We start from the raw sequence: 110210 nt of genomic DNA on the forward strand, positions 1-110210 counted from the left end.
CGCAGGTGCTCGATCCGGCAGGGATCGAAACGCACCGAGGACGTGCCCGCGGAGGCGGGCACGCAAACAAAGACTCTCCCCTTGGCGCTCCCCGCCAATTCCGCTAATCGCCCCCCTTATGGGAATCCTGATGAAAATCTTCACCTGGTGGGACGGTGCCACCATCGGCACGCACCTGTGGGCGAGCCGCGCAGGCGGCGAACATGTCGGCACCGATGCGGCGGGCAACAAATATTACCGCGCAAGGCCGAAAACTGGGCCCAAGGCCAGCGCCCGTCCGGACGGCTCCTACACCAGCCGCGAGAAGCGCTGGGTGATCTACAACGGCGCCAATGATGCGAGCCGCGTGCCGTCCGAATGGCACGGCTGGCTCCACGGCACCTATGACGAAGTGCCCGAAAGCCACCTTCCCCCGCCGCGCGTATGGGAGGCCGATTACACCCCCAACGCCACCGGCACGGCGGCCGCCTATCGCCCGCAAGGCGCGTTGGAGCGCGGCGGCGTGCGCGCGCGGGCTGTCGGCGATTACGAGGCCTGGACCCCGGGCAGCGCGGACAGCTGAGGGCTGCGCGGGTGAAGCCGCTTCGCCTTGCCGCGCTGCTGGCGCTGCCGCTTTCGCTTGCCGCATGCGACTATTTCGCGCCGTCCTCGGGCGAGGCGGTGAAGGTCTCGCTCGACGATGCCGCCACCCCCGCTCCGGCCGCCGCTGCCGGTCCGGCCGCCCCCGCCAATGACTACGGCGCCACCCCGATGAACGAGCGCGTCGCGGTGCTCGGCCTCCTCAACAAGCGCAACAATGTCTCGGAAGAGATCAAGCTCAAGCCGGGCGAGAGCCGCGAGATCGGTCCGGTGATCATCCGCGTTTCCGCCTGCGAGCGCACCGCGCCCTGGGAACTCCCCCAGCAGACCGGTGCCTTCGTCCAGGTCGACATCCGCGAGCGCGGGGCTGCCCAGCACGCCCGCGTGTTCTCGGGCTGGATGTTCCTCGAAAGCCCGAGCCTCAACGTCGTCGAGCACCCGGTCTATGACGTGTGGGTCAAGGACTGCACGATGCGCTTCCCGGGCGAGGAAGGGCCGGCATCGCCCAAGGCCGAACCCTCGGGCAAGCCGCCGGCTGCGCCATCGGCAGCACCCTCGCCTGCTGCGACCCCTGCCGCCGCGCCCGCGGCATAGCCTTCGCCCGAGGCGAATTGCCGCCAGGCTTCGGCCAGATCCGTCCGCGGCTCGCCGAGCGAGCGCTCCACCAGAGCGCGATAATCGGCCTGCGCCAGTTCGCGCGCGCCCATCGAGCGCAGGTGCTCGGTCATGAACTGGCAGTCGAGCAGCACCAGCCCCACCCGCCGCATCAGCGCCACCAGCCAGGCCAGCGCGACCTTGCTCGCATCGGGCACCCGGCTGAACATCGATTCGCCGCAGAACACCCGCTCGAAGCTCACCCCGTAAAGCCCGCCGACCAGCTCCGGCCAGCCCTCGCGCCCGACCTGCCAGCATTCGACCGAATGGGCGTAACCTGCGCGGTGGAGGCCGAGATAGGACTGGATGATGCGTTCCGAAATCCACGTCTCGGGATGATCGGGGCGCGGCTCGGCGCAGGCGCGGATCACCTGTTCGAACCCGCGATCGACCGTCACCGCGAACCTGTCCGCGCGGATCACCTTCTTCAGGGATTTGCTGAGATGCAGCCCTTCCAGCGGAATGATCGCCCGCTCGCGCGGCTCGACCCAGAACACCTCGGGATCGTCGCGCCGGTCCGCCATCGGGAAGATCCCGCTGCGATAGGCGAGCAGCAGGGTCTCGACCGGGATCGGAGGGCGTTGCGGCGCGTGCATGTCGCGGTGCAGCATACAGTGCGGCGCGCGGCGAGGCAAAGAGGATTGCCTAACTTTCGATGCGACGCTACACGGCCCGCCTCAGCGAGTGCAGGGGTGTAGCTCAGCTGGTAGAGCATCGGTCTCCAAAACCGAGGGCCACGGGTTCGAATCCTGTCACCCCTGCCATTCTTGTTTTTCGAGCCCGCCTCCGCGGGCTCGTCCTCGCGGCTGTTCCTCCGTTTTACTCCGGGCCGCTGCGGGCGCGCGGTCGCGCTTGCGGCCCTGCGGGCCGAATCCGCGCCATAACCGGGCGCGCGTCTCCGGGCCGTGGCCTGCGATCCTTGCGCGTTCCCGCACCCGCCGTTCATCCTATCGCAAGCCCAACCGTGTATTGCTGTCGACGAACCGAAGCGCCGACCCGATTACAGGAGACCAAGGATGAGCGCCTACACCTTCCGTTCCTCGCGTCCCGACCACTGGGTCAGCCCGCGCCCGACCCGCGATCCGGCGCTGGCGCGGGCCATTCACGGCCCGCTGCGTCCGATGCATGACCGCCCGCGCGGGCTCTCGCGGCTGCTGACCCTCGGCCTGGGCTGAGCGCGCGCCGCCAGCGCACCCCCGCGCGACACGATCTTGCAATCGCGCGGCCTTGCGCGTAAGGCCCCTTCTCGTCTCACCGACATCGGCAGATTCCCCAGCCCCTCCGGCGACCTTGTCCCGGACGGCGCGGAGCCCTACCTGAAAGCCGGCCGGACGAGACACGGCGCCATTACGCGAAGGATAAGGCTGGCATGGCCGACAAGATCACCGCCCCCAAGGACGGGGCAGAACCGAAGAAGCCCAAGACCTCGGTGCCCGAGTTCTTCAACCAGGTGCGCGCCGAGACGAACAAGATCGTCTGGCCGAGCCGCGAGGAAACCGTGCGCACGGCGATCTTCGTGTTCATCTTCATGCTGATGCTGTCGGTGTTCTTCCTCGGCATCGACACCATCTTCGGCACGATCGTCAACGCGCTGATCGGCCTGCTCAAGTAGGCCGCGCCTAAGCGCTGCCGCTTTCCCCGACAAGATCATACTGACCCAAGGACGTCCCATGGCCCGCTGGTACATCATTCACGCCTATTCCGGTTTCGAGAACAAGGTGCGCGACGCGATCATCGCCGAAGCCGAACGCCTCGGCCTGTCGGAAGGCGTCGAGGAAGTGCAGGTCCCCACCGAGACCGTCACCGAAGTCAAGCGCGGCAAGAAGGTGCAGGTCGAACGCAAGTTCATGCCCGGCTACGTGCTCGCCAAGCTGAACATGACCGACGACATCTACCACCTCGTCAAGAACACCCCCAAGGTGACCGGTTTCCTCGGCTCGGGCAACAAGCCGCAGCCGATCTCCGAGAAGGAGGCCTCGCGCTATTTCGGCGGCGTCGCCGAAGCGCAGGCCGCGCCCAAGCGCGATATCAGCGTCGACTACGAGATCGGCGATTCGGTCAAGGTCAACGCAGGGCCCTTCGCGAGCTTCAACGGGATCGTGGAAGAGCTCGATTTCGACAAGCAGCGCGTCAAGGTCAGCGTCTCGATCTTCGGCCGCGCGACCCCGGTGGAACTGGGCTTCGAGGAAGTCGAACTGGTGAAGTGATGCATTCCCGGGCCGGTGCCCCCCCTGCGCGGGCACCGGCTTGCGGCAGCTCTGCGGGATAGGCCGAGGCCTTGTCCGCCTGCACCGCCAGTGCGAGGAACGGCTTGCCGCTCGCCGGCAGCATCGCTCCGCATCGGGCCGGGAGATGTTCCATTCCGCGCGAAATCACTTACTCTCGCGCGCGATGCAAACCCGCCCGGGCATCTGCAACCGCAAGCGCCGCTTTGCCGCGCGCGAGGCGGCCGAGGCTGTAGCGCTGGCCGCCGATGTGCCCTTGCGCGCCTACAAATGCGCCGTGTGCAAGGCCTTCCACCTCACCAGCCGCACCAAGGGCCTCAGAGTGCCGCGACCGCCCGCCTAGCGGGGCCCGCGAAAATACTGGGCGAGGTCGTTCCACGAAGCCTCGCACAGTTCGGCATGGCTGTCGGCCTCGACCTCGCGCCAGATCGCGGCGAAGGTCGGGCCGTAATAGCGCTGCACCACTTCGCCCGCAGCAGCCTTCAGCCCCATCCGCGCGAGCGTGAAGTAGAGTGCCGCATCGCCCTGGTCGCGCTTTGATCCCCTGGTCGCCGGATCGGGCGCGCGGGCCTGCCACAGCGCCAGCAGCCGCGCCTTCGCGTCGTCCGGCGCGGCGCTGCCCATCCGCGCAAAGCCGGGGAGGAGCCGCGTCTTGAGATCGCCGTGCTGGCTTTCCAGCCGGTGGAGCAGGATCGCGCGCTCCTGCGGCACGGCGGCATCGAGCCGGGTGTAGATCTCGTCGGTGGCGAGGGTCCAGGGCCGCGCCTGCGCCGGATCGAGCCAGTCCACGATCCGCGCCCGGTGGGGCTCCAGCACCGCATCCGGGAGCGCCGACAGCAGCCGCCACAGATTGCGCCCGTTCTCGCTGGCGCGCAGGTCGCTCGCCTGAAGGATATGGAGGGCCGCGAGGATCCTGTCGGCATAGGGGACGACCACGAGCGGGCGAATGACGAGATGCCGGAACCACCCGTCCCTGACGTGGGTGAGGGGATCGGCGAGCATCGTCCCCAAGATCGCCAGCTCCTTGTCGGCAAGCGCAGTGTCCGACGCATCGATAAGCGCCGCGACCGCCTCTGCCCCCACCGCCCGCGCCGCGACATCGTCCGAGGGCGCAAGCCCCATCGCGCCGGCGACCAGCGCGGCCCCGCCCGCCCTTGTGCCGCCGTCAGCCAGCGGCACAGCGCGCTGGCGCATCCAGCCGGCAAAACCCTGCCACTTGGGCGCGCCGCTGTTGAGCGCGAAGCCGATGATCGGGAAGGGGAAGCGGGCGAGCAGGCGGGCCTCGCCCGAACGCAGCCGGCAGGTCGCCCCGCTGGCCTCGTCAAGCAGGGTGAAGTCCTCGAACTGCACCGGGACGAGCATCCGCCGTTCCGCGCTGCGGTCGCTGGTCACGCGCAGCACCGGCCTTTCGGGTTCTCCCGGGGCGCTGATGATGCCGCACGCGCGCATCGCCCCGGACACCGCAGCGCGCGCGCCGGGGCTGTGCCCGAAACAGGATACCCCGCTCTGCCGCGCCGCCTCGCCGCGTGCCAGAAGGCAGGCTTCGCTCGTGCCGAGGAAATGGACCTGGCCGCCCCGGAACACCCGCGCCAGGGCGTATCCGGCGAGCAGCGGGCCGATGTCGATCTGCAAGCTGCCCTTGCCGTTGACGAGCAGCACATCCTGCCGCGCGGGATCGCAGGCCAGCGCCTGGCCCGCGTTGGCCGCGGCGATCCCGGCAGCAATCCGCGACGCCGCGATCCGCTCCCAGGCGGCGAGAAGATAATAGGCGCCGAAATAGCACCCCGGCAGCGCCAGCCAGACGGGGCTGGCCTGCCCGGTCGCAACCTCCCAGAGGATCCCGGTCATGGCGAGGGTGACGAGCACGCCTGCCCACAGCGGCCCGGCGAGGATCATCAGGAAGATCCCGGTCCACGGAACGGCCTGAAGCGCCAGCACCACCAGCGCGGCGCCGAGAAAGTTCAGCGATGCGGGCGCATCGGCAGGCAGGCCGGGGAGTTCTGCAATCATGCGGCGAACATAGCGCGCAGCCGGTTAACCCCGCCCTCACGCGGCAGATCGCGGCGCGGCCTCAGGCGCGCTTCTTGCTGCCCGCCTTCTTGGCCGCAGCGGGCGCGGCGGCCTTCAATGCGGCGAGTTCGGCCTCGATCGCGCTTGCCTTCTGCAAGTCTGCGATCTCGTCGCCAAGCGAGCCAGGGTCGGGTGCGCCCGCCGGCGCATCGGCAAAGCCGGCGCGGCGTTCGAGCGCTTCGATGCGGTCGATGCGGCGGTCGGTCGCGCTGTCGGCGGCGGCATCGGGGCGCGCGGCGGCGGCTTCGGCCTGCAGCAGTTCGGCGATCCGCGCGGTGATCGCGGCGCGCTTGGCCTCGAGATCGGCGATCACCGCGGCAAGATCGGCGAGCTGCCCGGCGAGCCCGTCGGCGCTCGCGGCGGCCTCGGCGGCCCTGGCGCGTTCGGCCTCGCGGGTCAGCAGCGCGGCGCGGGCGAGATCCTCGCGCCCGTGATCGACGGCAATCTTGGCCTTGCCGGTCCATTCCTCGGCAGCGGCCGCAAGGCGCGCGGCGTTGTCCTGGAGGCGCGACTGCTGGCGCCTGGCCCGGGCGGCATCGCCGTGCAGCGCGATCAGGGTCTCCTCGATTTCCGATTGCAGCAGCCGCAGCATCTTGCGCGGCTCGCCGGCCTTGCTGATGAGGGTATCGACATTGCTCGAGACGATTTCGCGCACACGCACGGCGATGGTGATCATTGTGGGCTCCTGACCGGACAATCCTGCGCGGCCGCCTAGCACGCCGCGCGTTAATGATTGAAGTCGCCCCGAAAGACAATCCGGGCGGGGCGGGGCGGGTTTCATTTTCCTACACCGCCCGGGAGGCGTAATGTGCCGCGCATGGCCCGCCTTTCCGCCCCGTCTCGCACCTGCCGGATTCGCGGGGCTGCGCAAGGGCGGCGTTTTCCGCCCTGGACAGTGTCTCATTGTCTCCTACACGGGCAGGTCTGCGGGCGGGCGGGACGCCGAAGCGCTTGCATTCTGGCTCCGACACGCTATGCGCGCGCCTTCGCTTGCCCACGGGGCAGGCGATTCCGTGCGGGAGCTGCCGGCATGCACAGGCCGCAGCGTTCGACCGCTCACCATGAGCCGCGCCAGCAACAGCGCGGCAACAGTGCGACAGGAGTTAGGCCTCATGGCCAAGAAAATCGAAGGCTATATCAAGCTGCAGGTGCCCGCAGGCTCTGCCACCCCCTCGCCGCCGATCGGCCCGGCGCTGGGTCAGCGCGGCGTGAACATCATGGAGTTCTGCAAGGCGTTCAACGCAGCCACGCAGGAAATGGAAAAGGGCATGCCGATCCCGACGGTCATCACCGTCTACGGCGACCGGTCCTTCACCTTCGTGACCAAGACCGCGCCGGCGACCTACTTCATCAAGAAGGCCGCCAACTTGAAGTCCGGCTCGAAGGAGCCGGGCAAGGTCTCGGCCGGAACCATCAAGACCTCGCAGCTGCGCGAGATCGCCGAAGCCAAGATGGCCGACCTCAACGCAAACGATATCGATCAGGCGATCAAGATCATCGCCGGTAGCGCCCGTTCGATGGGCCTCGAAGTGGTGGAGGGCTAAGCACATGGCAAAGATCACCAAGAAGGCGAAGATCCTCGCCAGCCTCGATCGCGAGAAGCTCTACACCATCGAAGAAGCGCTGGGCGTTTTGCGCCAGTTCAGCGGCAAGTTCGACGAGACGGTCGAAGTCGCCATGAACCTCGGCATCGACCCGCGTCACGCCGACCAGATGGTGCGCGGCATGGTGTCGCTGCCCTCGGGCACCGGCAAGGACGTGAAGGTCGCCGTGTTCGCGCGCGGCGACAATGCCGAAAAGGCGCTGGCTGCGGGCGCTGACAAGGTCGGCGCAGAAGACCTCATGGAAGACATGCTGGCCGGCAACCTCGACTATGGCCGCGTGATCGCCTCGCCCGAGATGATGGGCGTGGTGGGGCGTCTGGGCAAGATCCTCGGCCCCAAGGGCCTGATGCCCAACCCCAAGCTCGGCACCGTGACCCCGAACGTCGCGCAGGCGGTCAAGGACGCCAAGGGCGGCCAGGTCGAATACCGCGTCGAAAAGCAGGGCATCATCCACTCGGGGATCGGCAAGCTGAGCTTCTCGGACGACGCGCTGAAGGCCAACTTCAAGGCGCTGACCGAGGCGGTGGTGAAGTCGAAGCCCTCGGGCGCCAAGGGCAAGTATGTCCGCAAGGTCTCGCTGACCTCCTCGATGGGCCCGGGCCTCAAGGTCGACCTGTCGGAAGTCGAAGGCGCGTAATTTGTGGGGCGAAGCGGCCTTGCGCGGCTTCGCTTCCTTGCTCACACGGCCTGAAGGCCGCGTCGCTGCGGGCGTGAGTCTTTGTCGGCCTATCGCTGCGCTACTTGAGGCTTAACCGGCCTTGCGATCCCTGCGGGATCGATCAGCGCTTTCCTACAGCGCCTTTGACGGAGTAGGCGGGGGTCGGAAGCTGCGCGCTTCCGGCCCCCTTGCCGTTTTCCATAAGTCATTCGGACCCCTTGTCTTGCCGGCGCGTTGTCCCATCTGAAGAGGGCACGCGCGGGCCCTCTCCCCCCCTTTCGCCCGCGTTTGATGAAAGAGGTCGCACATGCCCGTTGCTTCGGAACGTCTCGCCGGATGGCTCTCGCCCAAGTGGCTGGTGGGCGCGGTGGCGGTGGCCGCCTCGGCCTTGCTGGCGAGCTATGATGTACGGCTCGGGATGGCGGCGGGCACGCTGCTTGGCGTGGTCGCGCTGGTGTGGGTCTATCTCGCGGTGCGGTACGGCTCGCTCTCGGGCGCGCCGTCGGTGCGCGCCGCGCTGGTCGAACGCTCGCGCCAGCAGGCCGCGAACCGCGAGCGGGCCGCGCGTGCCTCAGGCGCGCAGGGCAGCGCGGAGCCGGCCGAGAGCGTCTGACCGGCCAGCCAGCGCCTTGGCTCGCGCAACGCCCGCATCGAACACCGCGCGCGCCCCCAGCAGCGTCCGGTTGGCAAGCGTCGGGGTGAGCAGGACGAGGCTTGAGCAGGCCGCGCTGTGCGTCCCGAACAGCGCCTTGTGCGCGCCCTCGCCCTCGGTGAAGTCGAAGAAGGCGAAGCGCTGCTCGGCATAGAGCCGCTCCAGCGCCTCGATCTGTAGCACCGTGCCGGGTGACAGCGGCGCCCAGGCGGGGTCGTAGCCGAGGTGGGCATAGACGAGCGTGCGCCCGCTGACCGGCAGGGCGAGATAGGCGATCGCCTCGGCCCCGGCGTGGAGCAGGAAGGCGCGCATCCGGCCCTCTTCTGCCGCCTCCAGCATGGCGCGGCGCGCGGCCGGATCACCGGGCAGGCCAGCACCCAGCAGCCGCGCCTGATAGGTCCGCGCCGACAGCGGCAGGGCGATGCCGAGGAAGGCCTCGACTTCGGCGGGGGTGCGGTAGGCGGTGACATGGGTGCCCCCCGGCGCGACCTCGGCGAGCTTCCTCGCCTTGCGCCGCAGGGTCGACCGGGTCCTGCCCGAGAAGCCCGCCATATAGGCATCGAAGCCGGCGCCCATGGCGATGTAGTGGCGCCGGTAGTCCTGCCGCCCGCCGGCGAGGCACTGCGGGAAGCGGGCGGTGATCGCGGGGAGCAGCGCGGTGGGGGCGGAGAGCACGCGCACCCCGTCGCGCCCGCCCGCGGGGGCTTCGGGGAGCGCGCCGGCAAGCACGTCCTCGAGGCTGAAGGCCCAGGTCGCGAGGTCTCGCGGCACGCTCGCAAGGCGCCGCGCGCCAAGCGTGAAGTCGATGCCCGCACTTGCCACCGCAGGGCTCTGCCTACAGATGCCCGTAGAGCGCGTTGGAGACGAACTGCTCGGCGATCCGGCGTCCGGTGCGCCACGGGCAGGGCGGGAGCGCGGCGTTCGCGCCGGTCAGATTGAGCCGTGGCGGGGTCTCGGCATAGGTGCCGGTCGCAACCCCGCGTATATGGGCGAGCGCCTTGACCAGCCCGTGGAAGCGGCGGCGCACGATCGGGTTCACGGCTTGGCGGCGGCGGTTGATGAGCTCGAAGGAGTGGCTGACCAGCGTGAAGCCGTCCCGCCCGGTATCGCGCGCATGGCGGATCGCGCCGAGGATCTCGGGCAGCGTCAGCGCGGTGATCTGCGCATGCCTGAGCCCGCCGCCCAGCGTGCCGATCGCGCCGACGGGGACTTCGAGCAGGCCCATACGGCCGACCGGCTCGCGGTCTTCGGGGCCAAGGCCGATGCGACAGGCCCCGCTGCCGGCGAGCGCCGGGCAATGGCTGGTGTCGTAATCGAGCCCGATCGTCGCAAGCGCCCGCAAGGTATCGTCATTGGCGCCGTAATTGCCCGCACGGAACGCGACCGGCTTGGGCGCCCCTGCGGCGATCAGCATGGCGCGCGCGTAATCGAGGATCCGGCATTGCTCCTCGAAGGGAAAGTCGGCGAGGTTCCTGCCGGTCATCCCCGAGGCCAGCGGGCAGGCCGCGCCGGCAAGGCCGAGCCATTCGGTGTGGCAATGAAGCTGGACGTCCTGCCCGGCGGCGAGGATCGGCGCGACGATGTCCTCGATCGCGGCCACGCCCCACACCAGCGCGGGCATGGGGTCGACGAAGAACACCGCCTTCTGCCCGTATTGCGCCAGCAGCTCGAGCTTGTGGGTGATCCCGGCGGGACCTTCCGGCGTGAGGCAGGCGATCGAACGGGTGTAGTTTTCCGCGCGGTCGCCTGCCCCCGGGCCGGTATAGAGACCGGAGGAGTATTCGGTGTCGATCGTGATGAACACACGCGTCATGCACCGGCCCTAGCACCCAAGGGTTAAGGCGAGGTGATGATGTCTCCTGACACGCTCCGGCGCCCGTGGGCGAGGGGGTCAGATGCCGCCGCGCGTGACCGGGTGTCCGGCTGCCGCCAGCCCTTCGGCAAGCGCGGTGCAGCAGGCCGCAAGATCATCGGCGCTGACCGAGCGGACCACGAAATTGGCCCCCACCCGGCCCTCGCGGAAGAAGGGGTAGGAGCCGATCTGGCAGGTCGCGTAAGCCGCCTCGGTCTGGCGTAGGATGTCGGCGACCTCGCTTTCGGGAATCCACCCGCCGAGCGTTTCCGACAAAAGCGGCGCGCCGCCTTCGAGCGCGCCGGTCAACGCGTCGAGCATTCCGGCGGTGATGTGCGGGACACCTGCCATGAGAAAGATGTTGCCGCGCCGGATGCCGGGCGCGCCCGACATGCGATTGGGGATGAGCTCGGAGCCCTCGGGCACCCGCGCCATCCTGAGGCGCCCCTCGTTGAGGCCGCCGCGGGTGGCGTAATAGCGCTCCAGCATCGCGCGCGCATCGGGATGGATGACTACCGGGACGCCCAGTGCCGCTGCCACCGCATCGACGGTGATGTCATCGTGGGTCGGCCCGATCCCGCCGGTGGTGAAGAGGTAATCGTTGGCGGCGCTCAGCGCATTGACCGCCTCGACGATCCGCGCCTCGATATCGGGCACCACCCGCACCTCGGCGAGGCGGATGCCCTGCACCTGAAGCCAGGAGGCGACCTGCGCAATATTCTTGTCCTGCGTGCGGCCGGAGAGGATTTCGTCGCCGATGACGATAAGCCCGGCGGTCCAGATTTTGTCAGAGACGGTCATGGGGGTTGGTTAGGCGAAGGCGGGCGCAATCGGAAGAGATTACCGCCCGCCTTTCGACCTTATTCCGCCGCTTCCAGCTGCTCCTCGCCGCGCTGTGCGTTGGCACCGGGCTTGGTGAAAGTCAGGATGCCGTCGGTCAGCGGGTCGTCCTTCATGCGCTTCCTGTCGACCACATATTCCTGGTTCAGCCGCCACGGGTAGCTCACCGAGTTCCTCGGCATGATGTGCTTGCCGCGCTGGATGTAGCCGCTCGAGAAATCGAAGACGTCATCCTCGGTGATCGCGGCCTCGGCGGCCGGGGTCAGCACCGGGGTGGCGATGCTTGTGCCGGTCTTGCGCATATGTTCGAGCACGCGGCACACATAGTCCGAATTGATGTCGGCGCGCAGGGTCCAGCTGGCATTGAGGTAGCCGAACACCACCGCAAGATTGGGCAGGTTCGAGAACATGCAGCCCTTGTAGTAGAACCGGTCGTGGAACTTCACCGCCTCGCCATCGACCGCCACGGCGATCTTGCCGGCGACCGCGAGCTTGAGGCCCGTCGCCGTCACGACGATGTCGGCAGGCAGGAAGGTGCCGTCGGCGAGGCGCACGCCGCCCTTTTCGAACCTGGCGATATGGCCGGTGACGACATCGGCCTTGCCCGCCTTCATCGCGGTGAACAGGTCTTCGTCGGGCACCAGGCACAGGCGCTGTTCCCACGGCTTGTAGGGCGGAGTGAAGGTTGCCTTGTCGTAATCCGGGCCGAGCGAGGCTTCGATCTTCTTGTAGAGCGCGTCGATCACCTTCTGCGGCTTGTCGCGCGCCAGTTTGAAGCTGAAGTCCTGCATCTTGATGTTCTTGAACCGGGTGATCCGGTAGGCGAGCTTTTCGGGCAGAACCGCGCGCAGGAAATTGGCGATCGCATCCTTGGCGGGCCGCGTGAACATCCATGTCGGCGTGCGCTGGAGCATCGTCACGTGCGCGGCCTCCTTCGCCATCGACGGGACGATGGTGACCGCAGTTGCGCCCGATCCGATCACGACCACCTTCTTGCCCTTGTAGTCGAGGTTCTCGGGCCAGAACTGCGGGTGGAGCACCTGGCCCTCGAACTCGCCGAAGTCGAAGCCGGGGTCATAGGGCTCATCGTAATCGTAATAGCCTGCGCCAAGGTAGAGGAAATTGGCGGTCAGGCGGGTGCGCGACCCGTCGGCCTTTTCCATCTCGACATGCCAGCGCGCGTCATCGTGGCGGAAGTCGGCCGAGATGACCTTGTGGCCGAAGCGGATATGCTGGCGGATGCCGCGTTCATCGACGATCCGGTCGAGATATTCGAGGATCGCGGGCGCATCGGCGATCGACTTTTCGTGCCGCCACGGCTCGAAATCGAAGCCCAGGGTATGCATGTCGCTGTCCGAGCGGATGCCGGGGTAGCGGAACAGATCCCACGTGCCGCCCAGATTGTCGCGGCGTTCGATGATGGCGTAGCTGTGGCGGGGCGCCTTCATCTCCATGTGTGCAGCCATGCCGATGCCGGAAATCCCGGCACCCACGATCAGCACATCAAAGTCGGGCGGTGTTGCGAGCATGACGGGCCTCTCTCTCCCTTGTTGACACTGATGTAACCACAGCATTTGCGCAAAAGCGAGTCTCGAATGGCAAATTGCAACCGATTAGGTTCAAGCGCGGAGGTGACTTGCGCCGAGGCTGGCCCTAAGGGCTCCGGCATGATCTTGCGCTCCCGCCTGCTCGCTTCCTTGCCCCTTGCCCTGTTTGCCGCGCCTATCGCCGCGCAGCAGAATGTGGTTGGCGAGGAGGAGCCGGCGGAAGAGATTATCGTCACCGGCAAGGGTCTCGATCCGGCGCTCTCGAACGGGATCTATGCGACCACCACGTTGGAACGCGATGCGATCGTTGCCAGCCCCTCGGGGCGGATCGAGGATGTGCTGCGGGGTGTGGCGGGGTTCCAGCAGTTCCGCCGCTCGGACAGCCGCTCGTCGAACCCGAGCGCGCAAGGGGTGACGCTGCGCGCGCTGGGCGGCAATGCCACGAGCCGCGCGCTGGTGCTCCTCGACGGGGTGCCGCTGGCAGACCCGTTCTTCGGCTATATCCCGCTTTCGGCCATCGCTCCCGAGACATTGGGCACGATCCGGGTGACGCGCGGGGGCGGCTCCGGCCCGTTCGGGGCTGGGGCGCTCGCCGGCACCATCGAGCTGGAGAGCGCTGCGCCCGGCGATGGTGTCCTCGCCAGCGCGGCGGTCAATGACCGGGGGGAGACCGAAGCCTCGGGCGTCCTTGCCCGAAGCCTCGGACTCGGCTTTGCCGTGGCGAGCGGACGGTGGGACCGCGGGCAGGGGTTCTTCACCACCCCGCTCGCGCAGCGCGTTCCCGCCACCGCCCGCGCCGCTTTCGACAGCTGGAACGCCGCGCTGCGCACCGTCGCCCCGCTCACCGACACGGTCGAGGTGCAGGCCCGCATCGCCGCCTTCCGCGACGCGCGCACGCTGCGCTTCCGGGGCGCGGATTCCACCTCTGAGGGCGAGGAAGCCTCGATCCGATTCGTCCGCCGGGGACGCTGGCAGTTCGATGCGCTCGCCTATGTGCAGGCGCGCGACTTTTCCAACGTGGTGATCTCCGCCACCCGCTTCACCCCGACCCTCGACCAGCGCCGCACGCCTTCGACCGGCATCGGCGGCAAGTTCGAGCTGCGCCCGCCCATCCTCGAAGGCCACGACATCCGCATCGGCGCCGATTACCGCCGCGCCGATGGCGAATTGCAGGAGGAGGCATTGAACGCCGTGTCGGGCGCGGTCACCGAACGCCGCCGCGCCGGCGGGGCGACGGGCAACCTCGGCATCTTCGTCGAAGACGACTGGCAGATCGGCCCGCTGACGGTGAACGGCGGTCTGCGCGCCGACCGGTCGAGCATCACCGGCGGCTTCTACCGCGCGGTTTCGGCCACGACCGGCGCGGTGGTGGGCGAGGTGATCGCGCCGGACCGCTCGGACTGGTCGCTGAGCTGGCGCGCGGGTGCGCTGCTGTACGCCACCCGCCGGCTGGGTCTGCGCGCAGCAGCCTATACGGGCCTCAGGCTCCCGACCTTGAACGAACTCTACCGGCCCTTCGTGGTCTTCCCCGTCACCACCGAGGCCAACGCGAACCTCGCCAATGAACGTCTCCAGGGCTTCGAGATCGGGTTCGACTGGCAGCCGGTCAACGAAGTGGTGATCGCGGTCACCGCCTTCGACAACGAGGTCGAGAACGCCATCGCCAATGTCACCATCGGCCGCAATCTGCGCCGCCGCGCGAACCTCCCCGCCGTCGAAGCGCGCGGGATCGAGGCGAGCCTGGCCGCGAAGTTCGGCGCGGTCAGCCTCGAGAGCGCGCTCGCCTGGACCGATGCGCAAGTGCGCGGCGAGGGGCCGTCCGCCGATCTCGACGGGCTGCGGCCTGCCCAGACACCGGAATTCGCCGCCACGCTCACCCTCGGCTGGCAGCCTGCTCCGGGCTGGCGGATCGCGGGCACCTTGCGCCATGTCGCGGCCCAGTTCGAGGACGACCGCGAAACCGACCGCCTGCCGCCCGCCACGACGCTGGACGCCTTTTTTGCCGCGCCGCTCCAGGGCCGCCTTTCGCTCGTCGCCCGCGCCGAGAACCTGACGGGCGAGGAGATCGTTTCCCGCAACCAGGGCGGATCGATCGACCTTGGCGTGCCGCGCACCTTGTGGCTGGGGCTGCGTTACGGCTTTTGACAGGGCGGCGGCGTCCGCGTAACAATCTTGCCACGCTTCCGGAAAATCCGACGCCAAGCTGCGCAAAAAATGCAATTGTGGCATTTTTGCTACGGTCCGGCATAAGTTTGCCTGTGACTCTTGTTAGGATGCGCGACACTGATAGGTTTCGCTCCGCTAACCCAAGTCCGGCGCAAAGACCGGCTGGGATGTGGAGAGAGGGAAACTGATGACGCGCAAATTCGCTACGTTCGCCTGCGGCCTGATGGCGTGCAGCGCTTTGACCACCCCCGCTTTTGCCCAGGACACCGACGAGGCGCCCGTCGCCAAGGATGACAACGTCATCATCGTGACCGCGACGCGCCGTGCGCAGGACGTGCAGGACATTCCTCTCGCCGTGACCGCGATCGCGCCGCAGCAGCTCGAAGCGCAGCGCGTGGTCAACATCCAGCAGATCGCCGCTCTTGCTCCGTCCTTCACCGCCAGCCAGGCGCAGCTTGCCTCGGGCTCGGTGGTGCTGCGGGTGCGCGGCGTCGGGACGACCTCGAACAATATCGGTTTCGAAAGCGCGGTCGGCATCTTCATCGATGGCGCCTACCAGTCGCGCCCGGGCGTGGCGCTCAGCGAATTCGTCGACGTCGAGCGCGTCGAAGTGCTGCGCGGTCCCCAGGGCACCCTGTTCGGCCGCAACACCTCGGCCGGCGCGCTCAACATCACCAATGTCCGGCCGGACGTGACCGAATTCGGCGGCTTCGTGAACGCTGAATACGGCAATTTCGAAGAGAAGAGCCTGCAAGGCGCGATCAACCTGCCGGTGGTCAAGGACACTGTCGCGGTGCGCCTCACCGGTGCGTGGCGTGAACGCGACGGCTTCCTCGATGTCGTCAACCGTAACGGCGTGAAGGTCGGCGAGACCAACGATGTCGACCAGTGGCTGGTGCGCGGCCAGATCGGCTGGGATACCGAAAGCGGGCTGCGCGGCCGGATCATCGCCGACTATTCGAAGAGCACCTCGAGCTGCTGCGGCGCGATCGAGCTCTACCAGTCGCCGGCGGTGACCCTCGGCGCCTACCAGGGGGTCGGGCTCGGCGCGAACGGCGGCAACGGCCAGCCTTCGGTCAGCACCGATCCGCGCAACCAGAGCGCCTTCGAACAGGCGCTCGACAACCGCGTGGTCTCGGCCAACTTCGCGCCCATCGCCGATATCGACAACTACGGCGTGACCGGCGAGTTGGAATTCCCGCTCTCCGATAGTGCGGACCTGATCTTCATCGGCTCCTACCGCAAGTACCAGAGCTTCGAGAACTACGATTCGGACTTCACCGGGCTCGACATCTTCAATGTCGATGCGCTGAACCTTGATCTTGACACCTGGACCGCCGAACTGCGTCTGCAGGGCGAAGCGGCCGGCGGCAAGCTCAACTATATGGTTGGCGGCTTCTACTCCAAGGAGCAGATCGACCAGTCGGTCACCTTCGCGCTCGGTTCGGAATATGGCGAGAACGTCGGCGCGCTGCTGTTCGCGGCGACCGGCGGTGCGCTCGGGCCCAACCCGCTGACCGTGTTCACCGGCCGCGATCCTGCGGGCACGCGCAACACCAACCGCTTCCAGCAGGACGCCAAGAGCTACGCCGTCTTCACCCACAACTCGCTCGAGATCACCGACGGCCTCGAACTGACCGTGGGCGCGCGCTATTCGTGGGAAGACAAGTCGGGCGGCTTTTCCCAGACCGCGGTCAACAACACGATCTGTCCGGCAACGCTCAATGCGATCGGGGCGAGCGGCAATCCGGCGGTCGTGCCCGCAGCGCTGCGCCCGACTTTCGTTGCGCTCGGCTGCTTCGGCTTCACCGCGCCCGCCAACCTGCCGCAATCGGCCGTCCTGCCGCTGGTGCGCACCTTCCAGTCGGACTTCAAGGACGAGGAGCTGATCTACACCGTCAAGCTCGGTTACGAGATCAGCCCCTTCGTGAGCACCTACGGCAGCTTCACCCACGGCTACAAGGCGGGCGGGATCAACCTCGACACCACGGCTGCGGTTGGCGGGGCGGACCCGCGCTTCTTGTCGGAAGAGGTCGATGCCTATGAAATCGGCGTCAAGGCGCAGACCCCTGACCGGGCGCTGACGCTGAACGTCGCGGGCTTCTACGAGCAGTTCAAGAACTTCCAGGTTCTCGAATTCACCGGCACCGCGTTCCAGACCTTCAACGTGCCCAAGGCCAACACCCGCGGCGTGGAAATCGAAAGCCTGCTGCGTCCGGCAGAAGGGCTCACGCTGAACCTGTCGGCGACCTTCCTCAAGGCCGACTATCCCGATGACTGCGCGGGCACCTCGGCGGCGGTGACGGTGGTTTCGCTGTGCGGCAACGATCTCACCAACGCGCCGCAGATCATCGCGCTGGCGGGCGCGATGTGGGAAAGGCCGATCAGCGACGATGTCGAGTTCTTCATCTCGGGCCAGGTCCGGGTGGAAGCCGACCAGCGCACCTCGACCCAGGCGATCGTGCCGCCGACCGTGGCCGCCGGTTCGACCCAGGCGCAGGTCCAGGCTGCGGTCGACGCCGCGCCGCTGATCATCGCCGACATCCAGGACGGCAAGGCTTTCGTCAATGCGCGCGCGGGCTTGCGCTTTGCGGGCGGCAAGTATGCGCTCGAAGGCTGGGTCAACAACCTCACCGACGAAGTGGTGCGCGGGGTGACCTTCAACACCACCCTGCGCGGAAGCGGTGCGGCCAACTCGCGTTCGGCCTTCACCCTGCCGCCGCGCCAGTACGGCGTCACGCTGCGCGCGAAGTTCTGAGCGCGTAGAACAAGTTAGCTCCGCAAAGGAGCGGGAGAGGGGAGCGGCCTGCCTTGCGGCAGGCCGCTCCTTTCTTTTTTGTTTTCCGCACGCCATCCGGCGCGCGAAGTCCTCGCTCATGCGACCTGAAGGTCGCGTCGCTGCGGGCACGCGTTCGCGCTTGCGGCCCCTGCGGGGCCGATCAGCGCCGAACCCGCGCTTTCAGGAAGGTTGGGGCTGCTCACGAAAAAGGCGGCCCGTTGCGGGGCCGCCTCTCAGTAGGTCGATCTTCGCGCTGATCCGGTCGCGCCAGCGACCGCAAGGCCGAACGGCGGCCCGCAGGTGCTCGATCCTCTAAGGATAGAAACGCACCGAGGAAGCATACGCGGAGGCGGCTGCACTTACAAAAACATCCGCGCAGGCGGGCCCGCCTACAAACTCACATACCCCTCGCGATCACCATCTTCATCACCTCGTTCGAACCGCCGAAGATGCGGGTGATGCGGCTGTCGCGGTACATGCGGGCGATCGGGTAATCGTTGATGAACCCGGCCCCGCCGTGGAATTGCAGGCACTTGTCGACGACCTCGCCCTGAAGCTCGGTCACCCAGTACTTCGCCATGCAGGCGGTCGCCACGTCGAGCTCACCCTTCAAATGGCGGGCGATGCAATCATTGACGAACACGCGCGCGGCGGTGCTGCGGGCCTTCAAGTCGGCCATCACGAACTGGGTGTTCTGGAAATCCCAGATCGTCTGGCCGAAAGCCTTGCGGTTCTTGACGTAGTCCATCGTGGTCTCGAGCGCCTTCTCGATCCCGTTGATCGCGCCCACGGCGATGATCAGGCGTTCCTGCGGCAGCTCGCCCATCAGCTGGTAGAAGCCCTTGCCCTCGACCCCGCCGAGCACGTTTTCGGCCGGCACGAAGACATTGTCGAAGAACAGCTCGGACGTGTCGGCCGCGTCCATCCCGATCTTGTCGAGCTTGCGCCCGCGCTGGAAGCCATCCGCGCCCTCGGTCTCGAGCAGCATCAGCGAGATGCCCTTGGCGCGCTCGTTCGGATCGGTCTTGGCGACGACGATGATGAAATCGGCGATCTGGCCGCTCGAGATATAGGTCTTCGAGCCGCTGATGCGGTAGCCGTTGCCGTCTTTCACCGCGGTGGTGGTGATCGACTGGAGGTCGGACCCCACGCCCGGTTCGGTCATGGCGATCGCGCTGACGAGGTCGCCGCTGACGAGGCGGGGGAGGTACTTTGCCTTTTGCTCCTCGGTCCCGTGGCGCACCAGGTAGGGCAGGATCACCGTGTTGTGGAGCGAGGCGGCAAACCCGTCGACCCCGTGCTTGGCCTGCTGGTCGATGACGACAAGGTCATGCCGAAAATCGCCGCCGTGGCCGCCATATTCGCTCGGCACAGACACGCCGAGCAGGCCCGCTTCCCCGGCTTCGCGCCAGAATTCGCGTTCGACCTGGCCATCTTCGCGCCACTTCTCGACGCGCTTGGCGGGCGCGTGCTGCTGGTAGAACTTGCCGACCGCGTCGGCGAAAATGGCGATTTCCTCGTCTTCCATGAAGGCGGGCTGAGGCACGTTGAGAACCGACATTCTCTCTCTCCTTGATTGGGTTCCGGGCCGCCCGCTCCTCCGCCCGTCCACCCGGAGCCGATCGGGTAGCATCCGGGTGGAAGGGCGGGGGAGCGGGTGGCACGGCGCGCGGGACGCGCCGAAAAATATGTCCTTACTTCCCCGTCCAGTTGGGCTTGCGCTTTTCGGCGAAGGCGGCGGCGCCCTCGCGGGCATCGTGGCTGATGAACACCGGGCCGATCAGCTCGCCCTGCTTGGCGTAGCGGTCTTCCATCGCCCAGCCGCGCGATTGCTTCATCACCGCCTTGGAGACCTTCACGGCAAGCGGGCCATTGGCCGCGATCCGGGCCGCGAGCGCCTTGGCACCCTCGAGCGCGGAGCCCTCGGTCACCTGGTTGATGAGGCCGATCTGGTAGGCGCGCTCGGTCCCGATGAAATCGCCGGTGAGGGCCAGTTCCATCGCCACCCGCTCGGGGATCTGGTCGGGCAGCATCATCACGCCGCCGGCGGCCGCAACAAGCCCGCGCTTGGCTTCGGGGATACCGAACTTGGCATCCTTGTGCGCGACAACGAGGTCGCACGCGATCATCAGCTCAAGGCCGCCAGCCAGTGCATAGCCTTCCACCGCCGCGATCAGCGGCTTGGCGGGCGGGGCCTGCACCACGCCGCCGAACCCGCGGCCCGGGACGCTCGGCGATTCGCCGCGCAGGAAGCCCTTCAGGTCCATGCCCGAACAGAAGGTGCCCCCCGCACCCGTCAGGATGCCGACGCGCAGTTCATCTTCGGCATCGAGGCGGTCCATCGCCGCCGCGATCGCCTCGGAAGCGGCCTTGGTCATGGCGTTCTTGGCTTCGGGGCGGTTGATGGTGACGATGAGGACGCCATCCTCGACTTCGGTCAGCACTTCGGGTGCGGCGGTATCGCTCACGGCTAGGGGTCCTCTCTCTTTGGCCTATCGAATTTGGCGTTACGTTTCGAAACGCAATCCTTGTGCCTTTGGTGCAGCCGGTTTACGGACGCGTCAACCGCAATTTCGCTATAAGTGGAGAGGATCACCCCATGGCCGAAGCATACATCATCGACGCAGTGCGCACGCCCCGCGGGATCGGCAAGCAGGGCAAGGGCGCGCTGGCCGCGTGCCACCCGCAGCATCTTGCCGCCACCGTCTTGAAGGCGATCAAGGACCGCAACAATCTCGACACCGCCACGGTCGATGACGTGATCTGGTCGGTCAGCACGCAGGACGGGATGCAGGCGGGCGACATGGGCCGCATGGCCGCGCTCGATGCGGGCTTCGATATCACCTCGTCCGGCACCACGCTCGACCGCTTCTGCGGTGGCGGGATCACCAGCGTCGCGCTCGCCTCGGCGCAGGTGATGAGCGGGATGGAAGACTGCGTCATCGCCGGGGGCACCGAGATGATGAGCCTCACCGCCGCCATGGCCCAAGAGAAGATGCGCGCCGGGATCAAGCCGCCGATGATGGGCAGCTACAACGAGCGGCTCCAGAAGGTGCACCCGCAGTCGCATCAGGGCATCTGCGGCGATGCGATCGCCTCGCAGGAAGGGTTCACCCGCGAGGAGCTCGACGAGGTTGGCTACCGCTCGCAAGTCCGTGCCGCCGAGGCGATGGCCGAGGGCCGCTTCGCCAGGTCGGTTGTGCCGGTGGTGGCCGATGACGGCACCGTGCTGCTCGACCGTGATGAATATGCCCGTCCGCAGACCACCCGCGAGGATCTGGCGAAGCTGGAACCGGCCTTCCCCAAGATCGCCGACGTGCCGCTCGACGCCGAGGGCACGACCTTCCGCAAGCTGATCAACGCCAAGTACCCCGATCTGGAGATCAAGCACTTCCACCATGCGGGCAACAGCTCGGGTGTGGTCGATGGCGCCGCGGCGGTGCTGATCACCTCGAAGGACTATGCGCAGAAGCACGGGTTGAAGCCCCGTGCGCGCATCGTCGCCACGGCGAACATGGGCGATGATCCGACGCTGATGCTCAACGCGCCGGTTCCGGCCGCCAAGAAGGTGCTGGCCAAGGCCGGCCTCTCCAAGGACGATATCGACCTCTACGAGATCAACGAGGCCTTCGCCGTGGTCGCCGCCAAGTTCGTGCGCGATCTTGAGCTTGATTGGGACAAGGTCAACGTCAACGGCGGCTCGATCGCGCTCGGCCACCCCATCGGCGCGACCGGCTCGATCCTGATCGGCACCGTGGTGGACGAACTGGAGCGGCGCGGCGGTCGCTATGGCCTCGTCACCATGTGCGCGGCGGGCGGCATGGCCCCGGCGATCATCGTCGAGCGTGTCGACGGCTTCGTCGACTGACCCGGCAGGGCGCGGCCACATGATCGCTGACACCACGCCCGTCATCATCGGGGTCGGGCAATATTCAGAACGCGTCGGCCAGCCCGGCTACGAGGCCCTGTCCTACATGGACCTCGCCGGGCGGGCGCTGGGGGCGGCGATTGCGGACAGCGGGGCGGGTGGCGGTGTGGCGGGTGCCATCGACACCCTCGCCGCGATCCGCGCCTTCGAGATGTCGCGGCCCGACAGGAAGCCGCCGTTCGGCGCGGCCAGCAATGTCCCGCGCGCGATTGCCAAGCGGGTGGGGGCTGATCCGAAACGCGCGATCCTCACCACAACCGGCGGGCAGACCAACCAGCAGCTGGTAGGCGAATTCGCGAGCGCCATCGCGGCGGGCGAGAGCCGCTGTGCCGTGATCGTCGGTTCCGAGGCGATCTCGACCGTGCTGGCGCTCAGCGCGAAGGGTGAGATCCCCGACTGGTCGGAGGAAATCGAGGGCGACCTCGAGGATCAGGGTTTCGGGGTCGAGGAACTGATGGAGCCCACGCTGTTCATGCACGGCGCGAGCGGGGCGATCCCGCTCTATGCGCTGGCCGAGAACGCGCGGCGCGCGAGGCTGGGTTTGGGGCTGGAGGAGTACCGCCGCGAAATCGGCAAGCTGTTCGCGCCCTTCACCCGAGTGGCCGCCGCCAACCCGCACTCCGCCGCACCCGTGGAGCGCAGTGCCGAGGAACTCGCCACCGTCACCGACCGCAACCGGATCGTGGCGGAGCCCTATCCGCGCATGACCGTGGCGCGCGATCAGGTGAACCAGGCCGCCGCGATCATCGTCGCTTCGGCGGGCCTCGCGCGCGAATTGGGGGTGCCTCGGGACAGGTGGGTGCATATCCATGCCGTCACCGCCGCGACCGAACTGAAGCTCTCGCAGCGGCCTGACCTTGCGGGCAACCCGGCCAGCCTCGCGAGCGTCGACGCGGCGCTGGGGCGGGCAGGGAAAGGGATCGGCGAGATCGCCTATCTCGATTTCTATTCCTGCTTCGCGATCCCCGTCTTCAACCAGTGCGACCACTTCGGACTGAGCGCGGACGACCCGCGCGGGCTGACCCTGACCGGCGGCCTGCCGTTCTTCGGCGGGGCGGGGAACAACTATTCGGCCCACGCCATCGCCGAAGCGGTGCAGCGCGTGCGCCGGGATCGCGGCAGCTTCGCGCTGGTCGGCGCAAACGGCGGCTGGATGAGCAAATATGCGACCGGCATCTACTCCACCGAACCTGCCGACTGGTCAGGCATTGACCGCTTTGCGGTGCTCCCCAAGGCGACCGACAAGGTGCCGGTGGCGAAGGGTCCGGTGGAGTGCGCGGTGGTTGAAACCTACACCATCAACCGCGGCCCCAAGGGGGCCGAGGCGATCTTCATCGGCCGCTCGGACGCGGGCGAGCGGGTGGTGGGCAATGCCGATCTGTCGGACCCCGCCACGGCCGAGGCCTTCGAAAGCGGCGAGCCTTTCGGCAAGCGTCTGCGGCTGACGCAGGACGAGCGCGGGCGGACGCTCGGACAGGTGGTCTAGTCCCCGCTCGCGCTTGCGCGAATCGGCCTTTTGCGGTAGGTAGTTTCAATTGAAACTATATTGCCGGCCCGAAGGGATGACCGATGAGCGCACCTGCTACCGACCTCTTCGACAACCCCGGCGGCCTCGACGGGTTCGAATTCGTCGAGTTCTGCGCGCCTCAGAAGGGCGTGCTCGAGCCGGTGTTTGCGGCGATGGGCTTCACCCGTGTCGCACAGCATCGCTCGAAGGACGTGCACCTCTGGCGGCAGGGCGGCATCAACCTCATCGCCAATTACGAGCCCAAAAGCGCCGCGTGGTATTTCGCCCGCGAGCACGGCCCCTCGGCCTGCGGCATGGCCTTCCGCGTGCGCGATGCGGCGGCGGCCTATGACCACCTCATCGCCAAGGGGGCCGAGCCGGTCGCGGTGCAGACCGGCGTGATGGAGCTGCGCATCCCCGCGATCCGCGGCATCGGCGGCGCGATCCTCTATCTGGTCGACCGCTACGAGGGCGCCGAGGGAGGCAACGGCCTCACCATCTATGACATCGACTTCGAGTACCTGCCGGGCGTCGACAAGCACCCCGAGGGCGCGGGCTTTCACACCATCGATCATCTCACCCACAACGTCTATGGCGGGCGGATGAAGTACTGGGCCGACTACTACGAGACCCTGTTCAATTTCCGCGAAATCCGCTTCTTCGACATCAAGGGCGAATACACCGGCCTAACCAGCAAGGCGCTCACCGCGCCCGACGGCAAGATCCGCATCCCGCTCAATGAGGAAGGGGAAGGCGGCAAGGGCCAGATCGAGGAGTTCCTGCGCGCCTTCAACGGCGAGGGCATCCAGCACATCGCGCTGATCTGCGAAGATTTGCCCGCCTGCTGGGACCGCCTCCAGAAGCTCGGCGTCCCCTTCATGACCGCCCCGCCCGCGACCTATTACGAGATGCTCGAAGGGCGCCTCCCCGGCCACGGCGAGGATGTGGACGCGCTCAAGATGCGCGGCATCCTGCTCGATGGCACCACGCAAGGCGGCCAGCCCCGCCTCCTCCTGCAAATCTTCGCGCAGGCGCAGGTCGGCCCCGTTTTCTTCGAATTCATCCAGAGGAAGGGCGACGAAGGCTTCGGCGAGGGCAATTTCAAGGCCCTGTTCGAAAGCATGGAGCGCGACCAGATCATCCGCGGCGTGCTCAATGTCGAGGAGCCGGCCCAATGACGCACCCCGTAGCCCACCCCGTTCAGCTTGGGGGCATCCACCACGCCGCCTACCGCTGCAAGGACGCCAAGGAGACGGTGGAGTGGTACGCCCGCGTGCTGGGCATGACCTACACCACCGCCTTTGCCGAGGATCACGTGCCCTCGACCGGCGAATATGATCCCTACATGCACATCTTCCTCGATGCGGGGAACGGCAACATCCTCGCCTTCTTCGAGCTGCCGGGCCAGCCCGAGATGGGCAAGGACCCGAACACGCCCGCCTGGGTGCAGCATCTGGCGCTCAAGGTGCCCTCGGAGGAAGCGCTGCTGGCGGCCAAAGCGCATATCGTTGGTTTGGGGGTCGACGTGCTCGGCCCGACGCATCACGGCATCTTCAAGTCGATCTACTTCTTCGATCCCAATGGCCACCGGGTGGAACTTGCCGCCGATATCGGGACGGCGGAGCAATACGAAGAACTCGCCCGCGTCGCCCCGGCGATGCTGGAGGAGTGGTCGCAGACCAAGACCGCGCCGCGCCACGCGGATTGGCTCCACGAGATTGCCCGAGCGGAACACGCGCCGAAGGCGTGAGCTTCGACATTTGATCTGACGCAAAGCGCAGCAGCGCCGTCTCCCCCACCTTGGCACCGTCCAAAAGGGGGAGTTACGCCCATGCGCATTCTGTTCGTCCACCCCAACTACCGCTCGGGCGGGGCCGAAATTGCCGGGACTTGGCCTCCCGCATGGGTCGCCTATCTCACCGGCCCCCTGAAGCGCGCCGGGTTCGACGACATCACCTTCATCGACGCGATGACCGAGGGGCTGTCGGACGACGCGCTGCGCCAGCGCATGACCGCGCTCCAGCCCGATGTGGTCGGCACCACCGCCATCACCCCCTCGATCTACGCGGCCGAGCGGGTGCTGGAGATCGCCGCGCTCCACGTGCCGCAGGCGGTGCGGGTGCTGGGGGGGATCCATGCGACCTTCATGTATGCGCAGGTGCTCGCCGAGGCTCCGCATATCGACGTCATCGTGCGCGGCGAGGGCGAGGAGATTGCGGTCGCGCTGTTCACCGCCATATCCGAGGGCCGCTGGCCCCAGGACGCGCGCGCCATCACCCGCGTCACCGATATCTACCGCGACAAGGAATTGCTGCCCTTCTACCGCAAGGCCGGCCTCGTCCATGTCAGCCTGGGCACCGAAGCTGCCGCGCAGATGAAGCTCGACCGGTTCAACAAGGAAACCAAGGTCGAGGAGAACAAGCAGGCGATCAAGCTGCTGCGCGATGCCGACATTTTCGTCGAGGCGCAGTTCATCGTCGGGCTGGACAACGAGACTCCCGAGACGCTCGAGGACACCTTCCAGATGGCGTGGGACTGGCAGCCCGATCTCGCCAACTGGGCGATGTATACGCCCTGGCCCTACACCCCGCTGTTCGAGACGCTGAAGGAGCAGGTCGAGGTCCACGATTTCAGCAAATACAATTTCGTCACCCCGATCATGAAGCCTGCCGCGATGGAGCGCGGGGAGCTGCTCGACGGGGTGATGAAGAACTACCGCCGGTTCTACATGCGAAAGGCGCTGTTCCACTATCCATGGCGCGGAACGGGGTTCCGGCGGCGCTATCTGCTCGGGTGCCTGTGGGCCTTCCTGCGCGCCGGGTTCAAGCGGACCTTCTACGACCTCGGCAAGGCGGGCTATTGGGGCCCGCAGACCAAGACACAGCTCGATTGGCATTTCGACGAAAGCCGCCTCGCGGCTGCCGATGCTGCGACGGACTGGCAAACCAATGCCGGCAAGGCCGCGCAGGCGGCCGAGCGCCGCGAGGCGGTGCGCGCGCAGATGAAAGAGCGCGGTGAAAGCCGCAAACGGGACCGGATCGATGTCGAGTGAGGCGCGCCTCCTCCCGCGCCGCCGGGCCGAAGCCATGATCGGGCCCAACGCGGTGCTCAAGGCGTTAGAGGTGATGGAGGAGCGGCTGGGTCATGCCGAAACCGCCGCGATCCTCGCCGATGCGCAGATCGCGCGCCTGCCGAGCGGCGCGCACATGATCCCCGAGATCGAGGCCCTGCGGCTCCATCGTCGGCTGGCGCTGCACGATCCGATCGGGGCGTGGGGAATCGCCGAGGAAGCGGGCGCGCGCACGGCGGATTACATCATCGCCCACCGCATCCCCCGCGCGGCGGGATGGCTGCTGCGCCGCCTGCCCGCGCGTCTGGCCGCGCCGCTGCTGATGGCCGCGATCAGGAAGCATGCCTGGACCTTCATCGGCGGGGGCGCCTTCACGCCGGCCGACGCATGGCACTTCGCCATCGACCGGGCCGCCGCCGGGGACAGGCTACCGCCGCCCGAAAGCCTGTTTCACTGGTATGCGGCGGTGTTCACGCGGCTCTACCGCGTGCTCGTCGCCCCCGATTGCATCTGCCGGATGATCGAGCCGGACGTTCCGTGCGACACGGCGCGCAGCTACGCCATCACCCGAAGCTGAGCCCCGGACCGATGGCCGGTCATTGCGGCGGCATGTCGCGGTTGCTGCGCCGCCGCTTCTGTTCGGCCTTCTGCCGTTCGCGCAGGTATTCCGCCATCTCGACCACCTTGGCGCGCGCCAGCACCCAACACATGGCGATGATGGCCCAGCCAATCAGGCCGATGAGGAACAGGATGATCGCAAAAGCGAAATCGTCGCTCTCGCCGTTCTTTTCGGCATAGCCGGCAAACCACACGATCAACGCCCCGAGCAGAGCGAACCATGCGACGAGTTGCACCCATCCGGCAAATCCGCGCGGCACGATTACGAAATCGAGCGGACCTCGCCGGTACATGACGAAGGGCCTGCCCCTGTCACGCAACTATCTCTCCTGTGACCTTATCCTCTCTTTCTACCATAAGCCTGCAGAAGGCAATATATCCATACGTGTAGCCGATGCCGAGAAGGGGATTTCAACAATCTTATCAGCTACGTGATATCTCCGATGCGCTCCGCGATGGGCGGGCGGCCGCGGCGGGCTGGCGCAGCGCGGGCCACCTTGACCCCGCGCCGCGCCAGCGCTTCGCGCAGCAGCACCTCGATCTCGGCGTTCACGCTGCGCAGCTCGGTATCGGCGAGCCGCTGGACCGCATCGTGAAGCGCCGGATCGAGGCGCAGGGGAAAGGCCTTCTTCGCGCTCATGGCATGGCCGTCAGTAGAGCGACCCTGCATTGACCACCGGCGTGGTGTCGCGTTCGGAGCACAGCACCACCATCAGGTTCGAGACCATCGCCGCCTTGCGCTCGTCATCGAGCTGGACCACGTCCTTCTCGCTGAGCTGGGTCAGCGCGAGTTCGACCATCGTCACTGCACCTTCGACCAGCTTGGCGCGCGCGGCGATCACCGCTTCGGCCTGCTGGCGGCGCAGCATCGCACCGGCGATCTCGGGCGCGTAGGCAAGGTGGGTCAGGCCGCACTCGTCGACCGTGATCCCGGCGACCGAGAGCCGCTCGATCAGCGCAAGGCGCAGTTCGGCCCCCACTTCCTCGTGGTTGCCGCGCAGTGTCACCTCGAGATGCTCGATATCGTCATAAGGATAGCGCGAGCCGATCGCGCGGACCGCCGCTTCCATCTGGGCGGTGACGAATTCGCGGTAATCGTCGACATCGAACAGCGCCTGCGCGGTGTCGGTGACGCGCCAGACGACCTGGGCCGCCATCTCGATCGGGTTGCCGCGCGAATCGTTGACCTTGATCTTTTCGCTGATCACGTTGTTGGCACGCACCGCGATCTTCTTGCGGGCAAGCCACGGCAGCACCCAGCGCAGGCCCTCGTTGCGGTCGGTGCCCTTGTAGGCGCCGAACAGCTGGATCGCGGCGGCTTCGTTGGGGTTGATCATGTAGAAGCCGGTCAGGCAGAACAGGCTGAAAAAGCCCGTCACCAGCGCGCCGATCAACCGCAGCCCGTGCGGCGGGCCATCGCCGGCAACGGCTCCGATGAACAGCCACACGGCCAGCGCCGCCAGCACGAGGCTGAGCATGAGCATGACATAGCCGCTCTGGGTGGAAGCCGGATACTCGCGGCTGCGGTTCAGGGCAGGGGTTTCAGTAGAGGACATGACGATACTCCATTTCCCGATATAATCGGGATATTATTTTTATATCGTGGATTAGTTTCGTCAAGCCGATTTTGCACAAAGCCGCGGCATCCTGCCCGTGCATGACCGCTTGGCGCGCGGGGCCTTTCGGTTATAGCTGGCGCGTTACACGGCATTGACGCGCGAAGGGGGCGGTTCGATGGACAGCGGCGAGAACACGGCTCCGGGCACTGCCCCGCTGCTGTTCGTCAGCTATTCGCGCACCGATCTGCCGCGCGCCGAGCCCGTCATCGCGCTGCTCGAAAAGGCGGGCTTCGCGGTGTGGTGGGACGGGCGCCTCGAAGGGGGCGAGAATTACCTCCAGACCACCGAGACGGCGCTCGAGAACGCGGCCTGCGTGGTGGTGCTGTGGTCGGCAACTTCGGTCGCCTCGCACTGGGTGCGCGACGAGGCGCAGCGCGGGCGCGAGCGCGGGTGTCTGGTGCCGCTGACGATTGATGGCACCATGGCGCCATTGGGCTTCCGTCAGTTCCAGCTGCTCGACATCAGCGGCTGGGATGGCCGTGCGGACAGCGCCGAGGCGGCGCGTATCCTGGTGGCGGTGCGCGCGCGGCTGGGCGGGGAGGCAACGCCGCAGGTGCCCGGAACCGCCGCATCGCCGCCGGTCACGCCGCCCCGGGTGCCCGAAACGCCTGGGTTGTCGCGCCGCACGCTGATGATCGGGGGCCTTGGCGGGGCGGCGGCGGGGCTGTTGGGCGCATGGCGGTTCGGGCTGCTGGGCAGCCCGGCCTCGGCGGCGACCTCGATGGTGGTGATGCCGTTTGCCAACGAGACCGGGGACCCGGACAAGAAGTTCTTCTCAGATGGCCTCGCGCGCGAGCTGCGCACCATCCTGTCGCGCAACCCCCGCCTCAAGGTCGCCGCGCCCACCTCCTCCAGCGCGATCGCGGACGAGGACGATTTCGAGATCGGCCGCAAACTGGGCGTCGGCAGCATTTTGCGCGGCAGCGTCCAGCGCGACAATGCGCGGGTCCGCGTCACGGCCGAGCTGGTCGAGATCCAGGGCGGGCTGGTGCGCTGGGCGGAAACCTACGACCGCGCGCTCGAAAGCATCTTCGCGCTGCAATCCGAAATCGCCGAAACCGTGGCCCTGTCGCTGGTCGCCGAGGTGGCGGGCGATGCCGAGGCGAAGGAGGCGGCCGCTGCGCAGGGCGATATCGGCGGCACGCAGTCGGTCGCCGCCTACGAGGCCTTCCTGCGCGGTCTTGCGCTCTACGACGTGTCGGCGGGCGAGGAGACCGACCGCGCCGCGCTTGCCCAGTTCGAGAAGGCCGCCGCCGAGGATCCGGGCTATGCTGCCGCCCACGCCTGGCGCTCGACCATGCTCGCCGCGATCGCCAATAATGTCGCGAGCGCGCAGGGCGAATCCCGCCAGCTGTTCGATGCCGCGGTCGCCGCCGCCGAAAAGGCGATCGCCATCGAGAAGCGGCTCGCGCGTGGCCATCTGGCATTGGGCTTTGCGCTCAACAACGGGCGGCTCGACCGCACGGGGGCAGCGCCCCATTACCGCGCTGCCGAAACGCTTGCGCCCGGCGATGCCGATGTGCTGCGCGCGGTCGCGAGCTTCCATGCCTATGGCGCCGATCTCGCGCTGGCGGGCAAGATGATCGACACCGTGCTCGAGCTCGATCCGTTGAACGCCCGGGCCTTCCGGTCGGCGGGCTATGTCGCGCTGTTCGCCCGCGATTATCCGGCGGTGGTGCGCCGGATGGAACGTGCGCTGGCATTGAACCCGAGCCTTGCGAGCGCGCAGTTCGGGATTGCGGTCGCGCGGCTGATGCAGGGCGATGCGGCGGGCGCGCTCGCGGCGGCCAAGGCCGAACAGGGCGCCGCCTATTCGGTCAGCCTCATCGCCATCGCCAAGCACCGGCTGGGCGATGCGGCGGGATCGGACGAGGCGCTCGCCAACCTGGCCGCGGTGTTCGACGATTCCGACTACCAGCAGGCCGAGGTCCACGCCCAGCGCGGCGATATTCCCGTAGCGCTCGCCAAGCTCGAGGAGGCTTATGCCAAGCGCGATCCCGGCCTCTTGTGGCTGCGCAACGATCCGCTGCTCGATCCCTTGCGTGCCGAGTCGCGGTTCAAGGAATTGCTTTCGCGCCTCGGGTCATGATAGCCCTTGTCGCGACGCCCGATCAGGGGCGTGCTTGAGGGGGTTTGTACCATGAAGACAATCGTGACTTTTGCTGTGGCCACCGGCGCTGCGCTGGCGCTGTCGGCGTGCGGTGCCAAGGAAGAAGAGGCTCCCGCAGCCGAGCCCACCGCCGAGGAAATGATGGCGCCCGTCGATGCCGGCACCCCGGCCGCCGACGCGACCGACGAAGCGGCCGCTGCTGCCGAAGGTCAGGAAGGCACCGCCAACCCGATCGGCCCGGGCGCTGCTGCACCGGAAGCCGGCGCGCAGTAAAGCCGCCACGCCAGTCCGGCCCTGCGCGGGGGGATGCGATCACGGCTCCCCCCCCGCGCAGGGCCCTTGGTTTGTGCGCTCAGCGCGCCTGCGTTTGCGGCGCGCCCTGCCGGAAGCCCGGCAGATTGTCCCGCAGCCATTGCTGCACCGCCGGATGGCCGATGCGGATATAGCGGCTCGGGATGCCGGTGGTGCTGCACTGCTCGCCGCTGCTGACCACGCCGATCAGGGTCGGCACGCCCTGCCGGTCCTCGTAGGTCACGAGCGGCCCGCCGCTGTCGCCCGTGCAGGCCTGTTCGCGCTTCGGGCCCATCGCGCAGAGCACCGAATCCTTGCGCCAGTCACGATAGGCGGTGCGGCCCGTGCAGGTCGCGGCATCTTCGAGCTCGAGCCTGACGCCCTGCAAGACCTTCGCCGGAGCGGGATCGTCCAGCGCCTGGCGTCCCCACCCGAAGGCGTAGACCGGGGCCTTGGCCCGCACCGGCCGTTCCTGCGGCGAGCGCCGGTCGACAGTGATGCGCCGCGCGCCGAACCCAAAATCGCCCCGTGTCCCGCGCGCGGGATCGTACTGGACCAGCGCGATATCGAACTGGAAGGTCGCGGGCGAGAAGTCGGGGTGCCGGATCACCTTGAGGATCGGATAGGTGTTGCCTTCGGGCGCATCGGGCCGGATCACGCCGAGCCGGATGCGGTAATCGTGCTCCTCGATCCTGACGCCGAGGTCATAGGTGCAATGTGCGGCGGTGATGATCCATCCGGTCGCCACCACCGACCCGCCGCAGGCTGCGCGGTAGCCGATCCGCTGCTGCCCGAGCACCTCGGGCCGCCACAGCAACGCCTGGAAGGGTGCCAGCTCAACCCTGTTGACCGTGAAGCCGCCGATCGCCTGCGAGATGCCGAGGCAGGCCCCGTCGGCATATTCCACCCCCTCCCAGACCACCGCCGACGTGGTGCAGGTGCGCCGCCGGAAGTCGTCGACCTCGGCCTGGACCGCCATCATCTGCGCCGCCCCGATCGCTTCGGGAAGGGCATCCGGCGGTGTCAGATTGGTGGCTAGCACCACCGGCACGGCGGGGTCATCTTCCTCGCGCATGGCGATCTCGTCGCAGGCCGCGCGGTCACCGGCATCGCAGCTTTCGGCTGTAAGCGCGAGCGCGCGGGGGATATCCTGCGCCAGCACCTTCCCCTCGCCGAGCGCCGTGGCAAGCGTGATGCAGGCCTCGCCCACCCCGGCGGCGCAGGCGCGCGAGAGATAGGCGTCGATCCTGATCGCGGTCTCGGAGTCGGTCTCGGATCCGGGCGCTTCGATCAGCAGGCGGCCCGCCGGCAAGCACCCCGCGATCTCTCCCACATCGCAGGCCTTCCCGAGCAGCGCGGCGGCGCGGGGCTGGTCCTCGAAAGGACCCTCGTCCTCGGCCATCCACGTGCCGAGCGTGACGCAGGCGCGCTGGTCGCCCGCCTCGCAGGCGGCGCCGACGGCGGGCGCCGCGCGCAGGTCCGCCGCGGTAGCGCAGGCGCTCGGGTAATCCGGACAGGCGCGGTCATAGAACCCGGCCGCCGCCAGCCGCCCCGCCTCGCCGCTACGGCCCGCGGCGCGGCCTGCGAACAGGCAGGCCATCGTGTCCCCGGCGATGCAGCCGAGGCCGTGATATTCGGCAAAGCGCGGATCGGCCGGGCCTGCGCTGTCGCGGACCTTGCCCGCCGCAATGTTGCAGGAGCGCGCGTCTCCCGCGCGGCACTGCCGGTCGAGCAGCGCGGCGGCGCGGGCAGTGTCTGCCGGGCTGTCGGTAGAGCGGCCCAGCCACCAGGCAAGCGCCACACAGGCATCGGCGTTGCCGGCCTCACACAGGCGATCGAGCAGCCCGCGGCCCTCGGCGCGGCTGGCGGGATCGCCGTCGCTCTCCGCGAGCCGCCCGCCGAGATCGACGCAGACTGGCGACATCCCGCGCGCACAGGCATCGCGTCGCAGCGCCATCGCGTCGGCCCGGCCGAGCCCTTCGTAAAAACCGGATTCGATATGGCCGGCCTGCTTGAGGCACCCGTCGCTCGATCCAAGGACGCACGCGCGGGCGGTAAAGACCAGTTCTTCGGCGCGCGCGGCGTCGGTATCGAAGGCGCCGCCCAGCAATTCCGCCAGCAGGTAGCACCCGCCCCCTTCGGCCCCGTTGCATGCCCTGCGCAGCACGAGTTCGGCGACCGGGCGGTTGAGCGGGCGGCCCGTGCCTTGCAGGAAGGCCTCGCCCAACGCAGTGCAGGCCGCCATGTCCGCCGCAGCGCAGCCGGCCTCGGCGGCATCGGCAGCGGCGGCATCGCGGGCGATCTGTTCGGCCGGACGGGTTTCGAAATACCCGGCGCTGTAGGCGAGCCGGTTGGTGTACGCATAGGGCGGCGCGCCCGGTCCGTCGGCCTGCGCAGGGGCGGCGGAAAGCCACGCTGCGAACAGCGCCGCCATGCCCATCGCCAGCTTCCCGTACATCGCCCACAGCTCCCCCAGCAACCGTGTGCGATTCATGCGCTTTTTGCCCGCGCGCGTCAAACCTTGGGCCTTGGCACGCTTCGCGCTTGTAAGCATGTGGGGGCTGCGATTAAGCACGCTGGCAAGGCCCGCTGCCCGGCGGCACGGGCGCGCTCGACAGGGGAGCATTGCGCGTCCCGACAACAGCCAGCCTGCCCGCGCCGATCCGGTCCAGCTGGCTGCCGCATCTGGCGCTGGGGATCACCGGCCACCGCGCCGCCAACCCCGCCTACTCCGCCCATGCCGCCGCGATTGCCGCCGCTCTCGAAGCGCTGTTCGCGCGGATCGATGCGATCTGCATGGGCCTGCCGGGGATGCGCGGCCCGGTGCGGCTGCACAGCCTGCTGGTCGACGGCACCGATCAGGTCGCAGGCGCGCTTGCCCTTGCGCGCGGCTGGGATCTTGCCGTCCCGCTGCCCTTCGGCGCCGCGCTCAACTGCGCGATCAACGCCCATCCCGACACCCTTGCCGACATGGACGCACTGCTCGCCGGAGGAAGCGCGGCCAGTCCCGCGGTCGAGGCCAAGGCCGCCGCGATCCGCACCATCACCGCGCGTGCCGCCCTGTTCGAGCTCGCCGATCGCGATGCCGAGATCGCGGCGCTGTGGCGCGCACATCTCGCCGCCCCCGTTGACCGCGCCGCCGCGCGCGCTTTCGAAGCGCTGGTCTCGGACAATGTCGCGCTCGCAGGGCGGGTGATGATCGAGCACACCGACCTTGTCGTTGCGGTATGGGACGGCAAGGTCGCCAACCTTCCCGGCGGCACCGGCCACACGGTTGCCGAGGCATTGAAGCTTGGCGCGCCTGTGCTGCTGATCGATCCCGCCCAGCCCAATACCTGGCGCATCCTCGGCCGGTCCGAGGAGCTCGGCATGCCCGCCGATCCTGCCGCCACGCCCGATTTCGCCCGGCTCGAGGCGATCATCCGCGCCGCGGTGGTGGTCGAAGGCTGGAGCCCGGGACAGCTCGGCAAGGAACAGTGGCGGGCCAATTCCGCCCGCGCCTTCGGGCTCTATCGCCGGATCGAGCGGGTGTTCGGCGGCGGCGGCCATGCGCTCGGCTCGATGACCGTCACCTACGAGGCCCCCGAGGCGATCGTCACCGGCAGCGGGGCCGAAGTGGTCGCCGCGGCCGCAGCGATGCCGGGCGGCGATCCGGCGGTCGTGCGCGAGCTTGCCGAAGACGTGCTCCCGCTGTTCGCCTGGTCCGACGGGATCGCCAGCCGCCTTGCCGATGCCTACCGGTCGGGGATGTGCGTCAACTTCGTGCTGGCGACGCTCGCGGTGATGGTCGGCATTCTCTATCTCCCGGCCGGGATGAAGGAGAGCAAGTGGGGCTTTGCTGCGGTCGAATTGTTGCTGCTGGGCGGGATCCTCGCGCTGACGGCGGCGGGATCGCGGCTGGCGTGGCACGGACGGTGGTTCGCGATGCGGCGCGTTGCCGAATATCTTCGTCACGCGCCCGCGCTGCTCCTGATGGGCGTGGCGCGGCCGACGGGGCGCTGGCCCAGAGCGGGGCGCGCCGCGGGCGCAGGGGCCGAATGGCCCGAACATTTCGCCCGCCACGCGCTGCGCGATGTCGGCCTGCCGCGGGTTGCGGCAACGCCCGCCTATCTGCGCGCCGGGCTCGAGCGGATCGTGCTCCCCCATGTCGTCTCGCAGCGCGCCTATCACATGCACAAGGCGCACAAGCTGGAGACCGTGCACCACCGGATCGACAAGGTTGCCGAAGCCTGCTTCGCGTTCGCGGTGCTCTCGGTGCTATCCTACCTCGGGCTGAAGGGAGCGGGCGCGCTCGGGGTGATCGACAAGCACATCGCGGGCGATCTGTCGCCGGTGTTCACCTTCCTCGGCGTCGCCTTCCCGACGCTCGGCGCGAACCTTTCGGGGATCCGCTACTTCGCCGATTTCGAGCGCTTCGGGGCGATCTCGCATGTCGCGGCCGAAAAGCTGCGCGAGATCGAGGAGCGCATCGGCCTGTTGCTGTCAGGCGCGCCGCAGGCGCTCACCTATGCCGCCGCCGCCGATCTGATCCACGCGCTCGATGAAGCCGTGGTCGAGGAGATTGCGAGCTGGCAGTCGGTGTTCGGCGCCAAGCACCTCGCGCTGCCCGCCTAGCCTAGCCTAGCCCCGCCCCGCCGTGACCGCACGGGCGAACAGCGCGCGCCGCGCGGGGCCGCCGATGCCTATCGCAAAGTCGGCGAATTCGCGCGGCGCGGGCCACAGGCTGTCGGTCCCCGCCGTGCATTCTGGACCCGCATCGAAGCGGGCGAGGCCTTCGAGCGCGGCGAGCTCGGTCACGCGGTGCATCAGCAGGCGGTGCGGGGCATAGGCGGCAAGGCGGGCGTCTTGCGCGCTGGCGAGGCCATAGCCGCGCCCCTTGGCAACCAGCCAGCCGCACATGGCGACGATCGTCTCGCCGGCGCTGAGGCTGACCAGCCGCACCGCGCCGTGACGCTGGCCTGCGCGCACGATACTGCGCAAGGCCTCGGGCGCGGGCCGGGCGGTGCCGGCGCCGCGTTCGAGCGCGAGGAAGGCGGCCAGCCACGGCTCGCAATCGCTGGCGCGGCTGTGGAGCGAAAGGCGCACCGGCCCGAGGCGTCCGGCAAGCCGCGCTTCGAGCACCCGGAGTCGCCGCTCGGACACCTGCGCGGCGCGGCGGTCGCCCGGCTGCCCGGCGATCCGCGCGCGGCGGATGACGCCGGGGCCGCGGTGAAGGAAGCGGCCCTGCTCCGCGCACAGGCCGGCGAGCGCGAGCGTGGCGGGATGATCGAGCGGCAGGGCCTGCACGATCAGCCCGGCGGCAAGCCCAGGGCGCGAATCGAGGCGGCCGAGCAGCGCCGTCCAGAAACCGCGCTCTGCCCCCGGGCGCAGCAGCGGGGTGCCGATGCCGCCGACCTTGCAGTGCCAGCTGCGCAGCACCGGCACGGGTGTGCGGGGGCCAAGCATGGCAGGACCGAGCGGCAACGCGCCAAGCCACCCGCCCGCCGGATCGGCAACCCTCGCCAGCCGCAGGCGGCCGGCTGCGCGGGCGAGGGCAGGGGCCATCAGCCAGTCGGCGGCGAAGATGTTGCCCGGGGCCGCGTCGCGCGTCAGCACCGCCCAGGCGCGGCGCTCGGGCAGGGTGAGGCGGTCGGCATGCAGCAGCTCGGTGCGCAGCCGGGCGTCGCCTGCAAGGGAGGTGAAATCGGGGTGCCCGCCGCCGGCGATGCGCCCATCGCGCACGGCATCGGCCGGCACCGAAATGGGGTTGATCAGCGACATGATTGCGGCCCTGTGCGAGAAACCCTGATCGAATAATCAGGGGTTTACGCGAGAGCCGGTGAAAGGCCGGTTAACGTTGTGCCTTGGCCATGGCGAGGCAGGCCGCGTGTCAATATCCGCTCGCCTGCCCGTCCTTGCGCATTTCGGTCGCGCCGGTGTAGACTCCGCTTGCCGGATCGCGGGCGATGGCCTGATAGCCGCCGAACGGGATGCCGGTGGTCTCCACTTCGACCTTGTGGCCCATCGCCTTCAACGCCGCGATCGTGGCGGCCGGGATGCCCGGCTCGACCTGAAGCACGCCGAGCGTGTCGATGGGCACGGTGTCGGCTGGGCTGCCCGCCAGCGCGTCGGTCGGCTGGCGGCCGCCATCGTGGTGGAGCCGCGCGGCATCGCCCGCCTCAGCCAGATTCATGCCGTAGTCGGCGAGATTGACCAGCACCTGCACATGCCCTTGCGGCTGCATCCCGCCGCCCATCAGCCCGAAGCTCGCCCAGGGCTTGCCGTCCTTCCTGATGAAGGCGGGGATGATCGTCTGGAACGGGCGCTTGGCGGGCGCATAGGCATTGGGGTGCGCGGGATCGAGGCTGTAGAGCTCGCCGCGGTCCTGGAACATGAAGCCGAGGCCATCGGGCACCAGCCCTGAGCCCATCCCCCTGTAGTTCGACTGGATGAGGCTCACCATCATCCCGTCCTTGTCGGCGACGGTCATGTAGGTGGTATCGCCCTCGCCCTCGAGCTTGGGGGCGACGAGGGCGCCGGGGGTGAAGGCGGGGGTCGCGCGCGCGGGATCGATCAGGGCGAAGCGCTGCTTGCCGTAGTCGTCCGTCAGCAGCTCTGCCGGGGTGCGCGCGAAGGCCGGATCGGCATAGAAGCGCGCGGCGTCTTCAAAGGCGAGGCGCTTGGCTTCGGTGATGTAATGCAGCACCTCGGGGCTGCCGCGGTCCCACTGGGCAAGGTCTACGTTCTTGAGGATGTTGACCATCTGGAGCGCGGCGAACCCTTGCGAATTCGGCGGCAGCTCGCACAGCTCGTAGCCCTTGCGATAGGCAACGCAGGACACATCCACCCACGTGCTCGTATGCGCGGCGAAATCGGCGAGGGTGAAGGCGCTGCCCTGCCTTTGCAGGTAGTCGACCATGATCTTCGCGAGTGGCCCCTTGTAGAAGGCGTCGCGTCCGCCCCTGGCGATTGTCTCGAGCGTGTTGGCGAGCTCGGGGTTGCGGAACATCTCGCCCGGCGCGGGGGCGCGGCCCTCCTTGAAATAGGTCGCGCGGGCATTGGCGAGATCAACCGGTGTGGCCTGCCGTGCGCGCTCGAATGTCTTGAGGTTGCGCGCGAAGTACATCGCGATCACCGGCGCGACCGGGTGGCCTTCGCGCGCATAGCGGATCGCGGGGGCGAGCACCTGCTCCATCGGCAGTTTGCCGTAGCGCGCGTGCAGCGCGAACCATGCATCGACCGTGCCGGGGATGGTGACCGGCAGCGCGCCCACCGGCGGCAGGCTCGTCGCGCCTGCGGGGAGCTTGGCCTTGAGCTCATCCAGTGTCTGGCCGGCAGGCGAGCGGCCCGAGCCGTTGATTCCCACCAGCTCGCCCGTCGCGGGGTCGAGCACGATCGCGAACAGATCCCCGCCGATGCCGTTGCCGGTCGGCTCCATCAGCCCGAGCGCGGCATTGGCGGCGATGGCGGCATCGACCGCGCTGCCGCCCTGCTTCAGAATGTCGAGCGCGATCTGCGTTGCCAACGGGTGCGCGGTCGCGGCCATGGCATGGGGCGCGACCACGGGGCTGCGGCTTCAGTGCGCGCCCACCGGCCGCGCGCCCGGGCCGATGCCCCTGGTCGCCTCTGGCGTGGTGCCGGTATGGGCGGAGGCGGGCGCGGTGTCCCGGGCGAGGAGCGGCGCTGCGACGCCGGGGAACACAAGGGCGGATGCGGCAGCAAGGAGCAGGGGGGCGAGCGTCTTCATGCCGCCGACCCTAAGCCCCGCGCCGCTGTGCGCAAGACCTGTCAGGGCGTGGCAGGCGCCGCAGCGGGTGCGGTTTCGGCAGGCGCTGCCGGCGCCCCGTCCAGCGCGGTGCGGATCACGCCCTGGTCGTGCAGCTTCACCAGCGCATCGACGAAGGCGAGATCCCACATCTCCTCGTAACCCGAGACCGCGAACTTGGGCAGCATCCCCGTGCCCTTGGTGGTCGCGGTCTGCACCACGGCGCCCTTGGCGCGGTCGAACAGCTGCCACTGCACCGAGATCTCGATCGTGCCCTTGTAGCCATCGACCGAGGAGCAGATGTTCATCGCGGTCGGCTCCATCACCGCGCCCAGCAAGACGTCGCCCTTGGCCGCGGATTCGGAGGCAAACAGGTCTGCCGCCTTGGTGATGAGACTGACCCCGCGGTCCTTGAGCGCGCGGGCGACAAGGCCGTCATAGCGCTCCTGTTCCTGGGTCTTCTTCTCGGCGGGAAGCTCGATATTGCTGGGGAACACGCACAGCGTGCCGCCCTTGACGCGGGCCTTGATGCGGTTGGTCTCGGTATCGAGCACCACCCGCGAAAGCTCGAGCGTGCGCGCGGTCGCGGCAGGAGCGGGCGGGGCGGGGGGCAAGGGCTGTTCGGGCGGGGTCGTCGCGGTATCGCCCGGCGGCGTGGCAGGCGCCTGCTGCGCCAGCGCTGGCATGGCCAGCCCGATCAGTCCCGCTGCCACAATGGCGTGGGCTACCCGCATGCTCTATTTCCCCTCGTAAAGTCGCGTCAGCCGTCCTTGCGGCCACGCCTCGTCGCTTAATGGCGGCGCATTGCCAATGCAAGCCGGGTGCTGGCACGCGGCGCGTGCGCGATGCAAAAGGGCCCCCGGCACCAGCGCCGGAGGCCCTCCTTTAGCGTCAGTCCGCGATTGCGGCTCAGGCGTGATATTTCGCCCAGGCCACATCGAAGCGGTCCGCGTTCATCACCTTGTTCCAGGCCGAGATGAAGTCGCACACGAATTTACCCTCGTTCCCGCTCTCGGCATAGACCTCGGCCTGCGCGCGCAGGATCGAGTTGGAGCCGAACACGAGATCGGTGCGGGTCGCGCGCCACTTTTCTGCCCCCGTCGCACGGTCGACACCGACATATTCCTCGTCCCCGCTGTCATCGACCGGCGACCACTTGGTCCCCATGTCGAGCAGGTTGCGGAAGAAGTCGGGCGTGAGCTTGCCCGGGGTCTGCGTCAACACGCCGATGCGGTGGCCGTGGTGGGCGTGATCGCTCACCGCGCCCAGCGCCCGCATCCCGCCGACCAGCACGGTCATCTCGGGCACCGACAGGCCGAGCAGGTGCGCCCGGTCGATCAGCATCTCCTCGGTGCGGACCTGCGCCTTGGTCTTGAGGTAGTTGCGGAAGCCGTCGGCGAAGGGCTCCAGCGGTTCGAAGCTCGCCGCATCGGTGTGTTCCTCGGTCGCATCGCCGCGACCGCCGGTGAAGGGCACGGTGACATCGAAGCCCGCGTCCTTCGCCGCCTTCTCGACCGCTGCCGAGCCCGCCAGCACGATGGCATCGGCCATGCTCAGCGAGCCGCGATGGGCTTCGATGGTGTCCAGCACCTTGCCCAGCTCCGCCGGGTCATTGACTGCCCACGAACGCTGCGGCTCCAGACGGATACGCGCGCCGTTGGCCCCGCCGCGGTGATCCGAATTGCGGTAGGTCGAGGCCGAGGCCCAGGCCGCCTTGACCAGCTCGCGCACCGACAGGCCCGAGGCAAGAATGGCGTCCTTGAAGCGGGCGACTTCCGCATCCGAAGGCGCGGTTCCGGCGGGCACAGGATCCTGCCAGATCAGCGTTTCCGAGGGCACTTCCGGCCCGAGGTAGCGCACCCTGGGCCCCATGTCGCGGTGGCACAGCTTGAACCACGCGCGGGCGAAGGCATCGTCAAGCGCGGCCGGATTGGCGAGGAACCGCTCGGAGATCGCGCGGTAGCCGGGATCGTTCTTCAGCGCCATGTCGGCGGTGGTCATGATCGTCGGCACGCGCTTGTTCGGGTCGCGCGCGTCGGGGGCCATGTCTTCGGGATCGGGATTGATCGGGGTCCACTGGTGCGCGCCCGCGGGCGACTTCACCAGTTCGAAGTCGTACTTGAACAGCAGGCGGAAGTAATCGTGGCTCCAGCTGGTCGGGTTGTTCGACCACGCCCCCTCGATGCCCGAGGTGGTGATGTTGCCCGCGGCGATCTCGTCCGCATCGTTGAGCCAGCCGAAGCCCATCAGGTGCAGGTCCTCGCTTTCCGGAGCGCCGCCGAAGGTGTCGGCCGGGTGCGCGCCGTGGGCCTTGCCGAAGGCATGGCCGCCCGCGACCAGTGCCACGGTTTCCTCGTCGTTCATCGCCATGCGGGCGAAGGTCTCGCGCATGTCGCGGGCCATGCCCTCGGGGTCATGCGGGTTGCCCTGCGGCCCTTCGGGATTGACGTAGATGAGACCCATCTGGATCGCGGCGAGCGGGTTTTCGAGCGCGTGGCCTTCCTTGGGATTGATGCGGGTGGCAACGCCTTCGTTGACCCACTGTTCTTCCGTACCCCAGTAGACGCTTTCGGGCTCGAACACGTCAGCGCGGCCGCCGCCGAAGCCGAACACCGGGCCGCCCATGCTCTCGATCGCGACATTGCCGGCGAGGATGAAGAGATCCGCCCAGCTGACGTTCTTGCCGTATTTCTGCTTGATCGGCCACAGCAGGCGGCGCGCCTTGTCGAGGTTGCCGTTGTCGGGCCAGGAGTTGAGCGGGGCAAACCGCTGCTGCCCGCTGTTGGCACCGCCCCGGCCATCACCCGTACGGTAAGTACCCGCCGCGTGCCAGGCCATGCGGATGAAGAAGGGGCCGTAGTGGCCATAGTCCGCCGGCCACCAGGGCTGGCTGTCGGTCATCAGCGCGGTGAGATCGGCCTTCAATGCCGCGTAATCGAGCGCGTTGAAGGCCTCGGCATAGTCGAAGTCCTCGCCATAGGGATTGGCGCTCTGGCCGCGCTCGGTCAGGATGTCGACCTGCAATGCCTGCGGCCACCAGTCGCGATTGGTGCGGCCCAGCAGACCCCGCATATCCATGCTGCCGTGGAAGGGGCAACCCCCGCTCATCTCTCCGGTTTTTGCGTCCATGATGTCTCTCCTCTGACATGGCGAAATGCAGACTCGCGTCGCTGCCGCGTAGCCTATGGAGAGAGAATGACGCTTTCAGGATGTTGCGTCCAATCGATTAATGCGGAGGGTTTGATTGAGCGGGGCGATTAATCAAAGGGTGCGGGTATGAACGAGAACGGGCTCCCCATGGGGAGCCCGCAAGGCCGAACGGCCGCCCGCAGCGACGCGACCTTCAGGTCGCATGAGCGAGGAAGCGCGTCCGCGGAGGCGGGCGCGCCCTAACAAATTACGCCGCCTGCGCCACCTCTTCCACCGGTTCGTTGCGGATCAGGAAGTCGAACGCCCCCAGGCCCGCCTTTGCGCCTTCGCCCATCGCGACGACGATCTGCTTGTGCGGCACGGTGGTGCAGTCGCCCGCGGCGTAGATGCCCGGGATGCTGGTCGCGCCGTGATCGTCGATCACGATCTCGCCGAACTTCGACAGCTCCAGCCCCGTCTCGCGCAGCCATTCGGTGTTGGGGACGAGGCCGATCTGGACGAACACGCCTTCGAGCGCGATCCGGCGTTCGTCGCCATTGGCGCGGTTCTTGACCACGAGGCCGTTCACGCGGGTGCCGTCACCCAGCACCTCGGTGGTCTGGCCGTTGGTGATGATCTCGACGTTCGGCATCGAGCGCAGCTTGCGCTGGAGCACCTCGTCGGCGCGCAGCTTCACGTCGAATTCGATCAGCGTCACGTGGCCGACGATTCCCGCGAGATCGATCGCCGCCTCGACGCCCGAATTGCCGCCGCCGATCACCGCGATGCGCTTGCCCTTGAACAGCGGGCCGTCGCAATGCGGGCAATAGGCCACGCCCTTGTTGCGATACTCCGCCTCGCCCGGCACGCCGAGGTTGCGCCAGCGCGCGCCGGTGGAGAGGATCAGCGAGCGCGCCTTGAGGGTTGCGCCGTTGGCCATCACCACCTCGTGATAACCGCCGACGTCCTTCGCCGCGCGCAGCTCCACCGCGCGCGCAAGGTCCATCAGGTCGATGTCATATTCGCCGACGTGCTGCTTGAGGCTGTCGGTGAGCTTGGGGCCTTCGGTGTAGGGGGTGCCGGGGAGGTTCTCGATCCCGAGCGTGTCCATCAACTGGCCGCCGAAGCGTTCAGCTGCAATGCCAGTCCGAAAACCCTTGCGCGCGGTATAGACCGCCGCCGCAGCGCCCGCCGGGCCGCCGCCCACCACCAGCACCTCGAAAGGCGCCTTGGCGGCGAGCCTCTCGGCCTGCCTGGCATCGGCGTTCTTGTCGAGCTTCGCCAGAATCTCGGCCAGTTCCATCTTGCCGTTGTAGAAGCTCTCGCCATTCAAGAAGGTCGCAGGGACCGCCATGATGTCGCGGCGTTCGACTTCGTCCTGGAAGGTGCCGCCCTCGATCAGCGTCGCGGTGATGCGCGGGTTCTCGAGCGCCATCAGGGTGAGCGCCTGCACCACATCCGGGCAGTTGTGGCACGACAGCGAGAAGAACATCTCGAAATGGTAATCGCCTTCCAGCGCGCGGACCTGCTCGATCAGATCAGCGTCGACCTTCGGCGGATGCCCGCCGGCCCACAGCAGCGCGAGCACCAGCGACGTGAATTCGTGACCCATCGGGAGCCCTGCAAAGCGCACCCACTTCTCCGCATCGCTCGCGCGGCGGATGACGAAACTGGGCTTTCGCGCATCGGTCCCGTCGAAACGCGCGGTGACAAGGTCGTGGAGCCCGGCGATCTGTCCGATCAGCTGTCGGGTCTGGCGCGACTTCTCGCTGTCGTCGAGCGAGGCGATCAGTTCGATCCCCTCGCGAAGATTGCCGAGATAGGTCTTGAGCTGGGCCTGCATGGCAGCATCGAGCATGGGTGTCCTCCGGGCGCGGCAAGCGCGCCGAACCTGTGATCCGTGGGGAAGGGCAACACGGGACCGGATGCCGCCTTTGCCCGCAAAGGGGGGGGAGGGGCGAAGGGACTTCCGGCCCCGGCTACGACCCGAGGGCTCTTGTGAAAGGCTCTCGGGATTTGCGACCGGCGGCGAGGCCAAAGGGGGGGGAGGCCCTGCCGCCGATCGGTTCGTGTGGCCCGAAGGCCTCAGATCTTGCCGACGAGGTCGAGCGAGGGGGCGAGCGTGTCGCTGCCTTCTTCCCACGCCGCCGGGCAAACCTGGCCGGGGTTGGCGCGCACATACTGCGCGGCCTTGATCTTGCGGGTCAGTTCGTTGGCGTTGCGGCCGACGCCCTCGCAGGTGATTTCCATGATCTGGATCACGCCATCGGGATCGACCACGAAGGTCGCGCGGTCGGCAAGGCCGGCGCCTTCACGCAGCACGCCGAAGTTGTTCGACAGCACGTGGTTCTGGTCGCCCAGGAACGGGAAGGTCAGCTTGCCGATCTTGTCCGAGGTGTCGCTCCACGCCTTGTGGCTGAAATGCGTGTCGGTCGAGACGGCATAGACTTCGACGCCCATCGCCTGGAGCGTGGCGTACTTTTCGCCCATGTCTTCCAGTTCGGTCGGGCACACGAAGGTGAAATCGGCCGGGTAGAAGAAGAACACCGACCACTTGCCGGCGAGATCCGCGTCGGTGACGGTGAAGAAGTCCTTGCCCTTCTGGAAGGCGGTGGCGGTGAAGGGCTTGAGGGTCGAACCGATGATACCCATGGGAGTTTGTCCTTATCCGGGTGGTTGAGAGGAAAATCGACGCTGCCCAGATAGCGATTGCCGCGCTGCACAAAAGCGCATTTGTGCGATTGCGAAAATCGGTTTTTTCAATCGTCGCGGCGGGAACCGATCGGATTTTCCTTCGCTGCCGTGCGGCTGCCGCTGTGTCGGAACGGGCGCAGGCAAGGCTAACGCCAGTTCACCGCGTTCCTGCGGCGGACCGTGTCCGATATGCCGCAGGCTGTAGAAACCAGCCCGGCGCCGCAAGAGTTCTCGTCCTGAAAAGCTTTTTATCCTAATAATATTACAAGTTTGACGCCTAACCCGTAACTCATTGGCGGCGTTCGTCTTGTATCAACCATGGCCCGGTTTGCGCGGGCCCGGTCCGCGTGGCATTGTCCGTATCCTGCAGAGGCCACAACCAGTTTGAGGGAACAACGATCGCATGTCCGAAAACTATGGCAAACCCGCCATCCTCCCCGTTGCGTTCGATTTCGAGAAGGCACGGCTCGACCGCACCGAGCCCTATATGACCCTGTCGCGCAAGGACGTGCTCGGCATCGTCCAATCGGCCTTCGACGAATTCGGCCCGGCATCCGAAAGGCTGGTCGCGGTCAAGCGCGAGGTGCTCGCCGAGGTTGCCGAGGGCAAGCTCGCCCATGCGCTGCGCACCGCGATCGTCGGTGCTGGCGCGGTGCGCTGCACCTGGTGCCGCTAGGGACTTGCACCGCCCGGCCTGCGTGATAGCAGCCGGCGGCATGCGTGTGCTTCTGACCGGATCCTCGGGCTGGCTCGGCCGCTTTCTGGCCCCTGCCCTGACGTGCGCGGGCCATGACGTGACCGGGCTCGACATCGCGCCGGGCGCACATACCGGCATCATCGGCAGCATCGCCGATGGTACGCTGGTCGAACGGCTGTTTGCCGAACACCGGTTCGAGGGCGTGGTCCACGCCGGCGCGCTGCACAAGCCCGACATCGCCCGCTATCCCGCGCAGGCCTTCGTCGAGGTCAACGTGACCGGCACGCTGGGCCTGCTCGATGCTGCGGTGCGGCATGGCGCGGGGCGCTTCGTCTTCACCTCCACCACCTCGCTGATGATCACGCGCGACATCCGCGACGAGGTGGCCGGGCAAGCCGTGTGGCTCGACGAGACCAGCGGGCCCTTGCAACCGCGCAACATCTACGGCGTCACCAAGCGCGCCGCGGAGGAGCTGTGCCGGCTGTATCACGATCTCCACGGCCTGCCGGTGATCGCCTTGCGGGTCTCGCGCTTCTTCCCCGAGGATGACGATACCCACGCGGTCCCTGCGGGCGAGAACCTCAAGGCCAATGAATTCCTGAACCGCCGCCTGACGGTGGAGGACTGCGCCGCCGCGCACCTCGCCGCGCTCGATGCAGCGCCGCGCGTGGGCCACGGCGTCTATGTCGTGAGCGCAGCCCCGCCCTTCACCCGTGCCGATGCCGCGCGGCTCAGGACGGACGCGGCCGGGCTGATCGCCGAGCGCTTCCCCGAGGCCCCGGCGCTCTACGCCGCGCGCGGATGGGTGCTGCCGACGAGCATCGGGCGGGTCTATGATCCCTCGGCGATAGAACGCGACCTTGGGTTCCGCTGCGCCGCGGATTTTGCAGCCGTGCTGGCGGCCTTGCGAGACGGCGGCCCGCTGCCCTTCACCCATGATCCCGGCTACGTCCCGCCCAAGGAGCTGGGGCGCTGAAATGCTCTCGGTGCAGGATGCGCTGAAACCGGCGCGCAGCGCCGCAAGCCCGAACGGGCGCCCGCCGCGACGCTGGCGAAGCCAGCAGGAGCGGGGAACTGGCAGCCCGCAGGGGCTGCTGCCTCAACCAATCTGAGCGCGGTGCAGCAACTTGTGGTCCGCCAGCACCAGCGCCATCATCGCCTCGACCACCGGCGTGCCGCGGATGCCGACGCACGGATCGTGACGGCCCTTGGTGACGACCTCAACCGCCTCTCCGGCCGAATTGATCGATTCCACCGGGGTGAGGATCGAGGAGGTCGGCTTGAACGCCACCCGGCACACCACCGGCTGCCCGGTCGAAATGCCGCCCGCCGTGCCGCCCGCATGGTTGGCGAGGAATTCGGGCTTGCCGCCCGCGCCGGGGCGCATCCGGTCGGCGTTCTCTTCGCCCGAAAGGCGCGCGGCTTCGAAGCCGTCACCGATCTCGACGCCCTTCACGGCATTGATGCTCATCATCGCGGCCGCAAGGTCGCTTTCGAGCTTGGCATAGATCGGCGCTCCCCAGCCGGCGGGGACGCCCTGCGCCACGCACTCCACAATCGCGCCCAAGGAGGATCCGGCCTTCCTCGCCGCATCGACCTTTTCCTCCCAGCGCTTCGCCGCAGCGGCGTCGGGGCAGAAGAACGGGTTGTTGCCGATCTCGGCGTAGTCGATGGCCGCCGGATCGATCCGGTCGCCGCCCAATTCGCAGACATAGGCGGTGATGGTGACTTCGGGGATGACGAGCCGCGCCACCGCGCCCGCCGCCACCCGCGCCGCCGTCTCGCGCGCGGATGACCGCCCGCCGCCGCGATAGTCGCGGATGCCGTATTTGGCGTCATAGGCGTAATCGGCATGGCCCGGGCGATATTGCTGCGCTATCTGCGAGTAGTCCTTCGAGCGCTGGTCGGTGTTCTCGATCATCAGGCTGATCGGCGTGCCTGTCGTGCGCCCTTCAAACGCCCCCGAAAGGATGCGCACCAGATCATCCTCGCGCCGCTGGGTGGTGAAGCGGCTGGTGCCGGGCTTGCGCGCATCCATGAAGGGCTGAATGAATTCCTCGCTGATGGCGAGCCCCGGCGGGCACCCGTCGACGACCGCGCCCAGCGCGGGCCCGTGGCTCTCTCCCCAGGTGGTGAAGCGCAGCACGCGCCCGAAGGTGTTCCAGCTCATGGGAGGGCTCCTTACCGCAAAAGTGCCGCATGTCGAGCGGGGGCGCTTTGCCCTGAAGGGTTCACACAAAGGCACAAAGACACAAAGAGGGCGGGAAATTCCTCGACGCGGACGCCCTTTCGCTCACTCCTTTGTGTCTTTGTGACTTTGTGTGAAATCCTCCCAGTGCCTCGCAGCAAAGCGATTTCCTACCAGGAACAAAGCTGGTACACATGCGCCATGACCTGTCTTCAGCCCTTCTCCGAGCGCGATTTCCGGCCCCGCACGGGGAAGGAGAGAATTCCCGCTCTGGACAGTGTCTCATTGTCTCCTACACGGCGGCCAAGCCAGTTGCGGACAGGGCGCGGGCGGCTCTGGCCTTGGCGCGGCGGATGGGGCACGACCACTCCATGATTGCGAAGCTATCGGGCAGACTGGACGCGACCGGTGAGGACTGGGCGGTGGTCGACGTGGGCGGGGTGGGCTACCTCGTCCACTGCTCCAGCCGCACCCTCGCCGCGCTGGGCGAAGTGGGAGAGGCCTGCACCGTCCACACCGAATTGCAGGTGAGCGAGAACGACATGCGGCTCCTCGGGTTTGCCGAGCAGGCCGAGCGCGACTGGTTCCGGCTGCTGACCGGCGTGCAGGGGGTGGGCAGCAAGGTCGGCCTCGCGATCCTCTCCGCGCTCTCGACCGGAGAACTGCGCGACGCCTGCGGCAAGGGCGACGCCGCGATGGTGGCGCGGGCGCAGGGCGTGGGGCCGAAGCTGGCGGGGCGGATCGTCAACGAGCTGAAGGATAGAGCTGGAGCCATGCCCGGCGGTGCCGGACATGGCAGCCCGGCCGGTGGCGCGGGCGCGCCTCGGCCGCAAGGCGGCCTCGGCGCGGACGCGGCGAGCGCTTTGGAGAACCTCGGCTTCAAGCCCGCGGTGGCGGCACAGGCCGTGGCGCGGGCTTTGGAGGAACTGGGCGAAGGAGCGAGCGAGGGCGATCTGATCCGCGTTGCGCTGAAGAAGGCGGCTGGGTGATGGGACGTCGGCTACATTTCGTCGGAGATGCCTTCGTTACGGCAGTCGGAGTTGCGCTCGCGGCAACCGCCGCATTGGGTCTGGTGGTGTACGCTGTCCTTCAGTCGAACGTGCTGCTCGCCTTCTTTGCGTGCGGGCTCTTTTGGATCGCATTCGATTGGTCAAGAAATGCAATTGTTGCGAGCAAAATTGCACCTTGGCAACGCCTCTCAATCACTGAGGGTCTCATGAGCCTTGCGGGAGAAAAGCGCAGTCTTTCCGACCTTAAGGCAATCAAGTATGTAGTGAGCTACACTAAGAAGAGGGTCAACTTCATACCCTCTGGCACCGATGTCACGGGTCTTCTTGTTTTAGAGTTTGTCGACGGGTCAAATTGGTTGCTTAGGTCAGGTGTGGGAATCCTCACCATGATAGATGGCAACCGAGGCGCCGAAGATACGAAGATGATGGTCCGCGTCGTCTTCGCTATCAGCAAGAGCACTGGCATAACTGCCGAGCGGATTTCCTCAGAGCAGTTTGCCGCAATTGTGCAAAATGACTGACCCCCTCCACACCCCCACCCGCCAGCCCGGCGACCCTGACGCCGCGCTGCGCCCGCGCAGGCTCGCCGAGTTCGTCGGGCAGGAGGCGGCCAAGGGGAACCTTGCCGTCTTCATCGCCGCCGCGCGGGCAAGAGGCGAGGCGATGGATCACACCTTGTTCTTCGGGCCCCCGGGCCTCGGCAAGACCACGTTGGCGCAGATCATCGCGGGCGAGTTGGGGGTGGGCTTCCGCGCCACCAGCGGCCCCGTGATCGCCAAGGCGGGGGACTTGGCTGCGCTGCTCACCAATCTCGAACCGCATGACGTGCTGTTCATCGACGAGATCCACCGCCTCTCGCCGGTGGTGGAGGAAGTGCTTTATCCCGCGATGGAGGACCGCGCGCTCGATCTCATCATCGGCGAGGGGCCGAGCGCGCGCAGCGTGCGGATCGACCTGCCGCCCTTCACGCTGATCGGGGCGACCACGCGGCAAGGCCTGCTCACCACGCCGCTGCGGGACCGCTTCGGCATCCCGGTCAGGCTCAACTTCTACACCCACGAGGAGCTGGAGCGGGTCGTCACCCGCGCGGCGGGCCTCATGGGCCTCGCGATCGCGCCCGATGGTGCGCACGAGATCGCCCGCCGCTCGCGCGGGACGCCCCGCGTCGCCGGCCGCCTGCTGCGGCGCGTGCGCGACTTCGCCGATGTGGCGGGCAGCACCACTGTCACCCGCCATGTGGCCGACGAGGCGCTGACCCGGCTCGAGATCGACCGGCTCGGGCTCGACCTCATGGACCGCCGCTACCTCACGATGATTGCCGCCATCTACAAGGGCGGACCCGTTGGGATCGAGACACTTGCGGCAGGCCTTGCCGAGCCGCGCGACACGGTGGAGGAGGTGGTCGAGCCCTATCTCATCCAGCTGGGTCTGGTGGCCCGCACGGCCAGGGGCCGCGTGCTCAACGATGCCGGCTGGGCGCATCTGGAGATTCAGCCGCCCCGAGAATCACCCGGCAGCCAGGGCGCGCTGTTCGAGGATTGAGTCCGAGCCCGATCCGGCGCCAGCGTTAACCAAGCGGCTAACCACACCCCCGGTTTCGGTGCCAGTTCGGGACAGGGCAGGCGAAATCCCGGGATTCGGCAGCGATTCGCCCGCGATCCGAGGCCTCTGCTTGGTTAACCCGATTGCCCCTGTGCCGCTTCTGACATCAATAGGAGGCTGGATTTGGAGGAATTGCGGCAGTCCCGCACCCCTCCCGTGCAAACAGGGTATACGACCATGTCGCTCAAACTGGCCATCGCGAAGCTCTCCGCCGCAGCGGCGGGCGTCGCATTGTTGCAAGGGGGTGCGGTGCGCATGGCCGAACCGATGAACACCAGCGCGCCCGACTTCGCGACCAATATCGACGGGAAGCTGATCCAGGTCGATCCGGTCACCGGCGCGCGCTACATCAAGACCCGCGAGCGCATCATCGAGGTGCCCGAGCAGCGCCGCCGCCGCATTGTCGAGCGCACGGTCGAATGCCAGCCGGTGGGCCCCGCAGGCCCCGGAGGCGCGGCGAGCCGGCCGGCGGGCGCGGTGCAGGCCTATTATGACGCCAGCCAGTGCCCCCCGATCGCACAGATCGCCTACATGCCCGCCCCGCTTCCGCCGCTTCCGCCGATCTCGGGCGGCGGCGGGTCGGGCGGCGGCTGGGGCGGCGGCTGGGGTGGTGGCTTCGGCGGCGGCGGCGGCTTCGGCGGCGGCTTCTTCGGAGGCTTCTTCGGCGGCGGCGGGTCCTCTTCGGGCGACGTTTCGGTCTCGACCACCACCTCGACCTCGACCTCGGGCAGCAGCGGCGGTTCGAGCAGCGGCTCGTCGAGCGGTTCGAGCGGCATCGTGATCGATATCGACATCGACAATTCGACCTCGACAACCTCGTCCTCGGGCCAGATCTCCTCGACCACCACCTCATCCTCGGGCGTGGTGACCTCCTCGACCGGTCAGGTTTCGAGCAGCACGGGCCAGGTGTCGAGCAGCACCGGGCAGGTCTCCAGCAGCACCGGCGCGGTTTCGAGCACCAGCAGCACCGGCGCGGTTTCGAGCAGCACGGGGCAGGTATCGAGCACCAGCTCCTCGGGCAATGTCTCGTCTTCGACCGGGCAGGTCTCCTCGTCGGGCAATGTGTCGAGCTCGACCGGTCAGGTGTCGTCGTCTTCGGGCAATGTCAGCTCTTCGGGCAATGTTTCGAGCTCGTCCGGCAACGTGTCGAGCTCCTCTGGCAATGTCAGCTCCTCGACCGGCGCGGTGACCAGTTCGGGTTCATCGAGCTCCTCGTCTTCGTCGTCGTCCTCGTCGAGCTCTTCGTCGTCCTCCTCCTCGTCGGGCGGGGCGACCAGCGGCGGGTCTTCGGGCGACATGACCAGCAGCACCAGCAGCAGCTCGTCGTCGGGCAGCAGTTCCTCCTCTTCGAGCAGCAGCGGGTCTTCGGGGTCGAGCTCGTCTTCGTCTTCCTCGAGCAGCAGCAGCAGCTCGTCATCCTCCTCGTCCTCGGGCAGCACCAGCGGCAGCAGCGGGACCACGGGCGGCAACGACGTGCCCGCGCCGCCGATGACGATCCTGTTTGGCCTCGCCGCCGCCGCGATCCTCGGACGCCGCAAGCTCGTCGGCTGAGGCGAGCGCACCGCATAACGCAAAAGGGCGGCCTTGCGGGGCCGCACTTTTTCGTTGGTGCGCGGATGCCTACTCGCTCTGAGGCTTGCCGACCGGCTGCCCTGCGGCTTCCCAGGCGAGGATCCCGCCTGCGAGGTGCTCGACCGGCCCGCCTGTCACCGCCGCCAGATTCTCGCCCGCGATCGCCGAGCGCCGGCCCGAGCGGCAATAGAGCACCACCTCGCGCCCGTCCGACAGATCGAGCCTCGCCGGATCGAAGGTGTCGAGCGCGATGTGCTCGGCCCCCGGGATCGTGCATTGGGCAACCTCTGCATCGGTGCGCACGTCGATCAGGCGGACATTGCCGGCCTTGATCTTGGCGGCAAGCTCATCAGGCGAAAGCGCTACCAGCGGGGCGTGCGCGGGCGGCACTGCTGCCGCCGCGTCCCCCGCAGTCCCGGCGAACGCCAGCTCGAAGCCAAGCGGGATCGAGGGCGTGTCGCGCTTGCCCTTGGACTCGCCCGCCTCGTCCCCGCAGGCCGGCAGCGCCAGCAGCAGGGCGGGAGCGATCAGGAGCGTGGCGCGACCTCGTCTCATGCGGCTCCCTATGCCGCAAGCTTGCGCAGAACGTAATGGAGAATCCCGCCGTGGCGGTAATATTCCATCTCGTTTGCGGTATCGATGCGGCACAGCGCGGTGAAGCTGAACTGCGAGCCGTCCTCGCGGGTGACTTCGACCGTGACGTCCTGGCCCGGCACGAGGTCGGCAAGGCCGCGGATCGAGAAGGTGTCGGTCGCGGCAAGGCCCAAGGTCTGGCGGGTGTCGCCATCCTTGAATTGCAGCGGCAGCACGCCCATGCCGACGAGGTTCGAGCGGTGGATACGCTCGAAGCTCTCGACGATCACCATGCGGACACCCAGAAGGATCGTGCCCTTGGCCGCCCAGTCACGCGAGGAGCCGGTGCCGTATTCCTTGCCGCCGATGACGACCAGCGGCGTGCCGTCGTCCTTGTGCTTCATGGCCGCATCGTAGATCGCCATGGTCTCGCCGCCATAGGTCGAGAAGCCCCCTTCGACGCCCGGGACCATCTCGTTCTTGATGCGGATATTGGCGAAGGTGCCGCGCATCATGACTTCGTGGTGGCCGCGGCGCGAGCCGTAGGAGTTGAAATCCTTCTTGGCGACCTGGTTGCTCATCAGGAACTTGCCGCCCGGGCTGTCTTCCTTGATCGAGCCTGCGGGCGAGATGTGGTCGGTGGTGACCGAATCCCCGAGGATCGCCAGCGGCTTTGCATCAAGGATGTCGGTGACCGGCGCCGGGGTCATGGTCATGCCCTCGAAATAGGGCGGGTTGGCGACGTAGGTGCTGCCAGCGCGCCACTGGTAGGTGTCGGAAGGCTCGACGGTGATCGCCTGCCAGTGCTCGTCGCCGTCATAGACGTTGGCGTAGCGGCTTTCGAACATCGAGCGGTCGATGTTGGCGGCGCGGTGCTGCGCGACTTCGGCGTTGGTCGGCCACAGATCGGCGAGCATCACCGGATCGCCGTTCTGGTCGTGGCCGATCGGGGTGGTGGTGATGTCTTCGGTAACGGTGCCCTTCAATGCATAGGCGACGACCAGCGGCGGCGAGGCGAGGAAGTTGGCGCGCACGTCGGGCGAAACGCGGCCCTCGAAGTTGCGGTTGCCCGACAGTACGCTCGCGGCGACGATGTCGTTGCCGTTGATCGCGGCGCTGATCGGCGCGGCGAGCGGGCCCGAATTGCCGATGCAGGTGGTGCAGCCATAGCCGACAAGGTCGAAGCCGACCGCGTCCAGGTGCTCCTGCAAGCCCGACTTCACCAGATAATCGGTCACCACCTGCGAGCCGGGAGCAAGCGAGGTCTTGACCCACGGCTTGGGCTTCAACCCCTTCTCGTTGGCCTTCTTGGCGACGAGGCCTGCGGCGATCAGCACATCGGGGTTCGAGGTGTTGGTGCACGAGGTGATCGCGGCGATCACCACGTCGCCGTCACCGATGTCGTGGTCCTTGCCCTCCACGCCGACGCGCGCCGGGGCGCTCTTGCCGTAGGACTTGGCGAGATCGGCGTTGAACAGGTCGTCGACCTCGGGGAGGATCACCTTGTCCTGCGGGCGCTTGGGGCCGGCGAGGCTGGGGACGACGGTGCCCATGTCCAGCTGCAAGGTTTTGGTGAAGACCGGGACGCCCGCCGGATCGAACCACATGCCCTGCGCCTTGGAATAGGCTTCGACCAGCGCAATGGTGTCCTCGCTGCGGCCGGTCAAACGCAGGTAATCGAGGGTCTTGTCGTCGATCCCGAAGAAGCCGCAGGTCGCGCCGTATTCGGGTGCCATGTTGGCGATGGTCGCGCGGTCGGCGAGGGTAAGGTTGGCGACGCCCGGACCGTAGAACTCCACGAACCGCCCGACGACGCCGACATTGCGGAGCATCTGCACGCAGGTCAGCACGAGGTCGGTCGCGGTCACGCCTTCGGCCATCGCGCCTTCGAGGTAGAAGCCGACCACTTCGGGGATCAGCATCGAGACCGGCTGGCCGAGCATCGCGGCCTCGGCCTCGATCCCGCCCACGCCCCAGCCCAGCACGCCCAGACCATTGATCATGGTGGTATGGCTGTCGGTGCCGACGCAGGTGTCGGGATAGGCGACCATCACGCCGTCAGGGCCTTCGGACGACCACACCGCGCGCGCCAGATGTTCAAGGTTGACCTGGTGGCAGATACCGGTGCCCGGGGGCACAGCGGTGAAGTTCTGGAAGCTCTTGGAGCCCCACTTGAGGAAGTCGTAGCGCTCGGCATTGCGCTCGTATTCCAAGGCCATGTTGGCTTCCATCGCCTTGGGGTGGCCGAATTCGTCGACCATCACCGAGTGGTCGATGACGAGGTTGACCGGCACCAGCGGGTTGATCTTGGCGGTATCGCCGCCGAGTGTCTTGATCGCATCGCGCATCGCGGCAAGGTCGACCACACAGGGCACGCCGGTGAAATCCTGAAGCAGCACGCGCGCCGGGCGGTACTGGATTTCCTCGCCGGTCACGGGGTTCGCCTGCCAGTCGACCACCGCCTGGATGTGCTCGCGCGCGACGGTGAAGCCGCCGTCCTCGAAGCGCAGCAGGTTTTCGAGCAGCACTTTCATCGAGATCGGCAGCTTGCTGATGTCGCCCAGCTGCTCGGCCGCCTTGGCGAGCGAGTAATAGGCATACTGCTTGCCGTTCACGTCAAGCATCTGGCGCGTGCCGAGCGAATCCTGGCCGATTGCGGTCATGGGAGGGTTCCGTCCTTTCAGGTTGGTCCGCCCCCGATCCACCAAGGGCAGGAATACGCCGCGCGTCCTGCGCGCCCTCGCGCCCGAGGTCAAGGGGGGTTGCCCAAGGCCAATCGTCTCAGACCGCGACTGCTGCCTGCACCCGGGCTGCGCGGGCGGCGATCCAGCAGCCGGTGACGATCAGCGCGGTGCCGGCGAGCGTGGGCAAGGTGACCGCCTCCCGGAAGAACACCCAGCCGGTGATCGCCGCCCAGACGAAGCCCGAATACTCGGTCGGCACCAGCACGCTGGCGGGCGCCCGGGCATAGGCGAAGGCGATCGCGAAGGAACCGCACACCGTCAGCACCGCCGAAATGCCGAGCGGCAGCATCGCCGCCGCCTGCGGGGTCTGCCACAAGAGCGGGGCGAGCAGCAGCAGGACGATGGCGCTGACCCCGCTGTGGAAGGTCGCGATCTCCAGCGCGCTCGCGACCTGCGCCTGCCGCCGGATGATGATGAAGTTGTAGGCATAGAGCAGCGCCGAGACGAACACCGAGGCGATCCCCACCATCGCCTCCTCGCCCATCCCTCCGCTGCCGATCCGCCCGCCGACGATCACCAGCGTGCCCGCAAAGCCGAGCACGCTCGCCCCGATCGCCCGCCGGCTGATCGTCTCGCCCAGCAGCACGCGGGCAAGGTAGAGCGCGATCAGCGGGGCGATGAAGGACAGCGCGATCGCCTCGGCGAGCGGCAGGAGGGTGATCGAATGGAAGAAGGTCAGCGCCATGAAGGCCGAGACCACCCCGCGTTCCAAATGCAGCTTCAGCACCGCCCGCTGCGGCATCCGCCCGCCGCGCAGCCGCCACAGGGGTGCGACCAGCGCGGTGCCGATCACCGCGCGCAGGGTGGTCGCGGTATAGGCGCCGATCAGCAGCGCGGCCTCCTTCATGAAGGCGTCCATCAGCGACAGGAAGCCGACCCCGGCGAGCGCTGCGGCGAACGGCAGCAGGGCGTGGTGGGGTTGCGGCGCGGCGTGGCTCATGGGCGCGGCCATAAGCCGGTCCGGCGCGAAGGTCACGCCCCCCTCATCTGCGGAGGGATCAGGGTCTCTCAAGGGTGTGAACATTAATGCAGGTGAAAGCCAAGATGGTTGATAGGGGCATGACGCAGCGGGTATGAACGCAGGCGAATTGCGATGCCGCCAATCTCCGGGCGGCACGGGGCGAGAAGGCAAGACATCGATGACAAGGTTCCCGGGCAAGTTGGCTGGCGGCGTCACTGTCACTTGGGCGGCCGCAGCGCTGGTGGCGACGGCAACGGCGGCGCTGGCGCAGGACGCCGCGGCGCCCGCCCCTGCCCCTGCCGCTTCGCCCAAGCCCGCCGAGGCGTTCTCGCAGGCCTTCCCGCCGACCGTCTCGCAGCCGGTGGTGCAGGCCGTCCCCCAGGCCGCCCCGCTGGTCCAGACCTGGACCGTCGCGCAGGCGCAGGCGCTGGTCGCGGTGATCGAGGGCATCGGGGCCGAGGGCCTCGACCCCAGGGACTACGACCTCGCCCCGCTCAAGACCGCGATTGCCGCGGGCGCTTCGGCCGGGCTCGACCAGATGGCCTCGCAGAGCTTCATCTGGCTGGTCGAGGACCTGCGTGACGGGCGCACCCCGATGGAGGCGCGCCAGCAGTGGTTCGTGGTCGACCCGGACCGCGATGCCAACCCTTCGGGCAACGTCCTGGCCGAGGCGCTCAAGAGCGGGGACATCGCGGGCACGCTGATGAAGCTCAATCCCACCCATCCCGATTACGCCCGCCTCAAGGCCGAACTCGCCGCGACCTCGGACGGGCAGGCCGCGCGCCGCAAGCTGATCCGCGCCAATATGGACCGCTGGCGGTGGCTGGCGCGTGATTTGGGCCCGCAATACCTCATCACCAACGTGCCCGAATTCCAGCTGCGGCTGACGGTCAAGAACAAGATCGTCAGCACCTATCGCACGATTGTCGGCAAGCCCGGGCGCACCGCCACGCCGCAATTGGCCGAGGTGGTCGAAGGCGTCGTGTTCAACCCGACCTGGACGGTGCCGCAATCCATCGTCAAGGGCGAGGGGCTGGGCGCGCGGGTGCTCGCCAGCCCTGCCTGGGGCCGTGCCAACGGCTATGTCGCCACCAAGTCCGCGAACGGCACGATCACCGTGGTCCAGCAGCCCGGGCCGGGCAATTCGCTCGGACGGATGAAGCTCGAAATGCCCAACGAGCATGCGATCTTCTTCCACGACACGCCCTCGCGCCACCTTTTTGCCGCCGATTTCCGCGCCCTTTCGCACGGCTGCGTGCGCACCGAGCGGGCGCTGGAACTGGCGATGACGATGGCGATCCTCGGCAAGGGCGCGACCAAGGAAGAAGCCGTCGCGATCGCCAATTCGGGCAAATATACCAAGGTCATGCTCGCCAAGCAGTGGCGCGCCTACATCACCTATTTCACCATGGCGACCGACATCAACGGCGAGATGGCGACCTTTAAGGACATCTACGGCCGCGACGGGCCGGTGCTCGCCAGCCTCGACAAGCCGCGGGTGCGCAACCGTTCGGCCAAGCCGACGAGCGAGGTGATCGTGATCGAGGACGACCTCAAGGATACCTGAGGCGGGCAAGGCTCCGGGCGGGGGCGCGGGGCCGTATCTCGCGAAGTTCACGAAGTTCACATTGCAAAACACGCAATCCTACAGGAATTGCGCCTGCTTTTCCGTGCGATGCATGCGAAAAGCGAAGTTCACACATATTCGCGTGCATCGCGCCGCCGATGCGTGATTGCTGCGGGGTGCAGCGCTGCCTGACGATCCCAAAGAGCCGCGCGAAGTCTACCGCGGCGCTGCCGTGTAGGAAACCTCAATAGGCGGCGATGGAAGGGCGCGGGGCGAGGTCGAGCGGTGCGCGCTGATACATCGCCAGTTCGGGCACCGGCTGCACCGAGCCGTCCTCCTCCAGCCCGAGGCTGTCGGCATAGAGCAGCCGCCCGCCCGACAGATGCATCAGCGCTTCGCGGAACTGTTCGGTCCCCATCGCGAAGCACCCGTTGGAGCGCCCGAGGCGGCCCCACTTTTCGAGATGCGCGTTTTCGGCATAGTCTGCATGGTGCATGACGATGTAGCGCCGCAGCGCCGCCTCGTTGCTCTCGTCGAGCCCGCCCAATCGCACCGAGGTGCCATAACGCCCCTTGTACCATTCCCACGTGACATAAGCCCCGCGGCTGGTGGCGTTGGAGCCTTCGGTGTTCGAGAAATCCTTGAGCCAGCCATCGTGCTGCGGGTCCGAACCCATGCCGTGGCTGACGTGGTAGGACTGCACTTCGCCGCGATCGAGGTTGACGAAGTGGAAGCGCGGCCGCCCCGAATGCAGGCCGAAATCGGCGATCCCGACGATGTCCTGCCGCCAGATCGCGTTGCCGGCGCGCAGCAGCTCGCGCTTGGCGATGCCCATCAGGATACGGTCGCGCGGGGTGCCGGCCATCGGCTGGGCGAACAGGCGCGCCGGCAGTGCCAGTGCTGCCCCCGCTGCCAGAGTGCCCTTGAGGATGTCGCGACGCTTCATTGATCCGTAACGTAGCGTCCGCGCGGGCGGTTCCCAAGCCGCCGAATAACGTAGATCAGCATTTCGTCGCAAACCTGCGTCAGGTCACGGATGCGCGCGGCATTTCGTGCAGCGCCCTGGCGGCCATGCCGAGCCGGATGACATCCGGCATCGCCGCCATCACCGCTTCGCGAAACCCGCCGAGGGCGGCCAGCCGCGGGTCGCCCGCCGCGATCATCCGCGCGACGGTCGGCCCCGCCGGGTCGAGCCGCGATTTCGCCAGCCAGGCCGAGATTTGCGGGTCCTGCGCCCCGGTGCCGCGGTTCATCAGGTTCATCATCAAGGCGTAGGGATAGGTCGCCGGCGTATCGGTCAGCTCCGCGCTGCGGGCGAGCTGGTTCCTGGTCGCATCATCGAGGTAATGCACTAAGAGAAAGGCGGTGAGCGCGGCGCTGAAGGTGACGAGCGGGACCATCACCGGCTGGAGCATGATGGTATCGCCGCGGAACTTCGGCCCGGCATTGTCGGCCGCCGAGAAGGGCACGGCGCGCGTGGTGCAATCGATGTGGAGCGCGCCTTGGGGAATGGCGTGGGCGGTCTCGCCGAAATGCAGCGCGCCGTTGGCGACACGGGTGACGCGGCCCTTGCGGATCACCTGCGTGATGCGCCGCAGCATCGCGATCTCGCCTTCGGAAATCACCGCGTAGTGATACATCTCAGGGACAACATCGGGATCGAGCCGCAGTGGTCTGGTAGAAGGTCGCATCCACCAGCTTACGGCGCACGGTGATGCGCGTCTCCTCGCCCGGCAGCACGCCGCGAACCGTGGCGGTGCCGGTGTCGTCGCGGCCCTTGAATTCGGCGAGGCGGTGATAGGCCACCCGCCCGCTCGGCAGGAGGCGCAGGTTCATCACCTTCTCGAAATAGGCGAGCACCTCGGTCCCGCTGGCGAGCGCGTAGAGCCCCATGTTGGGCCCGTGGGTGTCGATCTGCTCGCTGGCGAAGGCCATCGCATTGACCCCGTAGAAGGCCGAGGGCCGGTGCAGCGCGACGAAGCTGTAGGCATCGTTCCAGTGCCCTCCCGGCTTGGCATGCTTGTCGACGAAGGTGATGTGGCAGTCCGGGTCTTCGTCAAGCAGCGCATCGGCGAAGGCAAGGCCGACGGCCCCTGCGCCGATGATCAGGTAATCGGTTGCCTCGCCTGTCATGCCTGCCCCCCTGTGTAGCGCAGGTTCTCGTCCGCCATGGCCAGCATCGAGGCGGCATGGCGCGCGGCGACTTGCCTCGGATCATCGCCATAGCCGCCGCCAAGCGCGCTGGCGATAGGCAGGCCCCGGCGCCGCGCCTCGGCGATGACGAAGCGGTCGCGCATCGCCAGCCCCGCATCGCTGAGCGCGAGCCGTCCGAGCTTGTCGTCACGGTGCGGATCGACGCCCGCCTGATAGAGCACGAAGTCGGGCGCGAAGAGGGCGAGGACCTCGGGCAGGTGGCGGGTGAGGGCGGCCATGTAGCCATCGTCGTCGGTCCCGTCCTCCAGGGCGACATCGCGGCTGGAGCGCGCCTTTCTCACCGGAAAATTCTTCTCGGCATGGAGCGAGAGGGTGAAGATGTCGGCGCGCCCCGCGGTGAGGCTGGCGGTGCCGTCGCCCTGATGGACGTCGAGGTCGACGATCAGCACCCGGGCCGCGTGCCTTTCCGCGATCAGGCGGTTGGCGGTCACCGCAAGGTCGTTGAACACGCAATAGCCCGCGCCCGTATCGTGCAGCGCATGGTGGCTCCCGGCGGCGGAGTTGGCGGCATAGCCGTGGCGGCGGGCGAGCTGTGCGGCGCGCCAGGTGCCGCCGTTGGTGTGGCGCACGCGGGATGCGATCGCGGGGGTGACGGGAAAGCCGATCCGCCGCTCCTTGTGGCGCGGGACTGCGGCGCGCAGGACCTCGTCCACATAATCGGGGCAGTGGACCGCTTCCAGCCATTCGCGCGGCATGGGCCCGGGCGCGTGCTCGGTGACAGGCGCGCCGCTGGCGCGCAGTTCCTCCATAACGAGGTAATACTTGTCGAAGCGGAAGGTGCCGCGCTCCGGCCGGGGCGCCATGTAGTCGGCGTGGTGGACGACGTGGAGCACGCCGCTCTCACAGCCAGCCCAGATGCTGGCCGAGGATCTTGCCGCCCAGCCCGATCAGGATCACGCCCCCGATGCGCTCGGCCCATTCGCCCAGGTGCTCGCCCGCGCGGTGGCCCAGCACCACGCCCGCGCCGGAGAGGGCAAAGGTGACGATCCCGATCAGCCCCGCCGCCAGCCACGGCGTCACGCCCAGCGCCGGCAGCGTGATCCCCGCCGCCAGCGCATCGATACTGGTCGCAACGCCCGCGAGCAGCAGCGCGCGCCCCGTCAGCGCATGGGCCGCCTCCTCGTCCCCCACATGTCCGCCGAGCATCCTGACCCCGAGAAAGGCGAGCAGCCCGAAGGCGATCCAGTGATCGACCGCTTCGACATAGGCCAGCGCCGCCGCCCCGACCGCCCACCCGGCGAGCGGCATCACCGCCTGGAACACCCCGAAGGTCGCCGCGATGGCCAGCCCCCCGCGCGCCGAGGGCCGGAACCGCGCGCCCTGCGTCAGCGCGACGGCAAAGGCGTCCATGGCGAGCGCAAGGGCGAGGAGCAGGGCGGCGATCATGGTGTCCGGTATGGTTCGTATCAGAGCACCAAATTGCCCACGTCGCGGCGTCCGTGGACGATCCGTTCGATCACGACAAGTGCCTGCTCCTTGCGGTAGCGGTAGATTACGAGATAGCTGTCCTGCAACAGCAACCGCACGCCGGGCCCCGCATCCTCGCGAGCGTGGCCGATCTCAGGAAAGTCGATCAGTCGCCCGATGGCGTTCTCGATACGGTCGATCTGCCGGTCGGCGGCTAACGGATCGTCAAGCGCGATATGCAGCCAGATATCCAGCAGATCGGCCCGCGCGGCGTGGGCATGGCGGGCCGTGCGGCTCATTCAGCGGTCGAGGTTAGCCGCCTGCGTCCTTCGGCCTTGATCGCGGCGAAATCGAGCGCGCCTTCGGTGTAGCCGCTTGCTTCGGCTTCGGCGAGCAGGCGGCGCAGGTGTGCGGGGGTGATGTGCTGCCGCGCACGCTGTTCGCGCCATTCGCGCAAGGCTGCACGCACGACCTCGCTGGTCGAGGCAAAGTCGCCCGATGCAACCGCCTGCTGCACTTCGGCGAGCAATTCGCCGGTCAGCGATACCGAGATTTTCTCGACCTTGCTCATAATATCGCCGGTAGCACTTTTTGCTACCAGTGGCAATCACGCGCCCGCCAGCGCTGCCAGCTCGGCGAAAATGGCATCCTCGCTGCGGCTCGCGGCGTTGCGCCACTTGCGCGCGGTGGCGGCGTTCACGGCGCGGCCATCGGCGGTCAGCACCAGCAGCGCAGGCGTGCCCTTGATCGTGTCGAGGCCGAAGCGGGCGGCGATGTCGAGGTTCCGGCCCTCGCCGGTCTGGGGCATGCCGACATCGACGAACACCACTTCGTAATGCGCGGCGACCAGCGCGGCGAAGCGCTCGGTTTCCAGCCATCCGGCGAGCGCGCGGCTATCGTGGCACCAGTTCGCGCCCATCACCAGCAGCACGCGCTTGCCGCCCAGCGCGGCGCGGGCGAGCGCGGCGTCGATATCGGCACCGGCATCGGCGCTGGCGGCATAGGCGCGCGCTTCGGGGTGGGGCGCGGCGGCGACCTGCGGCACGCCCGCGCAGGCGGCCGGCAGCACCGCCAGAACGGGCGCCAGCACGGCAGCCAGGACGCGCATCATCAATGCAGCGCCTTCAGCCCGATCACGCAACCGACCAGCCCGGCCAGCAGCGCGCCGCGCGCGAGGCTCAGGCTCTCGAAACCCAGCGCCACGCCCACCGCGATCGTCCCCACCGCACCGATCCCGACCCACACGGCATAGGCGGTGCCGAGCGGGATGGTCTTCTGCGCTTCCTGGAGGAAGCCGAAGCTGAGGATGATGCAGACGACGAAGGCGGCATTGGGCAGGTCCAGCCGGAAGCCCTGCGTGTAGCGCATGGCGGTGGTGAAGCCGACCTCGAACAGGCCGGCCGCGATCAGGTAAAGCCAGCCCATGGATTATTCCGCAGCAACCGCCTGTTGCGGTGCGGCGTGGGGATCGAAGGCGGCGGCCTCGCCGCGCTCGATCTCGGCGGCCTTTTCCTCGACGAGGCGCACGATGTGATCGAGCATGTCCTCGTCCTGGATGGTGTGATCGGTGACGCCGCGCAGATAGACCATGTGCTTGCCCGCGCCGCCGCCGGTGAGGCCGACATCGGTCTCGCGCGCCTCGCCCGGGCCGTTGACGACGCAGCCGAGGATCGAGAGGCTCATCGGGGTCTTGATGTGCTCGAGCCGCGCCTCGAGCGCTTCCACGGTGCGGATCACGTCGAAACCCTGCCGCGAGCACGAGGGGCACGAGACGATGCGCACGCCGCGGGTGCGCAGGCCCAAGGCCTTGAGCATCTCGAAGCCGACCTTGATCTCCTGCTCGGGTTCGGCGGAAAGGCTGACGCGGATGGTGTCTCCGATCCCCGCCCACAGCAGCGAGCCGATGCCGATGCTCGACTTGACGGTCCCGCCGATCAGGCCTCCGGCTTCGGTGATGCCGAGGTGCAGCGGGCAATCGACCGTTTCGGCAAGCCCGTGATAGGCCGCGACCGCAAGGAACACGTCGGAGGCCTTCACCGCCACCTTGTATTCGTGGAAATCGTGGTCCTGGAGGAGCTTGATGTGATCCAATGCGCTTTCGATCAGCGCTTCGGGGCAGGGCTCGCCATATTTTTCGAGCAGGTCCTTCTCGAGGCTGCCGGCGTTCACCCCGATGCGGATCGCGCAGCCATTGGCCTTGGCGGCGCGCACCACCTCGGCAACGCGCTGCGCCGAGCCGATATTGCCCGGGTTGATGCGCAGGCACGCCGCGCCGGCATCGGCGGCCTCAAGCGCGCGCTTGTAGTGGAAGTGGATGTCGGCAACGATCGGGATGCGCGCGGCGCGGGTGATCTTCTTGAAATCGCGGGTCGATTCTTCCGTGGGGCAGGAGACGCGGATGATGTCGGCGCCCACCTCCTCGCAGCGGCGGATCTGGTCGAGCGTCGCTGTCACATCCTCGGTCGGGGTGTTGGTCATGGTCTGCACGGTGATGGGCGCGTCCCCACCAACGGGGACATTCCCCACCATGATCTGGCGCGATTTGCGGCGCTCGATCGTGCGCCACGGACGGATGCTGGACATGGCCGTTCATATAGGCCGCAATCGGCGTCGGGGCAATGACAAGCGGTGGCAGGCGGGCGGCAGGGGACGGGCGGCGCGGCTTGACGGCGTGTCTTGCAAGTGTCGCATATTGGGCCAGTACCGCGATTGCCGCAGGGGGCGGCGGGCGAATGAAAGGATTTGTTACCCTTTGCAGGAGCATGGCGGGGCCTCGCGCGGTCCCGGCTGGCCGCGCCTGGAGGGTATGATGGTCACCATCGCCGACATCGGCAGGGCCTTGCGCGAGATCGCATCCGCGCGCGCGATGCACCGCGCGCTGATGATCGTGGTGCCCTATGCCTGCGTGCTGGTCGGCCTCGATGTTGCCGCGCATTACGGCGATGCGACCGGCGCCTATCTTCCGGTGCAGTTCTTCATGTCGGAAGACCGCTCCTTCGGCGAATTTCTCGAATACACGATGACCGGCTGCGCGGCGCTGTTCATGGCGCTGTGCTGGCAGCGGCTGCGCGCGCCGGTCTATCTGGCCAATGCGCTGCTCCTCGTGTGGCTGACGCTCGACAACTGGGCCGAACTTCACGAGCGGTTCGGCCTTGCCCTGGCGCCCGTCCTGCCGATCCCGGCGTGGCTGCCGCTCCATGCCAATCACCTGGGCGAGCTGATCTTCTTCGGCGTGGTCGGGGTGCTGTGGCTGGCCGGCATGATCTCGGCCCATCGCCGCTCGCAGCACCGCGAGGCGGTCCATGGCTTGCTGATCGGCACGGCAATCGCGCTGATCGCGGTGTTCGGGGTGTTCGTCGACCTGCTCACCTCGCTTGGCGAACATTCGGTCGGCTGGCTCAATGTCCTCGCCTTCGTCGAGGACGAGGGCGAGTTTGCGGCGATCATCTTGGTGTTCGCGCTGACGGTCGGCATTTTCGATGTCGAGCGGCGGCGCGCCGGCGCGCTGCCGGGGACTGCGGCGGGGCTGCGCACCGCGGGCGCTTGACTTCGCTCCCCCGCGCGGCACTCTGCCGGGCAAACTCAGGGGAGAGAGAGACCGTGCTGACCCATGCATCGACCGAACTGCGCAGCCCGAGCCCCAGCCTGCTGCTGCGCGCGATCAAGTGGATGGTGGGCCGCCAGACGCCGGTCTTCCCGCTCGACGAGGCGGGCTTTCACGAACAGATGGCGGGCAGGACGCTGCCGCGCGATGCGCCGATGCCCGAAGGGTTCCGAAAGACGTTCCTGATCGAAGAGCGCGCATTGCTCGGCCACAAGGTGGTGACGCTGCACCCCAAGAGCGGCCCGGCGCCATGGCACATGCTCTATTTCCACGGCGGCGGCTTCGTGAAGCCGATGTTCAAGGTCCACTGGCCGCTCGTCGCCGAGATGGTGAAGCGGTGCGGGGTGAGCGTCACCGTGCCGCTCTACCCCGTCGTGCCCGAGGCGGGCTATGCCGCGCAGGACGCGCTGGCCGATGCGGTCTGGGCCGATCTCGCCGCGACCCACGATCCGGCGCGGATCATCCTCAACGGCGACAGCGCGGGCGGGCACATGGCGCTGGCGCTGGCGCTGCGGCTGGCGGCGGCCGGCGGCGCGCAGCCGGGCAAGCTCGCGCTGTTCGCGCCGTGGCTCGACCTCGGCCTTGCCGACCCCGCGATCGCCGCCATCGAGCCCTTCGACGTGATGCTCAAGATCGGCACCTTGCGCGCCTGCGGGGGGCTGGTGGCGGCCGGGCGCGCGATGGATTCGCCCGAGGTGAGCCCGCTCTACGCGCCCGCCGAAGCGCTTGCGAAGCTGCCGCCGACCCGCATCTGGACCGGGCGGCACGACCTCTTCATCATCGATTCGCGCAGCTTCCTTGCCCGCCTGGTCGAGGCCGGGGTGGACGCCAAGCTTTACGAATACGAGGCCGCGCCGCACGTCTTCATGGCGATCCTCCCCACCCGCGAGGCGAAGGACGCGCTCGGCCTGCTGGCGGAATTCGTGGCGGGCTAGCTAGCTCGGGTAACGCACCCCGGTCAGCTCCTCGCTCATCGCCCACAGCCGGTCGGCATAGCTGGTGTTGAGCGCGTAGGAGCGCACGCCGCCCGTCGCGCTCTCGTCGTCCACTGCGGCGACGTGGCAGTCCTCGCAATAGACCTCGCCCTTGCCTTCGAGTTCCTCGGCGGTGGCCGCCCAGCAGCTCGTCGCCGCCCCTTGGGGGATGGTCTTCCACGCAAAGCCGGTATCGCGCGAGGTGACGCGAGCCATCAGCGTCTCGATCATCTCGGGCGTCATGTGGCGGCCGAGGTTGGTCTGGATCCCGCCCGGGTGCACCGCATAGGCATGGATGCCGAGCACCGCGTAGCGCGCCTCGATCCCCACCGAGAACAGCACGTTGGCGGTCTTGGAATGGCCATAGCTGGTCCACGGATCATAGGCGCGGCGTTCGAAGAAGGGGTCCTCGAAATCGACGGGCGCGAAGTGGTGCCCGCGGCTCGAGAGGTTGACGATGCGCTTTGCGTGCCCCTTCTCGATCAACGGGAACAGCTCGCCGGTCAGCGCGAAGTGGCCGAAATGGTTGGTGCCGATCTGCATCTCGAACCCGTCATGGGTGTGGCTGAACGGGGTCGCCATCACGCCGGCGTTGTTGATGAGGATGTCGATCTTGGCGAAGCGCTGGCGCGCGCGCGAGGTGGCGGCGCGGATCGATTCGAGGCTGGTGAGGTCCACCGTGATCGTCTCGAGCTGCGCCTTGGGATGATCGGCGCGGATCGCGGCGACGCTTTCATCGAGCTTGGCCTGATCGCGGCCGGCCATGATCACCTCGGCCCCGCGCGCCGCCATCGCCCGCGCGGTTTCCTGCCCGAGGCCCGAATTGGCCCCCGTGATGAACACCGTCCGCCCCGACAGGTCCTTGCCCGCCAGCACCTCGTCAGTGGTGCTCGCCCAGCCCAATTCGCTCATGTCCCTCTCCCTTTTATAGTTTCAGCTCGTAGAGATACTCCGGATCGTAGTGATCGCCCACCTTGAAGGTGATGTCGGCGACATGCGCGAACCCGTAGCGCTGGTAGAAGCGCTGTGCGCCGAAGTTTTCGGCATAGACGCTGAGCAGAATGGCATCGTGCCCGCGCGCGCGCGCGTGGCCTAGCGCCCAGTCCATCAGCGCCGCGCCGATGCCGTGGCCGGTGTAGTCCGGGAGGGCATAGAGCTGGCCCAGTTCGATGGGGTTGGTCGCTTCGGTATAGTCGCCGAACTTGGTGGGATAGCGCAGCTTGCAGAAGGCGACGAGCTGGCCCCCGTTGACATTGGCGTCTTCCACCAGGCGGTGGGTGCATTCGTCCCCCGCGATCTCGGCTGCGACCGCCTCGGGGTTGTGCACTTCGGCGAGGAAATCGGCGAGGTCCTTGGGGGTGTAGAGATGCCCGAAAGAGGCGATGAAGGTTTCCGCGCCGAGGCGGGCGAGGGCGGGCGCATCGGCGAGCGTGGCGGGGCGATAGATCATGCCTCGCCCTAGCGCGGGCCGCACGCGCTGTTAAGCTGGCGAAATGGGCGGCGGCGGGTTAGACCTTGCGGCCATGAAGAAACTGATCGCACTGGTTGCTCTCGCTCTCATGTCCCAGCCCGCCTTTGCCGAGGATGCCCCGAAATGGTCGCTCGCTATCCATGGCGGGGCCGGCACGCTTGACCCTGCGCAGATGACGCCCGAAAAGCGCGCGGCCTACGAGGCGGATTTGCAAGCCGCGCTGGATGCGGGGGCGAAGATCCTTGCAGGCGGCGGCGATGCGATGGACGCGGTCAAGGCCGCGATCATCATCATGGAGGATTCGCCGCTGTTCAACGCCGGCAAGGGCGCGGTGTTCACCTGGGACGGGACCAACGAATTGGACGCCTCGATCATGGACGGGCGCGACCGCTCGGCGGGCGCGGTTGCGGGGGTGAAGACGGTCAAGAACCCGATCCTCCTCGCCGATACGGTGCGCACCCAGAGCGAGCACGTGTTCCTCGTCGGCAAGGGCGCGGAGGAGTTTGCGGTCTCCAAGGGCTTCGCCGTGATGCCGCCCGAATATTTCGCCACGCCTGCGCGGCGCGAGGCGCTGGAGCGGCTCAAGGCGGAGAAGCTTTCGGCATTGGATGTCGACCACAAGTTCGGCACGGTGGGCGCGGTGGCGCTCGACACCAAGGGCAACCTTGCAGCGGGCACCTCGACCGGCGGGATGACCGGCAAACGCTGGGGCCGCGTGGGCGATGCGCCGCTGATCGGCGCGGGAACCTATGCCGATAATCGCGCCTGCGCTGTGTCGGCCACCGGGTGGGGGGAGTATTTCATCCGAGTCGGCGTGGCGCACGAGATTTGTGCGCGGCTGCGGGCTTTCGAGGAATTCCGCGCGCTCGAGGTCGAGGGCGGGGAAGTGCCTGCCGAGGTCTTGGCCAAGGCCCCGCAGCAAATTGCCGACAGCGTGATGGCCGATGTTGCGCAGCTCGGCGGCGATGGCGGAGTGATCGTCGTGACACCGGAAGGCCAAGCGATCTTCAGCTTCAACACCACTGGCATGTATCGCGGCCGCGCGACCAGCACCGGGGTCAACGAAGTGGCGATCTTCGGCGGCGAGGAGAAGGTGTCGGCAACGCCGGATCATTAAAGCCCCTTCCCTCGAGGGAAGGGGTTGGGGATGGGTGCTCCACGCCCGCAGATGTCGAGCCCCCACCCCCGACCCCTCCCGCAAGCGGGAGGGGAGAAGCCTAATAAAGCTTCCCCACCAGCGGCAGGCCGCGTTCGGGCTCGGCGAATTCTGTGATGATGCGGCCGACGCGGGCGAGGGTTTCCTGGCCTGAGGCAAGCATCTCGTCCTCGGTCTGGCGGGCGCGGAAATAGCAGGCGAAGGTCAGCGGGCCTTCACCCTTGGGCCCTTCGGCGAACCCGATGTCGATGTAGTTGTATTCGGTCCCGCCGATCAGCCCGCTGGTGCCGGTCTTGTCGCCCGCGATCCAACCTTCGGGCAGGCCCGCGCGCACCCGCTTGAGGCCGGTCTGGGTCTCCACCATCCAGCCCTTCAATTCGGCGCGCTCCTTTGCCGGCAAGGCGTCGCCGTAGACGATTTTCGCCACCGTCCGCGCCATGGCGGCAGGCGTGGTGGTGTCGCGGAACTCGCCGGTGGGGACGAGGTTGTTGTCCGGCTCGAAGCGATCCGCGCGGCTCACCGCGTCGCCAAGGCTGCGCCAGAAGGCGGTCAGCCCCGCCGGGCCGCCCAGTTCGCGCAGCAGGATATTGGCGGCGGGATTGTCCGAGGTGGTCTGCGTCGCCCGCGCCAGCTCGCGCAAGGATGCGCCCTGGGCAATCCGCGCGCGGGTGAAGGGGGCGGGGTTGAGCATTTCCGCCTCGGTCCACATCACGCGCCTGTCGGCGTCGATCGTGCCCGCCGCATGGCGCTGGAGCAGCAGCGCGGCGAGGCTCAGCTTGAAGGATGACGCATGTCCGAAGCGGTGGTCCTGATTGATGCCGACCGACATGCCGGTGGCGGTGTCGAGGATCTCGACGCCGAGCGTGCCTCCGCCCGCCGCCTCGATGATCCTGAGTTCCGCTGCGAGCCGCCCGAGCGGCGACTGGTCGGGCGGGATGCACGCGCCTGCGCCGAGCGCCAGCGTGCCGCCGATGAAGAACCTGCGATCAACCTTCATGCAAACTTGTCCGCCTTGCGCTTGCCGAACCGGAGGTCGGCTTCGAGCTTTGCGCGCAGTTGCGCATAGAAGGCTTCGAGGAAAGCCCTTTCGTCGCCCGCGCCCGGATCCCAGCCGATCTTGCGGCAGATCGCTGTGTGGACGGCGGCGAGCGCTTCGGGCGGGCTGTCGCGCAGCATGCGTTCAAGCGTCTGGAGTTCCTTCTCGCCATAGACCGAAAGCTCGGCCTCGCCGAAGGCATAGCGCACGCCGGTGACCCCGCTTTCCCCCGCCGCCGCCGCCGCGCCCTCGGTCGAGAGGATTTTGGCGAGCTTGGCGCGCGGGCGCTCGACCACCCAGGTGCCCGCAACGATGTCGCCTGCGCGCAAATGGTCGCGGTTGAAGAACGGGAACAGCAGGAACAGCGCGAACCAGCCGGTCACCACCCAGCCGAGCACGCCGATCGGCTGGCCGCTCTGGGCAAGCACGGTGAGCACGAGGAGGGTGATGAGGGGGTAGAAAATCTCGATGTCGCGCAGGAGGTTGCGCGCGATCACCGCCTCGGGCGTCAGGCGCGCGCCGCCGCGCGCGGCGATGCGGATGCCGACGATGCGCTTGCCCAGCGTCGCCCCGCGCGGGCCCAGTTCCTGCACCAGAAAATAGCCGTACCACGCGCAGAACACGAAGATCGCCATGCAGATCCCGAGGAATTCGAGCGCCCCGCTCGACATCGCGTCGGGATCGAAGCCGGTCCCGGCGAGCAGTCCGCGCGCGATGTAGTAGATCGTGATCTGGACGACGATGAGGCCGAACAGCAGGATCATGAAGTCGATGATCAGCGCGCCGGCGCGCGCGGTGCGCGGGGCGATGGTGACGGGCAGCGCGAGGCCTTCGGGCGTCACCAGCGTGCGCGCGCGCTTATCGTCGCGCAAGGGGGCGGCGATTCTGCGCGCGCTCATGCCCCGCTCTCCGGCGCGGCGCGGCGGTAAAGGTAGAAATAGGCGAGCCAGAACACCAGCATCGTGCCGCCGATCATGAAGCGGGCGCTGGTGTCCTCGACCAGCTGGCGCGGATAGGCTTCGAGGATCGCGGCGACGATCATCATGATCACCACCCCCACCATCACCACCGCCGCACGGCGCCCGGCGGCAGCGGCGGCATCGAGAACCGGGAGTTTGCCCGGAAAGGCCATCGCCCGCCCGATATGGAGGCCCGCCGCGCCCGAGAGCATGATGCCGAACAGTTCGGTCGTGCCATGGACGCTCAGCCACGCGGCCAGCTCCGCCACCAGCCCCTGCCCGTTGTAGAGCCACAGCAGCACGCCCAGGAGCGCCATGTTGTGCACCAGCAGCAGCAGCGAGGGGATGCCGAAGGCAAAGCCCAGCGCAAAGGCGAGGATGCAGACGGCCGAATTGTTGCTGAACAGCTGCGCGGCAAACCCGGCGAGCCCGGCCGCACCCGCATCATGCCCCAGCGTTTCGAGCAGCTGTTCGCGGCTCGCCCCGGGCTGGCGCGCGTCCATCATCCCGGCCGGGAACAGGCGGTAAAACCACGCCTCGTCCTGCGCGACCAGCAGCCAGCCGACCACCGTGCCCGCGACCATCACGAACAGCGCGATGCAGGTGTCGAGCCACAGCGACCGGACTGCGCGGCTCCAGCCGCCGAAGACGAATTCGCGCAGCCAGCGCACGAAGCCCTGCCGCGGCCCGTAGACCTGGAACCACGCGCGCTGCACCAGCGCCTCGAGATAGGCGAGGGTCGCGGCATCCAGCGAAGTCTCGCGCGCCACCGACAGCGAGGAGGCAGCGGTGCGGTAGAGCGCGGGCAGCGCGATCAGATCCTCGTCGGCAATGCGCCTGAGACCGCCCTTTTCCATGCGGGCAAGGATCGCCTCCAGGCGCTTCCATTCGCCCTCGCGTTCCAGCCGGAAGCGGTCGGAGCGCAGCGCGGCGCTTTCGATATCGGGCGAGGCTTCCACCTGTCCGCGCCCGAACCACGAGGAGATGACGGGCGCCTTCATCAGCCGATCGCCTCGCTGCTGCGGATCGCCAGATAGCGGTCGATGAGGCGCGGGCCGATGTTCTGCCACGGGGCTTCGAGCACCTCGATCCCGAGCCGGCGCAGCCGGGTCAGCACCAGCTTCCTTTGCTGCGCAAGGCTGTCGGCGGTGACCGAGCGGGCGAGGGTGGCCATGTCGGCAGGCGGCGCGGCAATCAGGTTCTCGACCTCGGCGTCGGTCATGGTGACGAACAGCACGAGGTGCTTGTTCACCAGCCGCCCGAGGCTTTCCACCATCAGTTCGGCCGCTGTCGGATCGGTGAAGTCGGAGAACACCATCACCAGCGAACGGCGCTTGAGCTGCGAGGTGAGGGTGGCAAGAGCAAGGGTGAAGTTGGGTTCGACCGCCGCGTAATCGAGGCCGGCCGCAGCGCTCTGCAAGCGGTGAAAGGCGCGCGCGTCGGTGATGAAGGGGGTCATCAGCTGCGGGCGGCGGGCAAAGCCGAACAGCGCGACCTTGTCGCCCCCCTTCAAGGCGACATAGCCGCAGGTCAGCGCGGCGGAAACCGCGCGGTCGATGCGCGGGAGCCCGTCGACCGGCTCGCACATCGCCTGCCCGCAATCGAAGGCGAAGACGATCTGGTTGTTGCGCTCGCTCTCGTTCTCGCGGGCGAAGAGGCGGGTGTGGCGCGCGCTGGCCTTCCAGTCGATGCGGCGGCGGTCCATGCCGGGCTGGTATTCGCTAAGCGCCTCGAACTGGGTGCCCTCGCCCCGGATGCGGCGGTTGATGAGCCCGATCTGGGCATTCCTGAGGAAGGTCTGCAAATCGGGCGCGCGCACCGGCGAGAGATCGGGCCAGATGCGCACCGGCTTTTCGAGCGGATAATCGACCTGCCGCCCGCCAAGGCCCAATGGCCCTTCCCAGCGCATCCACGCGCGTTCCACCAGCGCGGTGCCGCGGCGGGTAGGGGTGAGCGTGGTCTCGCCGCGCCAGCCGTCCTCGAAGGGTTCGGGGGCGAGGGCGAAGGCAATGCGGCCCTCGCCCGCGAGCCGCGCATCGCAGGCGAGCGCGGCCTCGGCGCGGCGCGGCTGGCGGCCCTTGAAGCGCGCGGTGATGGCGAGCTTGCTCGGCTGGCCGACCTCGATGTCATCGGCGGTGCGGATCTCCCAGCCTTCGAGCTTGCCGGTAAGCAGCGCGTCGATCCCGATCAGCAGCAGCAGCGCGGCCCCCAAGAGGGGCGCTGCGATCCATGCGCCCGGTGCGCTCGCCGCGATCACCACCGCGACCGGCGCAATCCCCGCAGCGACCCACGCGGCGCGCTCGGTCGGCGCGAGGATCAGCAGCGGCCGCAGCAGCAGAAGCAGGATATCGAGGACAAGGCGGAGGACGCGGATCACGTCAGCGCGGCGCCTCCGTGGCCTCGACCAGTTCGGCGACCAGCGCCTCGATGTCGCGGCCTTCGATCTCGGCCGCGGGCGAGAGCGTCAGGCGGTGGCGCAGCACGGGGACGGCAAGCGCCTTGACGTCATCGGGGATCACATAGGCGCGCCCCTCCAGCGCGGCGCGGGCGCGGGCGGCGCCGGCCAGCAGCACCGCGGCGCGCGGGGACGCGCCGACGGTGAGTTCGGCATGCTCGCGGGTCGCGCGGATCAGGCGCACGACATAGCGGGTGATGTCCTCGGCGACGGTCACTTCGCCGACCGCGGCGGTGGCGGCGGCAAGCCCTGCGGCGTTGGTGACCGCGGTGACGCCAAGATCGGCCGGGCGCTGGGGCCCCGAACGCTTGCCATAGGTGGCCACGATCCGCGCTTCCTCCTCCTCGGCCGGATAGGGCACCAGCAGCTTGAACAGGAAGCGGTCGAGCTGCGCTTCGGGGAGCGGATAGACGCCCTGGTTCTCGATCGGGTTTTGCGTTGCGACCACCATGAAGCGGTCGGGCAGGCGGTGGGTCTCGCCGTCCAGGGTCACGCGCCGCTCCTGCATCGCTTCGAGGAGCGCGGCCTGCGTCTTGGGCGGGGTGCGGTTGATCTCGTCCGCCAGCAGCAGGTCGCAGAAGATCGGGCCTCTTGTGAGGGTGAACTGGCTGGTCTGGAAATTGAACAGGTTGGAGCCGAGGATGTCGCCCGGCAGCAGGTCGGGCGTGAACTGGATGCGCCCGAAATCGAGGCCCAGCGTGGTGACAAAGCTCTGCGCGAGGAAGGTCTTGGCGGTCCCCGGCGGGCCTTCGAGCAGCACGTGGCCTTCGCTCAGCAGCGCCACCAGCAGCATGTCGACCATCGCCTCCTGCCCGACGATCGCCTTGGCGATCTCGCTGCGGATGGCGCCGGTGAGGTTCCGGACGTCGTCTAGGGTCATGGTCATTTCGGGGTCGGTCCCTGTTGCAGTTTGGTGGCGAGATCATCGAGGCCTTGCGCGGCAGCGAGGATATCGGCCGGCTTCATCGCCGCCTCCATGCGCGCCGCGCGGCGGGTGAAGGGCTCTTCTTCCGGCAGGCGGCGGGCAAGCGCGGCGTCGATCGCCTCGGGATCGGGACGCGCAAGGCCCAGCCGCTCCGCCAGGCGCCGCGCGGCGAGCGCTGCATAGGGCGCGCCGAGCAGCCCGAAGCGCCGCGCGCGCAGGATCAGCCCGGCACCGTTCATGATCAGCTGGCGCTTGCCGAAGGCGATATCGGGGCCGCCATCCGCCGCCGCCGGGCCGAAGCGCCGGAACGCGCGCCAGCCGATGATGACGAGCGCGACGAGCAGGCTCAGCGTCGCGGCCAGGAAGGGCGGGCGGAAGGCCAGCGTGAGCAGGTTCTCGCTCGCGCCGAAGCCGTTCAGGGTCATGTCGAAGACGACATGGCCGATATCCTCCGGGTCGGCCAGCCGGTTCACCAGCGCAATCGCGGCCGCCGCGCGGGTGCCATCGGCAAGGCCGTAGTTGTTGGCAAGATCGGGGTCGGCGAGAAGGATCACCGGATAGGCCCGCCCGGTGTAGATATCGGCCTCTTCCTCTTCGGGCGTCTCGGGCTCGCCGCGCGCGTCGAGGTCGATGCCGAAGGCCAGCACGCGGCCGGCCGGGTCGATCACCAGCGCCTTCTGCCCGTCGCCGATGCCGGCGTGGAGCAACGCCTCGCGCGGGAACGTGCCCGCCAGCCCCAGCCCCGCCCAGCGCGCCGGAGGGCCCGGCTTGCGGGGCTTGTCGGCCTTGGGCGCGGCGCTCGGTGCGGTCTCGGGCATGATCGCGATTGCCATCGGCGAGGAGGCCTCGGGGTAGGCCTTGTGCACGAAGCGATAGGGCTGGGGCAGTTCGGCAGGCCACTCGCTCGGGCTCGCGCCGTTGAGCGCCACCCACCCGCGCCTGAACCTGGCGAGCACCTCGGGCGGCGCGTTGGGGCCGGGCTCGTTCGCCCACCACTTGGCCATGATCACCAGCGTCGGCCCGAGGAACCGGCGCGCCTCGAGGATTTTCCCGATTTCCTCGGCGTCGGCGAACATGCCGGGGGTCAGCACCAGCAGATCGCGGGTTCTCAGGTCCTCGGTGCTGCGCGAGCGTTCGACGCTGTAGCCCTGCGCTTCGACCAGCCGGACGAGCCCGGCATAGCCGTTGAGGCCGTTGCTGGCCGCATGCGCCTGACCGCGTCCCCGCTCGCCGCCGAAATCCGCACCCGCGCCGATCAGCCACAGCATCGCGAGGAACAGCGCAAAGCCGCCCGCAACCAGCGCGAAGGCGCCGGTGCGGGAAAAGGCGGCAGGCGCGCGGGCGGCGGCGGCGGCGCTCATGTGGCCAGCGCCTTGCGATCGAACTTCGCGAGCGCGAACTGTGCATAGGCGGCGCGCGCGGCTTCCCAGTCGGCCGCGTCAAGGCGGCGCAGCGCGAACAGCGAGGCTTCCACCCGCGCCGCGATCACCCCGAAGGCCGCGCGCGCCGGGGCGGGGAGCGCGGGCAATGCGGCAAGCTCGCGCGCGGTGCTCGATGGCTCCACCCAGTCGGGCCGCGCGGCGCTGATCTGGGCGACGCTGCGCTGGAGCAGCAGGTGGGTCGCCTCGTCGAAGCGGCCCTCCCCGGCCAGCCGGTCGGCATCCTCGAGCAGCGCGAGGCTGGTGGCGGTATCGGGGCGCCAGGGTTCTTCCTGCGAAGGGCCGGAAGCGGGCTTGCCCTTGCGCCCGAAGCGCAGCAGCGAGGGATCGATCAGCCGGATCGCCAGCACCAGCGCGAACAGCCCGACCAGCGCGGGCAGCAGATATTGCAGCCACCACCACGATGCCGCCAGCGCCTGACCCAGCGGGGCGAGCACCTCGGCGAGCCATTCGAAGAAGGCGTCGAGCTGTTCGGACAGCCAGCCCGGTTCGGGCGGGGGCGCCTCGGGGACGGTGACGGGGGCGAACTGGATATCGCCATCGGCGCGCAGCTCGGCCCACCCGGCGGGAGGCGATCCGCCCGCATTGGCTGGCGATTCGGTAAGGCTTTGTGCGGCCGCTGCGGTCATCCCGGGCGCTGTGGTGGCACGGGTGCGGGGCCTGCGCAACGGGAAACCGCCGGGCCCGTGCCGGGGCCGCCCGTCAGCCCCTCGCGCGGCCCTGTTCGTAGCTGCCGAGGATCCGCAATTCCTTGGAATGAAACGCGCATTCCTCCAGCGCGCGGTCCACCGCCGGATCGCCCGGGGCACCGATGATGTCGGCATAGAAGGTCGTCGCGGCAAAGCTCGTGCCCTGCTGGTAGCTTTCGAGCTTGGTCATGTTGACGCCGTTGGTCGCAAACCCCCCCAGCGCCTTGTAGAGCGCGGCCGGAATGTTCTTCACCTCGAAGATGAAGGTCGTCATCAGCTGGCGCCCCGCAAGTGCCGCCGGCGCGAGCGCTTGCCCGGCGAGGATCACGAAGCGCGTCATGTTGTCGGCGCTGTCCTCGACATTGTGCTCGATGATGGTGAGCCCGTAGAGCTCGGCGGCAAGCGCCGGAGCGATGGCGGCGACGGTGGGATCACCGCGCTCGGCCACATAGGCGGCCGCGCCCGCGGTATCGGCGTGGCTCAAGGGCACGATGCCGCGCGCGCGCAGGTAACGGCGCGACTGGCCCAAGGCCTGCGGGTGCGAATAGGCCGCCTCGAAGGTGCGCCCCGGCGTCGCCTCGCCCAGCGCCATCAGCGCATGGTGGATCGCCATGAAATATTCGCCGACGATGTGGAGCCCGCTTTCGGGCAGTAGGAAGTGGATATCGGCGACCCGGCCATGCTGCGAATTCTCGATCGGGATGATCGCCTGTGCGGCGCGTCCGTCCTTCACCGCCTCCAGCGCGTCCTCGAAGCTGAAGCACGGAAGCGGGGCAAGCTCGGGCCGCGCCAGGCAAGCCGCGCGGTGCGAATTGGCCCCCGGCGAGCCCTGGAAGGCAATCGCGCGCGCCGGATCGGCGGCGGCAGCAGCGCGCATCCGGTCGACGATGTCAAGGGCGGGGCCGGGGAAGGATCGCATGGTGGGCACGCGCCTAGATGCCTCGGGCCGCGCGCACAAGCCCTGCGCGGGCCGACTTGCAAAAGGTGCAAGAATATGTGCCACGATCGGTCTTGCGCGCGGGCGAGGGCGACACTATGGAGCGCGCGGGATGACACAGGACAACTCTTCGCAGGATAAAGCCGCAGGCCAGAACGGTGGCGGCGATCTGTTCAACACTGCTGCCGGCTGGGTGCTGTTTGCAGCGGGCCTCTGGCTGGGTCTGTCGATCCTGTCGGGCAAGTATTTCCACGGCGACAAGCCCGAACGGCCCGAAAAGCTCGGCTACGTGATCGAGGGCGTGGTCGAGGAAGGCGGCGGGGCTGCTGCCGAAATGTCGATGGCCGAAGCGCTCAGCATGAAGCCGGCCGCCGAACTGGTCGCAGCCGGAGAAAAGGCTTTCGCCAAGTGCCAGAGCTGCCACACGGTCAACGCCGGCGGTGCCAACGGGATCGGCCCCAACCTCCACGGCGTGATGGGCAAGCCGCTCGGCGCTCATGCCGGGTTCGCCTATAGTGCCGAACTCAAGGCCAAGGGCGGCAACTGGGATTGGGACTCGATGAACGAGTGGCTCAAGAACCCCAAGGCCTATGTCGCGGGCACCAAGATGAGCTTTGCGGGCCTGCCCAAGATCGAGGACCGCGCCGCGATCGCGATGTATCTCAACGCGCAAGGCTCGAACCTGCCCGTGCCGACCTTCGTCGCCGATGCGGCGGCAGGTGCCGAAGAACCGGCGGCGGGCGAAACCCCGGCTCCGGCGGAAACCCCGGCCGAGTAATCCGCCTCCCGGAAACGGACAGCAAAAGGGCGGCCCCGCGGCCCCGCGGGCCGCCCTTTTTGTTTCTAGCCCTTGAAGCCTTGGGCGATCACATACCATTCCGACGAGCCCTTGCGGCTGGCCGGGGGCTTGGCGTGCTTGACGGTCAAAAAATGCTTCTTGAGCAGGGCGAGCAGATCGGTGTCGGTTCCGCCCGCCAGCACCTTGGCGACAAAGCCGCCGCCCGGCGCGAGGTTCTCGACCGCAAACCACGCCGCCGCCTCGACAAGGCCCATGGTGCGCAGGTGATCGGTCTGCTTGTGGCCGACGGTATTGGCGGCCATGTCGGAGATGACCAGATCGGGCGGGCCTCCCAGGGCCTCGGCGAGCAGCGCGGGGGCGTGATCGTCCATGAAATCCATCTGGAAGATGGTGACGCCCTCCAGCGGTTCGACCGGCAACAGGTCGATCCCCACCACCTCCGCCCTGGGCCGCTTCTGGCGCACCACCTGCGCCCAGCCGCCCGGCGCGATGCCGAGATCGACCACGCGGGTGGCGCCCTTCAACAGGCCGAACTTCTCGTCCAGTTCGATCAGCTTGTAGGCCGCGCGGCTGCGGTAACCGTCGGCCTTGGCCTGGCGGACGTAGGGATCGTTGAGCTGGCGTTCGAGCCAGCGCACCTGGCTTGCGGTCCGGCCCTTGGCGGTCTTGACGCGCTTGCCGGTGTCCTTGGCACCGCGGGTCATCGGGCTGGACGCCCGGTGCCGCGCTGCTTGTTGAGCGCCTTCAGCGAGCGTTCCGAGTGGCGCTCGGCGGCCATGATGCTCCTCAGGATCCCTTCGCGGATGCCGCGGTCGGCCACCCCCAGCCGGCGCGCGGGCCACAGGTCGAGGATCGCCTCGAGAATCGCGCAGCCCGCCACCACCAGATCCGCCCGGTCCTGCCCGATACACGGCAGGCTCGCGCGCTCGTAGGGCGTCATCACCGCCAGCCTTGCGCTGATCCCGCGCATTTCCTGGGCCGGGACGATCAGGCCGTCCACCGCCTTGCGATCATAGCTGGGCAGTTCGAGGTAGAGGCTGGCGAGCGTCGTCACCGTGCCGCTGGTGCCGAGCAGGCGGATGTCGGGATGGCGCGCGGCCTCGGCCACCCGCGCGGCGAAGGGCGTGAAGCTGTCCGAGACCATCGCGCGCATCCGCTCGAACCGCGCAAGGCGCGCGGTCTCGCTGTCCTCGCTGCGGCCGACCGTGTCGGTGAGGCTGACCACGCCCCACGGCACGCTCTGCCAGTCGAGGATGCGCGGCACGCGGGTCGCGGCGTCGGCTTCGACCAGCACCAACTCGGTCGATCCGCCGCCGATGTCGAAGATCACCGCCGGTCCCTCGCCCGCCTCGAGCAGGATGTGGCAGCCCAGCACCGCGAGCCGCGCCTCTTCCTCGGCGCTGATGATGTCCAATGCGATGCCGGTCTCGCGGCGCACGCGCTCGATGAATTCCGGGCCGTTCGACGCGCGGCGGCACGCCTCGGTCGCGACCGATCGGGCAAGGCGCACGTTGCGGCGCTGGAGCTTGTCGGCGCAGATCGTCAGCGCCGCGAGGGTGCGTTCCATCGCGGCATCCGACAGGCGTCCGCAGGTCGCGAGCCCCTCGCCCAGCTTCACCACGCGGCTGAAGGCGTCGATGACGGTGAAATCCCGGCCCGACGGGCGGGCGATCAGCAGGCGGCAGTTGTTCGTGCCAAGGTCGAGCGCGGCATAGGCCTCGCCATTGGCAGGCCCCTTGAAGGCGCCGATGTCGGCAAGGTCGGGCCGCACGCGGGCAGCCATGGCGGCCCCGTTCTTGGCAAGCGGGCGCACCGGGCGGCGCGCTTCGCCGTTCGCGGCCTTGGCGCGGGGCTCACGGCCGCCGCCCTGACTGCGAGAATCGGGCTGGGGGGGGCGCTTGTAGCGGAAATCGGCTACCTTGCCGGACTTGCCGCCCCGGTTCTTCCCAGCACTTCTATTCCTGTCCGGCGGGAGTGTTTCCGCCATTTTCGCAACGCTTTCATCTCACCGCGCGCAAACCCTCCTCGCGCACGGCACTTGGTGTGCAAGTTATCGCAAGCCCGCCCGCAGAGCAAGCAGCCAGACCAAGTGGGTGCTTGACCTTGGCCCCTCGCGAAACTAGGGAGCGCGCTCGCCGGGGCCGCCACAGGCCCCCGCGGCGCATGGCCGATGCCCCGTCCTCTAATGGTAAGAGAGCGGACTCTGACTCCGTCAATCAAGGTTCGAATCCTTGCGGGGCATCCAGCCAGCCGGCGTTTCGCGCCCCGCCCTCGGCTATTGCGGGGGCAATCACCCCTCACTAGGGGTCTCAGCATGACCGATCATGACCTGACCAACCGCAAGTTCTACCGCGCCGGCGAGGAAACGCGCTTTGCCGAAGCCGGTCCGGAGCGCACCCCGCAGACCGCGCATCCGGCCTACAAGCTCGCCTTCCGCGACACCGATTTCCTGCTGCGCGACGAGCTTCGCCCCGTGCGGTTCCAGCTCGAGCTCTTGAAGCCCGAGATGTTGCTTGATGAAGCGCGGGTGGGCTCGACGCTGGTGATGTACGGCTCGGCGCGGATCCCCTCGCCCGCCCAGGCCGAAGCGCGGCTCGAGGCGGCGAAGAACGCCAGCGAGTATGACCGCAAGGTCGCCCAGCGCCTTGCCGAAAAGGCGAAGTATTACGACGAGGCCTATGCCCTTGCCCGGCTGGTCAGCGAGAAGGGGATCATCGAGAACGGCCTCAGGCAGTTCGTCGTCACCACCGGCGGGGGGCCCTCGATCATGGAGGCGGGCAACCGCGGGGCGAGCGATGCGGGGAGCGAATCGATCGGCCTCAACATCGTGCTGCCCCACGAACAGGCGCCCAACCCCTATGTGACGCCTTACCTCTCGTTCCAGTTCCACTATTTCGCGCTCAGGAAGATGCATTTCCTGCTGCGCGCGCGGGCGGTGGCGGTGTTCCCGGGCGGCTTCGGGACCTTCGACGAATTCTTCGAGCTCGTCACGCTGATCCAGACCGGCAAGATGAAGCCGATGCCGATCATCCTGTTCGGCAAGGACTTCTGGACCCGCGTCGTCGATTTCGAGGCGCTGGCCGAAGAGGGCGTGATCTCGAAGAGCGACCTTGACCTGTTCACCTGGGTCGAAACGGCGCAGGAGGCCTGGGCCTGCATCGCCGATTTCTACGACATCAAGGACCCGATGGCGGAGGATTGAGCGCCACCGCGCTCGGCCAGATCATCGCGCGCGGATTGGGGGCGGGGCGCGCCCACGGCATGGACCCAGCCCAGCCGCTCGAGCCCGCGGATCACCCACCAGCCCGGATCGGTCTGGCCGGGTTCGAGCCCGATGCGTGCGCTTTCGGGGAAGGCGTGGTGGTTGTTGTGCCAGCACTCGCCATAGGTGAGGAGGCCGAGGCCGGGGGCGGTGAGGTTGGCGGCCTGGAGGCCTGCGCCCTTGACGATCCACCTGCCCGGGCCGGGGTTGTGGCAGAAATAGGTGACGCTCCAGTGCCCCGCAGTGCTTGCGAACACCCGCGCGCAGATGCCCCACAGCACAAACGCCCAGCCGCCCAGCGCGTATAGCAGCAGCCCGAGCGGGACCTGCTGCCAGCGCCATGTCGCATCGAGCAGCCGGTAGAACGGATCGGCGGCGATGGCGGGCTCGATGGTGATGCGCGGAGGGCGGTCAAGGTCGAAGCGGCAGAACAGGTTCCACGCGAGGTCCAGCCAGAAGCCGGCACGGTGGGCGAAGAAATCGTGGCAGAGCGGCTCGCGCTGCGCCCAGTCGCGGGCATCGTGGATGCAGATGATGCCCGAGGGGCCGGAAACGCCGACCAGCGTGCCGATATAGATGAGCGTACGCGCAAGCCACGGCTGTGCCTTGAACGTACGGTGGATCATCATCCGGTGCATGCCCACCGAATGACCGACAAGCAGCGTCGCATAGGTAAGCCCGAGGAACAGCGCGAAGGCCTGCCATGTCGCCAAGGCCAGCGCGGCCAGCGTGCCGGCGATCATCGCCGCGTTCCACAGCGCCTTGGGCCAATCGATCCGCACGCGCCCGGCGCAGGGGTCTGCCCCGGTGCCATCGACGCGGATCACCGGCTCCATCATGCGGGGCGCACCGCCTGATGCCCGAGCGGGCCGTGGCCTTGCCCATAGCCGGGGGCTGCTTCGATGGCCCGGAACACGAAGCCGCGCGCCTGCTCGACCGCATCGGCGAGGCTCTCCCCCCGGCCAAGCAGGGTCGCGATCGCGGAGGATAGCGTGCAGCCGGTGCCGTGGGTGTGGCGGGTGACGACGCGGGCGTGATCGAAGGCGCGCGGCGCCTCGCCCGGCACGATCAGCACGTCGGTGATGCGCTCGCTGTCCGCGTGTCCGCCCTTGGCCAGCACCGCCGCGCCGGTCGCTGCGGCGAGCTGCTGTGCGGCTTCGACCATCGCTGCGTGGGTCGGCAGCGCACGGCCCGCGAGGTGTTCGAGTTCGGGCAGGTTGGGGGTTATCACGGTGGCGAGCGGGAACAGCCGCGCGCGCAGCGTCGCGACCGCCTCCGGCCCCACCAGCACCGCGCCGCTCGTGGCAATCATCACGGGATCGAGCACCAGCGGTCGCCGCAGCAGCACCATCGCGGCCGCGACGTGACGGATCACGTCTTCGTCGGCGAGCATCCCGATCTTGACCGCATCGACCCCGATATCCTCGGCGCAGGAGGCAATCTGGGCGAGCACCATGTCTGCCGAGATCGCCTCGACCCCCTGCACGCCGGCGGTGTTCTGCGCGGTGATCGCGGTGATCGCGGTCATGGCATAGCCGCCGAGCATGGTGATCGTCTTGATATCGGCCTGAATGCCTGCGCCGCCCGAGCTGTCGGAACCGGCGATGGCAAGGATGCGGGGGGGCTTGGCGGCAAGGCTCATGCCGCGTGCCTTTAGCAAACAATTGCGCGCCGCGTCAGTGCCTTCGCGGCGGCTCCTATCCGGCGTAGGCCTTGATCAGATCGAACAGGAAATCGCGCCCGACATAGACCGATTCCACCGAGAGCCTCTCATCGAGCCCGTGCGCGCCGTTGCCGTCGGGATCGCCCCACAGGCCCGGCACGCCGTAGGTCGGGATGCCCACGGCGGTGAGGAAGGTCGCATCGGTGTAGCCATTGGCCATCACCGGAACGAGCGGCACGCCCGGGAAATATCTTGCCACCAGCTTGGCCGCAGGGCCCATCACCTCCGGCGCCAGCGGCGGCGGGGGCGGGGCGGGGCGCAGCGGGGGCAGGGTGGTGACGCTGACGCCCGGATCGCCGATCACCCGGGCCAGCTCGGCGCGGATTTCCTCCACCGGATGGCCGGGAAAGATGCGGCAGTTGACGAAGGCCCCCGCGCGCTGCGCCAGCGCATTGCGCGCGTGCCCGCCGTCGAGCATCGTTGCCACGCAGGTCGTGCGCAGGTTCGAATGGAGGAAGGGATCGCGGTTGGCGATCGCCTCTGCGGCGGTGTCCGCCGGGTTCGCCGCGAGCGCGACCATCGCCGCGCCCACCTCGTCCTTGCGGCCCTTGCCGGCCTCGTTGAAATAGGTGCGGGTGGTCTCGGTCATCTCGAGCGGGAACTCGTAAGCCCCGATCTTCGTCAGCGCGTGGGCGAGCTGGTAGATCGCATTGTCCGGCCGCGGCACCGAGCTGTGCCCGCCGGGGTTGCGGGTTTCGAGGCGGAAGGTGGCGAAGGTCTTCTCGCCGACCTGCATGGTCTGTTCGACCACCTTGTCCCGGCCGCCGCCACTGCCATCGGTGGTGCCCCCGCCGCCTTCGTTGAGGGCGAAGGCCGCGTCGATCAGCTCGCGGCGGTTGGCGGCGAGCCACTCCACGCCGTTGAAGGCGCCGTTGGTCTCCTCGCCGCAGGTGAGCGCGATCTTGACGGTGCGCTTGGGCTTGTAGCCGCTTTTGTGGAAGCGGATCAGCGTATCGACATAGGTCGCCGCGAGCGCCTTGGTATCCGCCACGCCGCGGGCATAGAAATAGCCGTTCTCCTCCACGAGAGTGAAGGGATCGCGCGCCCAATCCTCGCGCCGGGCTTCGACGACGTCGATATGGGCGATGCCGAGGATCGGCTTCAGCGTCGTGGATGTGCCGGGATAGACCGCAACCAGCCCGCCTTCGCGGGGGTGGGCGGGATCGGCGAAGAGGTGGATCCGGCTTTCGGGCAATCCCGCCTCGCGCAGCCGCGCGGCCATGCGCTCGGCGGCGCGTGTGCAGCTGCCGCTGGACAGGGTGGTGTCGGTTTCGACCAGTTCCTCGAACAATGCGCGGTAGGCGATCTGGTCGGGCCGAAGCGGCGCATCGGCAGCGCGCGCGGTGCCGCCATGCGCCGCCATGGCGCCCAGCCCTGCCCAGGCGATGGTCTTGAAGATTGTCCGCATCCGGTCCCTCCTGTCGGCCCGGTGATGCGCCCGATGGCGCGCGGGCGCAAGAGTGCCGCTCAGCCCTTGAATTTGCGCTCCGTGCTCGGCGGGAACTTCGCGTGGAGCGCTTTCGCGCGCGTCGGCCGGTCCATCAGCTCGCCGCCGCAATTGGGGCAGCGGTCGTCCAAGTCCTCGGCGCATTCGGCGCAGAAGGTGCATTCGAACGAACAGATGAAGGCGCCGGGCGCATCGGCCGCAAGCAGCACGCCGCAGGTTTCGCAATCGGGACGCATTTCGAGCATCGTGGTCTTCTCCTATCCTGCCGCCACCCGCACCGCTTCGCAGATCGCGTCGACCACTTCTTCGACCTGGCGCTGGTCGTCGCCTTCGGCCATCACGCGGATCACCGGTTCGGTGCCCGAGGGGCGGATCACGAGGCGACCCTTGCCGGCAAGGCTGGCCTCGGCCTCGGCGATCACCGCCTTGACCGCATCATTCTCGAGCGGCTTGCCGCCCTCGTAGCGCACGTTCTTGAGCAGCTGCGGCACGGGATCGAAGACATGGAGCAGCTCGCTCGCCGGCTTGCCGCTGCGCACGAGGCTCGCCAGCACCCGCAGCGCCGCGACCGTCCCGTCGCCGGTGGTCGCATAATCGAGCAGGATCATGTGCCCCGATTGCTCGCCGCCGACATTGTAGCCGCCCGCCTTCATCGCCTCGAGCACATAGCGGTCGCCCACCTTGGCGCGCACCAGCTCGAGCCCGCGCGCACCCAGATAGCGTTCGAGGCCGAGGTTGCTCATCACCGTCGCCACGATCCCGCCGCCCTTCAGACTTCCGCGATCCTGCATGCGGCCCGCGATCAGCGCCATGATCTGGTCGCCATCGACCGCGCGGCCCTTTTCGTCGACCACGATCAGCCGGTCGGCATCGCCATCCAATGCAATGCCGATATCGGCCTGCTCCTCGACCACCTTGGCCTGCAATGCGGCGATGGCGGTGGAGCCGACGCCGTCGTTGATGTTGGTGCCATTGGGGGTGACGCCGAGCGCGACCACATCCGCGCCCAGTTCCCAGATTGCGGACGGGGCGACCTGATAGGCCGCGCCGTTCGCGCAATCGACCACGACCTTCAATCCATCGAAGCGGATCTCGGCGGCCACCGACCGCTTGACCGCGTGGATATAGCGCCCGCGCGCATCCTCGATCCGGCGCGCGCGGCCGATCCTTTCGGCCGGGGCAAGGGGGATGTCGGTCTCCATCAGCCGCTCGATCTCGGCCTCGGCCTCGTCGGAAAGCTTGAAGCCGTCGGGGCCGAACAGCTTGATGCCGTTATCGGCAAAGGGATTGTGGCTGGCCGAGATCATCACGCCAAGATCGGCGCGCATCTCGCGCGTCAGCAGCGCGATCGCCGGGGTCGGCAGCGGCCCGGTCATGATCACGTCGATCCCGACGCTGGTGAAGCCCGCCACCAGCGCGCTTTCCATCATGTAGCCCGACAGTCGCGTGTCCTTGCCGATCACCACCCGGTGCCGGTGCCCACCGCGCACGAAATGGCGTCCCGCCGCCTGCCCGACCTTCATCGCCATCGCGGCGGTCATCACGCCGGCATTGGTGCGGCCCCTGATCCCGTCGGTTCCGAACAGCTTGCGTCCCATCAATTCCCCTGCCCTTGCCGCCTTGCCGATGTTGTCTCGCGCTTCTGGCGCGGTTATCGCGCAAAGGGAAGGGCAAGCCGCCCGCTTGGGGACCGACCGTTGCACGATAGCGAGAACACCGGCGCGGCCGGACAGGGGAAATTCGCGCTGGTCTCGATCCGCCTGCCGGTGGCGCTGACCTTTGCCGCGCTGGTCGGCGGGCTGTGCGCCGGTATCCTCGGCGGACTTGCCGGAGCGCCGGCGCTGGCCGGCGATGTTGCCGGGCTGGTCGGGGGGCTGTGGCTGCGCGCCTTGCAGATGACCATCATCCCGCTGGTCGCCGCGCTGCTGGTGCTGGGCCTTGTCCAGATGATCCTCGCCGCGCGGGTCGGCACGGTCGCCCGCCGCATGATCGCCCTGATGGTGTTCGTGCAACTGGCCGGCGGGACCTTCACCTCTTTTGTCATGCCCCCGCTGCTGCGCGCCTTCCCGGTGCCCGAGGGCGCGAGCGCCTTTCTCGCGCAGACCCCTTCCGATGTGGGCGAGGTGCCCAAGGTGCTCGATTTCCTCGCCTCGCTGATGAGCCCCAACATCGTCGCCGCCGCCGCCGAGACCGCGATGCTGCCGCTGACGCTGTTCTTCGTGATGTTCGCGGTCGCGATCACCCGCTTGCCGGAAGACCAGAGCGAACGGCTGCTCGGCTTCTTCCATGCGCTGGGCAATGCGATGCTGCTGATCATCGGCTGGGTGCTGGCCGCCGCCCCGGTGGGCGTCTTCGCGCTGGCCTATGGCGTGGGCGTCCAGAGCGGCGGCGGCGCGTTTGCCGCGCTCGGCCATTATGTGCTGAGCGTGACCCTGATGGGCACCTTCGTCCTCGTGCTCGCCTATGTCATCGCCATCGGCCTGGGGCGCACCGGCGGCAGGTTTGCGGGCGCCATGCTGCCCGCGCAGGCGGTGGCGCTGTCCACCCAGTCCTCGCTGGCGAGCCTGCCTGCGATGCTCGATTCCGCCGGACGGCTGGGGCTGCGCGCCTCGACTGCGGAATTCGTGCTGCCGCTTGCGGTGGTGATCTTCCGTGCGACCAGCGCCGCGATGAACCTCGCCGTGGTCTATTACATCGCCGCGCTCGCCGGGGTGGAGGTGCCGCTGACGGTCGCCATTGCCGGCATCCTGATCGCGAGCGTCATCAGCCTTTCGGCCGTCAGCCTGCCCGGCTCGATCAGCTTCGTGGTGTCGATCGGACCGATCGCGCTCGCCATGGGCGTCCCGGTCGAGCCGCTCGCGCTGCTGGTTGCAGTCGAGATGCTGCCCGATCTGATGCGCACCTTGGGCAATGTCACCATGAATGTTGCGGTCACCAGCGCGGTTGACCGCGCGGCGGGAGATGGCGGGCCTGCGGTCTGAGGCCCCCGAACCCCGCAATAGGGGCCTTCACCCCGGAAGGCTGCGAGCCAAACGGCCCATGTGCGGCTCTCTTCCCCGCGAAGGGAGAGAGCCGCATCGGGCATCAGCCGCCCAGGTTGGCGCTGACCATGCAGTAGAGCATCGGCAGCGACAGCAGCAGGTTGGTGCGGCTTGCAGCCAGTGCGCGCGGGCGCAGCTTGGCCTTTTCCTCGTCGCTTGCACCGGGCATGATGTTGAGGATCTTCCTCTGCGCGGGCCAGATGATGAACCACACGTTGAACGCCATGATCAGCCCGAGCCACATGCCGAGCCCGATCAGGTTGATGCCGTCGGCACCTTCGCCCCCGAAGGTCAGCGCCTGCGCGCCATAGCCGCTGTGGAAAGCGATCACGAGGCCGAACACAACCGTCAGCAGCGCCGCATAGCGGAAGAAGAAGAACACCTTGGGCGCGATGTGGTTGTTGATCGCCCCGGTCTGTTCGGCCGGGATCTTCGGCATGGTCGGGACCTGCACGAAATTGAGGTAGTAGAGCAGCCCGATCCAGAGAATGCCGAAAAAGGTGTGGAGCCAGCGGAACACGTCATCTGCCAAGGATTTCGCATCCGAGCCGGTCCAGCCGGTGAAGCTGACGATGACCAGAATCGCAGCGATCAGCCCGACGGCGAGCACAAGATGTAGATTGCCAAAGAACTTTGCCATTTGATCCCCTATCGGTGGTTGCGCGCGCGATACTGGCGGCAAAAATCCGGCTTGTCACACCCGTTCTGGCCTTTCCCGCCAGAAACGCGCCCGGTCACCCGCGCGAACTGACCCCGTTGCCTGCCGCGACCTCGTCAAGCTCTTCGAGGATCGCGCTGTGGGCGACATCGTCACCGCTCGAGCGGCGGGGAATCGCGCCGCTCGCCAGCATTTCTGACAGCGCGGCGCGGGCGCGGCCGACGCGGCTCTTGATCGTGCCGACCGCGCAGCCGCAGATTGCCGCGGCTTCCTCGTAGGAAAAGCCGCCCGCGCCCACCAGCAGCAGCGCCTCGCGCCGTTCGGCGGGCAGGGTCAGCAGTGCGCGGTGGAGGTCGGAGAGGTGGATCGGTTCTTCCTGCCCGGCGGGCGCGGTGAGGATGCGTTCGGCCACGCCCTCGTCATACTCGCCGCGGAAGCGGTTCCTGCGCATGTCGGTGAGGTAGGCGTTGCGCAGGATCACGAAGGTCCAGGCGCGCATCGAGGTGCCCGGCTCGAAGCGGTCCTGCGCCGCCCAGGCCTTCAACAGCGTTTCCTGCACCAGATCGTCGGCAAGGTCGGGCCGCCCGCACAGGCCGCGCGCAAAGGCGCGCAGGTGCGGGACGACGTCTGTCAGCTCGCGCTTGAAATCGGATTTCTCGGCAGCCGTGCGCCTGTCGCCGGAATGCTGCTCGCCGCTCACTGGCCGCTGTCCCGGCCGCGGGCGGGAGGTATCGCGTCGAGCCGGTCGATGAGGTCCTTGAAGCTGTCGGGCAGGGCCTCTTCGACGACCGAATCGTATAGCTGCTTGAGACCGTCGGCCCATTCGGGCGGCCTGCGCCGGGCGCTCTCGTCGCCCGCGCCCGCATTGCCGCCATGTCCGTCGTTCGAGGCCATTTGCTCGGTCAATCCCTGTCCCGTGTCCCGGCCCGCCTTAAGGCCGATCGCGCCATCGGGGAACCCCTGAGCCGGCAGGTGCCGGCCACAAGAACGGGGCTCCGGCCGCGAGTTTGGACGATTCGGGAACGATGCGCTACCTGTTTGGTTCCGGCACCGGTTACCCGTGTCCCGAACCGGCACCAGGCCTTACAGGAACCGCGCAACATCGACCCGCTCGCTCTTCATCCCGATCCCGATGCGGCCGACCTGCTGGTGCCGGATTCCTCGGACCGGGCGCGGCGCTGGCTGGTGCTCTATCCGCGCGCGATCCCGCTGCTGATCTTCCTTGCGCTGGCGGCGATCACCGCCCTCAGCGTCTTCTCGATCGAAAGCAACGCCCGCGCCCGCGAACGCGCGCAGATGCGCGAATATGCCCAAGGCGTGGCCGCCGCGCTCGACCGCAGCGGGAGCGGCTTCACCTCCTACCTGCGCGCCGGCGCGGCGCTGTTCGCGAGCCTCGAGGAGGTCAGCCCGGACACCTTCGACAGCTTCGTGCGCGCGCTGAAGCTCAACACCGAATATTCCGGCGCCGAAGGGATCGGCTGGATCCCGGTGCTCGAAGCGCGCGATCTGCCGGCCTTTCTCGCGCGCACCCGGGCGAGCCAGCCGGCCTATCCCGACATCTACCCCGCCCCCACCGGCACGACCGGGCGGGTCGCTCCGGTGGCGATGTTCGCGCCTGCAACCGCGTTGAACCGCCGCGCGCTCGGCTATGACATGTATTCCGATGCCGCCCGCGCCGCTGCCATGGCCGAGGCCGAACTGACGCTGCGCCCGGCCGCCTCGGGGCGGATCATCCTGCTCCAGGAATCCAGCGTCACGGCGCCTGCCTTTGCCATATACATGCCGGTGTTCCGGATGGGCGCGCCCGAAGCGGCGGGCGGGGAAGCGGGCGCGCGCCGGCTCGCAGGCTTCGTCTACACGCCGTTCCGCGCGCGCGAGTTCCTCGATTCGGCGATCGACCGGCAGGGGGAGATGCGCTTCGGGGTCCGGCTCTATGACGGCGAAATCGGCACCGGGAACCTGCTGGTCGCCCACGCGACGGGCGGCGCAGCCGAGGCGCAGGTGGCCCAGGAAGTCACCATCGCCGACCGCAAGCTGATGCTGGTCATCGAGAACCCGGCGATCGAGGTGCTCTCGCCGTTGTCGATGGTGACGCTGGTGTTCGGCCTTGCGCTGGCGAGCCTGCTGATGCTGCTCGCGCGGCTGCTGACCCAGCAAGCCTTCGAGGATCAGGCGCGGCTCGCCTTCTTCGAGGAACAGCATTCGATCCGCAACTCGCTGACCCGCGAGTTGAACCACCGCGTGAAGAACACGCTGGCCAACGTGCTCTCGATTCTGTCGCTGACCCGCCGCCGGGCGAGCGGGCTCGACGACTTCGCCGACAGCCTCGAAGGCCGCATCCGCGCGCTTTCGGCGACCCATGACCTGCTGACCGTGACCGACTGGGGCACCACCCCGATCCGCGCGGTGATCGAGGCCGAACTGCAACACTTCCGCAGCGCGCTCGACGATGCGATCCTGCTCGAAGGGCCGGATCTCGAACTGGCGCCCAATGATGCGCTGTCCTTCGGGCTGGCGGTGCACGAACTGGCCACCAATGCCGCCAAATACGGCGCGCTCAGCGTGCCGGGCGGCAAGGTCACGATCCGCTGGAGCCGGGGGGAAGACCCGGCGGCGGAGACCGGATGGGCCGAGGTCGAATGGCAGGAGACCGGCGGGCCTGCGGTCCCGGGCGAGCGGCGCCGCGGTTTCGGCACCGAACTGATCGAGAAGGTCGTCGCCCACGAATTGCGCCAGCCGGTGACGCTCGATTTTGCCCCCACCGGCGTGCGCTGCGTGCTGCGGGTGCCGGTGCGCCGCCCCGCGGATTTCCGGATCAGGGAGCGGGAAGCGGACCGGCGGGTCAGGAAGCCTTGATTTTGCGGTCGCGCTGACGCGCGACTGCGCCGCCGAACGTGGCTCGCAATCAAAGCGGCCGCGTGCTGCCGAAGAACAGCGCCTGGCTGATCGCCGCGCGCACGGTTGCTTCCTGGAACGGCTTGGTGACGAGGTAGGTCGGCTCGGGCCGGTCGCCGGTCAGGAGGCGTTCGGGATAGGCAGTGATGAAGATCACCGGCATTGTCCCGGCACCGAGGATATCGTCGACCGCATCGAGACCCGATGAGCCATCGGCCAGCTGGATGTCGGCGAGCACCAGCCCCGGCATCGCTTCGGCCACCGCGGCGCGCGCCTGGGTGCGGGTCGCCGCGGTGCCGCTGACCGTGTGGCCAAGACCGGTGACAAGGTCTTCCAGTTGCATCGCGATCAGCGGCTCGTCCTCGATGATGAGCACGCTGGTGGTCTGCTCGCGCTCGATCTCGGCGATGGCCTGGGCGACGAGGGCATCGACCTCTTCCGGCGTGCGTTCGAGGATCGCGGCGGTCTCGTGAGCCGTGAAATCCTCGAGCGTGGTCAGCAGCAGCGCCTGGCGCGCGGGCGGGGTGATCGCGCCCAACCGCGCCTGCGCGCCGGCCTCGTGCTCGCTGGTCGGCGCCGCGCCGGTCGCCGCGCCCGCACCGCTCGCCCAGACCTTGCCGAAGGCGCGGTAGAGCGGCACCCGTCCGCCCGCGAGGCTTCCCATCAGGGTCGCATCGGCGAGCGCGGCTTCAAGCATTTCGCGCACATAGGCATCCCCGCTCGCCTGCGATCCGGTCAGCGCGCGGGCATAGCGGCGCAGGTAGGGCAGGTTGGCCGCGATCTGGCTTCCGAGGGACATGTGGGACCTTTCGATGGTCTGGCTGGCAATCGACTCAGCAGGCCATAGCGGTTCGCCGCCCGCCCGTCGCGCCTATCCGACAACCTTCTGGATTGGCGACGTTGCCTGCGTAGTTTTCCGAGGGTCAAAAAAATATCATGATGACCGGGAACCGCCCGCAAGGACGAACATTATCCCCATGTCACCGCCGAGACCCCCCTCCCGTCCAAGCGGCTGGTGATACGATCCCGAAAGGCCTCCGTTGTTAACGCAACGGGGGCCTTTTTTATCGCGGTCACGATCGGCTGCAAAGCCCCCGCTCAGTCGAGCCGCTTGGCATAGATCGCATATTCGCGGTTGATCTTCGACTGGATCGTGTCGGCGATCGCCACCATGCCCTGGTTGTCTTCGAGCACCCAGCCAAGCTCGCCGCGCACCGAGCCGAACTTGGTGGTCGATTCCACCCGGATCGCCTCGATCATCATGAAGGCGAGCTGGCTGGCGAGCCGGCTGTTGTGAAGCTCCCTGAGCACCCCCATCAGCGGCACCCGCATGCCCGCCCCCTTGGGGAAGCGCAGCCAGCGCAGCATGTGGATCCAGCCCAGCGGGAACAGCTTGCCCCTGATCTTCGCCAGCGCGTCGTTCACGTCGGGGAAGGTCAGCATGAAGGCGACGGGGCGCCCGTCGACCTCGGCGATCATGTTCAATTCTTCCTTGATGATCTGCCGCAGCTTCTTGCCGGCATAGGCGACCTCTTCGGGCGTGAAGGGCACAAAGCCCCAATTGTCCGACCACGCATCGTTGAGAATGCCGAGGATGATCGCGACCTCGCTGTCCCAATCGGCCTTGCGCACGCGGCGCACATTGATGCGCGCGTTCTTGTGCCCCGATTGCACGATGCGCTGCACCAGCGGGGGGAAAGGCTTCGAGATGTCGAGATCGTAGGTGAAGAGCGTCTTGGCGCGGGCATAACCTGCCGCCTCGATCCACGCCGCATAATGCGCAGGGTGGTGACCCATCATGATCATCGGCGCATGGTCTGACCCGCGCACCAGCAGGCCGGGCTCTTCCCAGATCGACAGCGAGATCGGACCGAGCGCGCGGGTCATACCCTCGCCCGCCAGCCACGCTTCCGCCGCCGCCAGCAGCGCGCGGGCAACGTCCTCGTCCTCGGCATCGAAATAGCCGAAGAAGCCCGTTCCCGGACCAAAACCCTGATCGGCCGGCATGGCGAGCGCGAGTTCGTCGATATGCGCCGAGATGCGGCCGACCCCCTTGCCGCCGGCCCGCGCGATGAACAGCTGGACGCGGGCATGGCCGAAGAAGGGGTTCTTGTCCGGATCGACCAGCTCGATCTGCTCCGCGCGGATTTGCGGGACGAAGTGGGGCAGGCGGTCGGAGAACGCCCGGCCGAGGTCGACGAAGGCCTCCCGCCCACGCTTGCCGCTGACCGGCTCGATCACTATCTGCGCTGTGCGGGTCGATACATCCGTCACGCGACCATCCTCGTATTTGCTGCGGGTCAAGGCGTCTGTGTCGCCCTTGGGTCATTCACGCAAGCTATCGATCACTCTCACCAACAACCCGCGTTTGGCTTGACCCCCGTTTTGCGGTAGGGCGCGCCCTTGGAAACCATGCCGATGACCATTCACCAGACCATCCCCGCCGCGCCCGCAAAGGCCACTCGTGCCCAGTTCATGGCCGAGGACGACAAGGCGATGCTGCGCGCCGCGCGCGACCTCACCAAGGGGCTGGGCGAGGCGAAGCCTGCGATCTACTGGCCCGACATGCTGATCTCGGCGGGCATCGGCTATGCCGGGATCGCCGTGGCGATCGCTTCGGCGAGCATCGCCGCCAAGCTGGCCGCCGGGCTGGTCGCGGCGCTGGCGCTGTACCGCGCGCTGATGTTCATTCACGAGCTGACCCACATCCACCGGGACGCGCTGCCCGGTTTCCGCACCGCGTGGAACCTCCTCGTCGGCATCCCGATGCTGACGCCCTCCTTCATGTATGAAGGCGTCCACGTCATCCACCACAAGCGCACACAATACGGCACGGTGGAGGACCCCGAATATCTCCCGCTCGCGCTGATGAAACCGTGGAGCCTGCCGCTGTTCGTGCTCGTCGCGATGCTGCTGCCGGTGGCGCTGATTGTGCGCTTCGGGATCTTGTATCCGCTCGGCCTCGTCATTCCGCCGCTGCGCACCTTCGTGTGGGAGCGGTTCTCCTCGCTCTCGATCAACCCGGAGTTCCTGCGCCGCGCGCCCGAAGCCGAGCTGGCCGGGCGGGTGCGCTGGCAGGAAGCGGGCGCGAGTGTCTGGGCGATCGCGCTGATCGCCTCGGTGTTCGTGTTCGGCTGGCAGCCGCTGGCGAGTGCGCTGGCGATCCTCTCGCTCGCCGCGGTCTTGAACCAGCTGCGCACGCTGGTCGCGCACCTGTGGGAGAACGAGGGCGAGGCGATGACCGTGACCGCGCAGTTCCTCGACAGCGTCAACGTGCCCCCGCCGGGCATCGCGGCCGAGATCTGGGCGCCGGTGGGCCTGCGCTATCACGCGCTCCACCACCTGATGCCCTCAATGCCCTATCACGACCTGCCCGAAGCGCATCGCCGCTTGGCGCGCGAGCTGGGCACGGGTTCGACCTATGAGGGCGCGAACCACCCCGGGATGCTGACGCTGGTGGGGCGGATCGCCAAGAGCACGATGGGGCGGCGCGCCTAAGCCGGGCTGACCTCAATCGAGAAAGCAGATCAACGCACAGCGCCGCTCGGCGGGCAGGCCGTCGTCGACTTCGTTCGCCAATTCCCCGGCGAGGCGCGGGTGGGCGTCCAATGCCGTGACTTCCTCGAAGCCGAGCCGGGCGTAGAACGGGCCGTTCCACGGCAAGTCGCGGAAGGTGGTAAGGGTCAGCGCCCTGAAGCCGGTGCTCCTCGCATCGATCTGTGCCGCGCGCACCAGCCCTGCCCCGATCCCGCGTCGCTGGAATGCGGGCGCAACGTCCATCTCCCAGATGTGCAGTTCGCGGCTGAATGGCTGGGCGACGAGGAACCCGGCCATTGCCTCGCCGACATGCGCGACGAGGCTGTGGCCGCGGCGGATCAGGCGCGCATAATCCGCCTCCGAGCGGGTGCGGGCGGGGTCGATGGAGGGTTCATCGGCAAAGGCGACCGCTGCCGCCCGCTCAATGGCAGGCATCGCCGCCGCATCCGCTTCCCGCGCCAGCCGCAGCGACCAGTCGCGCGCCCCCACGCTCACTCCTCGGTCCGGATCAGCACCGTCTCGCCGACCAGCAGGAACAGCACGAAGGGCGCCCATGCGGCGAGCAGCGGCGGATAGCCGCCGAAGCTGCCCATCGCGAGCGCGGCATTGTCGACCACGAAATAGGCAAAGCCCAGCGCCATGCCGATGATCGCGCGCACGAACAGCTGGCCGGAACGCGCAAGGCCGAAGGCGGCGATCGAGCCCAGCAGCGGCATCAGCAGCGCCGAAAGCGGCCCCGACAACCGGTGCCACCACTTGGCGCGCATCTCGTCGGTGTTGCGGCCAGCGGTCTCGTAGGCGGTGATGCTCTCGCCCAGTTCCCAGAAGCTCTGCGCATCGGGATCGACCGACTGGAGCATGATCCGCTCTGGCGACAGGGTCTGTCCCACCACCAGCGTCGCGGGCCGCTCGGTGATCGCGCCCGCCACATCGAATTTCACCGGCTTCTCGAGCCGCCAGCCGGGCGCGGCGAAGGTCGCGCGGGGGCTGCGGATCTGCTCGCGGATGATCCCGCCGGGTGCGCGGGCGTACCAGGTGACGCCGGTCAGCACGATGTCCTGCCCCGCGCCGGTCAGGGTCGCGGCCGAGAGAATGTTCTCGCCATCGGTGAGGTAGATGTTGGCGCGCGGCTTGGCGGCGGCGGTGTCGTCTCCGGGGATCGGGCCATAGTCGGCCGCCTCCCACGCCTTGAGGGTGGCGTTGGCGCGGGTGAGGATGCGCTCGTTGAATCCGAAGCTGACGGCGGCGACCAGCAGCGCGGTCAGCAGCATCGGCGAGAGCACCTGATGGGCCGAGAGCCCCGCAGCGCGCATCGCGATCACCTCGCTGTTCGCATTCAGCGGCCAGAAGGTCAGCAGCGAGGCAAGCAGCACCGAATAGGGCAGGAAGTTCGCCACCAGCTGCGGCAGGCGCAGGCTCGCATAGCGCAGCACCTCGGCCTGGCCGTTGCCGGGGGCGGCGAGGATGTCGCCGGTCTTGGACAAAAGATCGAGCGCCAGCAGCACCAGCACCAGCATGAACAGGACCGCGATGATGCGCACCACGAACAGCCGGGCGAGATAGAGCGTCAGCGTGCGCGACGGGAAGAAATCGAGCTGCATTGCGGGTCTACTTGGCAGGTGCCGCTTCGGGCTGAGGGCGATAGGCGCGCGGGCGCCTGCGGGCGAACAGCTTGGCGAGACGCCTCGAAAGCTTGGCAAACGCCATCTCCAGCGCGCCGATTGCCTGCCCGCCCGGCACATGGGCGACGCGGTAATACATCCACACGATCAGCCCCGCGAACAGCGCGAAGGGCACCCAGAAAGCGAGCACCGGATCAAGCCGGCCGAGCGCGGCGACATCCTCCCCGTACTGGTTCACCTTGTGATAGGCGACGACCATGATGATCGAGACGAACACGCCCAGCGCGCTCGTCGATCGCTTGGGCGGGATCGCGAGCGCCACCGCAAGGAGCGGCATCAGGAACATCATCAGGATCTCGACCAGCCGGAAGTTGAAGCTGGCGACGCTCGCATCGCGCTGACCGGGCGCGGCCTTGCGGCTCCAGCCCATCTGGAGGAGTTCGGGGAGGATATATTCGCGCGTCTCGTCACCGCGCGCGCGGAATTTCTCGATGGCGGGCAGATCGATCGGCAGGTCGTGGCGGCTGAAGCTCAGCACCCGGGGGGTCTGGCCGCGCATGCCGGTGTCCTGGATGATCGTGCCTTCGGTGAGGCGCAGGATGATCGTGTCGGGGTTGTCGCGGGTGGCAAGGAAGGCCCCCTCGCGCGCGCTGATGGACAGCACCTGGCCCTTGGCATTGGCGACCCGGGCGAAGATGCCGACGAGACGGCGGCCCTCGTCCTCGCTTTCCTCGATGCGCAAGGCCATGCGGTCGGCCAGCGTGGTGAATTCGCCGACCTTGATCGAGGCCCCGAGCGCGCCCGAGCGCAGTTCGTATTCGAGCTGTTCGTAATAGTAGCGGCTGAGGGGCTGGATGTAGAACACCAGCGCGACATTGACCGCCACCAGCGCCAGCGTGATCGCATAGGGCATGCGCAGCAGGCGCAGATAGGACATGCCGACGCCGCGCATCGTGTCGAGTTCCGATGAGGTCGCAAGCTTGCGGAACGCCAGCAGCACGCCCAGCAGCAGGCCCAATGGGATGGCAAGGCTCGCATATTCGGGGATTAGCGCGCCGAGCATCTTGAAGACGACGCCCACCGGCCCGCCTTCGACCGCGACGAAATCGAACAGCCGCAGCATCTTGTCGAGCATCAGCAGGCTCGCCGCGAGCGCGAAGACGCCGAGCATCGGCACGATCGTGAGCCGCAGGATGTAGCGATCGATGGCGGGGATGACGTTCAGCAAGGGGCTCGGGGTCCGTGATCGAGTGCGCATGCGCGTGCCTGCCCTAGCCGCTTCGCGCGGGCGCGTCATGTCCCCAATTGCTATGAAGACGAAGGCGCGCGCTTACCAGAAGCGGCTGCCGGGGATGCCCTTGAACGGCCCCGCCTCGCGCGAGGTCACCCAGCCGCCGTAGAAGCCGCCGGGCTGGGGGGAGACCTGTTCGCCGTCAAGAGTGACTTCGTCGAACGGGGCGGCGTAGAAGGCGATATGCCCGGCGATCCCTTCGAAGCCGCGCGCGGGCGAGGGGTAGGACCAGCCCGCGCCGACCAGCCGCGCATCGCCCACGATCACGTCCCAGTAGTGCGCTGTGCCCTTCCATTCGCAGAAGGAACGTCCGGCATTGGGCACAAGTCGCTCCATCGCGACGTCGTTCTGGGGAATGTAATAGGTCGGCGGGTGCGAGGTCTCGAGCGTGCGCCAGGCCGCGCGAGTGTCGGCCAGCACCACGCCGCAGTGGAGGATGCGGATGTGGCGGGTGATGGCCTCGGCGCGGGGCGGGCGAGGGTAGTCCCACACGCTCTCCTGACCCGGGCGGACGGGCTCGGGTGCAGGGTGGTGCGGCTGCCTCACGCCTTTTCGAGAGTGCATTGCAGCGGGTGCTGGTTCTGCCTTGCAAAGTCCATCACCTGGTTAACCTTGGTCTCGGCGACTTCATAGGTGAAGATGCCGCACACCCCGACGCCGCGCTGGTGGACGTGGAGCATCACGCGGGTGGCCTGTTCCAGATCCATCCCGAAGAAGCGCTTGAGGACCAGCACCACGAACTCCATCGGGGTGTAATCGTCGTTGAGCATCAGCACCTTGTACTGGCTGGGCTTCTTGGGCTTGGCGCGGGTCTTGATGGCGACGCCGACCTGGTTCTGGCCGCCTGCGTCCTTGCCATCGTCATCCTCGCCGGCGCGCGGCGCGGTGCGCTGTGACGCGTCCTGCTGCGACGGGGGCAGCCCGGCGACGGCCGCCGGATGGGGATGCGCTGGGATGGGCATAGGCCCCCATTATGGGATTCGTCCCCGCTGGTGCAAGCGATAGGTAGGAATTGTTTGGGCCCTGCCGCCCGCGCGCGAAGGAAATTGGCCCGGGCAAGCCGTGCTTGCCCGGGGCTTGGACAAGAAAAAGGCCGGTCAGACCTGCGTCTGACCGGCCAGCGCCTCGCGGCGCGCTCTCGTGGACCGGGTTGGGAGAGAGAGGAGAGAGGCCCGGCCGGAGAATTCCTGATCGCTTAGGCGGCCTTCGAGACCTTCTCGACGGCGACGCTGACGCGGTTCGAGATCGGGGCGAAGGCGTCGTTGTAGAGCTTCACCCAGGCTTCGGTGCGCTTCGAGCCGTAGGCGACGACCGCGTCGAAGTTGCGACGGGCGAGTTCGCCCTGGAGCTGCATGAGCTCGGTCGGCGACTTGACGGCGGCAACCTTCTTGGCGTCTTCGGTGACGGTTTCGATCACGGTCTTGCCGGTTTCGACGTTGTCCTTGAGCAGTTCCTGCGCACCGGCGAAGAAGATCTTGCCGCTTTCGACGACGGCTTCGACGTTCGCCTTGGTGAACTCGGTCGCTTCGGTGGTCAGTTCGTTGCCCTTGGCGAACGCGGTCTTGGCGCGGGCCTGGAGGTCGGCGACGACGGTCTTGGCGGTGGCGGTGATGTCGGTGGTGTTGGCAGTGGCCATGATGGTATCCTTCAGCTTGATGACGGGATTGGTCGTGGGCACGGCGGCGGCGGGGGCTTCAGCCTTCGCGGCCGACACCGGCTTCTTGACCGGGAGCTTGGTTGCGGCAGTCTTGGTCTTGGTGGCCGTCTTCTTGACGGTCTTGGCCGCAACCGTCTTGACCGCAGCCGCCTTCTTGGCGGGGGCCTGTTTCGGAGCGGCGGGGGTCTTGGCGGCAGGGGTCTTGGCGGCGGGCGCAGCCTTCACCGTCTTGGCGGCCGGAGCGGCAGCAGGCGCCGGAGCGGCAGGCTTGGCGACCGGCGCGGCCTTGGCCGCAGCTTCGGCGTAGGCCTTCTCGGCAGCAGCATCGATCTTGGAGGCCGCAGCCTTGGCGGGCGCCTTGGGGCCGGCCTTGGGCGCGGCGGCGATCTTCACTTCACCGGCAGTGTTTTCGACTTCGGACATGGCGACCTCGCTTCATGTTGCACTGCACAAAATAGAGATTGCAGCTGCGAAGTCAAGTCATTTTTGTGCGGTGCACAAAAACCGAAGAAACGATGACAAATCAGTGTCTCTGACCGTGCGAGGCGCTTTGGGAACGCGAATCTCCTGTCGCTCAACGCGTCTTCACATAGCGTCCCGGCGCGTCCTCGATCACCTTGTCGCCTGTGCTGCCGGGCACCCGCTTGCCCGTCGCCGGCACGCGCGCGTCCGACTGGCGATGGAGCCATTCGAGCCAATGCGGCCACCAGCTGCCCGGATGCTCGCTCGCCCCGGCAAGGAAGTCCTTGAGGCTCGGCGCCGCGTTATCGCCCACCCAGTACTGGTACTTGCCCGCCGACGGCGGATTGACCACGCCGGCAATGTGACCGGAGCCTGCCAGCAGGAATTCGATCGGTCCGGCAAAGTGCCGGGTAATGCGCCACACGCTTTCGGCGGGCGCGATATGATCCTCGCGCCCGGCCTGCACGAAGCTCGGCGTGGCGACCCGCGTCAGGTCGATCGGCGTGCCGTCGGCTGCCAGCGCATCGGGCACCACCAGCTTGTTGTCGCGGTAGAGATCGCGCAGGTAGGCATTGTGCCATTTCGAGGGCAGGTTGGTGACGTCGCCGTTCCAGTGGAGCAGATCGAAGGCCGGATAATCCTCGCCCAGCAGGTAGTTGTTGACGACATAGTTCCAGATCAGATCCCGCCCCCGCAGCGCGTTGAAGGTCGCCGCCAGATAGCGCCCGTCGAGATAGCCTTGCGGCGACAACTGCCCGATCATCTCGAGCTGGCCCTCGTCGATGAAATGCTTGAGGTCGCCCGCGCGCTCGAAATCGACCTGCGCGGTGAAGAATGTCGCCGACCTGACCTTGTCCGCCTCGCCCCGCCGAGCCAGCACCGCCAGCGTCGCCGCCAAGGTTGTCCCTGCCACGCAATAGCCGATGTTGTGGACAGCGGGCACATCGAGCCGCTTGGCGACATGGTCGATGGCCTCTATCTGGGCGCGGATGTAATCATCCCAAACGATCTCGCCCATGGTCTCGTCGGCGCTCTTCCAGCTGACCACGAAGACGCTGATCCCCTGGTCGACCGCCCACTTGATGAAGCTCTTCTTGGGGGTCAGGTCGAGGATGTAGAAGCGGTTGATCCACGGCGGGAAGATCACCAGCGGCACCTCCAGAACGGTGTCGGTGGACGGCGCGTACTGGATCAGCTGGTAGAGCAGCGTCTCGTGCACCACCTTGCCCGGGCTTGCGGCAAGGTTTTCTCCGAGGCGGAAGGCGTTGGGGTCGGTGTGGGTCAGCTGCCCGCGCTTCAGATCATTCACGAGGTGCTGCATCCCGCGCACCAGGTTTGCCCCCCTCGTCTCCATGGTGCGCTTCATCACCACCGGGTTGAGCGCGATGAAATTGTCCGGGCTCATCGCTTCGGCAAGCGCCGTCACCGCGAATTCGAGCTGCTGGCGCTTGACCTTGTCGAGCCCGTCCATGCCCTTCACGCTGGTGCGGAAATAGTCGGCGAGCATCAGGTAGGTCTGGTGCAGCAGCAGAAAGGCGGGGTGCTCGCGCCAGGCGGGATCGGCAAAGCGGCGGTCGGATTTGGGAAGCGCGGCGGGATCTGGCGTTTCGACGGCCTTGCCGCCCGCAGCAAAGCTCTGCATCACCCCCGACCACAGCTGCATCTGGTCCTGCGCAAGCCGGGCCGAGGCCTCGAACATTCCCTTGGGCATTTGCCCGAGCATCGCCTGAGACATGACCAGCCACTGTGCGGGGTCGAGCAGGTTGCTGCCGCTGGCGCTCTTTTCTGCGGCGGCAGCGGCCTGGTGGGTGGCGAAATCGACCCACAATTGCTGGAGCTGTGCGGCCGTGGCGGCCCATTCGGCCAGCTCGCCCGGTTCGATCCCGGGGGCGATCAGCGATTCGGGGGGCTTGCCGCCCATCATTTCGCGCAGGCTTTCGGCCTGCATATCGAAGTAGCCCTTGAGGCTCTCGCCCGCCGCCGCCAGAGGGTCCTTATCCTGTGCCATCGCCCGAAATCGTCCCTTGTTCGCCGCGCGTGTGCGATAGTGCCGTTAATCGAGCCCCATCGCAACTTTCCGAAAACGCGCTTCCCACGATCCGAAGGTTTGGCCTAGGGAGAGCGTTGCGGCGCTTGCATCAATGCCGCAGAAGACAAGGTGATGACGTCCCATGAATGACCAGTTCTATCGCATGAAGCGGATGCCCCCGTATGTGATCGCGGAGGTCAATGCCATGCGTCATGCAGCCCGTCTCGCCGGGCAGGACATCATCGACCTTGGCATGGGCAATCCCGATCAGCCCCCGCCGCAGCATGTCATCGACAAGCTGTGCGAGGTTGCGGCCAAGCCCGATGCGCATGGCTATTCGCAGTCCAAGGGCATCCCGGGCCTGCGGCGCGCGCAGGCGGGCTACTACGCGCGCCGCTTCGGGGTCGAGCTCGATCCCGAGAGCGAGGTGGTGGTGACGATGGGATCGAAGGAGGGCCTCTCCAGCCTTGCCACGGCGATCATCGCGCCGGGGGACGTGGTGCTCGCGCCCAACCCCTCCTACCCGATCCACACCTTCGGCTTCATCATCGCCGGCGCGACGATCCGTTCGGTGCCGACCACGCCGGACGAGCATTACTGGGAATCGCTCGAACGGGCGATGAACTACACCGTGCCGCGCCCCAGCGTGCTGGTGGTGAGCTACCCTTCCAACCCCACTGCCGAGACGGTCGATCTGCCCTTTTACGAACGGCTGGTCGCCTGGGCGAAGGAGAACCAGGTCTGGATCGTCAGCGACCTTGCCTATTCCGAGCTCTATTTCGATGGGCGTCCGACGCGTTCGATCATGGAAGTGCCCGGCGCCAAGGACGTGGCGATCGAATTCACCTCGATGTCCAAGACCTATTCCATGGCCGGCTGGCGGATGGGCTTTGCGGTCGGCAACAAGCAGCTGATCGCGGCGCTGACCCGGGTGAAGTCCTATCTCGATTACGGCGCCTTCACGCCGATCCAGGCGGCGGCCTGTGCGGCGCTCAACGGCCCGCAGGACATCATCGAGGCGAATCGCGAGCTCTATCACCGCCGCCGCGATGTCATGGTCGAGGCCTTCGGCCGCGCCGGCTGGGACATCCCGCCGCCGCCCGCATCGATGTTCGCCTGGGCCCCGCTGCCCCCGGCGCTCAGATCGATGGGCAGTCTCGAATTCTCCAAGCAGCTCCTGACACAAGCGCAAGTCGCGGTCGCGCCCGGCGTAGGCTATGGAGAGAACGGTGAAGGCTATGTGCGTATTGCCATGGTCGAGAACGAACAGCGCCTCCGCCAGGCGGCGCGCAATATCAAGCGCTACCTCCAGTCGGTAGGGGTCAACAGCTCCGCCGCCTGAGGCGTTTCGCAATTTTCAATGCTTTCTCGTCCAAAGCAGAAAAATATTTCTGTCCGGTTTGCGTTAGTTTGCGGGTAAACGTGTGCTGAAGTTCGCAAGGAGAGGACAATGGCGTCCGGAGCCGCGAAGCGGCTGACCGACAGACAGCGCGCCGTCATGGAACGGATCGACCGGCGCGTCCCGATCAAGGTGATCGCTACCGAGCTCGGGGTGTCCGAGACCCGGATAAACCAGCATATCCGCGCGCTGAAGGACTTCTACGACGCCGTCAGCCTTGGCGAGCTGGTCGAGAACTACCGTGCCACGCTGAGCCCCGAAGCGGCCGAGGCAGCGGCGGAAAACGACCTCGGGACGTCTGCGGATAGAGGATTGCTCAAGCCCTTCAGCGAACCTGTATACACAAATTCTCAGATTAACCGGCCGGCTGATCTGGCTGATTTCGGTGACCGGGATGATCCGGGCCGCCTGGTCCTCAGCGATGCGATGCCTCTCATAAAGCAGGCACCATGGCTGAAGCCGGGCGAACCGCGGGTGGTCCCCGGAGTGCTCGATGGTGAGCATGCCGTCCTGATGCGAATGGGGGCGATCGTCGGGATCGCCGCGGGCATTCTGGCATCGGTGATCCTAGTGATCACAGCCGCGATGACCCTCAGCCAGGCGACGGAAGGCAAGGCTTACACCTCCGTGGAAACCAACGCCGCTTCCGGTTGAGCACCGGCAGCGCTGGAGACCGACGATGGACAATCGTATAGTCGCTGATGCACGCAATCTGAAGAAGCTGATCCGTGAAGCCGAAGCCCTTGCCGACGAAGCGATCATGTCGATGGCGCGGCTCAAGCAGGCGATGCTTGCCGCCCGGCAGAACCCGATGGTCGAAGTCAACACCGGACAGCGCGCGCTGCTGCGCCTGACCGAGGCCGAAAGCTACGCCCTTTCCATGTCGACCAACCTGCTGCGGGTGCACGATGAACTGAGCAAGGTCGCCCGCGTCCACGCCGGCGGCGATCCGGGCTACGAAACCAAGATCCCCGAAACCGATCTTGGCGCTGCCCCGGCCCGCCAGCTGCGCGAACAGGAGCCGCTTCAGGCCTGACGCATGGAAGATCTGGTGCATTTCTACAATGATTACCGGGTCCCTGCACAGCACCTGATCGCGCTCCTGCTCGCAGGAGCGATCTGGCGCCGCGGCGGGGACCCGGAACGCTGGCTGATCGCCACCTTCCTCGGCACCATGGTGGTGCCGGTCTGGATCCAGTGGCTGCTGGATCCGGCCCTGTCGATTTCGGGGCCGGTCATGCAGCTCCGCCTGGTGGTCGACGTGGTTGCCGCCATCGTGTTCACCGCCATCGCGCTCCGGGCCAACCGCAATTATCCGTTGTGGATCGCGGGCTTCCAGCTCGTCGCGCTTGGCGGCTATCTCGTGAACCTGATCGCCGTGGAGGTCTCGCCGCTGGCGGTTGTGATCCTCATGGTCGGGCCGTCCTATTGCCAGTTGCTGGTGCTGCTCGGCGGCTTTGTCCGGCACCTGCGGCGCGAGCGTCGCTACGGCGCCTACCGCGCATGGCGCATCGTGCCGCCGGCCATCGGAGGGTTGACGGTATGACCGCCGGCCCGAACCAGGCAACCGCCAGACAATCCGGGCTGCGGCGATGCTGACCCATGCCCTGTCCCGCGGCGGCGAGAGCGCGCTCACGCAGGATCAGCGCGCGGCAGCGATGATCGCCTACCTGCGCAGCCTCGTGCTCGCCCCGCCCGCCCGTTACGAGCGCGGGCACGCGATCTTCGTCGACCAGCACAGCGCCTGGCTCGGCGATGCGCCCTGCGGGATCGGGACGATGACGACCCTTGCGATCCGGATGCGCGCCCTGCTCGGCGATGCGCTGCGCCATGATGCGGCCGGAATCATCCTCGCCCACAGCCACCCCTCGGGCCACTGCCGCCCGAGCGGATGCGACATCGCCACCACCCGCCGCCTCGCCAATGTTGCCCGGACGCTCGACATCCAGCTGATCGATCACCTGATCTTCACCACCGATGCGGTGTATTCGATGCGTGCAGGGGGGCTGCTGTGAACGCGCCGCTCTCATCGGGCCACTTCCCCGACAACGACATGAGCGGTCCGCGCTTCCGCGAGGCGGGGGAAATGGTGCTCGACCAGTTCCATCGTGACGGGCGGGTCGATGCCCAGTGGCTGGGCCTCCACCCGCGCGAATTCGCGCTGCTGTGGCGCCTTGCCGAGCAGCCGGGCGCGCGCATGTCCAGCCAGCAACTGCGCACCGAGGCCTTCTGCATCATGATCGACCCCGAGCCCGAGGGCATTTCCGCCGATATCGCGCGCCTGAAGGGCAAGCTCGCCGCAGCGGGCGCCGGCCACCTCATCTGCACCGACGGCGATGGCCGGTTCTTCCTCGAGGTGCCGCCCGACCACGGCCTCTCGCGCCTCGCCTCGGGCTGACGCGCACCGCGGGTCAGGGCCACTGGACAGCCGCGGGGCGATCGGTCAATCTTGGCTGCAAACACAAGCCCGCGAGGATCCGCCTGCCATGTCCGCCACCACCGCCACCACGCTCGCCAATGACCGCGTCTCGATCACTCTGGACGAGGACGGCGTCGCCGACGTCCGCCTCGTGCGGGCGGAGAAGATGAACGCGCTCGACCCGGAGATGTTCGAACGCATCATCGAAGCGGGCCAGGCGCTCGGCCGGATGAAGGGCCTGCGCGCGGTGGTGCTGTCGGGAGAGGGCCGCGCGTTCTGCGCCGGGCTCGACCTCTCCAACTTCTCGAGGCGCCCTCCCGAGGACGAGCCCGCCCTGACCGAACGCACCTACGGCAATTCCAACCGCCCGCAGCAGGTGGCGATGCAGTGGAGGAAGCTGCCCGTGCCGGTGATCGCGGCGATCCACGGGGTGTGCTTCGGCGGGGGCCTCCAGATCGCGAGCGGGGCCGACATCCGCATCGTCCACCCCGAAACGCGGCTTGCGATCATGGAGATGAAGTGGGGTCTGGTGCCCGATATGGGCGGCTATGTCCTGTGGCGAGGCCTGGTGCGTGACGATGTGCTGCGCGAGCTCGTCTACACCAACCGCGAATTCAACGGGGGCGAGGCGCAGGCGCTGGGCCTTGCGACCTATGTCGACGCTGCCCCGCGCGATCGCGCCTTCGCCATCGCCCGCCAGATCGCACTGAAGAACCCCCATGCGATCCGTGCCGCCAAGCGCCTCCAGGCCGGCATGTGGGATCAGGATGTCAATGCCATCCTGATGGAGGAAAGCATCGAGCAGCACGCGATCATGCGCACCCGCAACCAGGTCGAGGCGGTGATGGCCGAGATGGAACGGCGCAAGCCCGACTTCGAAGACGTCTGACCCCGCGCAGCCCCCCGCGCGCGAGCGGCGGCGTCAGGCGACCATCGGCTGCGCGCGCGCCGAGGCCACTTCGAGCGGGCGGATGATCAGCGTCGTGCGGTCATGCCCCACCGCCAGATGCAGCACAGCGCCCGCTTCCACTGCCAGCGGCTCGGGGAAGGTGTGCAGCACCTGCAACCAGCCGCCATCGGTGTAGCCATCGGGGTGATTGTCGAAGGTGATCCCCTCGGCAAGGTCGACCTCCATCCACTGGACGATCCCCTCGGCAACGCCGTCCTGCGTGACGCGGATGCTGAGCAGTTGGACATCGCCCGGGTGGGACTTGCGCGTCAGGTCGATGCGCAGCAATTCGACATCGCCCGAAAGGCGCTTCCAGTCGGTCATTGTGCCATGGATCGGCAGCTTCTGCGCCGCCAGCGCGCCGAAGCGCGACACGTCGAAACCCGACACGGTGCCGACGAACACATAATCGGCCAGCACCGCGCTCTCGACAAGGCAGCCGATCGCTGCGGCAGCGCGCGGGATGATGATCGCATCGGGTTTCAGCAGCCGCGCATGGGCATCCTCGAAGGTGTCGATGACGCGCTCGGTCAAGAGGTCGCTCGAGAGGATTTCCGAGACGAGAATGTCGGCTCTCCCGTCAAGATGCTCGCCCACCTCGAGGGCGCTCGAGGCCGCGGTGTGGACGGCGATGCGGCCCGCATAGCCGTTGTCGGCGATGATCCGCCGCGCCGTTTCGGCAATCACCGGCACCATCTCGCAGGCCGTCACCGAAAGCGCCCCGGCACGCGCGGCCATCATCGACAAGAGCCCGCTCCCTGTGCCGATATCGAGCACCCGCGCCCCGGGTCCGGCGGCCGCGATCGCGGCGCTGATCGCCGCCTCGAAGGCATCGTTGCGCCGCGCGTCATTGAGCATCGGGATATGCCAGAACGGCACCAGCTCGGCGTTCAACCGGCGGATCTGGTGTTCGATGTGGAGATTGCTCGGCTGCATGGCGCGCGCACGGGTGAACTGCTCGAGCGCCTCGTGCTTGCGCCCCGCATCGGCGAGCGTCACGGCGAGGTTGTTGGCCGCGACCGCGTTCTCCGGGTCAGCCGCGCACGCCGCCTCGAGCGCGGCGATGGCAGGCGCGAAGCGGCCATTGCGCGCGTGGATCAGCCCCTGTTCGTGATGCGCGACAGCATGGCCGGGATCGCGCGCAAGCACCTCTTCCCATATCGCCAGCGCTTCGTCATCCGCCCCGCGCTGGCCGAGAATCCCGGCGAGCACCGGCAGCACCTCGGCCACCCGGTAACCGTGCTCGATAACCATGCGGTAGCGCGCCTCGGCTGCGGCAAGATTGCCTGCCGACTGCAACAGCAGCGCCTCCTTGAGCATGGTGCGGGCAAAGGTGGTGGTGTCGGCAGTGTCGGTCATGGCTCCCCTCTCGCGGAATGCGTTGCGGTGGGGAGAGGGTATTAACCTTCCGCGTTAATTGTCCGCCCGCGGCCGCTAAGAGGTTTTCCGTGAGGCGAGCGGTGGCGGACCTTGCCGGACACCGCCCCGGCCGGTGTGCTCAGCCAAAAACGGCGACGCATTGCATCCCGTCGAGCACCTGCCTGCCGTCCGCGTCCCACAGCCGCAGCCGTTCCGAGGAATAGCCGGCCTCGGCATGCTGGCTGGCGTTTTCGGCCAGATACCAGCCATCCCGCGAGCGGCTTTCCGGATCGAGCACGTTGAACGACCAGTTGATCGAGCTGATCGGACCCTGGCGCTGCATCGCCCGCATCGCGCCGGGCGGCATGACATCGCCCATCAGCACCAGCTTGGAGACCGGATCGAGCGTGTGGTCCTCGGCCAGCCGCGCCCAGCGCCGCACTGTCGCACCGCGCTCGGTGTCTTTGGTCTGGCCGTGGCGCAGTTCGAAATTTTTCGCGACGAAAGCCGGGGCGAAGGCGTGGGTGACCTCGGCGCAATCCTCGGGCGCACCCGGCCAGTCCTCGGGCGGGGCCGAAGGGTGGACGGCATTGGCCTCGCGCCCCTCGCCGAACAGCCAGAACGCGCTGAGCGCGACGCGGCCATCGGCGATGATCTGGCTGCGGACCTGCGTCACGTTGCGGCCCTGGCGGACGATCTCGGCGGCAAGTTCGATCTCCTCGCCGACCGGGGCGACGAAAGCGACCTGGCCTGCGCGCAAGGGGGGCAGGCCCGGAAAGGCGCGCACCGCCATGGTATAGGCCACCAGCGCCGAGGCGCCGCCGTAGAGCGTGCGCCCCTGCATCCAGTCGGCGGCATGGACAAGCGAGGCGGGGCCGGGCTGGCCGGTGACGGGTTCGAGGAGGCTGGCGATGGTCATGCCTGCTGCCATGACGCGCCCCGGCCCCCGCGTCCAGACTGACGTTAGGGAAGGCCCGGCCGCCATTCTCACATTGCCAAGCGCCCCCCGAATCGCTAGTGCGCCGCTTCCGTCCGGGGCATCGTCCCCGGAAGGCTCGGCCCGATGGCGGAGTGGTGACGCAGCGGACTGCAAATCCGTATACGCCGGTTCGATTCCGGCTCGGGCCTCCACATCTTTTTGCGATTGCGAACCTGCGGCCATCAGCCTAGTTCGCGCAAACCGGAAATGCCGCTTTAGCTCAGTCGGTAGAGCACATCATTCGTAATGTGTTGGCGAAACCTCAAAAAATCGCAGAAAACCAATTATTACAGTGGATTGAGTGGCCTTGCTGTAGTATAGTTTTTCCTATACAACAGCATCATGTCTCAAGCTGCTAAGAAGCCTGCGAAAAGTCGTGTTAACACGACCAAGCGACACCGCACTCAGCCCATCCCCAGTTCGCTGCAAAAGGTGTCGGGCTATGGGACTCTCACGATCTATCAGATGGAAGCATCGCCGTTCTGGTATGCGCGGTATTACGAAGACGGAAAAATCGTGCGGCGCAGCTTGAAGGTCGCGGACAAAAAGGAAGCGATCAAAGCAGCGAAAAAGGTCTTCGTGGACCTCAAGCATCGCAAGATGAACAATCTGCCCTTCACGAAAGCCAGCGGCTTTGAAGTGTGCGCTCGTGGGCTGCTCAAGGAAAACGAAGCCCGCGCTGCACGTGGGGAACTGTCAAAGCAGAAGATTCAATACGACACGGCACGGCTGGAATCAGACCTGCTACCGCACTTCGGAAAGTATGAAGTGGCAGACGTGGATTACGGGGTGATCAGCAGCTACATCAACGGCCTGAGCAAGCCAGATCGGCCGCTGAGTATCAATTCGCTCAAGATCCATCTCTCGCACATCAAGACGATCCTGAAATACGCTCAACGCATGGGCGTGATCACATCGCTTCCCGCGTTCCCCAAGCTCAAGACAGTGGACAATGCGCGGTCGTGGTTCAACAGCGGCGAATATGGGGCGCTGCACTCAGTGTGCAGAGCGAACATCGGCAAGTCGGTCACGGTCAGGGCGAAAGACGGCAAGTTCTTGCGGAACGTGATGATCACGCAGGAGCTCTACGATCTTGTGATCTTCATGCACAACTCGTTCATCAGACCAACGGACGTGAAGGTTTTGCAGCACAAGCATGTGGCGGTGATACGCGGGAAAGAGACGTATCTGCGTCTGACCCACCCACCCACGAAGAACCATGCTAGCCCCGTCGTCACGCTTGAGATGGCTGTTGAGGTCTATGACAGACTGCTTGAGCGTCAGAAGAAGGAAGGGTTTGGCAAACCAGACGACTACCTGTTCCAGCCTGAGCAGAAGAACCGTGACTACGCACTGCGGAACCTGTCACGGCAGTTTGATCAGCTACTGAGGCTAGCAAATCTGAAGGAAGCTGCTGGGGGTGAGAGTCGCACTCTCTACAGCCTGCGTCACACTTGCATCATGAATCGGCTGATCAAGGGCGATAACATCAGTTTGCTGACGCTGGCTCGCAGTGCGCGGACTTCGGTTGAGATGATTGACCGATTCTACGCCAAGCACCTGACTGCTGAGATGAACATTGAGCAGCTCCAGAGCAACCGATTTGACCGTGACGATGACGCGGTAAAACCTTCAAAACCCGCTAAATCTCGGCAAACGGCACCGCGTAAGAAAAAATGACAGGCCATTGCCTGTGAGGGCTAGAAAAATCAGAGCGATCAAGCTAGATGCCCCTCGTTGCCGCTTTAGCTCAGCTGGTAGAGCATCGCATTCGTAATGCGGGGGCCACAGGTTCAAGTCCTGTAAGCGGCACCATTAATCCCCGAAAATCAGTAACTTTTCACTGATGGTGCTCAACTGATCAGTTGTATAGCTGTGTCTCATTCAAGACGGCATCAGGGAGAGCATCGCTCCCCCTGATTAGCATTTAGAAGCAATGTCAGTTCTAGCGTTTGATGCACGAAGTGATCGCTGCATCAAGCTCACCAGCAGCGGTAGCGGCATAGATCGCCTGCAGCGCAGCAGGCACATCGGAAAGCTGTTTCACAAAGACAGCATTACCATCCTTGCTCAATGCAAGTGCCTTAGCACCATACTTGCATTGCACGTAGAATCCACCGTCTTGTGCGAAGAACCACAAGCGCACCACCTTCTGTCGCTGCACAC

The 110210-nt window shown here is 67.5% G+C and carries 111 protein-coding genes, 4 tRNA genes and 1 pseudogene (1 of these 116 running past the window's edge); 46 read left to right on the plus strand and 70 right to left on the minus strand.

The window, feature by feature from the left end:
• The first annotated feature begins 118 nt into the window (after window positions 1–118).
• Both D620_RS0104155 and D620_RS16535 read left to right on the plus strand, forming a co-directional pair.
• Complete coding sequence (locus D620_RS0104155) at window positions 119–562, plus strand: NADH:ubiquinone oxidoreductase subunit NDUFA12 (protein ID WP_017664533.1); 444 nt, start codon at window positions 119–121, stop codon at window positions 560–562.
• A gap of 188 nt (window positions 563–750) precedes the next feature.
• Window positions 751–987: pseudogene (locus D620_RS16535) on the plus strand (DUF2155 domain-containing protein); the annotation flags it as partial.
• A 35-nt stretch (window positions 988–1022) separates the two neighbouring features.
• Here the strand turns inward: D620_RS16535 and aat are convergent.
• A complete protein-coding gene (gene aat, locus D620_RS0104165; RefSeq protein WP_017664535.1) occupies window positions 1023–1844 on the minus strand; it encodes a leucyl/phenylalanyl-tRNA--protein transferase in 822 nt (273 codons plus the stop codon).
• Window positions 1845–1921: 77 nt separating this feature from the next.
• On the opposite strand from aat, the gene D620_RS0104170 reads away from it, so the two are divergent.
• The 5 genes from D620_RS0104170 (at window position 1922) to D620_RS16545 (ending at window position 3801) form a co-directional block, all read left to right on the plus strand.
• Window positions 1922–1997: transfer RNA gene (locus D620_RS0104170), tRNA-Trp, on the plus strand.
• A gap of 252 nt (window positions 1998–2249) precedes the next feature.
• Window positions 2250–2408 carry a hypothetical protein gene (locus D620_RS16540; RefSeq protein ID WP_017664536.1) on the plus strand — a complete coding sequence of 53 codons (159 nt, stop codon included), beginning with the start codon at window positions 2250–2252 and terminating at the stop codon, window positions 2406–2408.
• A 194-nt stretch (window positions 2409–2602) separates the two neighbouring features.
• Window positions 2603–2845: a preprotein translocase subunit SecE gene (secE, locus tag D620_RS0104180; protein WP_017664537.1), complete on the plus strand. Its 243-nt coding sequence runs from the start codon at window positions 2603–2605 to the stop codon at window positions 2843–2845.
• 58 nt (window positions 2846–2903) lie between these two features.
• Entirely contained in the window at window positions 2904–3440 is a 537-nt protein-coding gene (nusG, locus tag D620_RS0104185; protein WP_017664538.1) for a transcription termination/antitermination protein NusG, read from the plus strand.
• A gap of 184 nt (window positions 3441–3624) precedes the next feature.
• Complete coding sequence (locus D620_RS16545) at window positions 3625–3801, plus strand: hypothetical protein (protein WP_017664539.1); 177 nt, start codon at window positions 3625–3627, stop codon at window positions 3799–3801.
• Here the strand turns inward: D620_RS16545 and D620_RS0104195 are convergent.
• Window positions 3798–5468 carry a hypothetical protein gene (locus tag D620_RS0104195; protein ID WP_017664540.1) on the minus strand — a complete coding sequence of 557 codons (1671 nt, stop codon included), beginning with the start codon at window positions 5466–5468 and terminating at the stop codon, window positions 3798–3800. The two genes, D620_RS16545 and D620_RS0104195, sit on opposite strands and share 4 nt — an antisense overlap.
• A 61-nt stretch (window positions 5469–5529) precedes the next feature.
• A complete protein-coding gene (locus D620_RS0104200) occupies window positions 5530–6204 on the minus strand; it encodes a PspA/IM30 family protein (RefSeq protein ID WP_017664541.1) in 675 nt (224 codons plus the stop codon).
• 436 nt (window positions 6205–6640) lie between these two features.
• On the opposite strand from D620_RS0104200, the gene rplK reads away from it, so the two are divergent.
• The 3 genes from rplK to D620_RS0104215 all read left to right on the plus strand — a co-directional run bounded on the left by rplK (window position 6641) and on the right by D620_RS0104215 (window position 8403).
• Window positions 6641–7072, plus strand: coding sequence for a 50S ribosomal protein L11 (gene rplK / locus D620_RS0104205; RefSeq protein WP_017664542.1), 432 nt, complete (start codon window positions 6641–6643; stop codon window positions 7070–7072).
• Between the two features lie 4 nt (window positions 7073–7076).
• Window positions 7077–7769 carry a 50S ribosomal protein L1 gene (rplA, locus tag D620_RS0104210; protein WP_017664543.1) on the plus strand — a complete coding sequence of 231 codons (693 nt, stop codon included), beginning with the start codon at window positions 7077–7079 and terminating at the stop codon, window positions 7767–7769.
• Between the two features lie 328 nt (window positions 7770–8097).
• Window positions 8098–8403 carry a hypothetical protein gene (locus tag D620_RS0104215; protein ID WP_017664544.1) on the plus strand — a complete coding sequence of 102 codons (306 nt, stop codon included), beginning with the start codon at window positions 8098–8100 and terminating at the stop codon, window positions 8401–8403.
• Here D620_RS0104215 and D620_RS0104220 read toward each other — a convergent pair.
• From D620_RS0104220 to D620_RS0104235, 4 genes are all read right to left on the minus strand, one after another.
• On the minus strand, window positions 8362–9264 hold the full coding sequence (locus D620_RS0104220) for a GNAT family N-acetyltransferase (RefSeq protein WP_017664545.1): 903 nt from the start codon (window positions 9262–9264) through the stop codon (window positions 8362–8364). The two genes, D620_RS0104215 and D620_RS0104220, sit on opposite strands and share 42 nt — an antisense overlap.
• A gap of 13 nt (window positions 9265–9277) precedes the next feature.
• Entirely contained in the window at window positions 9278–10255 is a 978-nt protein-coding gene (locus tag D620_RS0104225) for a polysaccharide deacetylase family protein (RefSeq protein ID WP_017664546.1), read from the minus strand.
• A 78-nt stretch (window positions 10256–10333) separates the two neighbouring features.
• Entirely contained in the window at window positions 10334–11095 is a 762-nt protein-coding gene (locus tag D620_RS0104230; protein WP_017664547.1) for a competence/damage-inducible protein A, read from the minus strand.
• A 59-nt stretch (window positions 11096–11154) separates the two neighbouring features.
• Window positions 11155–12663 carry a flavin-containing monooxygenase gene (locus D620_RS0104235; protein WP_017664548.1) on the minus strand — a complete coding sequence of 503 codons (1509 nt, stop codon included), beginning with the start codon at window positions 12661–12663 and terminating at the stop codon, window positions 11155–11157.
• Window positions 12664–12801: 138 nt separating this feature from the next.
• Between D620_RS0104235 and D620_RS0104240 the strand changes: the two genes are divergently transcribed.
• Window positions 12802–14826 carry a TonB-dependent receptor plug domain-containing protein gene (locus D620_RS0104240; protein WP_017664549.1) on the plus strand — a complete coding sequence of 675 codons (2025 nt, stop codon included), beginning with the start codon at window positions 12802–12804 and terminating at the stop codon, window positions 14824–14826.
• Between the two features lie 208 nt (window positions 14827–15034).
• A complete protein-coding gene (locus tag D620_RS0104245; protein ID WP_033376151.1) occupies window positions 15035–17605 on the plus strand; it encodes a TonB-dependent receptor in 2571 nt (856 codons plus the stop codon).
• A 418-nt stretch (window positions 17606–18023) separates the two neighbouring features.
• Here the strand turns inward: D620_RS0104245 and D620_RS0104250 are convergent, their stop codons facing one another.
• Window positions 18024–19187, minus strand: coding sequence for an acyl-CoA dehydrogenase family protein (locus tag D620_RS0104250; protein WP_017664551.1), 1164 nt, complete (start codon window positions 19185–19187; stop codon window positions 18024–18026).
• A 133-nt stretch (window positions 19188–19320) separates the two neighbouring features.
• The gene (locus D620_RS0104255) at window positions 19321–20094 is read right to left on the minus strand and encodes a crotonase/enoyl-CoA hydratase family protein (protein WP_017664552.1); all 774 of its coding nucleotides are present in this window, start codon (window positions 20092–20094) and stop codon (window positions 19321–19323) included.
• A gap of 131 nt (window positions 20095–20225) precedes the next feature.
• Here D620_RS0104255 and D620_RS0104260 point away from each other — a divergent pair, with 131 nt between their 5' ends.
• The 6 genes from D620_RS0104260 (at window position 20226) to bchJ (ending at window position 26708) form a co-directional block, all read left to right on the plus strand.
• Complete coding sequence (locus D620_RS0104260) at window positions 20226–21494, plus strand: acetyl-CoA C-acetyltransferase (RefSeq protein ID WP_017664553.1); 1269 nt, start codon at window positions 20226–20228, stop codon at window positions 21492–21494.
• 19 nt (window positions 21495–21513) lie between these two features.
• Window positions 21514–23040 (plus strand): hypothetical protein, encoded by a 1527-nt coding sequence (locus D620_RS0104265; protein WP_017664554.1) that lies wholly within the window; start codon window positions 21514–21516, stop codon window positions 23038–23040.
• A gap of 83 nt (window positions 23041–23123) precedes the next feature.
• Complete coding sequence (gene hppD / locus D620_RS0104270; protein WP_017664555.1) at window positions 23124–24239, plus strand: 4-hydroxyphenylpyruvate dioxygenase; 1116 nt, start codon at window positions 23124–23126, stop codon at window positions 24237–24239.
• Window positions 24236–24811: a VOC family protein gene (locus D620_RS0104275; protein WP_017664556.1), complete on the plus strand. Its 576-nt coding sequence runs from the start codon at window positions 24236–24238 to the stop codon at window positions 24809–24811. Before hppD ends, D620_RS0104275 begins: the two co-directional genes overlap by 4 nt.
• 81 nt (window positions 24812–24892) lie before the next feature.
• Window positions 24893–26113 carry a B12-binding domain-containing radical SAM protein gene (locus D620_RS0104280; RefSeq protein ID WP_017664557.1) on the plus strand — a complete coding sequence of 407 codons (1221 nt, stop codon included), beginning with the start codon at window positions 24893–24895 and terminating at the stop codon, window positions 26111–26113.
• 34 nt (window positions 26114–26147) lie between these two features.
• The gene (gene bchJ, locus D620_RS14635) at window positions 26148–26708 is read left to right on the plus strand and encodes a bacteriochlorophyll 4-vinyl reductase (protein WP_196795247.1); all 561 of its coding nucleotides are present in this window, start codon (window positions 26148–26150) and stop codon (window positions 26706–26708) included.
• A gap of 19 nt (window positions 26709–26727) precedes the next feature.
• Here bchJ and D620_RS0104290 read toward each other — a convergent pair whose 3' ends face one another.
• From D620_RS0104290 to D620_RS0104300, 3 genes are all read right to left on the minus strand, one after another.
• Window positions 26728–27069, minus strand: coding sequence for a hypothetical protein (locus D620_RS0104290; RefSeq protein ID WP_155799982.1), 342 nt, complete (start codon window positions 27067–27069; stop codon window positions 26728–26730).
• A gap of 107 nt (window positions 27070–27176) precedes the next feature.
• Window positions 27177–27389, minus strand: a complete 213-nt coding sequence (locus tag D620_RS0104295; protein ID WP_017664560.1) for a hypothetical protein — start codon at window positions 27387–27389, stop codon at window positions 27177–27179.
• Window positions 27390–27399: 10 nt separating this feature from the next.
• Complete coding sequence (locus tag D620_RS0104300; RefSeq protein WP_026091934.1) at window positions 27400–28305, minus strand: SPFH domain-containing protein; 906 nt, start codon at window positions 28303–28305, stop codon at window positions 27400–27402.
• A 178-nt stretch (window positions 28306–28483) separates the two neighbouring features.
• On the opposite strand from D620_RS0104300, the gene D620_RS15695 reads away from it, so the two are divergent.
• Both D620_RS15695 and D620_RS14645 read left to right on the plus strand, forming a co-directional pair.
• A complete protein-coding gene (locus D620_RS15695) occupies window positions 28484–30457 on the plus strand; it encodes a TIR domain-containing protein (protein ID WP_051020532.1) in 1974 nt (657 codons plus the stop codon).
• A 51-nt stretch (window positions 30458–30508) separates the two neighbouring features.
• Window positions 30509–30751 carry a hypothetical protein gene (locus D620_RS14645; RefSeq protein WP_017664563.1) on the plus strand — a complete coding sequence of 81 codons (243 nt, stop codon included), beginning with the start codon at window positions 30509–30511 and terminating at the stop codon, window positions 30749–30751.
• 79 nt (window positions 30752–30830) lie between these two features.
• Here the strand turns inward: D620_RS14645 and D620_RS0104315 are convergent, their stop codons facing one another.
• A complete protein-coding gene (locus tag D620_RS0104315) occupies window positions 30831–33263 on the minus strand; it encodes a trypsin-like serine protease (RefSeq protein ID WP_196795248.1) in 2433 nt (810 codons plus the stop codon).
• A 131-nt stretch (window positions 33264–33394) separates the two neighbouring features.
• Between D620_RS0104315 and D620_RS0104320 the strand changes: the two genes are divergently transcribed.
• The gene (locus tag D620_RS0104320; protein ID WP_017664565.1) at window positions 33395–35383 is read left to right on the plus strand and encodes a hypothetical protein; all 1989 of its coding nucleotides are present in this window, start codon (window positions 33395–33397) and stop codon (window positions 35381–35383) included.
• A gap of 6 nt (window positions 35384–35389) precedes the next feature.
• Here D620_RS0104320 and D620_RS0104325 read toward each other — a convergent pair whose 3' ends face one another.
• From D620_RS0104325 to ahpC, 7 genes are all read right to left on the minus strand, one after another.
• Window positions 35390–36529, minus strand: coding sequence for a GNAT family N-acetyltransferase (locus D620_RS0104325; RefSeq protein WP_017664566.1), 1140 nt, complete (start codon window positions 36527–36529; stop codon window positions 35390–35392).
• A gap of 109 nt (window positions 36530–36638) precedes the next feature.
• Entirely contained in the window at window positions 36639–38294 is a 1656-nt protein-coding gene (locus D620_RS15510) for a gamma-glutamyltransferase family protein (protein ID WP_017664567.1), read from the minus strand.
• 30 nt (window positions 38295–38324) lie between these two features.
• Window positions 38325–38495, minus strand: a complete 171-nt coding sequence (locus tag D620_RS16750; protein ID WP_017664568.1) for a hypothetical protein — start codon at window positions 38493–38495, stop codon at window positions 38325–38327.
• A gap of 41 nt (window positions 38496–38536) precedes the next feature.
• The gene (locus D620_RS0104335) at window positions 38537–39247 is read right to left on the minus strand and encodes a hypothetical protein (protein WP_155799983.1); all 711 of its coding nucleotides are present in this window, start codon (window positions 39245–39247) and stop codon (window positions 38537–38539) included.
• A gap of 175 nt (window positions 39248–39422) precedes the next feature.
• Window positions 39423–41642 (minus strand): catalase/peroxidase HPI, encoded by a 2220-nt coding sequence (gene katG / locus D620_RS0104340; protein WP_026091936.1) that lies wholly within the window; start codon window positions 41640–41642, stop codon window positions 39423–39425.
• A 268-nt stretch (window positions 41643–41910) separates the two neighbouring features.
• Window positions 41911–43500, minus strand: coding sequence for an alkyl hydroperoxide reductase subunit F (gene ahpF / locus D620_RS0104345; protein ID WP_017664571.1), 1590 nt, complete (start codon window positions 43498–43500; stop codon window positions 41911–41913).
• Window positions 43501–43727: 227 nt separating this feature from the next.
• Window positions 43728–44294, minus strand: a complete 567-nt coding sequence (gene ahpC / locus D620_RS0104350) for an alkyl hydroperoxide reductase subunit C (RefSeq protein WP_017664572.1) — start codon at window positions 44292–44294, stop codon at window positions 43728–43730.
• Between the two features lie 445 nt (window positions 44295–44739).
• Between ahpC and D620_RS0104355 the strand changes: the two genes are divergently transcribed.
• Entirely contained in the window at window positions 44740–45012 is a 273-nt protein-coding gene (locus D620_RS0104355) for a hypothetical protein (RefSeq protein ID WP_017664573.1), read from the plus strand.
• A 40-nt stretch (window positions 45013–45052) separates the two neighbouring features.
• A complete protein-coding gene (locus D620_RS0104360) occupies window positions 45053–46009 on the plus strand; it encodes an NAD-dependent epimerase/dehydratase family protein (protein WP_017664574.1) in 957 nt (318 codons plus the stop codon).
• Window positions 46010–46132: 123 nt separating this feature from the next.
• On the opposite strand, the gene aroC is transcribed toward D620_RS0104360, so the two are convergent.
• The gene (gene aroC / locus D620_RS0104365; RefSeq protein ID WP_017664575.1) at window positions 46133–47203 is read right to left on the minus strand and encodes a chorismate synthase; all 1071 of its coding nucleotides are present in this window, start codon (window positions 47201–47203) and stop codon (window positions 46133–46135) included.
• A gap of 389 nt (window positions 47204–47592) precedes the next feature.
• On the opposite strand from aroC, the gene ruvA reads away from it, so the two are divergent.
• Genes ruvA through ruvB form a run of 3 tightly spaced genes read left to right on the plus strand, consistent with a single transcriptional unit; the run spans window position 47593 to window position 49773 of the window.
• Window positions 47593–48210, plus strand: coding sequence for a Holliday junction branch migration protein RuvA (gene ruvA, locus D620_RS0104370; RefSeq protein ID WP_026091937.1), 618 nt, complete (start codon window positions 47593–47595; stop codon window positions 48208–48210).
• Entirely contained in the window at window positions 48210–48752 is a 543-nt protein-coding gene (locus D620_RS14655; protein ID WP_033376155.1) for a hypothetical protein, read from the plus strand. Before ruvA ends, D620_RS14655 begins: the two co-directional genes overlap by 1 nt.
• A complete protein-coding gene (ruvB, locus tag D620_RS0104380) occupies window positions 48745–49773 on the plus strand; it encodes a Holliday junction branch migration DNA helicase RuvB (RefSeq protein ID WP_017664578.1) in 1029 nt (342 codons plus the stop codon). Before D620_RS14655 ends, ruvB begins: the two co-directional genes overlap by 8 nt.
• Before the next feature lie 134 nt (window positions 49774–49907).
• Here the strand turns inward: ruvB and D620_RS16245 are convergent, their stop codons facing one another.
• From D620_RS16245 to D620_RS0104410, 7 genes are all read right to left on the minus strand, one after another.
• A complete protein-coding gene (locus D620_RS16245; RefSeq protein ID WP_155799984.1) occupies window positions 49908–50168 on the minus strand; it encodes a hypothetical protein in 261 nt (86 codons plus the stop codon).
• Between the two features lie 192 nt (window positions 50169–50360).
• The gene (locus D620_RS15515) at window positions 50361–50678 is read right to left on the minus strand and encodes a hypothetical protein (protein WP_155799985.1); all 318 of its coding nucleotides are present in this window, start codon (window positions 50676–50678) and stop codon (window positions 50361–50363) included.
• Window positions 50679–50714: 36 nt separating this feature from the next.
• Window positions 50715–50894: a hypothetical protein gene (locus tag D620_RS15700; protein ID WP_051020534.1), complete on the minus strand. Its 180-nt coding sequence runs from the start codon at window positions 50892–50894 to the stop codon at window positions 50715–50717.
• A gap of 18 nt (window positions 50895–50912) precedes the next feature.
• Window positions 50913–51371, minus strand: a complete 459-nt coding sequence (locus D620_RS15705) for a hypothetical protein (RefSeq protein WP_196795249.1) — start codon at window positions 51369–51371, stop codon at window positions 50913–50915.
• A gap of 82 nt (window positions 51372–51453) precedes the next feature.
• Entirely contained in the window at window positions 51454–51960 is a 507-nt protein-coding gene (locus tag D620_RS14670; protein ID WP_017664581.1) for a rhodanese-like domain-containing protein, read from the minus strand.
• A gap of 8 nt (window positions 51961–51968) precedes the next feature.
• Window positions 51969–54641: an aconitate hydratase AcnA gene (acnA, locus tag D620_RS0104405; protein ID WP_017664582.1), complete on the minus strand. Its 2673-nt coding sequence runs from the start codon at window positions 54639–54641 to the stop codon at window positions 51969–51971.
• 118 nt (window positions 54642–54759) lie between these two features.
• A complete protein-coding gene (locus D620_RS0104410) occupies window positions 54760–55698 on the minus strand; it encodes a DMT family transporter (RefSeq protein ID WP_017664583.1) in 939 nt (312 codons plus the stop codon).
• Window positions 55699–55861: 163 nt separating this feature from the next.
• Here D620_RS0104410 and D620_RS0104415 point away from each other — a divergent pair, with 163 nt between their 5' ends.
• On the plus strand, window positions 55862–57250 hold the full coding sequence (locus D620_RS0104415; RefSeq protein WP_026091940.1) for a L,D-transpeptidase family protein: 1389 nt from the start codon (window positions 55862–55864) through the stop codon (window positions 57248–57250).
• Between the two features lie 244 nt (window positions 57251–57494).
• Here D620_RS0104415 and D620_RS0104420 read toward each other — a convergent pair whose 3' ends face one another.
• The 10 genes from D620_RS0104420 to ispG all read right to left on the minus strand — a co-directional run bounded on the left by D620_RS0104420 (window position 57495) and on the right by ispG (window position 63454).
• Window positions 57495–58196 carry a murein L,D-transpeptidase catalytic domain-containing protein gene (locus D620_RS0104420; protein ID WP_017664585.1) on the minus strand — a complete coding sequence of 234 codons (702 nt, stop codon included), beginning with the start codon at window positions 58194–58196 and terminating at the stop codon, window positions 57495–57497.
• 79 nt (window positions 58197–58275) lie between these two features.
• On the minus strand, window positions 58276–58890 hold the full coding sequence (locus tag D620_RS16755; RefSeq protein ID WP_026091941.1) for a hypothetical protein: 615 nt from the start codon (window positions 58888–58890) through the stop codon (window positions 58276–58278).
• 1 nt (window position 58891) lies between these two features.
• Window positions 58892–59383 carry an NAD(P)-binding protein gene (locus D620_RS16760; protein ID WP_026091942.1) on the minus strand — a complete coding sequence of 164 codons (492 nt, stop codon included), beginning with the start codon at window positions 59381–59383 and terminating at the stop codon, window positions 58892–58894.
• Window positions 59380–60267 (minus strand): histone deacetylase, encoded by an 888-nt coding sequence (locus tag D620_RS0104435; protein WP_017664586.1) that lies wholly within the window; start codon window positions 60265–60267, stop codon window positions 59380–59382. The genes D620_RS16760 and D620_RS0104435 overlap by 4 nt, the downstream gene beginning before the upstream one ends.
• A 37-nt stretch (window positions 60268–60304) precedes the next feature.
• Complete coding sequence (locus D620_RS0104440; protein WP_017664587.1) at window positions 60305–60850, minus strand: manganese efflux pump MntP family protein; 546 nt, start codon at window positions 60848–60850, stop codon at window positions 60305–60307.
• A 20-nt stretch (window positions 60851–60870) separates the two neighbouring features.
• A complete protein-coding gene (locus D620_RS0104445; protein ID WP_017664588.1) occupies window positions 60871–61170 on the minus strand; it encodes a type II toxin-antitoxin system RelE/ParE family toxin in 300 nt (99 codons plus the stop codon).
• The gene (locus D620_RS0104450; protein ID WP_017664589.1) at window positions 61167–61442 is read right to left on the minus strand and encodes a type II toxin-antitoxin system ParD family antitoxin; all 276 of its coding nucleotides are present in this window, start codon (window positions 61440–61442) and stop codon (window positions 61167–61169) included. Before D620_RS0104450 ends, D620_RS0104445 begins: the two co-directional genes overlap by 4 nt.
• Before the next feature lie 36 nt (window positions 61443–61478).
• Entirely contained in the window at window positions 61479–61982 is a 504-nt protein-coding gene (locus D620_RS0104455; RefSeq protein WP_017664590.1) for a thioredoxin family protein, read from the minus strand.
• Complete coding sequence (locus D620_RS0104460) at window positions 61982–62296, minus strand: DMT family transporter (RefSeq protein WP_017664591.1); 315 nt, start codon at window positions 62294–62296, stop codon at window positions 61982–61984. Before D620_RS0104460 ends, D620_RS0104455 begins: the two co-directional genes overlap by 1 nt.
• Before the next feature lie 3 nt (window positions 62297–62299).
• The gene (ispG, locus tag D620_RS0104465) at window positions 62300–63454 is read right to left on the minus strand and encodes a flavodoxin-dependent (E)-4-hydroxy-3-methylbut-2-enyl-diphosphate synthase (protein WP_017664592.1); all 1155 of its coding nucleotides are present in this window, start codon (window positions 63452–63454) and stop codon (window positions 62300–62302) included.
• A gap of 223 nt (window positions 63455–63677) precedes the next feature.
• Here ispG and D620_RS0104470 point away from each other — a divergent pair, with 223 nt between their 5' ends.
• A complete protein-coding gene (locus D620_RS0104470) occupies window positions 63678–64418 on the plus strand; it encodes a hypothetical protein (protein ID WP_017664593.1) in 741 nt (246 codons plus the stop codon).
• Window positions 64419–64471: 53 nt separating this feature from the next.
• On the plus strand, window positions 64472–65410 hold the full coding sequence (locus D620_RS0104475; RefSeq protein ID WP_017664594.1) for an alpha/beta hydrolase: 939 nt from the start codon (window positions 64472–64474) through the stop codon (window positions 65408–65410).
• Here D620_RS0104475 and D620_RS0104480 read toward each other — a convergent pair whose 3' ends face one another.
• Both D620_RS0104480 and D620_RS0104485 read right to left on the minus strand, forming a co-directional pair.
• Window positions 65411–66361: an SDR family NAD(P)-dependent oxidoreductase gene (locus D620_RS0104480; RefSeq protein ID WP_017664595.1), complete on the minus strand. Its 951-nt coding sequence runs from the start codon at window positions 66359–66361 to the stop codon at window positions 65411–65413.
• 13 nt (window positions 66362–66374) lie between these two features.
• On the minus strand, window positions 66375–66899 hold the full coding sequence (locus D620_RS0104485) for a GNAT family N-acetyltransferase (protein ID WP_017664596.1): 525 nt from the start codon (window positions 66897–66899) through the stop codon (window positions 66375–66377).
• Between the two features lie 73 nt (window positions 66900–66972).
• Between D620_RS0104485 and D620_RS0104490 the strand changes: the two genes are divergently transcribed.
• Window positions 66973–68037, plus strand: coding sequence for an isoaspartyl peptidase/L-asparaginase family protein (locus D620_RS0104490; RefSeq protein WP_017664597.1), 1065 nt, complete (start codon window positions 66973–66975; stop codon window positions 68035–68037).
• A gap of 100 nt (window positions 68038–68137) precedes the next feature.
• Here the strand turns inward: D620_RS0104490 and bla are convergent, their stop codons facing one another.
• From bla to D620_RS0104530, 8 genes are all read right to left on the minus strand, one after another.
• Window positions 68138–69073: a class A beta-lactamase gene (gene bla / locus D620_RS0104495; protein ID WP_017664598.1), complete on the minus strand. Its 936-nt coding sequence runs from the start codon at window positions 69071–69073 to the stop codon at window positions 68138–68140.
• Window positions 69070–70011, minus strand: a complete 942-nt coding sequence (locus D620_RS0104500) for an RDD family protein (RefSeq protein ID WP_017664599.1) — start codon at window positions 70009–70011, stop codon at window positions 69070–69072. The genes bla and D620_RS0104500 overlap by 4 nt, the downstream gene beginning before the upstream one ends.
• Window positions 70008–71072 carry a stage II sporulation protein M gene (locus D620_RS0104505; protein WP_017664600.1) on the minus strand — a complete coding sequence of 355 codons (1065 nt, stop codon included), beginning with the start codon at window positions 71070–71072 and terminating at the stop codon, window positions 70008–70010. The genes D620_RS0104500 and D620_RS0104505 overlap by 4 nt, the downstream gene beginning before the upstream one ends.
• Entirely contained in the window at window positions 71072–72445 is a 1374-nt protein-coding gene (locus tag D620_RS0104510; RefSeq protein WP_233991968.1) for a DUF58 domain-containing protein, read from the minus strand. Before D620_RS0104510 ends, D620_RS0104505 begins: the two co-directional genes overlap by 1 nt.
• 4 nt (window positions 72446–72449) lie before the next feature.
• On the minus strand, window positions 72450–73412 hold the full coding sequence (locus tag D620_RS0104515; RefSeq protein WP_017664602.1) for an AAA family ATPase: 963 nt from the start codon (window positions 73410–73412) through the stop codon (window positions 72450–72452).
• Window positions 73409–74812 carry a DUF4350 domain-containing protein gene (locus D620_RS0104520; RefSeq protein WP_017664603.1) on the minus strand — a complete coding sequence of 468 codons (1404 nt, stop codon included), beginning with the start codon at window positions 74810–74812 and terminating at the stop codon, window positions 73409–73411. Before D620_RS0104520 ends, D620_RS0104515 begins: the two co-directional genes overlap by 4 nt.
• Window positions 74809–75519, minus strand: coding sequence for a hypothetical protein (locus tag D620_RS0104525; RefSeq protein ID WP_017664604.1), 711 nt, complete (start codon window positions 75517–75519; stop codon window positions 74809–74811). The genes D620_RS0104520 and D620_RS0104525 overlap by 4 nt, the downstream gene beginning before the upstream one ends.
• Before the next feature lie 73 nt (window positions 75520–75592).
• Window positions 75593–76498 carry a prephenate dehydratase gene (locus D620_RS0104530; protein ID WP_017664605.1) on the minus strand — a complete coding sequence of 302 codons (906 nt, stop codon included), beginning with the start codon at window positions 76496–76498 and terminating at the stop codon, window positions 75593–75595.
• A gap of 130 nt (window positions 76499–76628) precedes the next feature.
• Here D620_RS0104530 and D620_RS0104535 point away from each other — a divergent pair, with 130 nt between their 5' ends.
• Window positions 76629–77294 (plus strand): c-type cytochrome, encoded by a 666-nt coding sequence (locus D620_RS0104535; protein ID WP_017664606.1) that lies wholly within the window; start codon window positions 76629–76631, stop codon window positions 77292–77294.
• 65 nt (window positions 77295–77359) lie between these two features.
• Here D620_RS0104535 and D620_RS0104540 read toward each other — a convergent pair whose 3' ends face one another.
• Window positions 77360–78019: an RlmE family RNA methyltransferase gene (locus D620_RS0104540; RefSeq protein WP_017664607.1), complete on the minus strand. Its 660-nt coding sequence runs from the start codon at window positions 78017–78019 to the stop codon at window positions 77360–77362.
• Window positions 78016–79302 carry a Ppx/GppA phosphatase family protein gene (locus D620_RS0104545; RefSeq protein ID WP_017664608.1) on the minus strand — a complete coding sequence of 429 codons (1287 nt, stop codon included), beginning with the start codon at window positions 79300–79302 and terminating at the stop codon, window positions 78016–78018. Before D620_RS0104545 ends, D620_RS0104540 begins: the two co-directional genes overlap by 4 nt.
• A gap of 184 nt (window positions 79303–79486) precedes the next feature.
• Here D620_RS0104545 and D620_RS0104550 point away from each other — a divergent pair.
• Both D620_RS0104550 and D620_RS0104555 read left to right on the plus strand, forming a co-directional pair.
• Window positions 79487–79560, plus strand: a tRNA-Gln gene (locus D620_RS0104550).
• A gap of 69 nt (window positions 79561–79629) precedes the next feature.
• Window positions 79630–80517 carry an LOG family protein gene (locus tag D620_RS0104555; RefSeq protein WP_017664609.1) on the plus strand — a complete coding sequence of 296 codons (888 nt, stop codon included), beginning with the start codon at window positions 79630–79632 and terminating at the stop codon, window positions 80515–80517.
• Here the strand turns inward: D620_RS0104555 and D620_RS0104560 are convergent.
• The 5 genes from D620_RS0104560 to glmM are packed head-to-tail and all read right to left on the minus strand — an operon-like array spanning window position 80484 to window position 85345.
• Window positions 80484–81416, minus strand: a complete 933-nt coding sequence (locus D620_RS0104560) for an acyl-CoA desaturase (protein WP_051020536.1) — start codon at window positions 81414–81416, stop codon at window positions 80484–80486. The two genes, D620_RS0104555 and D620_RS0104560, sit on opposite strands and share 34 nt — an antisense overlap.
• A complete protein-coding gene (gene thiD, locus D620_RS0104565; RefSeq protein WP_017664611.1) occupies window positions 81413–82219 on the minus strand; it encodes a bifunctional hydroxymethylpyrimidine kinase/phosphomethylpyrimidine kinase in 807 nt (268 codons plus the stop codon). The genes D620_RS0104560 and thiD overlap by 4 nt, the downstream gene beginning before the upstream one ends.
• Window positions 82220–82274: 55 nt before the next feature.
• On the minus strand, window positions 82275–83708 hold the full coding sequence (locus D620_RS0104570) for a M20/M25/M40 family metallo-hydrolase (RefSeq protein ID WP_017664612.1): 1434 nt from the start codon (window positions 83706–83708) through the stop codon (window positions 82275–82277).
• Between the two features lie 59 nt (window positions 83709–83767).
• Entirely contained in the window at window positions 83768–83992 is a 225-nt protein-coding gene (locus D620_RS0104575) for a DUF1272 domain-containing protein (protein WP_017664613.1), read from the minus strand.
• Between the two features lie 12 nt (window positions 83993–84004).
• A complete protein-coding gene (glmM, locus tag D620_RS0104580; RefSeq protein WP_017664614.1) occupies window positions 84005–85345 on the minus strand; it encodes a phosphoglucosamine mutase in 1341 nt (446 codons plus the stop codon).
• A gap of 99 nt (window positions 85346–85444) precedes the next feature.
• Between glmM and D620_RS0104585 the strand changes: the two genes are divergently transcribed.
• A complete protein-coding gene (locus D620_RS0104585) occupies window positions 85445–86728 on the plus strand; it encodes a dicarboxylate/amino acid:cation symporter (RefSeq protein WP_017664615.1) in 1284 nt (427 codons plus the stop codon).
• 103 nt (window positions 86729–86831) lie between these two features.
• Here D620_RS0104585 and D620_RS0104590 read toward each other — a convergent pair whose 3' ends face one another.
• The 3 genes from D620_RS0104590 to D620_RS16250 all read right to left on the minus strand — a co-directional run bounded on the left by D620_RS0104590 (window position 86832) and on the right by D620_RS16250 (window position 88340).
• Entirely contained in the window at window positions 86832–87428 is a 597-nt protein-coding gene (locus D620_RS0104590; RefSeq protein ID WP_017664616.1) for a urate hydroxylase PuuD, read from the minus strand.
• Window positions 87429–87522: 94 nt separating this feature from the next.
• Window positions 87523–88146 (minus strand): sigma-70 family RNA polymerase sigma factor, encoded by a 624-nt coding sequence (locus D620_RS0104595; protein ID WP_017664617.1) that lies wholly within the window; start codon window positions 88144–88146, stop codon window positions 87523–87525.
• Window positions 88143–88340: a NepR family anti-sigma factor gene (locus tag D620_RS16250; RefSeq protein WP_017664618.1), complete on the minus strand. Its 198-nt coding sequence runs from the start codon at window positions 88338–88340 to the stop codon at window positions 88143–88145. The genes D620_RS0104595 and D620_RS16250 overlap by 4 nt, the downstream gene beginning before the upstream one ends.
• A 144-nt stretch (window positions 88341–88484) precedes the next feature.
• Between D620_RS16250 and D620_RS0104605 the strand changes: the two genes are divergently transcribed.
• The gene (locus tag D620_RS0104605) at window positions 88485–90302 is read left to right on the plus strand and encodes a CHASE domain-containing protein (RefSeq protein WP_017664619.1); all 1818 of its coding nucleotides are present in this window, start codon (window positions 88485–88487) and stop codon (window positions 90300–90302) included.
• Window positions 90303–90351: 49 nt separating this feature from the next.
• Here D620_RS0104605 and D620_RS0104610 read toward each other — a convergent pair whose 3' ends face one another.
• Window positions 90352–91140 (minus strand): response regulator, encoded by a 789-nt coding sequence (locus D620_RS0104610; protein WP_017664620.1) that lies wholly within the window; start codon window positions 91138–91140, stop codon window positions 90352–90354.
• 299 nt (window positions 91141–91439) lie between these two features.
• On the minus strand, window positions 91440–92645 hold the full coding sequence (locus tag D620_RS0104615; protein ID WP_017664621.1) for a hypothetical protein: 1206 nt from the start codon (window positions 92643–92645) through the stop codon (window positions 91440–91442).
• A gap of 114 nt (window positions 92646–92759) precedes the next feature.
• Between D620_RS0104615 and D620_RS0104620 the strand changes: the two genes are divergently transcribed.
• Window positions 92760–93839 (plus strand): fatty acid desaturase family protein, encoded by a 1080-nt coding sequence (locus tag D620_RS0104620; protein WP_017664622.1) that lies wholly within the window; start codon window positions 92760–92762, stop codon window positions 93837–93839.
• Window positions 93840–93851: 12 nt separating this feature from the next.
• On the opposite strand, the gene D620_RS0104625 is transcribed toward D620_RS0104620, so the two are convergent.
• From D620_RS0104625 to D620_RS0104655, 7 genes are all read right to left on the minus strand, one after another.
• Entirely contained in the window at window positions 93852–94367 is a 516-nt protein-coding gene (locus D620_RS0104625) for a GNAT family N-acetyltransferase (protein WP_233991967.1), read from the minus strand.
• 2 nt (window positions 94368–94369) lie between these two features.
• The gene (gene lptG, locus D620_RS0104630; RefSeq protein WP_017664624.1) at window positions 94370–95479 is read right to left on the minus strand and encodes an LPS export ABC transporter permease LptG; all 1110 of its coding nucleotides are present in this window, start codon (window positions 95477–95479) and stop codon (window positions 94370–94372) included.
• 7 nt (window positions 95480–95486) lie between these two features.
• Window positions 95487–96725: an LptF/LptG family permease gene (locus D620_RS14675; protein WP_033376196.1), complete on the minus strand. Its 1239-nt coding sequence runs from the start codon at window positions 96723–96725 to the stop codon at window positions 95487–95489.
• A 105-nt stretch (window positions 96726–96830) separates the two neighbouring features.
• Window positions 96831–97355, minus strand: a complete 525-nt coding sequence (locus tag D620_RS0104640; RefSeq protein ID WP_051020538.1) for a DUF427 domain-containing protein — start codon at window positions 97353–97355, stop codon at window positions 96831–96833.
• The gene (gene clpS / locus D620_RS14680) at window positions 97334–97753 is read right to left on the minus strand and encodes an ATP-dependent Clp protease adapter ClpS (protein ID WP_017664627.1); all 420 of its coding nucleotides are present in this window, start codon (window positions 97751–97753) and stop codon (window positions 97334–97336) included. Before clpS ends, D620_RS0104640 begins: the two co-directional genes overlap by 22 nt.
• A gap of 233 nt (window positions 97754–97986) precedes the next feature.
• Entirely contained in the window at window positions 97987–98871 is an 885-nt protein-coding gene (locus tag D620_RS0104650; protein WP_017664628.1) for a phasin family protein, read from the minus strand.
• A gap of 151 nt (window positions 98872–99022) precedes the next feature.
• Window positions 99023–100918, minus strand: coding sequence for a class I poly(R)-hydroxyalkanoic acid synthase (locus D620_RS0104655; protein ID WP_017664629.1), 1896 nt, complete (start codon window positions 100916–100918; stop codon window positions 99023–99025).
• Between the two features lie 163 nt (window positions 100919–101081).
• Between D620_RS0104655 and D620_RS0104660 the strand changes: the two genes are divergently transcribed.
• From D620_RS0104660 to D620_RS0104690, 7 genes are all read left to right on the plus strand, one after another.
• Window positions 101082–102281, plus strand: a complete 1200-nt coding sequence (locus D620_RS0104660) for an LL-diaminopimelate aminotransferase (RefSeq protein WP_017664630.1) — start codon at window positions 101082–101084, stop codon at window positions 102279–102281.
• A gap of 108 nt (window positions 102282–102389) precedes the next feature.
• Window positions 102390–102992 (plus strand): hypothetical protein, encoded by a 603-nt coding sequence (locus D620_RS0104665; RefSeq protein WP_017664631.1) that lies wholly within the window; start codon window positions 102390–102392, stop codon window positions 102990–102992.
• A gap of 25 nt (window positions 102993–103017) precedes the next feature.
• A complete protein-coding gene (locus D620_RS0104670) occupies window positions 103018–103374 on the plus strand; it encodes a hypothetical protein (protein WP_017664632.1) in 357 nt (118 codons plus the stop codon).
• A gap of 15 nt (window positions 103375–103389) precedes the next feature.
• Window positions 103390–103884: a hypothetical protein gene (locus D620_RS15710; RefSeq protein ID WP_155799988.1), complete on the plus strand. Its 495-nt coding sequence runs from the start codon at window positions 103390–103392 to the stop codon at window positions 103882–103884.
• A 46-nt stretch (window positions 103885–103930) separates the two neighbouring features.
• The gene (locus D620_RS15715; RefSeq protein WP_017664634.1) at window positions 103931–104353 is read left to right on the plus strand and encodes a JAB domain-containing protein; all 423 of its coding nucleotides are present in this window, start codon (window positions 103931–103933) and stop codon (window positions 104351–104353) included.
• Entirely contained in the window at window positions 104350–104736 is a 387-nt protein-coding gene (locus D620_RS0104685; protein WP_017664635.1) for a winged helix-turn-helix domain-containing protein, read from the plus strand. Before D620_RS15715 ends, D620_RS0104685 begins: the two co-directional genes overlap by 4 nt.
• Before the next feature lie 88 nt (window positions 104737–104824).
• Window positions 104825–105646 (plus strand): crotonase/enoyl-CoA hydratase family protein, encoded by an 822-nt coding sequence (locus D620_RS0104690; RefSeq protein ID WP_017664636.1) that lies wholly within the window; start codon window positions 104825–104827, stop codon window positions 105644–105646.
• 33 nt (window positions 105647–105679) lie between these two features.
• Here D620_RS0104690 and D620_RS0104695 read toward each other — a convergent pair whose 3' ends face one another.
• Window positions 105680–107065, minus strand: a complete 1386-nt coding sequence (locus D620_RS0104695) for a 50S ribosomal protein L11 methyltransferase (protein ID WP_017664637.1) — start codon at window positions 107063–107065, stop codon at window positions 105680–105682.
• 139 nt (window positions 107066–107204) lie between these two features.
• Entirely contained in the window at window positions 107205–107984 is a 780-nt protein-coding gene (locus D620_RS0104700; protein ID WP_017664638.1) for an acyl-CoA thioesterase, read from the minus strand.
• Between the two features lie 138 nt (window positions 107985–108122).
• Here D620_RS0104700 and D620_RS0104705 point away from each other — a divergent pair.
• From D620_RS0104705 to D620_RS0104715, 3 genes are all read left to right on the plus strand, one after another.
• Window positions 108123–108196: transfer RNA gene (locus D620_RS0104705), tRNA-Cys, on the plus strand.
• A gap of 190 nt (window positions 108197–108386) precedes the next feature.
• Window positions 108387–109724: a phage integrase SAM-like domain-containing protein gene (locus tag D620_RS14695; RefSeq protein WP_155799990.1), complete on the plus strand. Its 1338-nt coding sequence runs from the start codon at window positions 108387–108389 to the stop codon at window positions 109722–109724.
• Window positions 109725–109783: 59 nt separating this feature from the next.
• Window positions 109784–109859 (plus strand) — tRNA-Thr (locus D620_RS0104715).
• Window positions 109860–109989: 130 nt separating this feature from the next.
• On the opposite strand, the gene D620_RS16550 is transcribed toward D620_RS0104715, so the two are convergent.
• Window positions 109990–110210, minus strand: partial view of a DUF6641 family protein gene (locus D620_RS16550; protein ID WP_033376167.1) — the 3' portion only. Its footprint extends 193 nt past the window's final position; the window shows 221 of its 414 coding nt (coding positions 194–414); the start codon falls outside the window, past its right edge; the stop codon is at window positions 109990–109992.

The sequence above is a fragment of the Porphyrobacter sp. AAP82 genome, assembly GCF_000331285.1.
Lineage (GTDB): Bacteria > Pseudomonadota > Alphaproteobacteria > Sphingomonadales > Sphingomonadaceae > Erythrobacter.

What these genes read in the sequence shown, in the direction of transcription:
- D620_RS0104665 (WP_017664631.1), top strand. Translation starts at nt 102,390, where the DNA reads ATGGCGTCCGGAGCCGCGAAGCGGCTGACCGACAGACAGCGCGCCGTC.
- D620_RS0104455 (WP_017664590.1), bottom strand. Translation starts at nt 61,982, where the DNA reads ATGATGCGCGTCCTGGCTGCCGTGCTGGCGCCCGTTCTGGCGGTGCTG.
- katG (WP_026091936.1), bottom strand. Translation starts at nt 41,642, where the DNA reads ATGGACGCAAAAACCGGAGAGATGAGCGGGGGTTGCCCCTTCCACGGC.
- D620_RS0104435 (WP_017664586.1), bottom strand. Translation starts at nt 60,267, where the DNA reads ATGGCGCCCCGGCCGGAGCGCGGCACCTTCCGCTTCGACAAGTATTAC.
- D620_RS0104480 (WP_017664595.1), bottom strand. Translation starts at nt 66,361, where the DNA reads ATGAGCGAATTGGGCTGGGCGAGCACCACTGACGAGGTGCTGGCGGGC.
- D620_RS0104470 (WP_017664593.1), top strand. Translation starts at nt 63,678, where the DNA reads ATGATGGTCACCATCGCCGACATCGGCAGGGCCTTGCGCGAGATCGCA.
- D620_RS0104570 (WP_017664612.1), bottom strand. Translation starts at nt 83,708, where the DNA reads ATGCGGACAATCTTCAAGACCATCGCCTGGGCAGGGCTGGGCGCCATG.
- bchJ (WP_196795247.1), top strand. Translation starts at nt 26,148, where the DNA reads ATGATCGGGCCCAACGCGGTGCTCAAGGCGTTAGAGGTGATGGAGGAG.
- D620_RS0104260 (WP_017664553.1), top strand. Translation starts at nt 20,226, where the DNA reads ATGGCCGAAGCATACATCATCGACGCAGTGCGCACGCCCCGCGGGATC.
- D620_RS0104250 (WP_017664551.1), bottom strand. Translation starts at nt 19,187, where the DNA reads ATGTCGGTTCTCAACGTGCCTCAGCCCGCCTTCATGGAAGACGAGGAA.
- D620_RS0104505 (WP_017664600.1), bottom strand. Translation starts at nt 71,072, where the DNA reads ATGAAGGCGCCCGTCATCTCCTCGTGGTTCGGGCGCGGACAGGTGGAA.
- D620_RS0104575 (WP_017664613.1), bottom strand. Translation starts at nt 83,992, where the DNA reads ATGCTCGAAATGCGTCCCGATTGCGAAACCTGCGGCGTGCTGCTTGCG.
- D620_RS0104485 (WP_017664596.1), bottom strand. Translation starts at nt 66,899, where the DNA reads ATGATCTATCGCCCCGCCACGCTCGCCGATGCGCCCGCCCTCGCCCGC.
- D620_RS0104195 (WP_017664540.1), bottom strand. Translation starts at nt 5,468, where the DNA reads ATGATTGCAGAACTCCCCGGCCTGCCTGCCGATGCGCCCGCATCGCTG.
- D620_RS0104695 (WP_017664637.1), bottom strand. Translation starts at nt 107,065, where the DNA reads ATGACCGACACTGCCGACACCACCACCTTTGCCCGCACCATGCTCAAG.
- D620_RS0104670 (WP_017664632.1), top strand. Translation starts at nt 103,018, where the DNA reads ATGGACAATCGTATAGTCGCTGATGCACGCAATCTGAAGAAGCTGATC.
- D620_RS0104560 (WP_051020536.1), bottom strand. Translation starts at nt 81,416, where the DNA reads ATGATGGAGCCGGTGATCCGCGTCGATGGCACCGGGGCAGACCCCTGC.
- D620_RS16250 (WP_017664618.1), bottom strand. Translation starts at nt 88,340, where the DNA reads ATGGCCTCGAACGACGGACATGGCGGCAATGCGGGCGCGGGCGACGAG.
- D620_RS0104155 (WP_017664533.1), top strand. Translation starts at nt 119, where the DNA reads ATGGGAATCCTGATGAAAATCTTCACCTGGTGGGACGGTGCCACCATC.
- D620_RS0104610 (WP_017664620.1), bottom strand. Translation starts at nt 91,140, where the DNA reads ATGTCCCTCGGAAGCCAGATCGCGGCCAACCTGCCCTACCTGCGCCGC.
- D620_RS0104530 (WP_017664605.1), bottom strand. Translation starts at nt 76,498, where the DNA reads ATGCGATCCTTCCCCGGCCCCGCCCTTGACATCGTCGACCGGATGCGC.
- D620_RS0104335 (WP_155799983.1), bottom strand. Translation starts at nt 39,247, where the DNA reads ATGCGGGTAGCCCACGCCATTGTGGCAGCGGGACTGATCGGGCTGGCC.
- D620_RS0104640 (WP_051020538.1), bottom strand. Translation starts at nt 97,355, where the DNA reads ATGCACTCTCGAAAAGGCGTGAGGCAGCCGCACCACCCTGCACCCGAG.
- thiD (WP_017664611.1), bottom strand. Translation starts at nt 82,219, where the DNA reads ATGAGCCTTGCCGCCAAGCCCCCCCGCATCCTTGCCATCGCCGGTTCC.
- D620_RS0104440 (WP_017664587.1), bottom strand. Translation starts at nt 60,850, where the DNA reads ATGATCGCCGCCCTGCTCCTCGCCCTTGCGCTCGCCATGGACGCCTTT.
- D620_RS15510 (WP_017664567.1), bottom strand. Translation starts at nt 38,294, where the DNA reads ATGGCCGCGACCGCGCACCCGTTGGCAACGCAGATCGCGCTCGACATT.
- lptG (WP_017664624.1), bottom strand. Translation starts at nt 95,479, where the DNA reads ATGCAGCTCGATTTCTTCCCGTCGCGCACGCTGACGCTCTATCTCGCC.
- rplK (WP_017664542.1), top strand. Translation starts at nt 6,641, where the DNA reads ATGGCCAAGAAAATCGAAGGCTATATCAAGCTGCAGGTGCCCGCAGGC.
- aroC (WP_017664575.1), bottom strand. Translation starts at nt 47,203, where the DNA reads ATGAGCTGGAACACCTTCGGGCGCGTGCTGCGCTTCACCACCTGGGGA.
- D620_RS0104275 (WP_017664556.1), top strand. Translation starts at nt 24,236, where the DNA reads ATGACGCACCCCGTAGCCCACCCCGTTCAGCTTGGGGGCATCCACCAC.
- D620_RS0104700 (WP_017664638.1), bottom strand. Translation starts at nt 107,984, where the DNA reads ATGACCATCGCCAGCCTCCTCGAACCCGTCACCGGCCAGCCCGGCCCC.
- D620_RS0104420 (WP_017664585.1), bottom strand. Translation starts at nt 58,196, where the DNA reads ATGAAGCGTCGCGACATCCTCAAGGGCACTCTGGCAGCGGGGGCAGCA.
- glmM (WP_017664614.1), bottom strand. Translation starts at nt 85,345, where the DNA reads ATGGGACGCAAGCTGTTCGGAACCGACGGGATCAGGGGCCGCACCAAT.
- D620_RS0104325 (WP_017664566.1), bottom strand. Translation starts at nt 36,529, where the DNA reads ATGTCGCTGATCAACCCCATTTCGGTGCCGGCCGATGCCGTGCGCGAT.
- D620_RS0104490 (WP_017664597.1), top strand. Translation starts at nt 66,973, where the DNA reads ATGAAGAAACTGATCGCACTGGTTGCTCTCGCTCTCATGTCCCAGCCC.
- D620_RS15695 (WP_051020532.1), top strand. Translation starts at nt 28,484, where the DNA reads ATGGACAGCGGCGAGAACACGGCTCCGGGCACTGCCCCGCTGCTGTTC.
- D620_RS16755 (WP_026091941.1), bottom strand. Translation starts at nt 58,890, where the DNA reads ATGTATCACTACGCGGTGATTTCCGAAGGCGAGATCGCGATGCTGCGG.
- hppD (WP_017664555.1), top strand. Translation starts at nt 23,124, where the DNA reads ATGAGCGCACCTGCTACCGACCTCTTCGACAACCCCGGCGGCCTCGAC.
- D620_RS14645 (WP_017664563.1), top strand. Translation starts at nt 30,509, where the DNA reads ATGAAGACAATCGTGACTTTTGCTGTGGCCACCGGCGCTGCGCTGGCG.
- bla (WP_017664598.1), bottom strand. Translation starts at nt 69,073, where the DNA reads ATGAAGGTTGATCGCAGGTTCTTCATCGGCGGCACGCTGGCGCTCGGC.
- D620_RS0104355 (WP_017664573.1), top strand. Translation starts at nt 44,740, where the DNA reads ATGTCCGAAAACTATGGCAAACCCGCCATCCTCCCCGTTGCGTTCGAT.
- D620_RS0104215 (WP_017664544.1), top strand. Translation starts at nt 8,098, where the DNA reads ATGCCCGTTGCTTCGGAACGTCTCGCCGGATGGCTCTCGCCCAAGTGG.
- D620_RS14695 (WP_155799990.1), top strand. Translation starts at nt 108,387, where the DNA reads ATGTCTCAAGCTGCTAAGAAGCCTGCGAAAAGTCGTGTTAACACGACC.
- D620_RS0104245 (WP_033376151.1), top strand. Translation starts at nt 15,035, where the DNA reads ATGACGCGCAAATTCGCTACGTTCGCCTGCGGCCTGATGGCGTGCAGC.
- D620_RS0104315 (WP_196795248.1), bottom strand. Translation starts at nt 33,263, where the DNA reads ATGAATCGCACACGGTTGCTGGGGGAGCTGTGGGCGATGTACGGGAAG.
- D620_RS0104655 (WP_017664629.1), bottom strand. Translation starts at nt 100,918, where the DNA reads ATGGCACAGGATAAGGACCCTCTGGCGGCGGCGGGCGAGAGCCTCAAG.
- rplA (WP_017664543.1), top strand. Translation starts at nt 7,077, where the DNA reads ATGGCAAAGATCACCAAGAAGGCGAAGATCCTCGCCAGCCTCGATCGC.
- D620_RS0104545 (WP_017664608.1), bottom strand. Translation starts at nt 79,302, where the DNA reads ATGGCGGAAACACTCCCGCCGGACAGGAATAGAAGTGCTGGGAAGAAC.
- D620_RS0104225 (WP_017664546.1), bottom strand. Translation starts at nt 10,255, where the DNA reads ATGACGCGTGTGTTCATCACGATCGACACCGAATACTCCTCCGGTCTC.
- D620_RS0104415 (WP_026091940.1), top strand. Translation starts at nt 55,862, where the DNA reads ATGACAAGGTTCCCGGGCAAGTTGGCTGGCGGCGTCACTGTCACTTGG.
- D620_RS0104555 (WP_017664609.1), top strand. Translation starts at nt 79,630, where the DNA reads ATGACCGATCATGACCTGACCAACCGCAAGTTCTACCGCGCCGGCGAG.
- D620_RS0104500 (WP_017664599.1), bottom strand. Translation starts at nt 70,011, where the DNA reads ATGAGCGCGCGCAGAATCGCCGCCCCCTTGCGCGACGATAAGCGCGCG.
- D620_RS16750 (WP_017664568.1), bottom strand. Translation starts at nt 38,495, where the DNA reads ATGAAGACGCTCGCCCCCCTGCTCCTTGCTGCCGCATCCGCCCTTGTG.
- D620_RS0104360 (WP_017664574.1), top strand. Translation starts at nt 45,053, where the DNA reads ATGCGTGTGCTTCTGACCGGATCCTCGGGCTGGCTCGGCCGCTTTCTG.
- D620_RS0104650 (WP_017664628.1), bottom strand. Translation starts at nt 98,871, where the DNA reads ATGTCCGAAGTCGAAAACACTGCCGGTGAAGTGAAGATCGCCGCCGCG.
- D620_RS0104515 (WP_017664602.1), bottom strand. Translation starts at nt 73,412, where the DNA reads ATGACCATGACCCTAGACGACGTCCGGAACCTCACCGGCGCCATCCGC.
- secE (WP_017664537.1), top strand. Translation starts at nt 2,603, where the DNA reads ATGGCCGACAAGATCACCGCCCCCAAGGACGGGGCAGAACCGAAGAAG.
- D620_RS0104460 (WP_017664591.1), bottom strand. Translation starts at nt 62,296, where the DNA reads ATGGGCTGGCTTTACCTGATCGCGGCCGGCCTGTTCGAGGTCGGCTTC.
- D620_RS0104620 (WP_017664622.1), top strand. Translation starts at nt 92,760, where the DNA reads ATGACCATTCACCAGACCATCCCCGCCGCGCCCGCAAAGGCCACTCGT.
- ruvA (WP_026091937.1), top strand. Translation starts at nt 47,593, where the DNA reads ATGATTGCGAAGCTATCGGGCAGACTGGACGCGACCGGTGAGGACTGG.
- D620_RS0104445 (WP_017664588.1), bottom strand. Translation starts at nt 61,170, where the DNA reads ATGAGCCGCACGGCCCGCCATGCCCACGCCGCGCGGGCCGATCTGCTG.
- nusG (WP_017664538.1), top strand. Translation starts at nt 2,904, where the DNA reads ATGGCCCGCTGGTACATCATTCACGCCTATTCCGGTTTCGAGAACAAG.
- clpS (WP_017664627.1), bottom strand. Translation starts at nt 97,753, where the DNA reads ATGCCCATCCCAGCGCATCCCCATCCGGCGGCCGTCGCCGGGCTGCCC.
- D620_RS15715 (WP_017664634.1), top strand. Translation starts at nt 103,931, where the DNA reads ATGCTGACCCATGCCCTGTCCCGCGGCGGCGAGAGCGCGCTCACGCAG.
- D620_RS0104450 (WP_017664589.1), bottom strand. Translation starts at nt 61,442, where the DNA reads ATGAGCAAGGTCGAGAAAATCTCGGTATCGCTGACCGGCGAATTGCTC.
- aat (WP_017664535.1), bottom strand. Translation starts at nt 1,844, where the DNA reads ATGCTGCACCGCGACATGCACGCGCCGCAACGCCCTCCGATCCCGGTC.
- ruvB (WP_017664578.1), top strand. Translation starts at nt 48,745, where the DNA reads ATGACTGACCCCCTCCACACCCCCACCCGCCAGCCCGGCGACCCTGAC.
- D620_RS0104660 (WP_017664630.1), top strand. Translation starts at nt 101,082, where the DNA reads ATGAATGACCAGTTCTATCGCATGAAGCGGATGCCCCCGTATGTGATC.
- D620_RS16760 (WP_026091942.1), bottom strand. Translation starts at nt 59,383, where the DNA reads ATGACAGGCGAGGCAACCGATTACCTGATCATCGGCGCAGGGGCCGTC.
- ispG (WP_017664592.1), bottom strand. Translation starts at nt 63,454, where the DNA reads ATGTCCAGCATCCGTCCGTGGCGCACGATCGAGCGCCGCAAATCGCGC.
- D620_RS0104525 (WP_017664604.1), bottom strand. Translation starts at nt 75,519, where the DNA reads ATGACCGCAGCGGCCGCACAAAGCCTTACCGAATCGCCAGCCAATGCG.
- D620_RS0104520 (WP_017664603.1), bottom strand. Translation starts at nt 74,812, where the DNA reads ATGAGCGCCGCCGCCGCCGCCCGCGCGCCTGCCGCCTTTTCCCGCACC.
- D620_RS0104200 (WP_017664541.1), bottom strand. Translation starts at nt 6,204, where the DNA reads ATGATCACCATCGCCGTGCGTGTGCGCGAAATCGTCTCGAGCAATGTC.
- ahpC (WP_017664572.1), bottom strand. Translation starts at nt 44,294, where the DNA reads ATGGGTATCATCGGTTCGACCCTCAAGCCCTTCACCGCCACCGCCTTC.
- D620_RS0104540 (WP_017664607.1), bottom strand. Translation starts at nt 78,019, where the DNA reads ATGACCCGCGGTGCCAAGGACACCGGCAAGCGCGTCAAGACCGCCAAG.
- D620_RS0104280 (WP_017664557.1), top strand. Translation starts at nt 24,893, where the DNA reads ATGCGCATTCTGTTCGTCCACCCCAACTACCGCTCGGGCGGGGCCGAA.
- D620_RS0104300 (WP_026091934.1), bottom strand. Translation starts at nt 28,305, where the DNA reads ATGTCCTCTACTGAAACCCCTGCCCTGAACCGCAGCCGCGAGTATCCG.
- D620_RS0104590 (WP_017664616.1), bottom strand. Translation starts at nt 87,428, where the DNA reads ATGGCAAAGTTCTTTGGCAATCTACATCTTGTGCTCGCCGTCGGGCTG.
- D620_RS16540 (WP_017664536.1), top strand. Translation starts at nt 2,250, where the DNA reads ATGAGCGCCTACACCTTCCGTTCCTCGCGTCCCGACCACTGGGTCAGC.
- D620_RS0104265 (WP_017664554.1), top strand. Translation starts at nt 21,514, where the DNA reads ATGATCGCTGACACCACGCCCGTCATCATCGGGGTCGGGCAATATTCA.
- D620_RS0104240 (WP_017664549.1), top strand. Translation starts at nt 12,802, where the DNA reads ATGATCTTGCGCTCCCGCCTGCTCGCTTCCTTGCCCCTTGCCCTGTTT.
- D620_RS14655 (WP_033376155.1), top strand. Translation starts at nt 48,210, where the DNA reads ATGGGACGTCGGCTACATTTCGTCGGAGATGCCTTCGTTACGGCAGTC.
- D620_RS0104230 (WP_017664547.1), bottom strand. Translation starts at nt 11,095, where the DNA reads ATGACCGTCTCTGACAAAATCTGGACCGCCGGGCTTATCGTCATCGGC.
- D620_RS14670 (WP_017664581.1), bottom strand. Translation starts at nt 51,960, where the DNA reads ATGAGACGAGGTCGCGCCACGCTCCTGATCGCTCCCGCCCTGCTGCTG.
- ahpF (WP_017664571.1), bottom strand. Translation starts at nt 43,500, where the DNA reads ATGCTCGATGCTGCCATGCAGGCCCAGCTCAAGACCTATCTCGGCAAT.
- D620_RS0104235 (WP_017664548.1), bottom strand. Translation starts at nt 12,663, where the DNA reads ATGCTCGCAACACCGCCCGACTTTGATGTGCTGATCGTGGGTGCCGGG.
- D620_RS16545 (WP_017664539.1), top strand. Translation starts at nt 3,625, where the DNA reads ATGCAAACCCGCCCGGGCATCTGCAACCGCAAGCGCCGCTTTGCCGCG.
- D620_RS0104295 (WP_017664560.1), bottom strand. Translation starts at nt 27,389, where the DNA reads ATGAGCGCGAAGAAGGCCTTTCCCCTGCGCCTCGATCCGGCGCTTCAC.
- acnA (WP_017664582.1), bottom strand. Translation starts at nt 54,641, where the DNA reads ATGACCGCAATCGGCCAGGATTCGCTCGGCACGCGCCAGATGCTTGAC.
- D620_RS0104535 (WP_017664606.1), top strand. Translation starts at nt 76,629, where the DNA reads ATGACACAGGACAACTCTTCGCAGGATAAAGCCGCAGGCCAGAACGGT.
- D620_RS0104690 (WP_017664636.1), top strand. Translation starts at nt 104,825, where the DNA reads ATGTCCGCCACCACCGCCACCACGCTCGCCAATGACCGCGTCTCGATC.